The sequence below is a fragment of the Mycetocola reblochoni REB411 genome, from assembly GCF_900163835.1.
Classification (GTDB): Bacteria; Actinomycetota; Actinomycetes; order Actinomycetales; family Microbacteriaceae; genus Mycetocola_B; species Mycetocola_B reblochoni.
The window spans coordinates 112,161-223,250 of sequence record NZ_FUKR01000022.1; the positions used below are offsets into that span (position 1 = coordinate 112,161).

General features: G+C 71.4%; 109 protein-coding genes, 2 tRNA genes and 1 pseudogene (2 of these 112 running past the window's edge). 73 read left to right on the forward strand and 39 right to left on the reverse strand.

Annotated elements, in window-relative coordinates; genetic code table 11:
- From FM119_RS03770 to FM119_RS13825, 4 genes are all read left to right on the forward strand, one after another.
- Positions 1-273, forward strand: partial view of an ABC transporter permease gene (locus FM119_RS03770; protein ID WP_087136353.1) — the 3' portion only. Its footprint begins 663 nt before the window's first position; only the last 273 of its 936 coding nucleotides appear in the window; the start codon falls outside the window, past its left edge; the stop codon is at positions 271-273.
- Positions 270-1,253, forward strand: coding sequence for an ABC transporter permease (locus FM119_RS03775; RefSeq protein WP_087136354.1), 984 nt, complete (start codon positions 270-272; stop codon positions 1,251-1,253). Before FM119_RS03770 ends, FM119_RS03775 begins: the two co-directional genes overlap by 4 nt.
- A 51-nt stretch (positions 1,254-1,304) precedes the next feature.
- Positions 1,305-3,074, forward strand: coding sequence for an ABC transporter substrate-binding protein (locus tag FM119_RS03780; RefSeq protein WP_087136355.1), 1,770 nt, complete (start codon positions 1,305-1,307; stop codon positions 3,072-3,074).
- Between the two features lie 144 nt (positions 3,075-3,218).
- Positions 3,219-3,359 (forward strand): hypothetical protein, encoded by a 141-nt coding sequence (locus FM119_RS13825; protein ID WP_179205186.1) that lies wholly within the window; start codon positions 3,219-3,221, stop codon positions 3,357-3,359.
- A gap of 24 nt (positions 3,360-3,383) precedes the next feature.
- On the opposite strand, the pseudogene FM119_RS03785 reads toward FM119_RS13825, so the two are convergent.
- Positions 3,384-4,979, reverse strand: a pseudogene (locus tag FM119_RS03785) (glycoside hydrolase family 13 protein); the annotation flags it as partial.
- Between the two features lie 118 nt (positions 4,980-5,097).
- Between FM119_RS03785 and FM119_RS03790 the strand changes: the two are divergent.
- Positions 5,098-5,568: an SIP domain-containing protein gene (locus tag FM119_RS03790; protein WP_087136357.1), complete on the forward strand. Its 471-nt coding sequence runs from the start codon at positions 5,098-5,100 to the stop codon at positions 5,566-5,568.
- A 68-nt stretch (positions 5,569-5,636) separates the two neighbouring features.
- A complete protein-coding gene (locus tag FM119_RS03795; protein ID WP_087136473.1) occupies positions 5,637-7,370 on the forward strand; it encodes an L-aspartate oxidase in 1,734 nt (577 codons plus the stop codon).
- Between the two features lie 119 nt (positions 7,371-7,489).
- Here the strand turns inward: FM119_RS03795 and FM119_RS13490 are convergent, their stop codons facing one another.
- Both FM119_RS13490 and FM119_RS03815 read right to left on the reverse strand, forming a co-directional pair.
- Positions 7,490-9,634, reverse strand: coding sequence for a DUF7927 domain-containing protein (locus tag FM119_RS13490; protein WP_179205187.1), 2,145 nt, complete (start codon positions 9,632-9,634; stop codon positions 7,490-7,492).
- 321 nt (positions 9,635-9,955) lie between these two features.
- A complete protein-coding gene (locus FM119_RS03815; RefSeq protein WP_087136358.1) occupies positions 9,956-11,017 on the reverse strand; it encodes a 2,3-butanediol dehydrogenase in 1,062 nt (353 codons plus the stop codon).
- 254 nt (positions 11,018-11,271) lie between these two features.
- Between FM119_RS03815 and FM119_RS14005 the strand changes: the two genes are divergently transcribed.
- The 3 genes from FM119_RS14005 to FM119_RS03830 all read left to right on the forward strand — a co-directional run bounded on the left by FM119_RS14005 (position 11,272) and on the right by FM119_RS03830 (position 15,289).
- The gene (locus FM119_RS14005; RefSeq protein ID WP_087136359.1) at positions 11,272-13,491 is read left to right on the forward strand and encodes an ABC transporter substrate-binding protein/permease; all 2,220 of its coding nucleotides are present in this window, start codon (positions 11,272-11,274) and stop codon (positions 13,489-13,491) included.
- Positions 13,488-14,273, forward strand: coding sequence for an amino acid ABC transporter ATP-binding protein (locus tag FM119_RS03825; RefSeq protein ID WP_087136360.1), 786 nt, complete (start codon positions 13,488-13,490; stop codon positions 14,271-14,273). The genes FM119_RS14005 and FM119_RS03825 overlap by 4 nt, the downstream gene beginning before the upstream one ends.
- Positions 14,274-14,419: 146 nt before the next feature.
- Positions 14,420-15,289: an SDR family oxidoreductase gene (locus FM119_RS03830; protein WP_087136361.1), complete on the forward strand. Its 870-nt coding sequence runs from the start codon at positions 14,420-14,422 to the stop codon at positions 15,287-15,289.
- Positions 15,290-15,378: 89 nt separating this feature from the next.
- Here FM119_RS03830 and FM119_RS03835 read toward each other — a convergent pair whose 3' ends face one another.
- From FM119_RS03835 to FM119_RS03845, 3 genes are all read right to left on the reverse strand, one after another.
- Positions 15,379-16,176 (reverse strand): energy-coupling factor transporter transmembrane component T family protein, encoded by a 798-nt coding sequence (locus FM119_RS03835; protein WP_087136475.1) that lies wholly within the window; start codon positions 16,174-16,176, stop codon positions 15,379-15,381.
- On the reverse strand, positions 16,173-17,969 hold the full coding sequence (locus FM119_RS03840) for an ABC transporter ATP-binding protein (protein WP_338065656.1): 1,797 nt from the start codon (positions 17,967-17,969) through the stop codon (positions 16,173-16,175). The genes FM119_RS03835 and FM119_RS03840 overlap by 4 nt, the downstream gene beginning before the upstream one ends.
- 71 nt (positions 17,970-18,040) lie before the next feature.
- Positions 18,041-19,117, reverse strand: a complete 1,077-nt coding sequence (locus FM119_RS03845) for an NAD(P)H-binding protein (RefSeq protein ID WP_087136362.1) — start codon at positions 19,115-19,117, stop codon at positions 18,041-18,043.
- A gap of 20 nt (positions 19,118-19,137) precedes the next feature.
- On the opposite strand from FM119_RS03845, the gene FM119_RS03850 reads away from it, so the two are divergent.
- The 3 genes from FM119_RS03850 (at position 19,138) to FM119_RS03860 (ending at position 21,724) form a co-directional block, all read left to right on the forward strand.
- Positions 19,138-19,797, forward strand: a complete 660-nt coding sequence (locus FM119_RS03850) for a CPBP family intramembrane glutamic endopeptidase (RefSeq protein ID WP_087136363.1) — start codon at positions 19,138-19,140, stop codon at positions 19,795-19,797.
- 211 nt (positions 19,798-20,008) lie between these two features.
- Positions 20,009-20,100: transfer RNA gene (locus FM119_RS03855), tRNA-Ser, on the forward strand.
- 187 nt (positions 20,101-20,287) lie between these two features.
- Positions 20,288-21,724, forward strand: coding sequence for a sugar porter family MFS transporter (locus FM119_RS03860; RefSeq protein WP_179205196.1), 1,437 nt, complete (start codon positions 20,288-20,290; stop codon positions 21,722-21,724).
- 36 nt (positions 21,725-21,760) lie between these two features.
- Here FM119_RS03860 and FM119_RS03865 read toward each other — a convergent pair whose 3' ends face one another.
- On the reverse strand, positions 21,761-22,405 hold the full coding sequence (locus FM119_RS03865) for a GNAT family N-acetyltransferase (RefSeq protein ID WP_087136365.1): 645 nt from the start codon (positions 22,403-22,405) through the stop codon (positions 21,761-21,763).
- Positions 22,406-22,609: 204 nt separating this feature from the next.
- Here FM119_RS03865 and FM119_RS03870 point away from each other — a divergent pair, with 204 nt between their 5' ends.
- Positions 22,610-23,248: a TIGR00645 family protein gene (locus FM119_RS03870; protein ID WP_087136366.1), complete on the forward strand. Its 639-nt coding sequence runs from the start codon at positions 22,610-22,612 to the stop codon at positions 23,246-23,248.
- Here the strand turns inward: FM119_RS03870 and FM119_RS03875 are convergent.
- Complete coding sequence (locus FM119_RS03875) at positions 23,220-24,494, reverse strand: MFS transporter (protein ID WP_245827248.1); 1,275 nt, start codon at positions 24,492-24,494, stop codon at positions 23,220-23,222. The two genes, FM119_RS03870 and FM119_RS03875, sit on opposite strands and share 29 nt — an antisense overlap.
- Positions 24,495-24,564: 70 nt before the next feature.
- Here FM119_RS03875 and FM119_RS03880 point away from each other — a divergent pair, with 70 nt between their 5' ends.
- A complete protein-coding gene (locus FM119_RS03880) occupies positions 24,565-25,179 on the forward strand; it encodes a TetR/AcrR family transcriptional regulator (RefSeq protein ID WP_087136368.1) in 615 nt (204 codons plus the stop codon).
- A gap of 15 nt (positions 25,180-25,194) precedes the next feature.
- Here FM119_RS03880 and FM119_RS03885 read toward each other — a convergent pair whose 3' ends face one another.
- From FM119_RS03885 to FM119_RS03895, 3 genes are all read right to left on the reverse strand, one after another.
- On the reverse strand, positions 25,195-26,769 hold the full coding sequence (locus FM119_RS03885) for a deoxyguanosinetriphosphate triphosphohydrolase family protein (RefSeq protein WP_087136369.1): 1,575 nt from the start codon (positions 26,767-26,769) through the stop codon (positions 25,195-25,197).
- Positions 26,770-26,853: 84 nt separating this feature from the next.
- A complete protein-coding gene (locus FM119_RS03890) occupies positions 26,854-30,030 on the reverse strand; it encodes a prealbumin-like fold domain-containing protein (protein WP_143822615.1) in 3,177 nt (1,058 codons plus the stop codon).
- Between the two features lie 500 nt (positions 30,031-30,530).
- Positions 30,531-31,625 carry a VIT1/CCC1 transporter family protein gene (locus FM119_RS03895; protein WP_087136371.1) on the reverse strand — a complete coding sequence of 365 codons (1,095 nt, stop codon included), beginning with the start codon at positions 31,623-31,625 and terminating at the stop codon, positions 30,531-30,533.
- A 114-nt stretch (positions 31,626-31,739) separates the two neighbouring features.
- Here FM119_RS03895 and FM119_RS03900 point away from each other — a divergent pair, with 114 nt between their 5' ends.
- Positions 31,740-32,165 (forward strand): DUF5684 domain-containing protein, encoded by a 426-nt coding sequence (locus FM119_RS03900; protein ID WP_218778718.1) that lies wholly within the window; start codon positions 31,740-31,742, stop codon positions 32,163-32,165.
- Entirely contained in the window at positions 32,159-33,103 is a 945-nt protein-coding gene (locus FM119_RS03905; RefSeq protein WP_087136372.1) for an aldo/keto reductase, read from the forward strand. Before FM119_RS03900 ends, FM119_RS03905 begins: the two co-directional genes overlap by 7 nt.
- Here FM119_RS03905 and FM119_RS03910 read toward each other — a convergent pair.
- Positions 33,100-33,609: a MarR family winged helix-turn-helix transcriptional regulator gene (locus FM119_RS03910; protein ID WP_087136373.1), complete on the reverse strand. Its 510-nt coding sequence runs from the start codon at positions 33,607-33,609 to the stop codon at positions 33,100-33,102. The genes FM119_RS03905 and FM119_RS03910 overlap by 4 nt on opposite strands.
- A 37-nt stretch (positions 33,610-33,646) precedes the next feature.
- Between FM119_RS03910 and FM119_RS03915 the strand changes: the two genes are divergently transcribed.
- The 3 genes from FM119_RS03915 (at position 33,647) to FM119_RS03920 (ending at position 34,378) form a co-directional block, all read left to right on the forward strand.
- A complete protein-coding gene (locus FM119_RS03915; protein WP_087136374.1) occupies positions 33,647-33,937 on the forward strand; it encodes a hypothetical protein in 291 nt (96 codons plus the stop codon).
- Positions 33,938-34,009: 72 nt separating this feature from the next.
- Entirely contained in the window at positions 34,010-34,150 is a 141-nt protein-coding gene (locus tag FM119_RS13835; RefSeq protein ID WP_179205188.1) for a hypothetical protein, read from the forward strand.
- Positions 34,151-34,305: 155 nt separating this feature from the next.
- Positions 34,306-34,378 (forward strand) — tRNA-Arg (locus FM119_RS03920).
- On the opposite strand, the gene FM119_RS03925 is transcribed toward FM119_RS03920, so the two are convergent.
- Positions 34,344-34,649 carry a helix-turn-helix transcriptional regulator gene (locus FM119_RS03925; protein ID WP_087136477.1) on the reverse strand — a complete coding sequence of 102 codons (306 nt, stop codon included), beginning with the start codon at positions 34,647-34,649 and terminating at the stop codon, positions 34,344-34,346. The two genes, FM119_RS03920 and FM119_RS03925, sit on opposite strands and share 35 nt — an antisense overlap.
- A 619-nt stretch (positions 34,650-35,268) precedes the next feature.
- On the opposite strand from FM119_RS03925, the gene FM119_RS03930 reads away from it, so the two are divergent.
- The 17 genes from FM119_RS03930 (at position 35,269) to FM119_RS04015 (ending at position 48,688) form a co-directional block, all read left to right on the forward strand.
- Positions 35,269-35,457, forward strand: a complete 189-nt coding sequence (locus FM119_RS03930; protein WP_087136375.1) for a hypothetical protein — start codon at positions 35,269-35,271, stop codon at positions 35,455-35,457.
- A 196-nt stretch (positions 35,458-35,653) separates the two neighbouring features.
- Positions 35,654-35,863 (forward strand): HNH endonuclease, encoded by a 210-nt coding sequence (locus FM119_RS14370; protein ID WP_087136376.1) that lies wholly within the window; start codon positions 35,654-35,656, stop codon positions 35,861-35,863.
- The gene (locus FM119_RS13840) at positions 35,860-37,572 is read left to right on the forward strand and encodes a hypothetical protein (RefSeq protein WP_087136377.1); all 1,713 of its coding nucleotides are present in this window, start codon (positions 35,860-35,862) and stop codon (positions 37,570-37,572) included. The genes FM119_RS14370 and FM119_RS13840 overlap by 4 nt, the downstream gene beginning before the upstream one ends.
- Positions 37,573-37,803: 231 nt before the next feature.
- Entirely contained in the window at positions 37,804-38,841 is a 1,038-nt protein-coding gene (locus FM119_RS03950) for a hypothetical protein (RefSeq protein WP_143822616.1), read from the forward strand.
- The gene (locus tag FM119_RS03955) at positions 38,841-40,457 is read left to right on the forward strand and encodes a hypothetical protein (protein WP_087136380.1); all 1,617 of its coding nucleotides are present in this window, start codon (positions 38,841-38,843) and stop codon (positions 40,455-40,457) included. Before FM119_RS03950 ends, FM119_RS03955 begins: the two co-directional genes overlap by 1 nt.
- A gap of 2 nt (positions 40,458-40,459) precedes the next feature.
- On the forward strand, positions 40,460-40,765 hold the full coding sequence (locus tag FM119_RS03960; protein WP_087136381.1) for a hypothetical protein: 306 nt from the start codon (positions 40,460-40,462) through the stop codon (positions 40,763-40,765).
- A complete protein-coding gene (locus FM119_RS03965) occupies positions 40,762-41,130 on the forward strand; it encodes a hypothetical protein (RefSeq protein ID WP_087136382.1) in 369 nt (122 codons plus the stop codon). The genes FM119_RS03960 and FM119_RS03965 overlap by 4 nt, the downstream gene beginning before the upstream one ends.
- Positions 41,131-41,132: 2 nt before the next feature.
- A complete protein-coding gene (locus FM119_RS03970) occupies positions 41,133-41,582 on the forward strand; it encodes a hypothetical protein (protein ID WP_087136383.1) in 450 nt (149 codons plus the stop codon).
- Between the two features lie 2 nt (positions 41,583-41,584).
- Positions 41,585-42,097 carry a hypothetical protein gene (locus FM119_RS03975; protein WP_087136384.1) on the forward strand — a complete coding sequence of 171 codons (513 nt, stop codon included), beginning with the start codon at positions 41,585-41,587 and terminating at the stop codon, positions 42,095-42,097.
- Between the two features lie 4 nt (positions 42,098-42,101).
- On the forward strand, positions 42,102-43,976 hold the full coding sequence (locus FM119_RS03980; RefSeq protein WP_087136385.1) for a hypothetical protein: 1,875 nt from the start codon (positions 42,102-42,104) through the stop codon (positions 43,974-43,976).
- Positions 43,976-45,124, forward strand: a complete 1,149-nt coding sequence (locus FM119_RS03985) for a hypothetical protein (RefSeq protein ID WP_087136386.1) — start codon at positions 43,976-43,978, stop codon at positions 45,122-45,124. Before FM119_RS03980 ends, FM119_RS03985 begins: the two co-directional genes overlap by 1 nt.
- A complete protein-coding gene (locus tag FM119_RS03990) occupies positions 45,121-46,350 on the forward strand; it encodes a hypothetical protein (protein WP_087136387.1) in 1,230 nt (409 codons plus the stop codon). The genes FM119_RS03985 and FM119_RS03990 overlap by 4 nt, the downstream gene beginning before the upstream one ends.
- Positions 46,350-47,009 carry a tail fiber domain-containing protein gene (locus FM119_RS03995; RefSeq protein WP_087136388.1) on the forward strand — a complete coding sequence of 220 codons (660 nt, stop codon included), beginning with the start codon at positions 46,350-46,352 and terminating at the stop codon, positions 47,007-47,009. Before FM119_RS03990 ends, FM119_RS03995 begins: the two co-directional genes overlap by 1 nt.
- Positions 47,006-47,557: a hypothetical protein gene (locus tag FM119_RS04000; protein WP_087136389.1), complete on the forward strand. Its 552-nt coding sequence runs from the start codon at positions 47,006-47,008 to the stop codon at positions 47,555-47,557. The genes FM119_RS03995 and FM119_RS04000 overlap by 4 nt, the downstream gene beginning before the upstream one ends.
- Before the next feature lie 2 nt (positions 47,558-47,559).
- Entirely contained in the window at positions 47,560-48,246 is a 687-nt protein-coding gene (locus tag FM119_RS04005) for a M23 family metallopeptidase (RefSeq protein WP_087136390.1), read from the forward strand.
- Complete coding sequence (locus FM119_RS04010; protein WP_087136391.1) at positions 48,243-48,488, forward strand: DUF2746 domain-containing protein; 246 nt, start codon at positions 48,243-48,245, stop codon at positions 48,486-48,488. The genes FM119_RS04005 and FM119_RS04010 overlap by 4 nt, the downstream gene beginning before the upstream one ends.
- Positions 48,485-48,688, forward strand: coding sequence for a phage holin (locus tag FM119_RS04015; protein WP_087136392.1), 204 nt, complete (start codon positions 48,485-48,487; stop codon positions 48,686-48,688). Before FM119_RS04010 ends, FM119_RS04015 begins: the two co-directional genes overlap by 4 nt.
- A 60-nt stretch (positions 48,689-48,748) precedes the next feature.
- Here FM119_RS04015 and FM119_RS04020 read toward each other — a convergent pair whose 3' ends face one another.
- From FM119_RS04020 to FM119_RS13845, 3 genes are all read right to left on the reverse strand, one after another.
- Positions 48,749-49,078, reverse strand: coding sequence for a DUF732 domain-containing protein (locus FM119_RS04020; protein WP_087136393.1), 330 nt, complete (start codon positions 49,076-49,078; stop codon positions 48,749-48,751).
- 29 nt (positions 49,079-49,107) lie between these two features.
- Entirely contained in the window at positions 49,108-49,920 is an 813-nt protein-coding gene (locus FM119_RS04025) for a tyrosine-type recombinase/integrase (protein WP_179205189.1), read from the reverse strand.
- A 278-nt stretch (positions 49,921-50,198) separates the two neighbouring features.
- Positions 50,199-50,357 carry a hypothetical protein gene (locus FM119_RS13845; RefSeq protein WP_179205190.1) on the reverse strand — a complete coding sequence of 53 codons (159 nt, stop codon included), beginning with the start codon at positions 50,355-50,357 and terminating at the stop codon, positions 50,199-50,201.
- A gap of 148 nt (positions 50,358-50,505) precedes the next feature.
- On the opposite strand from FM119_RS13845, the gene FM119_RS04030 reads away from it, so the two are divergent.
- From FM119_RS04030 to FM119_RS04040, 3 genes are all read left to right on the forward strand, one after another.
- Positions 50,506-50,922: a Fur family transcriptional regulator gene (locus tag FM119_RS04030; RefSeq protein ID WP_245827250.1), complete on the forward strand. Its 417-nt coding sequence runs from the start codon at positions 50,506-50,508 to the stop codon at positions 50,920-50,922.
- Between the two features lie 35 nt (positions 50,923-50,957).
- Positions 50,958-52,406 carry a catalase gene (locus FM119_RS04035; RefSeq protein WP_087136396.1) on the forward strand — a complete coding sequence of 483 codons (1,449 nt, stop codon included), beginning with the start codon at positions 50,958-50,960 and terminating at the stop codon, positions 52,404-52,406.
- Between the two features lie 191 nt (positions 52,407-52,597).
- Complete coding sequence (locus FM119_RS04040) at positions 52,598-53,773, forward strand: glycerate kinase (protein WP_087136397.1); 1,176 nt, start codon at positions 52,598-52,600, stop codon at positions 53,771-53,773.
- 37 nt (positions 53,774-53,810) lie between these two features.
- On the opposite strand, the gene FM119_RS04045 is transcribed toward FM119_RS04040, so the two are convergent.
- Positions 53,811-54,785, reverse strand: a complete 975-nt coding sequence (locus FM119_RS04045) for a beta-ketoacyl-ACP synthase 3 (protein WP_087136398.1) — start codon at positions 54,783-54,785, stop codon at positions 53,811-53,813.
- A gap of 250 nt (positions 54,786-55,035) precedes the next feature.
- Between FM119_RS04045 and FM119_RS04050 the strand changes: the two genes are divergently transcribed.
- A complete protein-coding gene (locus tag FM119_RS04050) occupies positions 55,036-56,664 on the forward strand; it encodes an Ig-like domain-containing protein (protein ID WP_087136399.1) in 1,629 nt (542 codons plus the stop codon).
- Positions 56,665-56,878: 214 nt separating this feature from the next.
- On the opposite strand, the gene FM119_RS04055 is transcribed toward FM119_RS04050, so the two are convergent.
- The 8 genes from FM119_RS04055 to upp form a co-directional block, all read right to left on the reverse strand.
- Positions 56,879-57,952, reverse strand: a complete 1,074-nt coding sequence (locus FM119_RS04055) for a phosphomevalonate kinase (RefSeq protein WP_087136400.1) — start codon at positions 57,950-57,952, stop codon at positions 56,879-56,881.
- Positions 57,949-58,941 carry a diphosphomevalonate decarboxylase gene (gene mvaD, locus FM119_RS04060; protein WP_087136401.1) on the reverse strand — a complete coding sequence of 331 codons (993 nt, stop codon included), beginning with the start codon at positions 58,939-58,941 and terminating at the stop codon, positions 57,949-57,951. Before mvaD ends, FM119_RS04055 begins: the two co-directional genes overlap by 4 nt.
- Positions 58,938-59,996 carry a mevalonate kinase gene (mvk, locus tag FM119_RS04065; protein WP_087136402.1) on the reverse strand — a complete coding sequence of 353 codons (1,059 nt, stop codon included), beginning with the start codon at positions 59,994-59,996 and terminating at the stop codon, positions 58,938-58,940. The genes mvaD and mvk overlap by 4 nt, the downstream gene beginning before the upstream one ends.
- Positions 59,997-60,448: 452 nt before the next feature.
- Entirely contained in the window at positions 60,449-61,822 is a 1,374-nt protein-coding gene (locus FM119_RS04070; RefSeq protein ID WP_087136403.1) for a cryptochrome/photolyase family protein, read from the reverse strand.
- Positions 61,819-62,292 (reverse strand): MarR family winged helix-turn-helix transcriptional regulator, encoded by a 474-nt coding sequence (locus FM119_RS04075; protein ID WP_087136404.1) that lies wholly within the window; start codon positions 62,290-62,292, stop codon positions 61,819-61,821. Before FM119_RS04075 ends, FM119_RS04070 begins: the two co-directional genes overlap by 4 nt.
- Complete coding sequence (locus FM119_RS04080; protein ID WP_087136405.1) at positions 62,289-62,657, reverse strand: hypothetical protein; 369 nt, start codon at positions 62,655-62,657, stop codon at positions 62,289-62,291. The genes FM119_RS04075 and FM119_RS04080 overlap by 4 nt, the downstream gene beginning before the upstream one ends.
- A gap of 290 nt (positions 62,658-62,947) precedes the next feature.
- The gene (locus tag FM119_RS04085) at positions 62,948-63,667 is read right to left on the reverse strand and encodes a winged helix-turn-helix domain-containing protein (RefSeq protein ID WP_087136406.1); all 720 of its coding nucleotides are present in this window, start codon (positions 63,665-63,667) and stop codon (positions 62,948-62,950) included.
- A 383-nt stretch (positions 63,668-64,050) separates the two neighbouring features.
- Positions 64,051-64,683: a uracil phosphoribosyltransferase gene (upp, locus tag FM119_RS04090; protein WP_087136407.1), complete on the reverse strand. Its 633-nt coding sequence runs from the start codon at positions 64,681-64,683 to the stop codon at positions 64,051-64,053.
- Positions 64,684-64,715: 32 nt separating this feature from the next.
- Here upp and FM119_RS04095 point away from each other — a divergent pair, with 32 nt between their 5' ends.
- Both FM119_RS04095 and proC read left to right on the forward strand, forming a co-directional pair.
- Positions 64,716-65,207 carry a nucleoside deaminase gene (locus tag FM119_RS04095; RefSeq protein WP_245827252.1) on the forward strand — a complete coding sequence of 164 codons (492 nt, stop codon included), beginning with the start codon at positions 64,716-64,718 and terminating at the stop codon, positions 65,205-65,207.
- Between the two features lie 9 nt (positions 65,208-65,216).
- Positions 65,217-66,053 carry a pyrroline-5-carboxylate reductase gene (proC, locus tag FM119_RS04100; protein ID WP_087136408.1) on the forward strand — a complete coding sequence of 279 codons (837 nt, stop codon included), beginning with the start codon at positions 65,217-65,219 and terminating at the stop codon, positions 66,051-66,053.
- Between the two features lie 9 nt (positions 66,054-66,062).
- Here the strand turns inward: proC and FM119_RS04105 are convergent, their stop codons facing one another.
- Entirely contained in the window at positions 66,063-66,734 is a 672-nt protein-coding gene (locus tag FM119_RS04105; RefSeq protein ID WP_087136409.1) for a potassium channel family protein, read from the reverse strand.
- Positions 66,727-68,169: a TrkH family potassium uptake protein gene (locus FM119_RS04110; RefSeq protein WP_087136410.1), complete on the reverse strand. Its 1,443-nt coding sequence runs from the start codon at positions 68,167-68,169 to the stop codon at positions 66,727-66,729. Before FM119_RS04110 ends, FM119_RS04105 begins: the two co-directional genes overlap by 8 nt.
- Positions 68,170-68,245: 76 nt before the next feature.
- On the opposite strand from FM119_RS04110, the gene FM119_RS04115 reads away from it, so the two are divergent.
- The 4 genes from FM119_RS04115 (at position 68,246) to FM119_RS04130 (ending at position 69,690) form a co-directional block, all read left to right on the forward strand.
- Positions 68,246-68,671, forward strand: coding sequence for an ArsR/SmtB family transcription factor (locus FM119_RS04115; protein WP_087136411.1), 426 nt, complete (start codon positions 68,246-68,248; stop codon positions 68,669-68,671).
- Between the two features lie 166 nt (positions 68,672-68,837).
- Positions 68,838-69,035, forward strand: coding sequence for a helix-turn-helix domain-containing protein (locus tag FM119_RS04120; RefSeq protein ID WP_087136412.1), 198 nt, complete (start codon positions 68,838-68,840; stop codon positions 69,033-69,035).
- Positions 69,036-69,163: 128 nt separating this feature from the next.
- Positions 69,164-69,262: a 30S ribosomal protein bS22 gene (locus tag FM119_RS04125; RefSeq protein WP_003792170.1), complete on the forward strand. Its 99-nt coding sequence runs from the start codon at positions 69,164-69,166 to the stop codon at positions 69,260-69,262.
- A gap of 74 nt (positions 69,263-69,336) precedes the next feature.
- Positions 69,337-69,690 (forward strand): hypothetical protein, encoded by a 354-nt coding sequence (locus tag FM119_RS04130; RefSeq protein ID WP_087136413.1) that lies wholly within the window; start codon positions 69,337-69,339, stop codon positions 69,688-69,690.
- 54 nt (positions 69,691-69,744) lie between these two features.
- Here the strand turns inward: FM119_RS04130 and FM119_RS04135 are convergent, their stop codons facing one another.
- Positions 69,745-70,047: a helix-turn-helix domain-containing protein gene (locus FM119_RS04135; protein ID WP_087136414.1), complete on the reverse strand. Its 303-nt coding sequence runs from the start codon at positions 70,045-70,047 to the stop codon at positions 69,745-69,747.
- Between the two features lie 160 nt (positions 70,048-70,207).
- Between FM119_RS04135 and FM119_RS04140 the strand changes: the two genes are divergently transcribed.
- Together FM119_RS04140 and FM119_RS04145 are read left to right on the forward strand one after the other, a co-directional pair.
- Positions 70,208-70,465: a glutaredoxin family protein gene (locus FM119_RS04140; protein ID WP_087136415.1), complete on the forward strand. Its 258-nt coding sequence runs from the start codon at positions 70,208-70,210 to the stop codon at positions 70,463-70,465.
- Positions 70,462-70,767 carry a Dabb family protein gene (locus FM119_RS04145; protein WP_087136416.1) on the forward strand — a complete coding sequence of 102 codons (306 nt, stop codon included), beginning with the start codon at positions 70,462-70,464 and terminating at the stop codon, positions 70,765-70,767. The genes FM119_RS04140 and FM119_RS04145 overlap by 4 nt, the downstream gene beginning before the upstream one ends.
- 190 nt (positions 70,768-70,957) lie before the next feature.
- Here the strand turns inward: FM119_RS04145 and aspS are convergent, their stop codons facing one another.
- Positions 70,958-72,283, reverse strand: coding sequence for an aspartate--tRNA(Asn) ligase (gene aspS / locus FM119_RS04150; RefSeq protein ID WP_420845568.1), 1,326 nt, complete (start codon positions 72,281-72,283; stop codon positions 70,958-70,960).
- Between the two features lie 94 nt (positions 72,284-72,377).
- Between aspS and FM119_RS04155 the strand changes: the two genes are divergently transcribed.
- The 6 genes from FM119_RS04155 to FM119_RS04180 all read left to right on the forward strand — a co-directional run bounded on the left by FM119_RS04155 (position 72,378) and on the right by FM119_RS04180 (position 78,064).
- Positions 72,378-73,013 carry a histidine phosphatase family protein gene (locus FM119_RS04155; protein WP_087136418.1) on the forward strand — a complete coding sequence of 212 codons (636 nt, stop codon included), beginning with the start codon at positions 72,378-72,380 and terminating at the stop codon, positions 73,011-73,013.
- Positions 73,010-73,606, forward strand: a complete 597-nt coding sequence (locus FM119_RS04160; protein ID WP_087136419.1) for a TlpA family protein disulfide reductase — start codon at positions 73,010-73,012, stop codon at positions 73,604-73,606. Before FM119_RS04155 ends, FM119_RS04160 begins: the two co-directional genes overlap by 4 nt.
- Before the next feature lie 7 nt (positions 73,607-73,613).
- Positions 73,614-74,363 (forward strand): cytochrome c biogenesis CcdA family protein, encoded by a 750-nt coding sequence (locus FM119_RS04165; RefSeq protein WP_087136420.1) that lies wholly within the window; start codon positions 73,614-73,616, stop codon positions 74,361-74,363.
- A complete protein-coding gene (locus FM119_RS04170) occupies positions 74,347-76,257 on the forward strand; it encodes a cytochrome c biogenesis protein ResB (RefSeq protein ID WP_087136421.1) in 1,911 nt (636 codons plus the stop codon). The genes FM119_RS04165 and FM119_RS04170 overlap by 17 nt, the downstream gene beginning before the upstream one ends.
- Before the next feature lie 55 nt (positions 76,258-76,312).
- Positions 76,313-77,287 (forward strand): c-type cytochrome biogenesis protein CcsB, encoded by a 975-nt coding sequence (gene ccsB / locus FM119_RS04175; protein WP_087136479.1) that lies wholly within the window; start codon positions 76,313-76,315, stop codon positions 77,285-77,287.
- Between the two features lie 69 nt (positions 77,288-77,356).
- Positions 77,357-78,064, forward strand: a complete 708-nt coding sequence (locus FM119_RS04180) for an HNH endonuclease family protein (protein ID WP_087136422.1) — start codon at positions 77,357-77,359, stop codon at positions 78,062-78,064.
- A gap of 19 nt (positions 78,065-78,083) precedes the next feature.
- Here the strand turns inward: FM119_RS04180 and FM119_RS04185 are convergent, their stop codons facing one another.
- The gene (locus FM119_RS04185) at positions 78,084-79,079 is read right to left on the reverse strand and encodes an o-succinylbenzoate synthase (protein WP_087136423.1); all 996 of its coding nucleotides are present in this window, start codon (positions 79,077-79,079) and stop codon (positions 78,084-78,086) included.
- An 86-nt stretch (positions 79,080-79,165) separates the two neighbouring features.
- Here FM119_RS04185 and FM119_RS04190 point away from each other — a divergent pair, with 86 nt between their 5' ends.
- The 3 genes from FM119_RS04190 to FM119_RS04200 are packed head-to-tail and all read left to right on the forward strand — an operon-like array spanning position 79,166 to position 82,259.
- Positions 79,166-80,071 carry a 1,4-dihydroxy-2-naphthoyl-CoA synthase gene (locus FM119_RS04190; protein WP_087136424.1) on the forward strand — a complete coding sequence of 302 codons (906 nt, stop codon included), beginning with the start codon at positions 79,166-79,168 and terminating at the stop codon, positions 80,069-80,071.
- Complete coding sequence (locus tag FM119_RS04195; protein WP_245827253.1) at positions 80,059-81,237, forward strand: AMP-binding protein; 1,179 nt, start codon at positions 80,059-80,061, stop codon at positions 81,235-81,237. The genes FM119_RS04190 and FM119_RS04195 overlap by 13 nt, the downstream gene beginning before the upstream one ends.
- 35 nt (positions 81,238-81,272) lie before the next feature.
- Entirely contained in the window at positions 81,273-82,259 is a 987-nt protein-coding gene (locus FM119_RS04200; RefSeq protein WP_276327859.1) for a 1,4-dihydroxy-2-naphthoate polyprenyltransferase, read from the forward strand.
- A gap of 55 nt (positions 82,260-82,314) precedes the next feature.
- Here the strand turns inward: FM119_RS04200 and FM119_RS04205 are convergent, their stop codons facing one another.
- Positions 82,315-82,644, reverse strand: coding sequence for a DUF4229 domain-containing protein (locus tag FM119_RS04205; protein ID WP_245827254.1), 330 nt, complete (start codon positions 82,642-82,644; stop codon positions 82,315-82,317).
- 72 nt (positions 82,645-82,716) lie between these two features.
- On the opposite strand from FM119_RS04205, the gene FM119_RS04210 reads away from it, so the two are divergent.
- The 3 genes from FM119_RS04210 (at position 82,717) to FM119_RS04220 (ending at position 85,918) form a co-directional block, all read left to right on the forward strand.
- Positions 82,717-83,235, forward strand: a complete 519-nt coding sequence (locus FM119_RS04210) for a PLDc N-terminal domain-containing protein (protein WP_087136426.1) — start codon at positions 82,717-82,719, stop codon at positions 83,233-83,235.
- Positions 83,228-84,898, forward strand: coding sequence for a 2-succinyl-5-enolpyruvyl-6-hydroxy-3-cyclohexene-1-carboxylic-acid synthase (gene menD / locus FM119_RS04215; protein WP_087136427.1), 1,671 nt, complete (start codon positions 83,228-83,230; stop codon positions 84,896-84,898). Before FM119_RS04210 ends, menD begins: the two co-directional genes overlap by 8 nt.
- A 135-nt stretch (positions 84,899-85,033) precedes the next feature.
- The gene (locus FM119_RS04220) at positions 85,034-85,918 is read left to right on the forward strand and encodes a PPK2 family polyphosphate kinase (protein WP_087136428.1); all 885 of its coding nucleotides are present in this window, start codon (positions 85,034-85,036) and stop codon (positions 85,916-85,918) included.
- On the opposite strand, the gene FM119_RS04225 is transcribed toward FM119_RS04220, so the two are convergent.
- Positions 85,915-87,156, reverse strand: a complete 1,242-nt coding sequence (locus FM119_RS04225; RefSeq protein WP_245827256.1) for an isochorismate synthase — start codon at positions 87,154-87,156, stop codon at positions 85,915-85,917. The genes FM119_RS04220 and FM119_RS04225 overlap by 4 nt on opposite strands.
- Positions 87,157-87,270: 114 nt before the next feature.
- Here FM119_RS04225 and FM119_RS04230 point away from each other — a divergent pair, with 114 nt between their 5' ends.
- From FM119_RS04230 to FM119_RS04255, 6 genes are all read left to right on the forward strand, one after another.
- Positions 87,271-87,972 (forward strand): demethylmenaquinone methyltransferase, encoded by a 702-nt coding sequence (locus FM119_RS04230; RefSeq protein ID WP_087136429.1) that lies wholly within the window; start codon positions 87,271-87,273, stop codon positions 87,970-87,972.
- Positions 87,973-88,027: 55 nt separating this feature from the next.
- A complete protein-coding gene (locus FM119_RS04235) occupies positions 88,028-89,080 on the forward strand; it encodes a polyprenyl synthetase family protein (protein ID WP_087136430.1) in 1,053 nt (350 codons plus the stop codon).
- A 65-nt stretch (positions 89,081-89,145) separates the two neighbouring features.
- Positions 89,146-90,498 (forward strand): FAD-dependent oxidoreductase, encoded by a 1,353-nt coding sequence (locus tag FM119_RS04240; protein WP_087136431.1) that lies wholly within the window; start codon positions 89,146-89,148, stop codon positions 90,496-90,498.
- A 101-nt stretch (positions 90,499-90,599) separates the two neighbouring features.
- Positions 90,600-91,331, forward strand: coding sequence for a class I SAM-dependent methyltransferase (locus FM119_RS04245; protein ID WP_087136432.1), 732 nt, complete (start codon positions 90,600-90,602; stop codon positions 91,329-91,331).
- A gap of 63 nt (positions 91,332-91,394) precedes the next feature.
- Entirely contained in the window at positions 91,395-92,402 is a 1,008-nt protein-coding gene (locus FM119_RS04250; RefSeq protein WP_087136433.1) for an alpha/beta hydrolase, read from the forward strand.
- Positions 92,403-92,495: 93 nt separating this feature from the next.
- Entirely contained in the window at positions 92,496-93,854 is a 1,359-nt protein-coding gene (locus tag FM119_RS04255; RefSeq protein WP_087136434.1) for an O-acetylhomoserine aminocarboxypropyltransferase/cysteine synthase family protein, read from the forward strand.
- 121 nt (positions 93,855-93,975) lie between these two features.
- On the opposite strand, the gene FM119_RS04260 is transcribed toward FM119_RS04255, so the two are convergent.
- The gene (locus tag FM119_RS04260; RefSeq protein ID WP_087136435.1) at positions 93,976-94,506 is read right to left on the reverse strand and encodes an acyl-CoA dehydrogenase family protein; all 531 of its coding nucleotides are present in this window, start codon (positions 94,504-94,506) and stop codon (positions 93,976-93,978) included.
- Positions 94,507-94,603: 97 nt separating this feature from the next.
- Here FM119_RS04260 and FM119_RS04265 point away from each other — a divergent pair, with 97 nt between their 5' ends.
- On the forward strand, positions 94,604-96,637 hold the full coding sequence (locus tag FM119_RS04265) for a hypothetical protein (protein WP_087136436.1): 2,034 nt from the start codon (positions 94,604-94,606) through the stop codon (positions 96,635-96,637).
- The gene (locus FM119_RS04270) at positions 96,634-97,896 is read left to right on the forward strand and encodes an NtaA/DmoA family FMN-dependent monooxygenase (protein ID WP_087136437.1); all 1,263 of its coding nucleotides are present in this window, start codon (positions 96,634-96,636) and stop codon (positions 97,894-97,896) included. The genes FM119_RS04265 and FM119_RS04270 overlap by 4 nt, the downstream gene beginning before the upstream one ends.
- Before the next feature lie 81 nt (positions 97,897-97,977).
- Here the strand turns inward: FM119_RS04270 and FM119_RS04275 are convergent, their stop codons facing one another.
- Genes FM119_RS04275 through FM119_RS04295 form a run of 5 tightly spaced genes read right to left on the reverse strand, consistent with a single transcriptional unit; the run spans position 97,978 to position 102,599 of the window.
- The gene (locus FM119_RS04275; protein WP_087136438.1) at positions 97,978-98,721 is read right to left on the reverse strand and encodes an LLM class oxidoreductase; all 744 of its coding nucleotides are present in this window, start codon (positions 98,719-98,721) and stop codon (positions 97,978-97,980) included.
- On the reverse strand, positions 98,718-100,001 hold the full coding sequence (locus FM119_RS04280; protein ID WP_087136439.1) for an LLM class flavin-dependent oxidoreductase: 1,284 nt from the start codon (positions 99,999-100,001) through the stop codon (positions 98,718-98,720). The genes FM119_RS04275 and FM119_RS04280 overlap by 4 nt, the downstream gene beginning before the upstream one ends.
- A complete protein-coding gene (locus FM119_RS04285) occupies positions 100,001-101,248 on the reverse strand; it encodes an acyl-CoA dehydrogenase family protein (protein ID WP_087136440.1) in 1,248 nt (415 codons plus the stop codon). Before FM119_RS04285 ends, FM119_RS04280 begins: the two co-directional genes overlap by 1 nt.
- Positions 101,245-102,246, reverse strand: a complete 1,002-nt coding sequence (locus FM119_RS04290) for a nucleoside hydrolase (protein ID WP_179205192.1) — start codon at positions 102,244-102,246, stop codon at positions 101,245-101,247. Before FM119_RS04290 ends, FM119_RS04285 begins: the two co-directional genes overlap by 4 nt.
- An 11-nt stretch (positions 102,247-102,257) precedes the next feature.
- The gene (locus tag FM119_RS04295; RefSeq protein WP_087136442.1) at positions 102,258-102,599 is read right to left on the reverse strand and encodes a carboxymuconolactone decarboxylase family protein; all 342 of its coding nucleotides are present in this window, start codon (positions 102,597-102,599) and stop codon (positions 102,258-102,260) included.
- 291 nt (positions 102,600-102,890) lie between these two features.
- Between FM119_RS04295 and FM119_RS04300 the strand changes: the two genes are divergently transcribed.
- The 5 genes from FM119_RS04300 to FM119_RS04320 all read left to right on the forward strand — a co-directional run bounded on the left by FM119_RS04300 (position 102,891) and on the right by FM119_RS04320 (position 109,846).
- Positions 102,891-104,522, forward strand: a complete 1,632-nt coding sequence (locus FM119_RS04300) for an ABC transporter substrate-binding protein (RefSeq protein ID WP_179205193.1) — start codon at positions 102,891-102,893, stop codon at positions 104,520-104,522.
- A gap of 70 nt (positions 104,523-104,592) precedes the next feature.
- Positions 104,593-105,552, forward strand: coding sequence for an ABC transporter permease (locus FM119_RS04305; RefSeq protein ID WP_087136444.1), 960 nt, complete (start codon positions 104,593-104,595; stop codon positions 105,550-105,552).
- Positions 105,553-105,658: 106 nt separating this feature from the next.
- Positions 105,659-106,426, forward strand: coding sequence for an ABC transporter permease (locus FM119_RS04310; RefSeq protein ID WP_218778719.1), 768 nt, complete (start codon positions 105,659-105,661; stop codon positions 106,424-106,426).
- Entirely contained in the window at positions 106,423-108,171 is a 1,749-nt protein-coding gene (locus FM119_RS04315; RefSeq protein WP_087136446.1) for an ATP-binding cassette domain-containing protein, read from the forward strand. The genes FM119_RS04310 and FM119_RS04315 overlap by 4 nt, the downstream gene beginning before the upstream one ends.
- 190 nt (positions 108,172-108,361) lie before the next feature.
- Positions 108,362-109,846: an NAD-dependent succinate-semialdehyde dehydrogenase gene (locus FM119_RS04320; protein WP_087136447.1), complete on the forward strand. Its 1,485-nt coding sequence runs from the start codon at positions 108,362-108,364 to the stop codon at positions 109,844-109,846.
- Positions 109,847-110,260: 414 nt separating this feature from the next.
- Here the strand turns inward: FM119_RS04320 and FM119_RS04330 are convergent, their stop codons facing one another.
- Positions 110,261-111,090, reverse strand: partial view of a M23 family metallopeptidase gene (locus FM119_RS04330; RefSeq protein ID WP_087136449.1) — the 3' portion only. It continues 529 nt past the right edge of the window; only the last 830 of its 1,359 coding nucleotides appear in the window; its start codon lies beyond the right edge, outside the window; its stop codon occupies positions 110,261-110,263.

The window sequence follows — 111,090 nt, forward strand, 5'->3', positions numbered from 1 at the left end:
GCGCCGACGGTCGTCGTGCTCGCCGCCGTGCAGCTCCCGGTGAACATCGTCGCGGAGGCGACGCTCTCCTTCCTCGGCGTCGGCACACGCCCACCGACCGCGAGCTGGGGGAACATGATCGCCAACGCGCAGGAGACGGCCCTGTACCAGGTGCAGCCGTTCATGCTGCTCGCCCCGGCCGCCGCGCTCTTCGTCACCGTGTTCGGCTTCAACCTGCTGGCCACCCGGCTGAGGGAGCACCTGGACCCGCGCGTCAGGGGAGGACGGTCGTGACCCGCCTCGTCCTCGGCCGGCTGCTGCGGGTGGTCATCACCCTCACCGCCGTCGTGCTGATCACCTTCCTGCTCACGACGGTCGCCTACAACGACCCCGCGCGTCTCATCGCGCCGGACAACGCGACGGAAGAGACGCTCGCCTCGATCAGGGCCACCTTCGGCCTCGACCAGCCCTGGTGGGTGCAGCTGTGGCGCTACGCGGTCGTCGGCCCGCCGATCCAGGGGGTCGCGACCGGCCTGCTCAACGTACCGCCCAGCCTGGGCTACTCCTACGTCTCGCAGCGCCCCGTCACGGACCTCATCCTGGAGAAGCTCCCTGCCACGGCGTCTCTGGCCCTCGGCGCGTTCGTGCTGTGGATGCTCGTCGCAGTGGTGCTCGGCGTGCTCGCGGCACGCAGGCCCGGCGGCCCGCTGGACCGGATCACGTCCGTCATCGCCTACACGACGCTCTCGGTTCCCGTGTTCGTCGTGGCCGTCCTGCTGATCTTCGTGCTGTACTTCCAGCTCTCGCTCGCCGGCATCCACCTGTTCCCCAGCGGGGGGTACGTCCCGTTCTCCGAGTCGCCCGGCGAGTGGGCGCGGCACCTGATCCTGCCGTGGACCGCCCTCGTCCTCGTCCAGTTCGGGCCGTTCCAGCGGATCGTCCGCAGCTCGGTCCTCGAGGTGACGGGCAAGGACTACATCCGCACCGCGACGGCGAAGGGCCTCGGCCCCGGCCGGGTCTACTTCGACCACGCCCTGTCCGGCGCGGCCAACCCGATCCTCACGCTCGGCGGGATCGAGCTCGCCTCGCTCATGGGCGGTGCGATCGTGACCGAGCAGATCTTCGGCATCGACGGCATCGGCCGGCTCGCCGTCCGCGCGGCGAGCACAGGGGACGCGCCGGTGGTCATCGGCGTCACGCTCGTCGGCGCCGTGTTCTTCGTCCTGATCACGACGCTCGTCGACCTCGTCACTCACGCGAGGGGCGGCAGGTAGCCGCGCCTCGTCCCCACGCAGAGAAACCCCCACCACAGAGAAGAAGGAACCATGACCCATCGCAGAAGACTCGTCGCGGCGAGCTCCGTCACCCTGGCCGCCCTCCTCCTGGCCGGGTGCTCGGGGGGCGCCTCCGAGCAGGACGGTGCCGACGGTGACCCGTCCGGCGGCACCCTGCGCGTCGCCTCCGTCGGCGACGTCGACGCGCTCGACCCGCTCATCGCCTACTCGACGGAGGCGTGGCAGGTCATCCGCGCGACGACGCGGCAGCTCGTCACCTACGCCGGCAGCACCGAGGGGATCGGCGAGGACACCGAGATCGTCCCCGACCTGGCCGAGAGCTGGGACGTGTCCGACGACGGCCTGGACTACACCTTCCACCTACGCGAGGGCGTCCACTTCTCCGGCGCCACGGACCGCGAGATCGTCGCCGCCGACTTCGTCTACGCGATCAAGCGGTTCCCCGACCCGAACGCGAACGTCAGTGCGATCACCTACTACAACTCGCTGTTCGAGGGCTTCACCGACTACGCCGACCAGTTCGCCGAGGTCCCGATCGGCGACCTCGACGCGGTCGATGAGTTCATCGACACGCACGACATCAGCGGCGTGACCGCCGTCGACGACCACACCCTGCGGATCAGCCTCACCCGGCCCTCCGCCGAGCTCCTCGACGTGCTGACCCTGAACTTCGTGTCGCCGCTGCCGCAGGAGGTGGTCTCGAAGTACTTCGCCGACAGTCTCGAGTTCCGCCAGGACTACGCCTCGAGCGGGCCGTACTACATCGACAGCTACACACCCGACCAGAAGCTCGTGCTCACCCGCGTCGAGGGCTACGACACGGAGGCCGTCGGCGACCCGCGCGGAGCCCACGTCGACGCGATCGAGATCGACACCACCTCGGACTCGGCCGACGCGGTGGCGCAGAAGATCCAGACGGGCGAGGCGGACACGGGCCTCTACGTGCGCACCTACCCCGCGGCCGTGCTCCAGGACTTCGAGCGCACCAAGCCGGAGCAGCTGCACACCTCGGCGAGCGGGTCGGCGATCTTCCTCAGCTGGAACAACTCCGGGGAGGCGACGACGAGCGGCCAAGAGTTCCTCTCCTCGCTCGAGGGCAGGCAGGCGTTCAACTACACGCTCGACCGTGCCGGCCTCCAGCAGGGGATCGGCGGGGAGAAGGCTGCGATCGTCAGCACCGAGATCCTCACCTCGACGATCCTCGGGTACAACGGCGAGAACCCCTATCCGACCGACGGCGACGCCGGTGACGTGGCGCGGGCGACGGAGCTGCTCGACGCCAGCGGGGCGGAGGACGTCTCCCTCGCCCTGGCCTATCGCACGAACGCCGAGTACGAGAAGATCGCGACGGCGATCCAGGCCTCGGCGGCGGAGGCGGGCATCACCGTCTCGCTCGTTCCGGTCGAGGACAGTTTCGGCGCGATCAACGCATTCCTCTCCGACCCCGTCAAGGACGATCAGTGGGATCTCGCACTGACGACGTGGTCGCCCGACTGGCAGGGCAACAGCGCGTCGATGACCCTGGGGGGCTGGCTCGACTCCGACGTCGCGCCGGGAGGGACCTGGAACGGCGTCACCTACGACAACCCCGAGCTCAATGCGCTCGCGGCGGAGGCGCTCGCGGCCGAGGACCCGGCCGAGGCGTGGTCGGAGGCGAACAGGCTCGCATCCGAGGACCTGGCCTGGTTCCCCCTTCTGGAGCGGATCAAGAGCGTTCCCAGCTCCGACGCCGTGACGAACTGGGTGTGGACCTCGCTCGGGAACGGACCGGATCTGTCCAGCCTCGCCGTCAGGGGCTGACCCGCTGCCCGCACGGGGCGGGGGCGAGCGCCGGATGCGGTCGGGCGGCGTCAGGCGACGCGGACCGGCCGCCCGGGCGCGACGTGGGTTCCGCTCCTCTCCGAGCAGCCCTCGCCCGCGGCTTGCGGCGTATACCCTGGGGGCATGAAGGTTGAGGTCACCATCGCGCCGGTCGAGATCCGGGTGATCGAGGTCGAGGGCGCCGACTACGAGTCGGCGAAGGCCGCCGCGGAGGCGCAGATCCCCGAGGGCTGGCGGGTCCTGCAGTACCTCCCCGAGCGCTGAGCCCTCCGGTGCCCCTGGCCGCCGTCAGACACGGAGCCAGACGGTGCTGTCGCCCGGAAGCACGCCCGGCTCGACCGGTGCCGACGCGAGCAGCAGCTCGGCCCCGGCGAACGGCTCGGGCAGGGATACCGTCCCCTCGCCCGTGTTGGCGATGACCGTGACGTCGCCGTTCCGGAACGCGATGATGCCCTCCGCGCCGCCTTCCAGCCAGACCAGGTCGCCGGTGCCGAGCCGGTGGCCGGCACGGAGGCGGAGGGCGTGCTTGTACAGCTCGAGCGTCGACCCGTCGACGCCGTCCTGGCGGTCGCGGGCCAGCTCGGGCCAGTCCGCCGGCTGCGGCAGCCAGGACGCCCCGGTGTCGTTGAACCCCGCGGCGGGCGAGTCCGCCTCCCAGGGCAGGGGGACGCGGCAGCCGTCGCGCCCGTATCGCTCGCCTCCCGTGCGGAACCAGGTCGGGTCCTGGCGTGCGTCGTCGGGCAGCTCGATGACCTCGGGCAGTCCGAGCTCCTCACCCTGGTACAGGTAGGCGCCGCCGGGGAGGGCGAGCATCAGCGCGGTCGCCGCCCTGGCGCGACGCAGACCCAGCTCGCGGACGGGCTGCCCGGGGCTGAGCGGTCCGATGCCGTGGCCCTGCGGGTTCTCCGCCGTCAACGCCAGGCGTGACGCGTGACGAACGACGTCGTGGTTCGACAGCACCCAGGTGCTGGGCGCGCCGACCGCTCCGAACGCGGCGAGCGACTCGTCGACGACCCGGCGGAGCGCGGCGGCGTCCCACGGGGTCTCCAGGTACTCGAAGTTGAACGCCTGCTGCATCTCGTCGGGGCGGACCCAGCGGGCGAGCCTGGGCAGCGGGGTGACCCAGGCCTCGGCGCAGAGGACGCGGTCGCCGTCGTACTCGGTGAGGATGCCGTGCCAGTCCCGGTAGATCTCGTGCACGCCGTCCTGGGCCCAGAACGGTGCGGTGGCCTCGTCGCCGCCCATGCTCCCGCCGCCGGGGGCCGGGTGGTGGTCGGGCAGGCCCTCGGCCTTGACCATGCCGTGGGCCACGTCGACGCGGAAGCCGTCGACCCCGCGGTCGAGCCAGAACCGCAGGATTCCGCGGAACTGCTCGCGCACCCAGGGGTTTCGCCAGTCGAGGTCGGGCTGGCTGGAGTCGAACAGGTGCAGGTACCACTGGCCGGGCGCGCCGTCGGGGTCGGTGGTGCGGGTCCAGGCGGGGCCCCCGAAGACGGACTCCCAGTTGTTGGGCGCCTCGTCGCCGTTCGGGCCGCGGCCGTCGCGGAAGATGTAGCGCGCGCGCTCGGGCGAGCCCGCCCCCGCGGCCAGCGCCTCGCGGAACCAGCGGTGCCGGTCGGAGGTGTGGTTGGGGACGAGGTCGATGATGACGCGGATGTGGTGGCGGTGGGCCGAGGTGACGAGGTCGTCGAGGTCGTCGAGCGTGCCGAACAGCGGGTCGACGTCCGTGTAGTCGGCGACGTCGTAGCCGGCGTCCTTCTGCGGGGAGGGCATGAACGGCGACAGCCAGATCGCGTCGACGCCGAGGTCCGCGAGCGCGGGGATCCTCGCCGTCATGCCGGGGAGGTCGCCGATGCCGTCGCCGTTCGCGTCGTCGACGCCTCGTGAGCCTCGGTGGTCATGGCTCTCACTGTAGGTGATCGGTGCCGCCCCCGCGCGGTGCGGCCGGCATCGGGCGGGATCACCCCTCGACAGCATTGTTAGCCAAGCCTAAGCTAAATTCATGACCTCTTTCGTGTCTCGCGACCCGGCCAGAAGAGACCGCCGCGACGAGGGCGGTGTCGGGGGTGTTCCCGCCGTCGAGCGGCTCGGCATCGGGACCGGTGCGCCCGGGACCCACCGTGCGTCCCTGATCGTCGGCAGCTCGCACGACGTGCCCGCGATCGCGTCCGTGATCCGCGGCCTCCCCGACACCGCGCACGGCCGTGTGTTCGTCGAGGCCGTGAGCCCCGTCCAGATCAGAACGCTCCCGGCGCACCCCGGACTCACCGTCACCTGGCTGCTCCGCGGTGTCGACGGCGGACGGCCGGCACTGCGGAAGGGGCAGCGGCTGCTGTTCGCGATGAACGCGTGGCTCGCCGAGTGGCTGATCGAGGGGGAGCCAGCCCCGTTCGTCTGGGCGGGGGCCGGCGACTGCCCGCTCATCGACCCGTTCCTCGCCGAGCTGACCCGCCGCCTCGACCAGATGCGCTGACAAGGCCCCCTCGGGGCGGGCGGTCCGCCCCGATCATGCACGACAACGACACGACGAAGGAGTCATCCATGTCACACCCGGCAGAGCGCCGACTGTCCACCAGCGTCCTCATCATCGGCTCGGGGGGTTCGGGGCTGCGCGCCGCCATCGAGCTCGCCGACCGCGGGGTCGACGTCACCGTCCTGGGCAAGCGGCCGCGCGGCGATGCGCACACCTCGCTCGCGGCCGGGGGGATCAACGCCGCGCTCGGCACCATGGACCCCCAGGACAGCTGGCAGCAGCACGCCGCGGACACCCTCAGGGAGAGCTACCTGCTCGCCGACCCGCGGACGGTCGAGATCGTCACCAGGGGCGCGGCCCAGGGGATCGCCGACCTGGAGCAGCTGGGCATGCCCTTCGCGCGCGAGTCCGACGGCCGCATCAGCCAGCGCTTCTTCGGCGCCCACAGCTACCGCCGCACGGCGTTCAGCGGCGACTACACCGGCCTCAGCATCCAGCGCACGCTGGTCGACGCGGCGGAACAGCGGGGAGTGCGCATCCTCGACGACGTCTACGTGACCCGGCTGCTGACCTCCGACGGCGCGGTGTTCGGGGCCTACGGTTTCGTCCAGCAGGACGGCACCCGTGTCCTCATCCACGCCGACGCCGTCATCCTCGCCGCCGGCGGCCACAACCGCATCTGGCGGCGCACCTCGTCGAGGCGCAACGAGAACACCGGTGACGCGTTCCGGCTCGCCGTCCTCGCTGGCGGCCGGATCCGCGACGCCGAGCTGGTGCAGTTCCACCCCTCGGGAATCATCGAGCCGGAGACGGACGCCGGCACCCTCGTCTCCGAGGCCGCCAGAGGGGAGGGCGGCGTGCTGCGCAACGCCAGGGGCGAGCGGTTCATGGAGCGCTACGACCCCGTCCGTATGGAGCTCTCCACCCGCGACAGGGTCGCGCTCGCCGCCTACACCGAGATCGCGGAGGGCAGGGGGACCGAGCGCGGCGGGGTCTGGCTGGACGTGTCGCATCTGCCCCGCGAGGTCATCATGGAGCGCCTGCCGCGCGTGTACCAGACCCTGCTCGAGCTCCAGATGCGCGACATCACGCGCGAGCCGATCGAGATCGCCCCGACCGCGCACTACTCGATGGGCGGTGTGTGGGTCCGGCCGGAGGACCACGGCACGGGTGTCGACGGGCTCTATGCGATCGGTGAGGCCGCGTCGGGGCTGCATGGCGCGAACCGGCTCGGCGGCAACTCGCTCATCGAGCTGCTCGTGTACGGGCGGATCGTTGCCGCGAGCGCGGCGGAGTACTCGGCCGCGTTGACCGCGCAGCCCCGCTCGCGGGCGGCCGAGGACGAGGCGAGGGCCGAGGTCGACGGCCTGCTCGCGGCCGACGGGCCGGTGAACGTCCGGGTCCTGCAGCGTGCCCTGCGCGAGCTCATGACCAGGTACGCCGGCGTGGTCCGCAGTGAGGAGGGGCTGCTGGCCGGGCTGGCCGAGCTAGACCGCATCGAAGGGCAGCTCGACGACATCGGGGTCCACCCCGACATCGCCGCCTACCAGGACCTCGCTCACGCCTTCGACCTGCTGTCGTCGATCCTCGCGGCGAGGGCGACGCTGCAGTCGGCGCTGGAGCGTCGCGAGACCAGGGGCTGCCACAACCGCAGCGACTATCCGGAGCAGGACCCGGCGCTCCGGGTCAACCTGGTCTGGAGCGCCGACGGCGGTGTCGTGCGGGAGGAGATCCCCCCGATCCCCGAGGAGATCGCCGCGCTGATGTCCGAGGTGTCGGTCGACGGCAAGCTCGTGGAGTGAGGCGGCGTCCGCCCGCCCGGGCTCACCGATTCCCCGGACGCGGGCGGACGTGCGGACAGCGATGAGGGGCGCAGCCGACCGGCTGCGCCCCTCATCGTCCCGTGGCGTCGGGGCGCGAGTCAGGCCCGGCTGCGGCGGCGCCTGACGAGTCCGATGAGCACGGCCGCGGCGATGAGCAGTCCGCCGATGACACCCGCGGCGACAGGGGTCGCGCCCGTCGAGGCGAGCCCGTCGTGATCGTTCCCTCCGTGACCGGGCGCGGGGGTCGCGTCCGCTCCGCTATCGGAGAAGGCGCCGGGATCGCTGTCCGCGTTGGCGTTGGCGTTGGCGTTGCTGTCGCTGTTCGCGTTGCTGTCGCTGTCCGTACTCGAGCTCGCGTCGCTGTTGGCGTCGCTCTCGCTGCTGGCGTCGCTCTCGCTGCTGGTGTTGGCGTCGCTCTCGCTGCTGGTGTTGGCGTCGCTGTCGGCGCTGGTGTTGGCGTCGCTGTCGCTGCTGGTGTTGCTGTCGCTGCTCGCGTTGCTGTCGGCGCTGGTGTTGGCGTCGCTGTCGGCGCTGGCGCTCGCGTCGCTGTCGCTGCTGGTGTTGCTGTCGGCGCTGGCGTTGCTGTCGGCGCTGGTGTTGGCGTTGCTGTCGGCGCTGGTGTTGGCGTCGCTGTCGCTGTCGCTGTTCGCGTTGCTGTCGCTGTTCGCGTCGGCCGAGGGGTCCGGTGTCGGCCCGGGAGTGACCGTCGTGTCACAGCGGGCGTCCGGGTCGGCGGCCAGCTCGGCGGGAACACACACCGTGTTGTCGAGCGACGCGTCGCCCTGGCCGGTGTACCGCACGGTGTAGTTCACCGTGACACTGTCACCGGCTGCGAGCGCACCCGACCAGCTCAGCGTCGTGCCGTCCAGGACGGCGGGAGCGGTCTCGCCACCCGAGCCGAGCACGGTGCGGATGCTGCCGTCGACGATGCTGGCGTCGTCGAGGACGTCGGACAGATCGTCGCTCAGCCGTGCGGGCCGCTCCGCGGTGAAGTCGGTCTCACCGGTGTTGGTGGCGGTGACGGTGTACACGACCTCGTCGCCGATCGCGGAGACCTCTGCCGTGTCGACCTTCTTCTCCACCGTCAACGCCGGATCGCTCGGGATGCGTTCGTTCACGACGGTGCACGCGACGACGTCCTCGACGCCGACCGGCACGGTGAAGCCGAGTGCCCCGCTCGAGGTGATCGCGACGGCTGAGCCGTTCACCTCGCAGCGTGCGTTCTGGCCGTCCTGCGTCTGCAGTCGCCAGCCGTCCTGCTGCCGCTCGGTGAGGGTGACATCGCGCTGCCCGGCGACGAGGTCCGTCACGGGGACGTTCGCCGACCCCTGCGCCCCGGTGACGACGCTCGGGGTCGCCGACTCGCTTGTGTCGAACGTCCAGCCGGCGCCCGCCGTCGGTGCGCTGCCGTCGCGGTTGTCGAGCAGCTTCGTGACGGACACCGTGCCCTTGCAGTTCGCCGTCGCGAGCTCGCGGAGAGTCGAACCGAGGCCGGCGAAGTCGGTGCTGTAGTAGTCGGAGCCCGCGACGGGGCCGGACACCTGCGCGATGTTCTCCGTGTTGGACTCGCTCAGGTTGTCGGTGATGGATACGCCGATCACCCGCGTGCCCTGCGCCTTCACGGCGTTGGCCGAGCGGACCGCCGCGTCGATCGTGGCCTGGTCAGTGCTGTTGCCCCGGCCGTCCGGGCGGGTGCCGTAGAACGTCGGCGCGCCGTCGGTGAGGAGGAGCACGGCGTCGTAGCTCTCGCCCGACGTCGCGACGGTGGTGAACGCGCGGTCCCAGTTGGTGCCGCCGTCCCTGCCGGACGGCTTGCGGAATCCGGTGATCGCGTCGGTGAGCTGGCTCACGCCGGCGGGGGTGGACACCGCCGTGCTCGGCACCGTCGCGTTCGCCGCGACGTCCGCGCCGCCGACGCGAGCGGGGGAGAGGGAGGCGAAGGTGCTGAGCGCCACGGTCGACGGCGTGCCCGCGAGGGCGTTGACGACGTCGACGCCGGCGGCCTTCATCTGCTCGAACTGCGTGGCGGTCACCGAGTTGGACAGGTCGAAGCTGAGGGCGATGTTGAGCCCGCAGCTGTCCGACATGGCCGGGTTCGGCGTGACGGGGACGGTGGACGGCACGGCGAGCGCCGGGGCGGCGACCGCCCCTGTGGCGATGACGGCGAACGCGGCGCCGAGTGCGAGCGCCCGGCGAGCGCCGCGGGGGCGCCGGACGGTGCGGCGGTGTGCGGTGTGGGTCACGGGTGTTCCTTCGTGCGGGTGGTGGCCCCGCGCGAGGGCATGACAAAGACCGCGCTGGGCGCGGTTCGTGTGCGGGAGTCCGGTGCGGTGTCCGGACGGCGTCCGGGTGGTCCGGTCGCGGGCGCGGGGGCGATGCGAAGCGGCGCATCGGCGGTACATGAGACTTTATCATCAATGAGGATTCATCACGTCCCGCGGATGGTCCCCGTTCGGGGGACACGAGAGCCCCGCCCCCGGATCGGGGACGGGGCTCTCGTCAGGCTCCCGCTCGGCGGGTGCCGCGCCTCGCGCGTTCGCTCCGTGGCCCTGCCGGGCCGGGCGTCAGCGGGGCTCGACGACGATCTTCACCGCGGTCTCGTTGCGGTGGATGAGGGTGTCGAAGCCCTCGTCGATGAGGTGGTCGAGCGAGATGTGGCCGGTGATGAACGGCTCGAGGTTGATCTTGCCCTCCTCGACGAGCGCGATCGTGGCCTCGTGGTCGTTGACGTAGCCGATCGTGCCGCGCAGGTCGACCTCTTTCAGCACCAGCTTCTGCATGTCGATCTGGGCGGGCTTGCCCCAGATCGAGACGTTGACGATCACACCGGTCGGCTTGATCGCGTCGAAGAGGGTGTTGAGCACCGCGTTGACGCTGCTGCACTCGAACGCCACGTCAGCGCCGCGGCCGTCGGTGAGCTCGAGCACGCGGGCGGCGACGTCGACCTCGCTGGGGTCGAGCACGTGGTCGACGACCCCGGCGCTGGCGGCCTTGTCCTTGCGGGCGGCGCTCAGCTCGCTGATGATCACGGTCAGGCCGAAGGCCTTGAGGACGGCGGAGACGAGCAGCCCGATTGGACCGGCACCGCCGACGAGGGCGACCTGGCCCGCCTTGGCGTCACCGCGGATGACGGCGTGGTGGGCGACGGACAGCGGCTCGATGAGCGCCGCCTGGTCGAGGGGGATGTTGTCGGAGATCTTGTGCACCCAGCGCCGCTGGACGACGACCTTCTCCGACAGTCCGCCGCCCCGCCCGCCGAGGCCGATGAAGTTCATGTCCTTGGACAGGTGGTACGCCGGGTCGGTGGTGATGTCGATGTCGTCGCTGATGATGTACGGCTCGACGACGACGTGCTGGCCGACCTCGATGTCGTCGACGCCCTCACCGAGCGCGCTCACGACGCCGGAGAACTCGTGGCCCATCGTGATGGGGGCGGACTCGCCGGAGATGGGGTGCGGGTGCCCGGCCGGCGGAACGAAGATCGGTCCGTCCAGGTACTCGTGCAGGTCGCTGCCGCAGATGCCGCACCAGGCGACGTCGATCGCCACGGTGCCGGGCAGCAGCTCGGGCTCGGGGATGTCCTCGATGCGGATGTCGCCGCGGTCGTAGAAACGTGCTGCTTTCATGGGGTGCCTCCTCGTGGGGGTGTGTGCGACGAGGCGACGACCCCGTCAGTCCGAGCCTATTCCGCTCGGCCGAGGAGCACGACGGGTCGGGGAGCCCGGGTGAGTCTTCCCCCGCGGCGGAAGGAAACGGAAAGATGACGAATCCCGTCCGAGTATGACGTGAGGTTGCTGTACTCCTAGTCTTGACCCTCAGGGGGCCACCCCCGACGCGACCGCTCCACGGGGCGCGTACCGTACTCGAAGGAGAACCCCGCATGAACAACGGCACCACCCGCGCCAGACGCGGCCGCCGGCGCGGCCTCGCCGCTCTCGGATCGGCGATCGCCCTGGCCCTGCTCGGGGGCGGCGCCGCCGCCGTACCCGCCCTCGCCGCGGAGCCGGCATCCGACGTGGCGGGGCAGACCTTCGTCATCGGCACGGACACGACGTTCGCACCGTTCGAGATGACCGACACCTCCGGTGAGCTGGTCGGCATCGACATGGACCTCATCCGCGCGGTCGCCGACGATCAGGGCTTCACCGTCGACATCAAGCCGCAGGGCTTCGACGCCGCCGTCCAGGCGCTCCAGGTGGACCAGGTCGACGCGGTGATCGCGGGCATGTCGATCACCGACGAGCGCAAGAAGACCTTCGACTTCTCCTCCGCCTACTTCCAGTCCGGCGTGCAGATGGCCGTCTCCGAGGACAGCGACGTACAGAGCCTCGAGGACCTCCAGGGTCAGAAGGTCGCGGTGAAGACCGGGACCGAGGGGGCCAGCTACGCACAGAGCATCGCCAACGAGTACGGCTTCGAGCTGCTCACGCTGACCGAGACGACCGACACCTATGAGGCGGTCAAGTCCGGGCAGGCCGAGGCGCTCGTCGACGACTACCCCGTGCTCGGCTACTCGATCCAGCAGGGCAACGAGCTGCGCACGATCGGTGACCGCCAGGAGGGTGCGCCCTACGGGATCGCCGTCAACAAGGGCCAGAACGCCGAGCTGCTGTCGGCGATCAACACGGGGCTCGGCAACATCGCCGAGAACGGCACCTACGACGAGATCCTCGAGCGCTACCTGGGCGACAATGCGCCGAAGGCGAGCGACATCGTCGCACCGAGCACCTTCGCCACCGACGCGCCGCAGACGGGCGAGCACTTCGTCATCGGGACCGACTCCACGTACGCCCCGTTCGAGTTCACGGGCGAGGACGGCGAGGTCGTCGGCATCGACATGGACCTGCTGCGGGGCATCGCAGCCAACCAGGGCTTCACGGTCGAGATCAAGCGGCTCGGCTTCGACGCCGCGGTCCAGGCACTGCAGGCCGGGCAGGTCGACGCGGTGATCGCGGGCATGACCATCACCGACGAGCGCGAGAAGGTCTTCGACTTCACCGAGCCGTACTTCGACACCGGCGTGCAGCTGGGCGTGCTCGAGGACAGCGACATCGCCTCCTACGACGACCTCGAGGGGCAGACCGTCGCCGTCAAGACCGGGACCCAGGGCCAGACCTTCGCCGAGAGCGTCAAGGACGAGTACGGCTTCGACGTGCTGGTCTCGACGGACACCACCGACATGGTCGACGCCGTCAAGGCCGGCCAGGCGGTCGGCTACTTCGAGGACTACCCCGTGCTCGCCTACGGCATCGCACAGGGTTCCGGCTTCAAGCTCGTCGGCGACAAGGAGGTCGGCGGCCAGTACGGCGCCGCCGTCAACAAGGGCGAGAACGCCGAGTTCATCGAGCTGTTCAACGCGGGCCTGGCCAACGCGAAGGCCTCCGGGTTCTACGACGAGGTCGTGAACACCTACCTCGGCACCGGCGAGGACGAGGCGGCCGAGGCGTCGCCGAACATCTTCACGGTGATCAGCACGTACTGGCCGCAGCTGCTGGACGGTCTCAAGTGGACGGTGCTCGCCACGCTCGTCGCGGTGGTCGCGGCGTTCATCCTCGGCATCGCCTTCGGCTTCGCCCGGATCTCCCGCCTGGCTCCGCTGCGCTGGATCGCGACCGCGTACGTGTACGTGTTCCGCGGGACGCCGATCCTCATCCAGGCGTTCTTCATCTACTTCGCCCTCCCGGCGATGACCGGTATCAAGTTCGACAGCTTCACCGCCGGTGCGCTGACGCTGAGCCTCAACGCCGGCGCCTACATGACGGAGATCGTGCGAAGCGGTATCCAGGCCGTCGACCCGGGTCAGGCCGAGGCGTCCCGCTCGCTCGGCCTGGGCTACTGGACGACGATGCGCAAGGTCGTGCTGCCGCAGGCGTTCAAGATCATGATCCCGTCCTTCGTCAACCAGGGCATCATCACGCTGAAGGACACCTCGCTGCTCAGCGTGATCAGCCTGGCCGAGCTGACGTTCGTGTCGAAGCAGATCATCGCCTCGACGTACCTGTCGGCGCAGGTGCTCACGGTCGTCGCGATCATCTACTTCACCCTGATCACGCTGCTGACGCTGCTGGCCAACCGTCTTGAGAGGAAGTTCAACGCATGAGCGACACCACGAGCACCGGTCCCTGGACCGGACGCCTGAACACCCTGAACGGTCAGCCGAAGGTCCAGGTGTCCGAGCTGCACAAGTCGTTCGGCGACAACCACGTGCTGCGCGGCATCGACCTGACGATCAACGAGGGCGAGGTCGTCGCCGTGATCGGGCCGTCCGGCTCGGGGAAGTCGACGCTGCTGCGCTGCCTCAACAAGCTCGAGGAGGTCACGAGCGGCACGGTCAGCGTCGACGGCGAGGACCTGACCGACAAGAAGGTCGACCTGGACCGGGTCCGCCAGCGGATCGGAATGGTGTTCCAGCACTTCAACCTGTTCCCGCACATGACCGTGCTGGAGAACATCACGCTCGCCCCGATCCAGCTCGGCAAGCTCAAGCCGGCCGAGGCGAAGGCCCGCGCCATCGAGCTCCTCGAGCGGGTCGGGCTGGCGGAGAAGGCTGAGGCCAAGCCGGCGTCGCTGTCCGGCGGCCAGAAGCAGCGTGTGGCGATCGCCAGGGCGCTGGCGATGGACCCGGAGATCATGCTGTTCGACGAGGCGACCAGCGCGCTCGACCCGGAGATGGTCGGCGAGGTGCTGCAGGTGATCCGCGGCCTGGCCACCTCCGGCATGACCATGGTCCTGGTCACCCACGAGATGGGCTTCGCGCGTGAGGTCAGCGACCGGGTCGTGTTCATGGCCGACGGCGTCATCGTCGAGCAGGGCGCGCCGACCGAGCTCTTCGGCAACCCGACCCAGGAGAGGACGAGGGACTTCCTCTCCAAGGTCCTCTAGCGGGGTCGTCGACGGTGGGCGGGAGGCGCGGCAGGCGCGGCTCCCGCCCACCGCTGTTCGCTGAGCGCGGCATCGGCCCGTCGGTGTTGCCCTCGACCCCGCACGGGGTTTGACTGGGCGCACGCATGAGAGCAGGGGAGGAACGCATGACTGCACAGACCATCCTGATCACGGGGGCGGGGAGCGGCTTCGGCCGCGAGCTGGCACTCCAGCTGGCGGAGAGCGGCCGGCGGGTGATCGCCGGGGTCGAGATCGTCGCCCAGGTCGCCGAGCTGGAGGAACACGCCTCCCGCCGCGGAGTGCACCTGACGATCGAGAAGCTGGACGTCACGGACCCGGCCGACAGGGAGCGCGTCCGGGGCTGGGACATCGACGTCCTGGTGAACAACGCGGGGATCTCTGAGGGTGGCTCCGTGGCCGACATCCCCGAGGAGGCGCTGCGTCGGCAGTTCGAGGTGAACGTCATCGGGCCGGCGGCGCTCACGCGTGACGTTGCCAGGAGGATGGCGCGGCGCCGGTCGGGGTCGATCGTGTTCATGTCCTCGGTCGCCGGTCTCAGCACCGACCCGTTCGCGGGCGCGTACTCGGCCTCCAAGCACGCGGTCGAGGCGCTCGCCTCCGCGCTGAGGGCGGAGCTGGCCGAGTTCGGCGTCCGCGTCGCCACGGTCAACCCCGGCCCGTACCTGACGGGTTTCAACGACCGGATGTTCGAGAGCTGGCGGCGGTGGCGTGACGAGCCGTCCGATCGGCTCTTCGACTACGAGCGCATCGCGTTCCCGCACGCGCAGTACGACCCGGCGATCGCCGTGCGCGACGCCCTCCCCGTCATCACGGGCGAGTCGGCGGCGTACCGGACGGTGACACCGGCCGAGTTCGCCGCGGGTGTGAAGGAGCAGCAGGAGGGCGAGTGGGGGCGCCGCACCGACGGGCCCGCACAGCGTGACGAGCTGGTGCAGACGGCGTACAACATGGAGCCGGGCACGCCGGTCGCACCCGGAGGGGCCAACGCGGGCTGAGAGAGGCCGCCGGCCCCGCCGGTTTCTCTGGTCCGTCGGCCCCGTCGGCCCCGTCGGCCCCGCCGGCCCCGTGTGCCCGCCGCGCTGGCTCAGAACGGAATCGCGCCGCCGACGGCGAACAGGACGATCGTCGTCGCCAGCACGACGATGACGAACACGGTGTCGCGCCTCCGGTAGGGGACGATGGTGCGCTCGGTCCGGGTGTCCGACGCCCCGAAACCGCGGGAGTCCATGGCGAGCGCGACCCGTTCGGCGTGGCGGATCGCCCCCGCCAGCAGGGGGATGACGGCGCTGAGCCCGCGGCGAAGCCAGGCGATCGGGCCCCGGCCCTCCGCCATCCCCCTGACCCGGTGGGCGGAGCGGATCAGCTCCAGCTCCACGGCGAAGCGGGGGACGAAGCGGAACGCGGCGAGCGCGGTGTAGCCGACCCGGTAGGGCAGGCGGAGGTGCTGGATGGCCGCGTGCACGAGGGTCGCGGCGGTGGTGCTCGTCCCGAGGATGAGGGCAAGGGAGACCAGCGCCCCCACGCGCAGTCCCGTGGCCAGGCCGATGAGCGCGGCCGCCTGGGTGTAGCGCCAGTCGCCGATGTGCACGATGGCCGGACTGGCGGTCAGTGCTGCGGGATCAGCCCACAGCGAGAAGCTGAAGCCGAGGACGAGCACGGCGACGGGGATGCCGATGACGATCGCCGCGGCCACGCGCGGCGCGGGTCGGGCACCGATGAGGATGAGGGCGATCGCGGCGACCGCGACCAGCGCCGGTGTCGCCAGATCGCGGACGACGACCATGCCGACCATCGCCGGCAGGGGCGCGGCGAGGGTGACGAGGGGGTTGAGGCCGTGCAGGAAGCCCCTCGGCGCCTGCTCCCCACGGTCGGCGGCGCTCACGGCAGCTGGCCCAGCCGGCTGAGGCTGCGCCACTGCTCGTGGTGTCGCAGCGGGGAGAAGGCGCGCGCCAGCGGCGGGCGGCGCAGCCCTGCCTCGTCGAGCACGGTGCTGGCCAGGATCTCGTCGGTCCGTCCCTGGGCCACGACGCGACCCTCCTGGAGGACGGCGACGTGGCTGGCGTGGTCGGCGACGAGCTGCAGGTCGTGGCTGACGAGCACGATGGTGGTGCCCTCCGCGTTGAGCTCGTCGAGGATGGCCATGAGCTCCGCCGCTCGCGCCCTGTCCTGGCCGAAGCTCGGCTCGTCGAGGGCGAGGATCGGCGGAGAGCTGATGAGCGCCGTCCCGACCGAGAGCCGCCGCTTCTGGCCGCCGGAGAGCAGGAAGGGGTGGCGGTCCCTCAGCGCCGTCAGGTCGAATCGCTCGAGCATCGCGTCGACCCGGCGGGCGACCTCCTCCTCTGCGACGCCGCGGAGCAGCGGCCCGTGGGCGAGCTCGTCGGCGACGGTGGCCCGGATGAACTGGTGCTCGGGGTTCTGGAAGACGAAGCCGATGTCGCGGGCGAGGCGGCGCGGGTCCAGACGCGCGACGTCGTCGCCGCCGATCTGCACGGTGCCGGGGGGAGGCGGGGCCACCCCCGCCATGGCGCGGAGCAGGGTGCTCTTGCCCGCGCCGTTGGTGCCGACGATCGCGAGCACGTCACCGCGGTGAACGTCGAGGGAGACGTCGTGCAGCAGCGTCCGCTCCCGCCGGCGCACGCGCCGTCGGACGGTGAGCCCCGTCACACGCAGGAGCGGTCTGTCGTCCGGGCCCGGTCTGTCGTCCGGGCCCGGTCGGTCGGCGGCGCTCGGTGGTGTCGACGGGGGCGCGGGCCGGGGGAGCTCGGGCAGCTCGTCGAGGCGGTCCAGCGCGGCCGTCAGCTCGCCGACGGTGAGGGGGAGCGGGTCGATGGCGGCCCCCGCGGCGCGCAGCCGGAGCGCGGCGAGCGTGCTCACCGGCAGCCAGACGCCCTCGGTGAGCAGCTCCTCGGCGCGGCCGGCGAGGACGTCGCGGACCGGGCCGTCGTGCAGGACGCTGCCGTTCGTGCCAAGAACAATGACACGGGTGACGAGGTCGACGACCTCGTCCAGGTTGTGCTCGACCAGCACCACGGCGTGCCGGCCGTCGGCGACGACCTCGCGCAGTGCGCGGTACACCTCGGTGATGCCGACGGGGTCGAGGTTCGCGGTCGGCTCGTCGAGCACCATGAGCGGCGCGTCCAGCGCGAGCGCACAGGCGATGGCGAGGCGCTGCCGCCCGCCGCCGGACAGCCGGTCGGGGTTCTCCTCCCTGCGGTCCCAGAGCCCGACCGCCCGCAGCGCGGACTCGGCGCGGGAGAGCACCGTCTCGACGGGCAGGCCGAGGTTCTCGGGGCCGAAGCAGACCTCGTCCAGCACGGTGGCGGTGACGATCTGCGCGTCGGGGTCCTGGAACACCATGGACACGCTGCGGCTGAGCTGCGGGACGGAGCGGGTGGCGGTGTCGATGCCGGATACGAGCACGCGGCCGTCGAGGCGGGCGGGGAGCGCCTGCGGGATGAGCCCGTTCAGGGCGAGCGCGAGCGTCGACTTTCCCGAACCGGATGCACCGAGCAACAGGACGACCTCGCCGCGTCGCACCGTCGCCGACACGGACGAGGGGGTCGCCCGCGTCGCGCCGTCGTGCGTGATGCTGACCGCGTCGAGGTCGAGCAGCACGTCCGCGCGCGCGTGGTCTGCCGCCGTGGGCGGCGCGTGGTCGGGATGTGGGGGCTGCACCTGGTGGTTTCCGGCTGCGGGGATGGAGGGGAAGGCTCCCCTCACCTTAGGGCACCGCGGCGGGAGGCGGCTCAGCGGGCCGTGCCCCTCAGGCGGGCGAGCCAGCCGGTTCCCGTGCGGCGGGGACGCCCGCCCCTGACGACGACGTCGCCTCCCACCCACTCCGGGTCGGTCAGCCGTAGCGCGTAGTCGTCGTCCGGCACCGACTGGGGGCTCTCGCTGGCCAGGGACCGCCGGATCGCCTCCGCGACGGGAGTGCGGGGGACGGCCGACAGCGACGACAGCGTGCCCCAGGCCGAGTCGTCGGTGACGAGGTCCTCCGCCATGCTCGGCACGAGGGCCCTGACTGTCGGGCCCGGCATGCGCGAGACCCACGTCGCCGGGAGGCTGATGACCGGGAACGGGACCGAGGGCACCCGCGGCATCGCCCTGCGCAGCCCCATGACGTCGACGAAGCGCGCGACGAGCTCGGCGTAGCTGAGGGTGTCGGGACCGACGGCGTTCACGTGGCCGCTGCGGTCCGGCTCGTGGGCGGCCGCGACGAGCACGGCCAGGGCGTCGGCGATGGCGATCGGCTGCAGCCGCGCATCCATGAAGCGGGGGAGGGGGATGACGGGCAGCCCCTCCACCAGCCGCCGCACGAGCTCGAACGACGTCGAGCCCCCGCCGAGCAGGATCCCGGCACGCACCGCCACGACGACGGGGACCCCGCTGTCGCCGAGGGCACGCTCCACCGCCAGGCGTGAGCGCAGATGCGCGGACAGCGTCGGATCGGACTCGTCGGGCTCGCCGTCGTCGTCGGACACGCGTCCCGGCGCGATCCCGCCGAGGTACACGATGCGGCCGACCCCGGCGTCCGCGGCGGCACGGGCGAAGGACTCGGCCTGCTCGCGCTCGGCGTCGACGAAGCCGTCGCCGTCCATTGCGTGCAGCAGGTAGTAGGCGACGTCGACGTCGCGGAGCGCCGCGGCGAGCTGCTCGGGAACGCCGACGTCCATGCGGACGAGCTCGACGCGCTCGAGCCAGTGCGCCTCGGCGACCTTCGCGGGGGAGCGGACGGCGGCCCTGACCTCATAGTCTTGGCGGAGCAGGTGAGGGATCAGACGGGATCCGACGTAGCCGGACGCACCGGTGACGAGAATTCTCATGACACTCCGAGGGGGCAGGGATGACGCGACGGGCAGGGGAACCGGCGGCCGCGGGAGCCTCGAGGCACCTCGCCGCCGTCGCCCTCACGTTAGCGGGCACGGCTCTGCTGTGGCTGACCTTCGGCTCGACGCACAGCTCCGCGGTGTTCGTCGCGCTCGCCCTGGCACTGGCCGCGTTCTGGTTCCTCGCCTCGGCGTTCCTGACGCGCGGCAGACCGCCGGCCTCCCTGCACGGTTCCCGCCCCTCGGCGCCGGTCGCGTTCGGCCGGGCCGCGCTCGTCGCGGTCGGCACGGCCGGCCTGTTCGTCGTCGGGGTGCTCGTGCTCCTGCTGCTGCCCTGGACGGCCGAGGAGGTCGGCGAGGCCGTCGCGGCGGCGGAGAGCACGCCGCTCGTGGTCACGGTCGCCGTCGCGCTCGTGACGGGACTCGGTGAGGAGGCGTTCTTCCGCGGTGCGCTGCCGCGGCTCGGCACCTGGCCGCGGGCGGACCTCTGGGCCACGGTGGCGTACACGCTGAGCACCCTCGCGACCGGCAATCTGGCGCTCATCCTTGCGGCCCCCGTGCTCGGTGTCGCGTGCGTGCTCGCCCGCAGGGTCACCGGTCGGCTGTGGGCGGCGATGCTCGTGCACGCGGTGTGGAGCCTGGTCATGGTCGGCGGTGTCCCGCTGCTGCTGGTGTGAGCAGGCCGCGTCCGACCCGCCCTGTCGACGGCCGCGGACCGCGTCCGACCCGCCCTGCCGGCGGCCGTGCCCCCGTCGGGACCGCCGCTCCGGGCGGTCGCTCTGCGGTGGCCGACGGGCGAAACGCGCGGCCAGCGCGCAGTGCGAATCCGATTCGTGCCGACCACGCCCGTCCGTTATGCTGTGAGAGGTACGCCCGCGAGGGTGTCCGGGAGACGTCGCATAGTCAGGCCTAGTGCACCACCCTGCTAAGGTGGAGTCCCTTCACGGGGACCAGGGGTTCAAATCCCCTCGTCTCCGCCAGCACCACCCCTCGACCGTCGGCCCGACGTCGGGGGGTGTTCTGCATCCGGCGGCCCGCCGCCGGTGAACATCGAAGGGATCCCTCGTGACCGCACCAGCGGCGAAGAACTCCTCCCCCACGCCGGCGGGCGGCGGATCGTCCCGAGCGGACGGAGCGGCCCGAGCGGGCGGAGCGGCCGGGGGAGCCCTGCCCCCGCTGACGCCCGGTCCGTACCGGCGTCGGCTCGGCACGGTGGCCTTCGTCGCCACGCTCGGTGGACTGCTGTTCGGCTACGACACGGGCGTGATCAACGGCGCCCTCCGTCCGATGTCGGCGGAGCTCGGGCTCACGGCCGTCACCGAGGGCGTCGTCACCAGCTCCCTGCTGTTCGGGGCTGCGGTGGGCGCCGTGTTCTCTGGCCGGGTGTCGGACGCCGTCGGTCGGCGCACGACCATCATCGCGCTGTCGGTGCTGTTCTTCGTCGGGGCGCTCGTCTGCGTGCTCTCGCCGGGCTTCGCCGTCCTCGTTGTCGGCCGAGTGCTGCTCGGCCTCGCCGTCGGCGGTGCGTCGACCGTGGTGCCGGTGTTCCTCGCGGAGCTCGCCCCCTTCGAGATCCGCGGATCGCTCTCGGGCCGCAACGAGCTCATGGTCGTCATCGGCCAGCTCGCGGCCTTCACCGTCAACGCGGTCATCGCGGCGATCTGGGGCGAGCACGAGGGAGTGTGGCGGTACATGCTGGCGGTCGCCGCCCTCCCCGCGGCGGCGCTGTTCATCGGGATGATGAGGGTGCCCGAGTCGCCGCGCTGGCTGGTGGCGAAGGGCAGGGACGAGAGGGCTCTCGACGTGCTCGGCCGCATCCGGTCTCCGGAGCGGGCCAGGGCGGAGTTCGAGGAGATACGCCGGGCGGTGCACACCGAACACGCGCGCGTCCGCGGGGAGGCCCGCGGCGCGGGCGGGCTGGGCGCCGTGCTTCGGACCCGGTGGCTCGTGCGCATCGTGCTGGTCGGCATCGGCGTGGGCGTGTTCCAGCAGCTCACGGGGATCAACTCGATCATGTACTACGGCCAGGCCATCCTCATCGACTCCGGGTTCCAGGAGAACGCGGCCCTGATCGCGACGATCGCCCCCGGCGTCATCGGCGTGATCGGTGCCCTGGTCGCCCTGCGGATGATGGAGCGGGTCGACCGCCGCACGATGATGCTCATCGGCTACAGCCTCACCACGCTCTGCCACGTCCTCATCACCGCGACCTCGCTGCTCCTGCCCGAGGGGTCGCCCGCGCGGCCCGTCGTGATGCTCATCCTCATCGCCGCCTTCGTCGGCTCGATGCAGACCTTCCTCAACATCACCACCTGGGTCGTGCTGAGCGAGATCTTCCCCATGCGCTTCCGGGCGTTCGGCATGGGCATCGCCGTGTTCCTGCACTGGACGACGAACGCGCTGCTCGGGCTGACGTTCCCCAGCGTGCTCGAGGCCGTCGGCCTCACCGGCGCGTTCGGCGGCTTCGCCGTCGTCGGGGTGCTGGCCGTGCTGTTCATCCACCGTTTCCTGCCGGAGACGCGCGGGCGCAGCCTGGAGGATATCGAGGCGGTCGTGCGGAGCGGGCGGAGGACGTCTCAGTCCCCGGCGCGTGCCGGCGGCTGAGCCTCGGCTCCGTGTGCCGGCTGCCCGCAACAGGGCTCAGTCGGTGCGGGCGGTGGTCGAGCGTGCGGGGCGCCACATCGCGGCCGGCTCGGCGCCGTCGATCCCGACGATCGGTGCGAGCTCGACGAAGCCGTTCCTGCGGTAGAGCCGGCGATTGCGCGGGGTGGACGACTCGAGGTACGCGGCGGCGTCCTCCGCGTCCGCCCTGGCCAGCCCGTGCGCGAGGAGCGCCGTCCCGATGCCGCGACCACGACCGGCGGCGGCGACGCCGAGCTCACCGAGGTACCAGTGCGCGATTCCCGGCCGATGGCGCCCCATGACGCGCTCGTACCGGAGGGCCCTGGCGACGCCACGCGCTCCGAGCGCCCTGACCATCATCGACGTCGTCGTGAGCCCGAGCGACAGACCCGCGCCGCTGTGCTTCGGTCCTTCCCACACCGCGGCGCCGAGCACGGTGCCGTCGTCGTCGACGGCCAGGTCGAGGCGACCGCGCGCACCGGCCGAGCGGATCATCGCCAGGAACAGCAGCGCGATGCGATGCCTGCGGTCGCCGCGCTCGTCGATGAACGCCGCGAGCACGGGGTCGTCCTCGAACGCCTCCGCGAGCACAAGTGCGGCGGCGGCCTGCTGGTCGCGGCGGGCGGGGACGACCGAGGGGCGCGTTGGCTGCGGGGTGCTCATCCGGTGAGCGTAACCCCGGCCCGGTGTGCCGACAACCGGCCCGCCGGTAGCGGCCCGCCCGGTCGCGCGTGGATGCCCGGTGCAGGCTCCGGGTCCGTCGACCGCGTAAACTGGACGGCGGTACCGGGCCAGCGCCGCCCCGCCCGTCGCGGGGGCCCGGTGGATCGGGCTCTCCCGTCCCACCGATCGCAAAGGACACCTCCGATGAGCGCCGACAGCCCCGAACCCACCAGCCACGACGCCGCGACGGCCGAGTCGGGGCCGGTCGCCCCGACGGGCCGGAGGCGCTCCCGGCGCTCGCGTGTCATCGAGCACGGCCTCGAGTGGGTGCTGTTCGAGAGCAGGTGGCTGCTCGCGCCGCTGTACATCGGGCTCATCGCCGCCCTCGTCGTCATCCTCATCAAGTTCGCCGAGGAGCTCGTCCACCTGGTCACCCACATCTTCGAGGAGACGCCGGACGACGTGGTACTCGGGGTCCTCAGCCTGCTCGACCTGGCGCTGCTGTCGAACCTGGTGCTCATCGTCATCCTCGCCGGCTACGAGAACTTCGTCTCGAAGATCGCCGTCGCCCGTGACGCGGAGGACAGGCCCAACTGGATGGGCCACATCGACTTCTCCGGCCTGAAGATGAAGCTCATCGGCTCGATCGTGGCCATCTCGGCGATCGGGCTGCTCAAGGACTTCACCGACCTGGGCACGTCGGAGGCGCTGGACAACACCGCCCTCACCTGGCGGGTGGTGCTGCACGTGACCTTCCTCATCTCCGGAATCGCCTTCGCCTTCTCCGACTGGCTGGGCGAGAAGCGCCTCATGCTCAGTCAGCAGACGCACTCGAACGACTGAGCCGGGGCTCCGCGTCGCCGCGCCTCGCCGCGTCGGTGACGCGCGCCCTGCCCAGCACGAGGATGGCCAGGCCCATGATCGCGACGCCGAGAACGTAGGGCGCGGCGTGGCTGACCGTGGTGTACAGCGCCGCCGCGATGAGCGGGGCCGCGGCGCTCATCGCCGCGTTCAGTGACTGGGTCGCGCCGCCGAGCCAGCCCTGCTCGTCGTCGCCCACGGTGTTGGACATCGCTCCGTCCATCGCGGCCTGGGACGCACCCTGGCCTGCCGCCAGCAGGAGGGCGCCGACGACGAAGAGCCACGGCTGGCCGAGGACGCTCGCGACGGCCGCGAGCACGGCCAGGCCCAGCATCTGGGCCGCGATCCCGCTGACGATGACACCGCGCTCGCCGAGGCGGGGCAGGAGGACGCCGAGAAGAACCCCCTGCACCAGGATGTCGATGACGCCGATGCATGCCGTCAGGAGTCCGATCTGAGTGGGCCCCCACTGGACCGCGTCGAGGGCGAGGACGCCGAAGTTGTTGACGAAGAAGCCGAACGGCAGTGCGAGAAGGGCGAAGACGGTGAGGAGCGGGCGCAGCTCCGGCCGTCCGAACGCCTGGCGGAACACCGCGAACGGCTGGACCTCCCTTGCGGTGATCCGCGTGATGCGGTTCTCCGGGCGCAGGCTCTCCGGGAGCAGGAAGACGCTGAGGGTCGCGATGAGGAGCGAGACGCCCGCGGTGACGAACACGGGCAGCTGGACGCTGACGGCTGCGAGCAGTCCGCCGACTGCCGGGCCGAGCATCATGCCGATCCCGGACAGCGCGCCGAGCAGCCCGAAGCGCTGCGCCCGCTTCTCCGGAGGCGTGATGTCCGCGAGGTAGGCGAACAGCGCGGGCAGGTCGCCGGCGGTCAGTCCCTGGACGATGCGGGCGAGCAGGAGGACCCAGATGGACCCGCCGATCCCGAAGGCCGCCATCGATGCGGCCGCTCCGAAGGCGGAGACGATGATGACGGGGCGGCGGCCGAACCGGTCGGACAGGCGTCCGAGGAAGGGGGCGACGAGGAAGGCGCAGAACCCGTTGACGGCCTCGAGCACGCCGACCCAGACGGCGAGCTCGGATTCGTGGGGGACGTACTGCAGCACGATGAACGGCAGAACCGGGAGGACGACGGTCATCCCGATGACGGTGAGCATGGTCAGGGCGATGAGCATGGCCCAGGCACGCGTCGTGTCGCGTGCGGACGAGTCGAGTGAAGTCACTCCATAACTGTAGCGATACCACTTTTGTAGTCAAGCCACTTTTCTCTCCGTCGGCGGATAGACTCTCCGCATGAGCAGCGAGCAGCCGACCGGACGCCGAGAGCGCAAGAAGGCGGCGACCCGCAAGGCCATCTCCGACATCGCCACGACGATGTTCATCGAGAGGGGCTTCGACCGGGTCAGCATCAGGGAGATCGCCGACGCCGCGGACGTCTCGCCCACCACCGTGTTCGCCCACTTCCCCCAGAAGGAGGCGCTCGTGTTCGACGAGGACACCGAGCAGAGGGACCGACTGGTGGCCGCGGTCAGGGAGCGCGCCCCCGGCGTGGGGGTGAGCAGGGCGCTCCACGACTTCTACCGCGCCGAGATCGGACTCAACATCGACGAGCACGGCGAGGAGGCCGCTCGGGTGTTCCTGCGTTTCCTTGACGAGACGCCGGCGCTGCGGGAGTACGGTGCCCGGATGTGGCTCCGCCACGGGGACGCGCTCGCGGCGACTATCGCGGCCGAGTTCGGGCTCGATGCTCCGACCCCGGAGATCCGGGTGTACGCCCGCTTCGTGCTCCAGATGCAGACCCTCGTCACCGACAGCGAGGAGCAGCTCGCGACCCTCGAGGCAGGGTTCTCCGTGCTCGATCACGGCTGGGCCCCCGTCGAGGCGGCGCTCACCGCGGGCAAGCGGTGACGCGCGTGTTCGGCGCTAGAGCGCTCCCGTGGACCACAGCCGGTCGGAGCCGCCGCTGATCGTCGCCGCGATCGACAGCGCCTGCGAATCGCTCAGGGACGCCACGTAGTCGATGACGGCCCGTCCCCGTCCCCTGCGGATGATGCTCGCGTCGTCCGTCGGGCCGCTCAGCACGTTCGGGTGCTCGCGCCGGAGCAGCGCGTAGTCCTCGATCGCGACGTCCATCGACTCCAGGAGCCGGCGGGGCGCACGCGCCGCGTCGTCCGGGTCCTGCAGCCAGGCGGTGAAGCCCCGCACGAGGGTCTCGATCACAGTGCCCTGGCCGCGCTGCACCGTCGCCAGGTCGGGCCGGTCCAGAACGAACCGGGTGTGCACGAACTTCAGCACGTTGACGTCGTGCCAGGACTGCTGGGACAACCGGACGACGCCGCTGCGCACGTTCGGGCTCTCGTCGACGGTGATGCCGCGCTTGAAGCGGTCCAGCCACCGGGCCGTGAACGCGGTGATCGCCCGCTCCGCCTCCCCGCCGCCGTCGAAGGGGATGGCCAGGAGCGTGTCGCCGAGCTCGATCGACACCTGCTCGACGGCCAGGCGGAACGCCTCGGGGTCGGCGATCCACGGGTCCCTGCGCCGCATGCGGCGCCACAGCGTCTCCAGGCCGTGGCCCGGGGTGCGGGAGCGCTCGCGCAGCTCGGCGTCCGACCGCTCGGCGAGGGTGTCCTCGTCGCGCAGCCAGGCGCGCAGCTCGCCCGAGACGGCGGTCTGCTGCAGCACGCCCGCGCGGTAGAAGTCGTCGAGGTCGTGGATGGAGTAGGCGATGTCGTCGGCGACGTCCATGACCGAGCACTCGACGGTCTGCTGCCACGGGTCGAGACCGGGGTAGGCGGCGCGGACCCGCGCGACCTCGGCCGCGTGGAGCGAGTAGACGGAGAACTTGTGCGCTCCGGTGGCGCGGGCGTCGCCGACGCCGCGCGGGCGCTCGCCGTCGGGGAGCGGGGCGCGGTCGCGCCACTCCAGCCGCGTCCAGGGGTACTTGAGCACGGCCGCCCTGACCGCCGCCGTGAGGTTGAGGCCCGTCGGGGTGAGCCCGTTCGTGTCCAGGGCGGCGAGGATGCGGAAGGTCTGCGCGTTGCCCTCGAAGCCCTCGGGCAGGCCGAGCTCCTGCCGGGCCAGGCGATCGAGGACCTGCTCGCCCAGGTGGCCGAATGGCGGGTGCCCGAGGTCGTGCGCGCTCGCGGCGGCCTGCACGACGACGGGCTCGCAGCCGCCGAGCCGGAGGATCCGCCTGCCGTTCTCGCCCCGGTCGTTGGCGAGCGTGACGGCGATCTCCCTCGCGACAGCGGTGACCTTGATCGAGTGGGTTAGGCGGTTGTGGATGACCGGGCCGGCGCTGGTCTGCGGCACCACCTGGGTGACGGCGGAGAGCCGGGAGAAGTACGGGGAGAAGCGGATGCGTTCCAGGTCGGTGCGGAAGTCGAAGCTGGGGTAGGGCACTCCGCCCTCGGGGAGCGGCTCGGCGATCTCCCTCCTGTGCCTCGCCGGGACGGGGGAGGGCTCCGCGGGAGAGCCGGGGGTCGCGTCGCTGCTCATTCCGACATTCAAGCACGCAGACGGACGGGGGAGGTGGCGGTCGCCCGCTGCCTCCCCCGTCCGCGTGTCACGCCGGTGCGGTCATCAGCTCCTGCGGCGGGCGCGCAGGCCGAACAGGGCGGCTGCGGCGAGCAGGAGCGCTCCGGCGAGGGCGATGATGCCCGTGCCCGATGCGCCGGTGCGTGCGAGGTCGTCCGAACCGTCCGCGTCGGCGGAGGTGGACGGGGCCGGCTGATCGGGAACGGGTGCCGTCGAGGTCGTCGAGGCCGGTTCGGACGGCTCGCCGCTCGGACCCGCGGTCGGCTCGTCCGTGGCGGGAGTCGTCGGCTCGGGCGTGACGGGGGTGTCGGTCGGCGTCGGCTCAGGCGTGACCGGGGTCTCGGTCGGCGTCGGCTCGGGCGTGACGGGGGTCTCGGTCGGCGTCGGCTCATCCGAGCGGGTGTTGAGGAACGTCGCCACGTCCGAGCGTCCGTCCTCGCCGACCGTCACGCGAACCCGCTCGTCGGAGAGCGCATAGCCGGCGGGCGCGCGCTTCTCGACGACCTCGTAGCTGCCGGGCTCGGTCACGGTCACTCCGACGGGGGAGCCGTCGGGGCCGGTGACCCGGAGGAAACCGTCCTCCACGAACACGTCGTCGACGACGACGGTGCCGTCACCGCGCTGGATCTGGAACCGCGCTTCAGGGTCGGAGATGACCGTCTCCGTGTCGTCGGCGTCCACCTTGCGGATCGTCAGGGGGAAGTCGTTCGACGGCACGAGGGTCGCCTGCGAGTTCCCGAAGGTGTTCACGATCGGGGTGTCAGCCGTGTAGTCGACGATCCGCACCGCCACGTAGACGTGGACGGGGTCGGTCGTGTTCAGCAGTGTCCCCGGCCGGTTCTCGACCGTGACCGTGGTCGAGTCGGCGTCGTAGCTGGCCTGAAGGTTCCCGTCCAGCTTGACGGTGTCCGTCGTCGGACGCTCGGCGGTGTCGACGTCATCTGCGCCGACGAAGCCGAGGAACTCGACGCCCGCGGGCATCGTGTCCAGCGTCGGGATGATCCGCACATCCTTGTACTTGCCGTGCGGGATGAAGGCGAGGTCGTAGACGTAGACGTCCTGCACGAGCTCACCGCTCGCCGGGTCGAACTCGGCGCGCAGCGACTGCTTCCAGCTGTGGTCTCCGCTGTCCCTGATGGACTTGCGCGTCTCCGCCTCGTCACCGAAGGAGGTCGCGCTCGTGCTCGTCTCCGACCAGTACAGCGCCTTCTCATCGGAGCCGATCAGCGTGGCCGAGTTGCTGACGCTCAGCGTCTGCTTGCCGACGATCGGCTTCGTCGTCAGCGGGAGGGTGATCTGCAGGCGACCGGAGATCGCCGGGGCGATCGTCGCAACGCCCGCCTCGCTCAGCGCGACGGTGATCGCGCCGTCGTCGGTCAGCGCGACGTCGAGGTCCCCGGAGTCGAGCGGCTTCCACCAGGCGTAGAGGCCCGTGGCGCCCTTCGCCGCGGTCGCGATGGCCGCGTCGCTCAGGTCGAAGACCGCCGGGTCGACGTGGTCGACGATCGTGCTCGAGGTCAGGTCGACCTCGGAGGCGTCGATCGTGAAGGTGTAGGGGATGCTCAGGGCCTCCCCGGGGCTCGCGGTCAGGCCGGCGGGGGCCTTCTTGGAGAACTTGCTGTCGTCGTGCACGCCGTTGGAGAAGTCTCCGTCGACGAGGGTGGCGTCGGCGCTGCGGCGCTCGGGGTTCGCGTCGTCGTCGTAGCTGAAGGTGGCGCTGTTGGGCAGCACGTACCCGGTCGCGTCCGAGACGTTGGTCCAGCCGGTGGACAGGCCCGTGATGCTCGTGGCCTCGGCGTTGAGGGTGATGGACACGCTCGTCGCCGAGTCGGTGCCGAGGTTCGCCAGGAAGTGCGAGCCGACGATCGCGTAGTGGCCGACGAACTCGTCGGCCGCGAACTCATCCGCGGTGCCGTCGAACTCGACCGGGGTCAGTGCTCCGGCGGGACTCACCGTCACGCGCTCGCCGTCCGCCCAGCGCAGCTGGGGCACGAGCTCGTCGCTGATGACGACGTTGCGGTCGAGGGTGCGGTAGGCGTTCGAGCCGTCCCAGTCGGACAGCGTCGCGGTCAGGGTGTAGCTGATCGGCACCGCGGGGTCGAGCGTGCCGTCCTCCGCCGCGGTGACGGTGCGCTGGCCCCAGCTGGCGGACTTGCCGAAGGCGCCGCCGAGGTTCGGCTTGCTCGGACCCGCGACGTCGCCGCCGATCCAGACGGTCGCCGTCTTCGACTCTCCGCCGAAGTCGGCGGTGTTGACCAGGTCAAGCCCGAAGCGTCCGCCGTCCTCGCCGAGCGTGTCGTACTCGGCCTGCAGCCGGTCCTGGAGCGCCTGGCGTGCGGCCTCGTCGGCCACCGTGGCCGAGTAGCGCAGGACCAGGCGGGAGGGGCCGTCGACGTTCACGGTCGTGGCGAAGGACGAGCCGCTGAGGTCGGCGTCGACGTCGAACGGCTGAGTGGACTTGTTGAGCCCGTCGGCATCCCAGGTGGTGATCTCGGCCGACAGGGAGTCGGCGACGTAGCTCAGCCCCTCGGGGAGGGTGTCGCTGATCGGGTAGTCGCTGCGCGCATTCTTCGAGTCGAGGTGGAGCTCGTAGCCGATCGGCGAGCCGATGAGGGAGTCGGCGACGGTGACGACGCCGTCCGCGACGCTGACGAAATTGCCGAGCCAGCCGTTCCGCGTCTGCTTCCCTGAGCCGTCTGAGACGTTGGCGATCTCGTCGCCGTCGTTCTTGATGGTCACGTCGACCGAGGTCGTCTCACCGCCGACCGACCAGCTGATCGGCTCCTTGGAGCTCTTCTCGACCGTGTTGACCGTGTACCGCAGCTCGACGACGCCCTGGGTCGTGGTCGGCATCGGGTTGGCGAAGGTGACCCGCAGCGTGTTGCCGATCTGCTCGATCGAGGCGATGCCCTCGTTCGTCACCTCGAGGGTCGCCGGGTCGATCGACACGTTGTCGCTGAGGACGATGTCGACCGTCGAGCCGGGTTCGACCCTGTCGCTGCCGCTGTTGGAGTACTGCAGCTTGAGGGTCTGCGTCGAGCCCTCGTTGACGACGGCGTCGTCGACGAGGGATCCGGTGACGGTGACGCCGGGGGTCGCGGCGAGGGAGGGGGTGGCACCTGCGATGCCGATGACGACGAGGGCCAGGGCGAGGACGGACGCGAGCGCGCCGACCATCGTGCTCCTGGCGCTCGCGGGCACACTTCGGGTGTGTACGCGCACGGGGGAACGCCTTACTTTTCGGGGGTTTTGGGGGAACAAACCTCGATGCTACGCCCGGCTCGCATGCCGCCCTGACCATGCGTCGCGGAGTGCTCCCGGGGCCTCCGGCCCTCGTTCTGTGGTCTGACCAGGGTGATTCGGCGGGTGAGCCGGGGGGTGAGCGTTGGCGCGTCGCCCCCGAAGGGGGGTGATTCCGATTGCGGAACATGCCGGGGCGGGCGGGCCGTTGTGCTGCGCACCCGGTCCCGGCCCCGCGCGAGGCGACCCCGAGCCGGCTCAGGCCCCGAGCACGAGGCGACCCCGAGCCGGCTCAGGCCCCGAGCACGAGGCGACCCCGAGCCGGCTCAGGCCCCGAGCACGAGGCGACCCCGAGCCGGCTCAGGCCCCGAGCACGAGGCGACCCCGAGCCGGCTCAGGCCCCGAGCACGAGGCGACCCCGAGCCGGCTCAGGCCCCGAGCACGGACGCCGTGGGCGTGCCCGCGAGCCGTGCCGTGCTGCCTCAGCCGACGGAGGTGCCGAAGAGCAGGCCGAGCAGGTACGTGGCGGCGGCCGCGCCCCAGCCGATGCCGAGCTGGCGGAGCCCGCGGCGCAGCGGCGACGCCCCCGACAGCACGCCGACAGTCGCACCCGTCAGCAGCAGGGCGACGCCGACCAGGCCGGCCGAGGTCAGCACGGCGGCGATGCCCGTGATCCCGAGCAGGTAGGGGAGGACGGGGATGATCGCGCCGGAGGCGAAGAAGCAGAAGCTCGACAGTGCCGCACCCCACGCGGAGCCGATCTCCTCGTGGTCGTTCTCGTCCTCGGCGTTCGCGGGCCGGGCGTTGGCCAGCGCCGCCTCGTCGTGCACGCAGTCGCGCCCGTGCAGGACCTCGGCCGCGTGCGCCTCCGCGTCCTGGGGGCTCATGCCCCGCGCGCGGTACACGAGGGCGAGCTCGTTGGCGTTGACGTCGAGCGCGGGGAGTGCCGCGCGCGTGCTCGGGTCGGGACTGGACGCCGCGAGCAGCTCGCGCTGAGAGCGCACGGACACGAACTCGCCCGCGCCCATCGAGAGCGCGCCGGCCAGCAGCCCGGCGATCCCCGAGGCGAGGACGACGCTCGTGCTGACGCCGGTCGCCGCCATCCCGAGGACGAGCGCGAGGTTGGAGACGAGCCCGTCGTTGGCCCCGAACACGGCGGCGCGGAAGGTCCCCGCCATGCGGGCGCGTCCGCGTGCGGCGAGCCCCCTGATGACCTCCTCGTGGACCTTCTCGTCGGCGACCATCGTGTCGGTCGCGTCGTCGTCGGCGCCGTAGGGCGAGCGCGCCTCCGCCCGCTGGACGAGCGCGAGCACGAACACCGCGCCGAAGCTCCGGGCGAAGAAGCCGAGCACCCGCGTGCGCAGATCGGGCCGCGGCCGGGGCTCGGCCGCGGGCCCGAGCAGGTCGAGCCAGTGCTGCTCGTGACGCTTCTCCGCGTCCGCGAGGGCGAGCAGGATCGCCCGCTCCTCTCCGCTTCGTCTCGCCGCGAGGTCGCGGTAGGTGCTCGCCTCGGCGCGCTCGGCCGCGAGGTGACGACGCCAGCGCCGGATGTCGCTGCCGGAGGGGGTCGCGGTCACGGGTGCCTTCCCTGTTGCCGGCGGTCGCCGGGGTCGATGTGCGGAGCGTCGGCCGTGCGGGGTTCGCGCTGGCCTACGCTTGACCCAGGTTATCCGCGGTCGGAGGGGAATGTGATGGGTGTTGTGACGAGCGTGCTCGCGGCGGGCGACGTCGACTACCAGATGGAGACGACGATCGGCCTCGGCGCGGTCGCCGGCTACGTGATCGCGTCGGTCGTGGTCTACCTGCTCGCGGCGGTCGCCCTGTGGAAGGTCCTCGACAAGGCGGGCCAGCCCGGCTGGGTGGCCTTCATCCCGGTGGTCAGCTACCTCTTCGTCCTCCGCGCGGTGCAGCGTCCGTGGTGGTGGTTCCTGCTGATGATGATCCCGGTGGTCAACATCGTCCTCGCCATCATCGTCGCCGTCGATCTCGCGCGGGTGTTCGGCTTCGGCGCGGTCTTCGGCTTCTTCCTGCTGTTCTGGTTGCCGATCATCGGCTACCTCGTCATCGGTTTCGGCTCGGCCGCGTACCGCCCCTCCGAGCGTCCCGCGACGTGGTGAGCTCGCCGGAGGGCGTCGGGCGGATCGGCCTCGGCCTGGCCGCCGCGGGCAGGCCGGCGTACATCAACCTCGGGCACGACGTCGACCAGTCGCCCGGCCTCGGGGTCGAGCAGCTGAGGCGGCGCTGCCACGAGCTGCTCGACCGGGCCTGGGATCTCGGCGTGCGGACCGTCGACGCCGCGCGGTCCTACGGCCTTGCCGAGCGGTTCCTCGGCTCGTGGCTGGCCGCCCACGCCGGCAGGAGGGAACAGCTGCTCGTCTCCTCCAAGTGGGGGTACCGCTACGTCGGCGGGTGGCGGGTCGACGCCGAGGTTCACGAGCGCAAGGACCACGCCCTCGCGGCTTTCCGCGAGCAGTGGCCGATGACGGTCGCGGAGCTCGGCGGCGAGCCGGACCAGTACCTGGTCCACAGCGTGACGCCCGACAGCCCAGCGCTGGCCGACGCCGGCCTGCTGGCGGCGCTGCAGCGCCTGGCCGATGGCGGCGTGCGCGTCGGGTTGTCGACCTCGGGACCTCGGCAGGCCGAGGTCGTGCGCCGAGCGCTCGACCTGCCCTCCTCGCCGTTCCGCGTGGTCCAGTCGACGTGGAACGTGCTCGAGACCTCGGCGGGTCCCGCGCTGGCCGAGGCGTCCGACGCCGGGTGGCGGGTCATGGTGAAGGAGGCGCTCGCGAACGGGCGGCTGACCGACCGCGGAGACGCGACCGGCCTGCTCGACGCCGCGGCCGCCGCCGGTGTCACGCCGGACGCCCTCGCTCTGCGTGCGGTGCTCGAGCAGCCGTGGGCGACGATCGTGCTGAGCGGTGCGAGCACCCCGGCGCAGCTCGCGTCGAACCTCGGCGCCCTCGAGGTGGGGGCCGACGCGGTCGCGCGGCTCGACATCGTGGCCGAGTCTCCGGGGGAGTACTGGCGGCACCGCTCGACGCTCGCCTGGAACTAGCCCGTGCCGGTCGTCCCCGTCCCGTCTCGCGCCTGACCTGACTCCTCCGTTTGCCCCGTCGGAGCGGTCTCCTCCATCGCGGCGGCCGTCAGCGCATCGAAGGAGTCGCGGAGCTGGCCGATGCGGCCCTCGTCCATGCCGAGCCTCGCCATGATCGCGGCGGGGATCTCCGCCGCCGAGTCGCGCAGAGCCCGTCCGGCGCCGGTGAGCCGCACATCGAGGACGCGTTCGTCGTCGCTGTTGCGCCGTCGGGTGACGTAGCCGCTCGCCTCGAGCCGCTTCACCAGGGGTGACAGGGTCGCCTTGTCCAGGCGCAGCTCGCGGGCCAGCTCGGTGACGGTCCGTGGGTCCCGCTCCCAGAGGGCGAGGAGGACGAGGTACTGGGGGTGTGTCAGCCCGAGCGGGTCGAGCAGCGGCCGGTAGGCGGACACGATCGCCCTGGACGCGAGGACGGCCGAGAAGCAGAGCTGGTTCTCGAGCCGGAGGAGGTCGTCGCGTTGGGTCATGACGTCAGTCTAGACGCGTGTTGGTACGCTAATGGTTATGGCCCTAACTAATTCCGACGAGGACGATGCCGGCTCCCGCCCGCCCCGCCCCCGCATCGCAGAGATCGGCTTCGTCAACTGGCTGAACGTCACCCTGCGCCGCTACATCGGCCCGCCGCCCGTCGGCCCGTTCGACAAGCCGCTCGTCATCGACACGGCGGGCGCGATCTGCCCGATCTGTCGCGCGCCGATGGATGGGCACGAGATCGACCGCTCCGGCGCCCGGACCCGCCTGCACTGCCCGCCGGCGGCCGAGGGTGGGGAAGGGGAGCGGGGAGTCGAGGCCTGAGCGCGGGCATGTCCCCCGGAATGGGGACGCAGGGTCGGCGTCATATTTCGGCCGGAATGCGTTCTCTTAGGCATGAAGATCAACAACGACATCCCCAGCCCCCTCAACCGCGGCGTCGAACTGGACCGCCTGTGCCGCCGCTACGTCGCCGGCGAGCTCGGCAGCGACGAACTGCTGCGCTCGGTCCACGGCATCGCCAAGCGTGATCACTGAGCCCTCGGCCCGAGCGCCGCGGCCGCCGCATGTCGCGTTGGCAGGGTGCCCTGGCGTCTGGTCGGCCGCGCGGCGCGCCCGCCGGGGTGGATTGGCATCTCCCGCACCGCTCCTGTAATGTCATCTCTGGCCGCTGAAAAGCCGGTCCAGAAACTGCGCCCGTAGCTCAATGGATAGAGCATCTGACTACGGATCAGAAGGTTGGGGGTTCGAGTCCCTCCGGGCGCACAACACCTGAAGCCCCCCGCGAGAGCGGGGGGTTTTCGTTTGCCCTCACGCCGCTGGCGAGCCATTCAATCGTGACGCCGCAGGCATCAGCCCACCTGAGCGCATAGGTCAGCGTCGGCTCGGCCTTGCCGCGCTCCCACCCTGAGATCGTTCCGCGCGATACGCCGATAATCTCCGCCATTTGCGCCTGCTCCAGCCCGGCAGCTAGCCGGGCCTCTCGCAGTAGCACGCGCAGGCCGAGCGTGATCGTTCTTGGCTGTTCCATCGTCATGAAGCCAGATTAGGCGTCTGTGCAAGAAATTGCGACACGCCGCGTCCAATGCAAACTATCCACATCTGTGGATGGTGCTGTGGACTCATGCAAGAAATCCGCACACACGAAAGCATTGCGCGCCCACCACCACGGCTCCGCGCCTGACGAGGCGCGGGAACAACTGAACAGCCACAGGGCACACCACGGCCGGACACAACCGGAACCGAGACACGCGGGACGCTACCGCGAAACAAGATGTGGCCCCGCCGACGCGGGGGGAGCGGTAAAGGCATGTCCGGGCGCTCACCCCCACAGAGACACCCCCGCGCCGATATCCCGACCGTGACGGCCCCGCCGTGACATAGATCGACCGACGCCTGGCTCCGTGTACCGGAAACCGCGCTCGCGCTCTACGTCCCCTCCCGCTCTCCAACGAGCTAGGGGGGGACAAAACTCCCTCAACCACCACCATCCCCGGAGTTGATATGCCCGAGCACCCCGACTGCCAGACCCGCGGCCACCTGAGAGTGAACCGCCCGAACGGCCGCTACTGCCTCCGCTGCAACGCCCGCCTACTCAGCTACACCGAATGGCTCGCCAACCAGCCCCAGCCCCTCGACCTGAAAGAAGCCACCGCATGAACCAGCTCGACCGCCTCACCGGCCTCCCGCTGTTCAAGCCCTACGTTACCCGCCTCTACGACGGCGTGGAACGGCACTACGTCTGGGCCGCAGCGACCGCCGACCACATCAGCTACCACGAGACCTGGAGCCAAGCCCTGGACGAGCTGGTCGAGCGCACGAGCGTCGCGGAGGCCACAGCATGACCCCCGAGTGGTCGTGGCTGCTGGTCGGTGGCGTGGCCCTCACGATCTGGGCGTGCGTCCTCGACGCCCGCACCATCGGTCAGCGCATCCGCGATCGGCAGAACCGGCGGTGAGCCGACACCACCGGGCGCAGAAGTGGAGCACCCACAGCCCCCGCCACCGTGCCCGTATCGAGCCGCTGCTACCCCTGCCGTGTGTGAACTGTGGACAGCCCGTCTACCGCGAACAGCTCTGGGACGTGGGGCACATCATCGACGCCGAGCGCGGGGGCCGGCCGGTCGCGGGCAACGTCGGCCCCGCGCACCGTGGCTGCAACCGGCGAGCTGGTGGCAAGCGCGGCGGCACGATCCGCAGCCGTGCGCGTCGGGCAGCGGCGAACCGAGACCAGAACCTGCGCGATTGGTGACGAAGTTGACCGCGATTCAGCCGAACACGGCCCCGTTTTTTGAGAACAGCCCCGAACTCTCACGCGGTGGCAGCCCCGAATTCTCTCTCTACCTATGGAACAGAATTCGGGACCGTGGCGCGGAGCCGCGCCACCACTCCGGCTACGCCGACGACGACGCGCAGCGCCTGGAGTTCCTGGAGGGCGCACGCCTGTACGGGCTGGAGCTGGTGGACCTGGACGACCCTGCCGAGCTGGAGCGCCTACGCTCGATGCACCCGCCCCGGCACCCGCTCCAGCCGCAACAGCTCAAAATGGCGGACACGCTGAACCGGTCGTTCGACTCCTACGCCGTCGAGATTCCCCGCCGCGCGTCCAAGACCACCACGATTTTCTGCTGGCTGCTGGGCCGTCTGAAATGCCGCCCCGCGTATCAGGTCACGTTCAGCGCGCAGAACGGCGTGGCCGGGTCGCGTCGTCTGCGCGAGTGGGCGAACAAGCTCGACGCGATCACCCCGCCCGATGACGCGGACCTGCCGCCGTGGCTCCAGGGCAAGCCCCGCCGCTCGCGCGCAGCGGAACGCCACACAGCCCTGTTCGGCATCGACCCCGTGCAGGAACAGCACGCGACCGGTGGTCGAGGGTTCCGCATCATGCGCGGCGAGGTCGGCAAGGGTATCTACTTCGACAACGGGTCGCAGCTCCTCGTGCTCAAGCCCGACGCCGACGCCTACCGAGGCGAGGCCGCGGACGTGTCCTGGATCGATGAAGCACAGGAGATTGACCCCGACGAGGGGGCCGACCTCATGGCCGGTATCGTGCCGCTCCAGGACACCAAGCCCGGATCGGCAATCGTCATCAGCGGCACCGCGGGCGAGGAGCGCCGCGGGCCGTTCTGGGAGGAGCTGCACCGGCTCCGCGAGACCGACCCCGATGTCGGCGGCATCGACTACGCCGCCGACCCGCTCACGCCCTGGGATGACATCGAGGACGAGAACCGCGCTATGGCGATCCTGGCCGAGGTCCACCCCGGCGTCGGCACGCTGACGACCATCGACAAGATGCGGAAGAACTGGCGCAAGCTGCCCCGCCCGCAGTGGGCCAGGGAGTACCTGTCGCTCTGGCCCGAGGGCTACGGCCTGACCGCGATCCGCTCCGACCTCTGGGACGCCGCCCGCACCGAGACCAAGAAGCGCCGCCCGTCCCGAGTCGCGTTCGGCTGGGACACCCGCCCCGGTGGCAAGTCCTCCGCCGTGTGCGCCGCGTGGCGCGACAGTCGAGGCGTCGCGCACGTCGAGCTGGTCGCGCACCGGCTCGGCACATCGTGGCTGCCGAAGCTCGGCGCGGACCTCAGCGCGAACTACACCGGCTCCACGCTCGCGTACGACGACATCGCGGAGGGCAAGGCCACAGCGCTGGAGATGCAGCGGCTACGGCCACGTCCCCGCGTCCGCATCATCAGCTACCGCGACATGGCCTCCGGGTGCGTCCAGTTCATGCGTGACCTGGAAGCCGGGAACCTCCGCCACTACGACCAGCCCGGACTCGATGACGCCGCAGCGCACGCGACCAAGCGCGAGGTTCGCGGCGATCAGGGTGTCTGGCTGTGGTCGAGCGACGGCGCGGGCGACGTGTCGCCGCTGGTCGCAGCGACACGAGCACTCACCAACTGGGACAAGCACTACGCCCGCGCGAAAGCGGACGACTACGAAGGGCTGATTACAGCATGATCACGTTCGACCGCTCCGACCGCTACACCCTCATCGTGTGCGACCAGTGCCCGCACTGGCACGCATTCGCCTGGGACCGCGCCGCCGCCGAGCGCCGCGCCGCCGCGCACGAGGAGTCATGCCACCCCGGCGTCCGCGTGATCCGGTCCCGCTCCGCATCACGCGACACGACGCGCCGCGCCCGCGCTCAATCCGCGCAGTGTGACACAGGCGGGCGGTGAACTCACGGTCATGGGTATTCGTGATCTGTTCCGGCGCTCCAGCGCCGAGGTAGCCCCGAACCGCGGCGGCATGGTGTCGCCCTGGTCCGAGGGTGACGCGCTGTCGTCGTTCGTCTGGCAAGACGTGTTCGGCGGCGAGGATGCCCCCGTGTCACGCGGTATGGCAATGCGCCTGCCCGCGGTCGCCGCGCCCCGCGCCCGCATCCTGGAGACCCTCGCCGGTCGCCCCCTGGTCGCCTACGACACCACCGACCAGCCGCTCACCGAACAGGACGCCTGGCTGTCCAGCATCGACGCCCCGTGGCTGCCCGAGCCGATCAGCCCCTACGAGCGCATGGCCCGCACCCTGGACGACCTCATGTTCTACGGCTGGTCGCTCTGGGCCGTCGCCCGCGCAGGCGAGCGCATCACGACCGCGCTGCACGTCCCGTTCGAGCGGTGGCACACCTCACCCGACGACAGCACCATCTACGTGGACGACGAAGCCGCGAACCCGGCCGAGGTCATCCTGATCCCCGGCCCGTTCGCCGGACTGCTGGTCGACGCCGCCGACACCATCCGCGGCGGCCTGGACATCGAACGATCCTGGCGCGCGAAGGCACGTAACCCGATCCCGACCGCGATTTTCGAGGAGATCAGCGACGGTGCCGTGGACCCGAAGGTCGCGCGACAGTACGTCCAGGACTACGCCAAAGCCCGCCGCAATCCCGAGGGTGCGGTGACGTTCGTGCCCGCCGTCATGAAGCTCCGCTTCGAGGGCGAGGTAAACCCCGACCTCATGATGGCCGCGCGCAACAGCGTCCGCCTGGACATCGCCGCGTTCCTGAACGTCTCCGCCTCCGGCGTGGACGCCGCGACGAACCAGTCCACGCTCCGCTACGAGACCGACACGACCGTCACGCAACAGCTCACCGACCGCATGTCGTTCTGGACCGAACCCATCGAGGCGCGCCTGTCCCTGGACGACGTGACCCCGCCCGGAACCCGCATCCGCTTCGACTTCACCGACCGCAACACCGCCACCACTGGAACCCCTACGGAGGACTAATGACCGACCTGACCATCAAGGGCGGAACGCTCACCGCGTCCGCCGACGACCGAACAATCAGCGGCCTGCTGATCCCGTTCGGGGAGGAAGCCTCCTCGAACCTGGGAAAGTTCAAGGCCGACAGCGGATCGTTCACGCTGCCCTCCGATCCCTCGCAGGTCGGCATCAACGTCGAGCACGAGCGCGAGTCCGCGTTCGGTCACGCCGTCACCCTGGGCCGCAGCTCTAAGGGCGTCACCGCGACCTTCCGCGCCGCCGAGACCGAGGAGGGCGACACCGCCCTGGCCGACATCGCGGCCGGTCGCCGCCTCCACCTGTCGGCCGAGGTCAAGGGCGTGCAGATCGTGGACGGCCGCGCCGTCGCCGGTCGACTGTTCGCTGCCGCTCTGGTCGAGAAGCCCGCGTTTCCGTCCGCCACGCTCCTGGCCGCAGCGGTCGAGGACGACGAGGAGACCATCGTCACCGAGACCCCGGCCGACGCCGACGCCGAGGAGGACACCACCGAGGAGACGACGGTGAACGTCTACACCGACGAGGAGGGCATCGAGCACAAGGCCACCACGACCACCACCACGACCACGACCGACGACAAGACCACGATCACGGAGACGACCGTGATCGAGACACCCGAGCCTGAGACCCCGAAAGAGGAGAACACATTGACCGCACGACTGGCGCAGCCGCGCACCCCGAAGCCCAAGACCGCCGACGAGTCCCTGACCGCGTTCCTGTCCGCCGTCGCGGGCGCGCACAACACGCAGGACTCGACCCTGCTCGCCGCGTTCAAGAACGTCCCGCTGACCGGAGAAAAGGGACTGGCCCCCGTGACCAGCGTCCCCGAGTACCTGGGCGAGCTGTGGAAGGGCCGCAAGTTCGCCCGCCGCATCATCCCCCTGCTCTCCGGTAAGCCGCTGACCAGCATCACCGCGAAGGGCTGGCGCTTCACCGCCACCCCCGAGGTCACCGAGTACGACGGCAACAACGCCGCCGTGCCGTCGAACGAGGCGGGCGTCGAGGAGGTCACCTGGGACTTCCAGCGGTTCGCCGGAGGCTGGGGTCTGGACCGGGCCTACACCGACTTTGGAGAGGTCGCCGTGATTCAGGCGTTCCTCGCCGCCGCGACGGACTCCTACGCCCGCAACACGGACCACTGGGCGCTCGCCCGGCTGCTGGCGAAGGCCACCAGCGCTCCGGTCGGCACGCTGCCCACCGACGTCGCCCCGGCTGTCGGGATGCTCGTGCGCGGTGCGCTCCGCGTCATCGACGCCGACGCCTCGCCGTCCTACGCGATCCTCGCGCCGGACCTGTACGAGCAGCTCCTGTTCACCAAGAAGGACGACGTGCTGGCCTACCTGGAAATGTCCCTGGGCCTGGAGGAGGGTGCCGCCGCAGGGTTCACCATCACCAGCCACAAGAACGTCCCCGCCGGGCAGGCGCTCGTGGGCGCGAAGGAAGCCGCCGCGGTGGACGAGCTGGGCGGTTCCCCGATCCGCGTCAACGCGCAGGCAATCGCCAACGGCAAGGTTGACGAAGCGCTGTTCGGCTACGTCCGGTTCCGCGACGAGTACCCCTCCGGCGTGCAGCTCGTGACCGGCCCGGCCGCAGGCGGTCAGTAGTCATGAAGTGGTACACCCCCAGCACGATCAGCGACGACTGGGCCGACGCCCCGGCTAACGCTGATCTGCTGGGGCTGTACGTCGCCGCAGCGCGTGACCAGATCGAGCGATTCAGCGTCGAGCTGGACGACCCCGAGGACATCACGGCGTCGTACCGTCTCGCCCACCTGATCCAGACCCGCAACATCTGGAACGCCAACAACGGCACCGACACCAGCGGCTACGGCGACGGCGAGTTCGTGTTCCGCACGCCGCCGCTGGACTGGCAGGTCAAAGCGCTGGTCGTGCGTCGTCTGGAGGCGACGTGACCAGCGCCCGCCACCAGCTCGCCGCAGCGCTCACGCCGCTGCTCCCGCCCACATGGAGGATCGTCCCCTACGAACGATCCATCGACCGGCCGTCGTCGGTCGTGGTCATGCTCAAGCAGTCCACGATCACGCGGCACCCCTCAGCGCCGGACGGCGCGCACCTGGTCGAGTTCGTCGTCACCATCATCAGCCCGCACGAGGACAACGCCGCCGCGGAGGACCAACTGGACGACGGCGTGATCGAGCTGACGCACGCGCTCGATGACGCCGGACTCGGCTGGGACACCGCCACGAAGGTGTCATTCGCAGACCGGTTCATGGCGTACGACATCGCCGTGAACATCACCACCACGAAGGAGAACTAACCGTGTCACTCATCAACGTCAAGCCCCGCGTGTTCAAAAACTACCTGCTCCGGCTGGGCCTGGACGCGCAGTATCAGAAGGCCGTCAGCTCGGTCACCCTCACCCCGTCGGCGTCCACCGTGACGTTCAAGGGTGCCCACCCCGAGGCCATGTTCAGCGACGTGACCGCCGCGACGTGGACGTGCGAACTCGCGTTCGCGCAGGACTGGGAGACCGAGGACAGCCTGTCCCTGTTCCTGCTCAACCACGAGGGCGAGCACATCCCCGCGGAGTTCCAGCCCGAGGCAGGCGGCCCCGCGTTCGACGCGGTGCTGATCGTCACCCCCGGCGCGATCGGCGGAGCGATCGACGCCTACGGCACCGCGACGGTCACGCTCGGCGTCGTCGGCCGGCCGATCTACAAGGCCACCGGGGGCACCGTGCCCGCGACGACGCCGCCCGCGGGGGAGTAGCCGTGTCGGGTCTGCGCGTCAGCGTCTACGGCGTCAAGGAGCTACAGGCCGTCATCCTGGCGATGAAAGCCCTAGACCGTGACCTGAAAAAGACGTTGCGCGCGCAGACCCGGGAGGTCGTCGGCGCGATCTGGAAACAGTCCATCGCGGAGAACGTGCAGTCGCGCATGGAGTCCCGCGTCCTGGGCGACACCGCTCGAGTGAAGGTGTCGGATCAGAACGTCACCCTCACGTCCGCGAGCGTCGGCCGCAAGATGTCAGGCGGTGTCAAGCCGTCCGAGGTGTTCGCATCCGTCGAGTTCGGCAACTACCCCGAGCGCCGCCGCACCTACACCGCCCGCAGCAAGCGCGGCAACAGCTATGACGTGACCCGCCGCACCGCGGCGCAGTTCCGGCCGAAGAACCGTGAGGGCTACGTCGTCTGGCCCGCCGCAGCGGAGGCCGTGCCCCGCATCGCCGCGCTCTGGGTGCAGACCATCGCCCGCGGCATCCACGAAGCATTCGAGAAGAGATAGGACCATGGCAAAGGGCATCAACATCAGCGTGGCGTCCGACACGCGCGACTTCATCAAGGGCATCCGAAACGGCGTCATTGAGCCGCTGGACGATGCCTCCGACACCCTCCGCGACCTGGCCGACACGGGCGACGACGCGGGCCGCGACCTCTCGCAGGCGTGGGAGAAGTCCGGCGACAGCGCCGCGAGCATCGAGGCCAGCGCCCGCCGAGCCGGGCGCACGGTCGAGTCCAGCATGGACGACGCGGCCGACGCCGTGGACGACCTGGGCCGCGAGGGGGACCGCGCCGCCGACCGGCTGGAAGACGCCATGAAGGACGCGCAGGGCGACACCGACAAGCTCGACGCCGCCTATAAGGATCTCGGTGACACGATCCGCGCCACGTCCAAGAAAGCCGGGTCGGAGCTGGGCAGCGATGTCAAGCGCGGCACGACCGAGGGCAGCGAGGCGCTGGGCGAGTTCAAGGACGAATCGCGCTCCATCGCGCAGGAGACCGCTACATCGTTCGACGGCACGGCCGAGAGCATCACCGACGTGTTCCGCGACCTGGCCGCTACCGCGTTCGCAGGGTTCGGCCCGGCCGGTCTGGTCGCGGGTGTCGCCGTCGCGGCCGGGATCGGTCTCGGCGTCAAGGCCGGGGAAGACTTGGCCGAGCAGATCAACGAGGCGCGCGAGCGGGCGGGGGAGCTGGCGTCCGAGCTGCTGGACGTGGACGGTGACCTCTCGCAGATCGACTGGGCGTCGAGGATGCGCGACTGGGGGCTGGAGGTCAAGGACTCCCGCGAATGGTGGGAGCTGTGGCAGGACACCGCGATTACGAACCTCGACGCCGTGCGCGATGCCGCCCGCGACGCCGGGGTCGATTGGAAGGATGCGTTCACGTTCGCCTCCGGTGCCGGGTCTCCCGAGGACGCCGCCGCCATGGTGGACAAGCTCACCGAGTCAATCGAGGCCGAGACGGCCGCGCTTGAAGCCGCCGCCCCCGGCCGCGACGAGTACGGGCGTCTGAACGCCCAAGTGGCTATCGACACGGACGACTCGATCAACGCCAAGCAAGACCTGATCGACATGATCGAGAAGGAACACGACGTGACCGCGCAGGGCATCGAGGATGCCCGCGCGCTCCGTGAGGCCACGGAAGCGCAGAAGGCCGCGGACGAGGCCGCAGCGGCCAGCATCGAGGCACGCGCCGACGCGCTCGACGCGCTCCAGTCGCCCATCGATGACGCTATCGGCTCCTACGCCGAGTTCCAGGACGCCGAGTCCGGGGCGCTGGACCCCTCCGGCTACATCGAGAGCATCCGCAAGCGACGCGAGGCTACGTCCGGTTTCGCTGACAACGTGGCGTCCCTGGCGGAGGAGTTCGGCCTGTCCGTCGAGGAGCAACAGGCGATCCTCGATCAGGGGCTGGAGTTCGCCCCGATGCTCCAGAGCATCATCGATTCGGGCATGTCGGATGAGTTCGTGGGCGAGGTGCAGGCCGGACTCACGGGAGGCCAGGACGCCCTGGACAAGGCCGGACTGAATACCACCGTGGACGTGGACGCGAACACGAAGGACGCTGAATCCGGCATCTCCACGACGACCAAGAAGCCCCGCAACACCACGATCAAGACCAGCGCCGACGTGCTCGCCGCGTCCCGCAGCCTCTCGAACACGACGGGCAAGAAGCGAACAGCGACCATCGGGGCGCGGGCGTCCACGTCCAGCGCCGACCGCGACATCGACCGGGTGGCCGCAGCGCGGCGCACGGCGACCATCGACGTCCAGGCCGCAGTCAACAGCGCCACGACCGCCCTAAGCAACTTCATCAACCGGCCCCGAACAGCGGTCGTCACGGCCAGCGTCCGCGACCGTCAAGGAAGGTACCTCCCCTAATGCCCACGATCACAGCTCCCGGCTACCCCGTCGTCTCTGGCGCAGCCGTCACCCGCCGAAACCTCATCCATGACCCCTCCGGCCGGGGCACTGGCCCTGGCGGTGTGCCCGCCGCGTGGTTCCCCGAGGGAGACACCACCGTCGCCCCGGCGAGCGCCGCCGCCCTCATGGTCGTGGAAGGTCCGAACGGTGCGGCGGCTGTCACGGCCACGGTGGACCCGTGGTATCCGAGCGCCCGGTACGCGGGCCGGATGACGTTTGACTCGGCCTACGCTGGCGACCTCACGCTCCGGGCTGTCGCCAACGGCGGCGCGGTGAACCTCTCCGCGCCCGTGACGGTGCCTGTCGTCGCCGGGGTAAACGACATCGAGTTCAGGTTCACGACGGGCGACATCGACCCGATGCTGCTCGGCCAGAGCCGACTCCGTGTCGAGCTGGCCGGGGGATTCTGGGCGGTCCTGACGCTCACCGCCCCGGTCCTGCTGGAGTACCGCGGCGCGGTGCCCGACGATGACGCACCCGAGCCGGAACCCGCCCCGAACCCGGACGACGACCTGCCGAGCGACTTCGACGGCATCGACCCCGAGACCGCCCCGGACGACGACGACTGGACCCCGCCCGAGGACGAGGAGACCGAGCCGGAACCGGACTACGTGCCCCCCGCCACGGTCGGGAACGTGGACGACGCCCCGATCCTGTTTGCCTTCGACGGCGACACCACGGCCGAGGGGGTACGCACGTTCGGGTGGGAGTCCTACCCGTACTCCGGCCCGTCCATCGAGCGCACCACCACCTACGCCGGGATCGGGCAGAGCGCCCCGGACCTGGTCATGGGGCTGGAGTACACCCGCGAGACCCGCACCCTGGCACACACCCTGCTCGGCGACGTGCCGCCCGATGTCACGTTGCGCCGGACCGGCCCCCGTCAGGGCGTGCTCCAATTGTTCTATGCCACGGAGGCGGCAGCGCGCGCCGCCGAGGAGATGCACATTCAGCCGTCGCGGTTCGTGGTCGCGTACCCCGAGCGGCCCTCGCTCGACGGGCTGACCTACGTGCTCGCCCCTGACCAGCAACTCTCCGTTGCCCTCACAGACCCCGACAACGACCGGTGGACCCTCCAGGTGCCGTTTCACGAGGTGACACGGTGACTGTCTCCTCCATCGTCTACGCGGCCGCAGCGCGATTCCCGGATGGCGAGACCCTGCCGCTCCAGGTGATCGACGGCCGCGTGACCGTGGACGACTCGTGGGCACCTTACGTCCAGGCGGAGGTCGTCATCCCCCGCCCCGACCCGGCGACCTATGCCCGCCTGGACCCCGAGGACGCGCTGATCCGCGTCCACGTCCGCGCGGTGCAGAGCTACGGCGACCCGGTGCCGGTGTCGCTGCTGTCCTCGCTGTGGTCCGACGTTCGCCTCGCCGGTCTCACCGCCCGCTACGGCGACGACGTGACCGTGGCCGGTCTGACGGCCGAGGTAGCGCGACCGTACAACGACGAAGGTATCCGGCCCTCTGCCCGACAGTCGTTCATGCTCACCCTCCGCGCGCGGCACCTGTCGGCCGCGGAGGGCAAGGTCACGCTGACGCTCGCCGGTGACGAGGCGCGTGCCATGGACTACGGCCTCGTGGACAGTTCCCCCGAGATGACCGGCACCACGTCGGTTCGGGGCGCGGTGCGCCTCGTGCTGGAGCGGATCGGCGCGCCCCTGGCCCCGGGCACCGCTGACGCCGCTATCGAGGACATCGACGCCGCGACGTGGGAACCGGGCATGTCCGGCTGGGACTGGGTGTCTCCGCTGGTCGAGGCCGCGAACATGCGCCTGTGGGCGGACTTCCAGGGGCTGTGGCACCTGGACCCGCTGGACGACCTCTACCGGCCCGGTGCGAACCAGCTTGTCGAGTTCGTACAGGTCGAGGACGAGGTAGCCCGCGACGACGACTACTACGACGCCGTGGTCGTGGTCTACCGGTGGACGTCCGGAGACACCGACAAGGTGGCCTATGACACCGCCTCCAACGGCACCGGCACGAAGACACTCACCATCGAGCGCGACACCCCCTGGCCGGGGTCGGGTGCCGCCCGCGGCATCTTGGACCGGATGAAGGCGCAGCGGATCACCCTGGAGACCGTCGCCAACCTCGCGCAGCTCCCCCGAACAACGGTGCGAGTCCCCGCCCCGGACCTGCCTGAATACGTCGGCCACGTCCGCTCCGTCGCGTGGGAGTTCGGCACGGACCGATCCGTCATCACGACTCGCAACCTCACGAAGCTGCACTCGGCCGCGTGGCTGCTCGAACCGGCCGGGCAGCGCTGGAATGACCTACCGACCGGCAGCGCCTGGACTGCCGACTACAACCCTGGAGGGACCGAATAATGGCAACTGGAGACGACGCACGAAAGGCCGGTCTGCCGACGCTGACCGGCGCGGAGGACCGCCGCGACGGCTGGTCCGCGATCAACCGCGTCATGGACGCAATCGGCAAGCACATGCTGACCGGGACTCATAGCTGGTCGCGCATCACGAACAAGCCCGGATCGTTCAAGCCCGCCGCCCACCGGCACAAGGCATCCGACCTGCGCTGGGGGTATGCCCCCGAGAGCATCGGCACGAACCGCAACTTCCGCGCGAAGGACAACATCCAGGCGCAGAAGCTCCACCGGCACAGCATCGGCTCCAAGCGCCGCGCCGTGTACGTGGACCCGACCGACGGGTGGCTGGGCGTCGCTTCCTCCACCGAGCGCCGCAAGAAGGACATCACACCCGCCGACCTCACCCTGGCGAGCGCCCTCGCCGTCCAGGTCGTGAGCTACCGATTCAAGGGCGACGACGAGACGGTGCCGACCGAGTACGGAGTCATCGCTGAACAGCTCCAGGACGCGGGCCTGGACGACTTTGTGATCTACGACAACGACGGCCTGCCCGACGGCGTGCACTACGAGCGCCTCGCGCTGCTGGCACTGTCGGCCCTGCCCGAGCTGCTGCACCGCATCGAGACCTTAGAAGCCCACCACACGAACGGAGACCAGTCGTGATCATCGACGGAAACGGCGTCCTCCTCTACGAGGAGACCGACCGCGAAGCCACGTTCAGCGACCTGCTGAACGTCGGCCAGGAACAGACCTCCGCCACTATCGGCGCGATCCTCGCCCGCCTGTCTGCGCTGGAGACGCGCAACTGGGCGAACTACACCCCGGCCCTGACCAGCTCGGCCGGCAGCACGAACCCGAACGTCGGCGCGGGCGCGGTGCGCTCGGGCCGGTTCAAGCGCGACGGGAACGTGGTCTACGGCTACGCCCGCGTGACGCTCGGATCGTCGGGTGTGAACGCGGGCACCGGCTCCTACTTCATCTCCCTCCCGGTCGCGCCGCGCGCGTTCACCGGCATGGAGCAGGTGATCGGCGGGGCGTATTTCTGGGACGGTTCGGCCTCGCGCCGCTACACCGGCATCTCCCGTCTCAGCTCCGGCGACGGCGCACGAGCACGCATCATCTCCGCGGACGGAGCCATGGTCGGCGCGACAGCGCCGTTCGTCCCCGCCACGGGCGATGCGTTCTCCATCAACTTCATGTACGAGGTGTGACGATGCCGACCGCGAAACTCTGGCTGACCCGTCAGCCCCTCACCTCCCCCTACGGCCCCCGACCGCTCACACCCGGCGTCGCGCACAAGGGTGCCGATTTCGCGTTCGGTCTCGGCACACCGGTCACCGTGTGCGGCCCCGGTCGCGTGGTCGAGTCCGGCTATCACTACGAGTACGGCAACTACGTCCGGGTGCTGCACGACGGCCGGACCTGGGACACCGGGATCGGCACGTCCTACCACTCACTCCAAGCCCGCCGCGTCCGCGTCGGTGCCCGCGTGACGGCCGGCCAGACCATCGGCACGGCCGGACAGAGCGCACTCGGCGCGACCGGACCGCATCTCCACCTGGGCCTCTGGCTCGGTGGACACCACGTAGACCCGCTCCGGCACCTGAGGCAAGGCCGCGAGCGCACCGTCCGATACGGCGCGTCCGCGCCGGTCCTCACCCAGATAGGAGACACAGCAATGCGCGCATTCATCCAGGTCAAGGGAAAGCCGCCCGTGTACGCGGTCGGCCCCGGCACGATCCGGCATATCAAGGCCAAGCGCACCCTGACCGGCACCCGTGCCCTGTTCGGCAAGGTTCACCAGCTCGATCAGGCGTCGTTCGATGACACCCTGACGCTGCTCGGTATCCCGCTGAACAAGGTGCCCAAGCCCAACGGGTCGCACTGGTCCGCGACGTGAGCGAGAACGTCATCGTTGCGCTGATCGCGGCCGTCCAGGCGATCATGCTGGCGATGCTCGGCCGAGCTGCAACGCAACAGCGCCGCACCCGCGAGGCGATCACCAACAGCCACAGCACACATATCCGCGACGACCTCGACGAACTCGCCGCACAGGTCCGAGACCAGGGCAAGGACATCGGCGGTATCCGCTCCGATATCCGCACGCTAAACCGCCACCTACTCAGCAAGGGGAAATCATGAGAGAACTGTTCGCCCACCTGACCGCCGAGGCCACCCGAGCGTGGCTCTACCGCATCCTCGCCGCCGTCGGCGTGCTGCTGGTCGGCTACGGCATCATCACGACGGAACAGGCCGGACTCTGGGCCGGACTCGCGCTGGCCGCGTTCGGTCTCCCGGCCGCGAACACGCCGACCAAGCAAGGGCGCCACGCCACCGAATGAACGTGAGACGGCGGCGGGCCTGACATTACTTGTCAGGCTCGCCGCCGTCTGTGTGTCGAGCTACTCGGACAGCTTGTCTAGCTGCTTCGGGCAATAGGTTTGGATGCCCGCGGCGGCAACCTGTGAAAGCGTCTCCGCCGTATCGCTCCAGCCGTCGCCCCCGGTCACGAGTTCATACAGGCCCTCGCCGGTCCCGCCGCCCTCCAAGTAGCCGCAGGTGTGTTGCGCGTACTCGAAGAGTTCTTCGTTGGACATGCTCAACTCGCCCTCCATTGTCAACGAAACAAGCTCGGCGAATTCGTCCGCGTTCAAGTCGGCTGGTTCGTCCGCGGCGGCGCATCCAGCGAGTGCCAGCACGCCAACGCAGAGCAAGGGGAGTGTGCGTCTCATCGTATTCCGTTCATTCGGGGGTAGTTCATTTATACGGCGGTGAGGCGGTCGACTGTGGATCGTAAGCGCGACCGGTCCGTCTGGACGTAGCGCCGCGTGGTCGCCGGGGACGAGTGGCCGAGCAAGTCCTGGACGGTGAACACGTCGCTATCGAGCCGGTAGGCGCGCGTGGCGAAGGCGTGGCGCAGTGTGTGCAGCGTCCATGGTTCGGGCAGCACGGCGGCGGCCAGCTCGCCAACACGCCGCGGGGATAGGTGCCCGTCGATAGCTCCGGGGAACACGTAGCCGTGGCCGTGCGAGCGTAGCTCGAGCGCGAGCCGCCGTGTCAGCGGCACGAGGCGTTGTTTCCGGCCCTTGCCATGCACGAGGAGCGACCAGCCGTCCAAGTCCTCGATGATGTCGTCGGAGTGGATCACGGCTATCTCGGCGCGCCGTAGCCCGGCCTCGTACGCGAGCCGCAGAATGAGGCGTGTTCGTTCGTCGGCCTTCGTCATGGCGTCCTCGTACGCAGTCGGCCCGATGGGGCGCGCCGGGGGAGTGGTCACCCGCACGCGGGGGAGCGCGACGGCGGGGTTCGTGTCCGTGAGGCCGAGGGCGATCCCCCATCGGTAGAACGACAGGAGGGTGTTGCGACGGCCGCGCCTGGTCTCCGGTGCCCACTCCTGCGCGGCCGCGTACTCGATCAGCTCGCCGGGTGTGATGTCCCATGGCCCCGACCTCACCCGCCGCGCTAGGTGCTCCAGGTGCTGACGGCGAGCGTAGACGGTGGTTCGGGGGTATGCGGCGGCGGTCTGCGCGTCGAGGTAGTCGGCTACAGCTCCCGCCCATTCGGGGGTAATCACTCCCTTAGGAGTAGCACCGCGCGCGCGATGCTTAGGCATATGTGCCTTGTGCGGCATCTGCCGCCGCCCATATCACCTGGCAGTCGGCCACGGTCCGCACTACAGAACAGAAGGTTGGGGGTTCGAGTCCCTCCGGGCGCACGGTTCCGATCCGACGAGGATCATCGCAGGCCCCGCGTGAGAACGCGGGGCCTGTTTTTATGTCGATGTCCGTGCGCGCTGTGCGCTGTAGCGTCGCTCAGTCGCTCAGTCGCTCAGTCGCTCAGTCGCTCAGTCGCTCAGTCGCTCGTGTGGGAAGTCGTCGCCGTCTCGGCGGCGTGGCGTCGCAAAGCGGACAGCACCGCTGCCCTGACGATCACGAAGAGGAGAGCGCCGAGCACAGCGATCATCACGAGCCAGACGAGGGCGGACAGCAGATAGCCGGTGGTTGCGATCATGCCCCCGAGGTTAGTGGGGTACCGGGCTTGAGGTGATCTCATCAGGGTCCGCTCGCGCCGATAAGGCAAGGCGCGCCTCAGAAACCCGCCCTCCCGACACGCGCGATCTACTTTTGAATGACTAAAAACAAGACGTATCGTTGGCGACGTGACGGACGGATACGAGCAGCTCATACGGGGCGCGGGCCTTCGTGTGACCGCGGGCCGCGTCGCGGTCCTGCGGACGCTCGACACGCGCCCGCACTCCGACGCCGACGCGATCCATCGCATCGTCGCCGGAGAGCTGGAGAACACCTCTATCCAGTCCGTCCACAACATCCTCGGTGACCTCGCGGGGACCGGATTGATCCGCAGGATCGTCCCCGCAGGGTCATCGGCGCGGTACGAGAGGCGCGTCGACGACAATCACCATCACCTGGTCTGCACCGAGTGCGGAGCGGTCAGTGATGTGGACTGCGTCGTCGGCGCCGCCCCCTGCCTGACCCCCGCGGACACCGGCGGCTTCGCCGTCGCCACCGCGGAGGTCACGTTCTGGGGTCTCTGCCCCCGCTGTCAGGCCGCGTGACCATCCGCCCAACGTCCACACCCGGAGGAGAACCCATGTCAGAAAACAGGACGACCAGCCTGACCGGAGCGCCCGTACCCAGTGACGAGCACTCGCTCACCGCGGGCGCCGACGGCGTCACCGCGCTGCACGATCGGTACCTCGTCGAGAAGCTCGCCCAGTTCAACCGCGAGCGCATCCCCGAGCGCATCGTGCACGCCAAGGGAGGCGGGGCCTTCGGCGAGTTCGTCGTCACCGGCGACGTGTCCGCCTACACCACCGCCGCGCTGTTCCAGCCGGGGTCGACCGTCGAGACGCTGCAGCGCTTCTCCTCGGTCGCCGGCGAGCAGGGCTCGCCCGACACCTGGCGCGACGTCCGCGGCTTCTCCGTGAAGTTCTACACGCCCGAGGGCAACTACGACATCGTCGGCAACAACACCCCGGTGTTCTTCATCCGCGACGGCATCAAGTTCCCCGACTTCATTCACTCGCAGAAGCGGCTTCCCGGTTCCGGTCTGCGCGACGCCGACATGCAGTGGGACTTCTGGACCCTGTCGCCGGAGTCCGCCCACCAGGTCACCTACCTGATGGGTGACCGCGGCCTCCCGCGCAGCTGGCGCGAGATGCCCGGCTTCGGGTCCCACACCTACCAGTGGATCAACGCCGAGGGCGATCGCTTCTGGGTGAAGTACCACTTCGTCTCGCTGCAGGGCAACCACGAGATCGGCAACGACAGCGCCGAGGTCATCGCCGGTGCGGACGCGGACCACTACCGCCGTGACCTGTACGAGGCGATCGAGCGCGGCGAGTTCCCCGCGTGGGAGCTCAAGGTGCAGATCATGCCCTACGAGGACGCCAAGACCTACCGCTTCAACCCCTTCGACCTGACCAAGGTCTGGCCGCATGCGGACTACCCGCTCATCTCGGTCGGCGTGCACACGCTCAACCGCAACCCGGAGAACTTCTTCGCCGAGATCGAGCAGGCGGCGTTCTCGCCGGCGAACACGGTCCCCGGCATCGACATCAGTCCGGACAAGATGCTCATGGCGCGCGTGTTCTCCTACCCCGACGCGCAGCGCTACCGTGTCGGCACGAACTACCAGGAGCTGCCGGTCAACGCGCCGCACGCGGCCGAGGTCAACACCTACAGCCGCGACGGCCAGCTCCGCCACACCTTCCCCGCGGCCGGTGCGCCGAACTACGCACCCAACTCGCTGGGCGGGCCGACCGCCGATGCGGCGGCGGCCGGTGTCGGCAGCTGGGAGTCCGACGGTGCTCTGGTGCGCGCGGCGGCGACGCTGCACGCCGAGGATGACGACTTCGGCCAGGCCGGGACGCTGTACCGCGACGTGTTCGACAACGAGGCGAAGGCCCGTTTCCTGGACACCATCACCGGTGCGGTGTCGGGCGTCACCCGCGAGGAGGTCCGTGAGCGGGCCATCTGGTACTGGACCCAGGTCGACGCGGAGCTCGGCGCCGCGCTGAGGGCTCGTCTGGAGGCGTGACCCCGGGGGTGTGAACCCGCATGATCGGAGTGGCCGTCGGTGCGTGAGCGCCGGCGGCCGCTCCGTTTCCCCGGCCGGTCGCCTGTCTCCGCTGCACGCCAGCCGGACCCGCGCGCGGCGGCCGGTTCGGCACGGTTCCTCTCCGCGGCCCGGCGGTCCCCGAACGGTCGTGCCCCGCTAGGCTCGACGACGTGAGCACCCCCGAATCCCGCACTGCAGCCGGACCGCGCATCCTCCTCGCCCCCGACAAGTTCAAGGGCTCCGCCACCGCAGAGCAGGTCGCACAGTCGATCGCTGCCGGCATCCGCCGGGTCCGCCCCGACGCGCGGATCACCATCCTGCCCATCGCCGACGGCGGCGAGGGCACGATCGACGCCGTCGTTCTCGCCGGCGCTGACCGCAGGGTGGCGCGGGTGCGCGATCCGCTCGGACGGTCGACGGAGGCTGGCTGGGCCGTGATCGACGCGGGCGGCCGCCGATCCGCGGTCGTCGAGTCAGCCGCGGCGAGTGGACTGGCGTTCGTCGCCCCTGACGTGGACAGCGCCCTCCGCTCGTCGAGCGCCGGGACGGGGCAGCTGATCGCCGCCGCCCTCGACGAGGGGGTGGACGAGGTCGTCGTCACGCTGGGCGGGTCCGCGATGACCGACGGTGGCGCCGGCGCCCTGGCGGCTCTCGGTGCACGCCTCCGTGACGATCGCGGCGCGGTCCTCGATGACGAGGGCGCGCTGACTATCGAGCGGGTGGCGGAGCTGGACCTCTCCGGGCTCGACCCCCGGCTGGCCTCGCTCGACCTCCGTCTCGCCGTTGACGTCGACAACCCGTTGACGGGGGAGCGTGGCGCGGCCGCCGTGTTCTCGCCGCAGAAGGGGGCCGACGCCGCGACCGTGGCGCGTTTGGACCGGGCGCTGAGGCGATGGGCTCGGGTGCTGTTCGCCGCAACGGGGGTGGACCCGGACCGTGCCGGGTGCGGTGCGGCCGGTGGTTTCCCCTCCGCCTTCGTCGCGGCGGCCGGTGCAGAGCTCGTCGCGGGGAGCGAGCTGGTCGCGCAGCTCATCGACCTGGAGGCTGCGATCGTCGACGCGGACCTCGTCGTCGTCGGGGAGGGGTCGCTGGACGAGCAGTCGCTCGGTGGCAAGGCCCCCATCGCGGCTGCGCGGATGGCGGCTGCGGCCGGCGTCCCCGTCGCTGCGGTCGCCGGGGTGTGCTCGGTGTCGGAGGAGGCGCTCCGCGCGGAGGGCGTGCTCTGGTCGGTCGCACTCGTCGACCTCGCTCCGAGCGTTGCCGCGGCCAGGGCCGAGGCGCCGCGCTGGCTGGAGATCGCGGGGGAGCGAATCGCTGCCGAGCTTCGCGGCTCCGCGCCCGAATAGAGCGCCCGCCCGCGCGGCGAGGTCCGGCTCGGCGCGGTCAGGGGGCGAGGACCACCTGGCCGGCGTAGGCGAACCCGCCGCCGAAGCCGAAAAGCAGGATCGGCGCACCGCTCGGGACGTCGTGCGTCGCCAGCAGCTTCGACAGGGCGAGCGGGATGCTCGCGCCCGAGGTGTTCCCCGACTCGACGACGTCCGTCGCGACGATCGCGTTGACGACCCCGAGCTGCTGTGCGAGCGGCTCGACGATCCGCAGGTTCGCCTGGTGGGGGACGAAGACGGCGATGTCCTCCGGTGAGAGGCCGGCGCGCTCGATCGCCCGCCTGGCGTGACCCGCGGCCTCGGTGATGGCCCAGCGGAACACGGCCCTGCCGTTCTGCCTGAAGGTCCGCTCGGGTCGCTCAACCCGGACGCTGTCGGCGAGTCCCGGCACGGAGCCCCAGACGACGGGGCTCATCTCCGACTGTTCGGCGGCCCCGAGCACGACGGCGCCGGCGCCGTCACCGACGAGGATGCAGGTGGAGCGGTCGGTCCAGTCGGTGATGTCGGACATGAGCTCCGCGCCCACCACGACCGCCGTTCGCGCCGTCCCCGCGGCGATCGCCTGCTGCGCGATGGCGAGGGACTGCACGAACCCGGAGCAGGCGGAGTTGACGTCGAACGCCGCCGCGGTGGATGAGCCGATCCCCTCGGCGACGCGGCCGGCGGTGCTCGGCGAACGGTCGATGTTGGAGAACGTCGCGACGACGACCAGGTCGATGTCCTCCGGTGCGACGCCGGCGTCGTCGAGGGCGCGTGCGGCGGCGAGGGTGGCGATGGAGGCCACGGTGTCGTCCGGGCCGGCGAGGCGGCGTGTACGGATGCCCACCCTCTGGGTGATCCACTCGTCGGTGGTGTCGACCAGTCGCGCGATCTCGGCGTTGTCGACCACGCGTTCGGGCTGGTGGTGACCGGTCCCCAGGAGTCGGGCGCCGGGTCCCCAGGCGCGTGCGGGGCTCGAGTTCGCGGTGACCATTCCTTCAGCGTATGGGATCGCGGCTGCGGTTCCGCCTGTGGCTGCGGACGACGTGGGGCACGGCGCGCTGGGGGACGTCGACAAAGATGGGGAGCGCTCCCCAGGCAAACGTGAATATTCATCAGCTTAGGTGAGTATAGTGGTGCCCGACTGACATCCCGCGCCCCCCGTCGACCGGTCCCTTCCGGTGATGCCTGCGGGGCGGTGCCGCTCCGCGCGCCGCGACGGATGATGAAAGGGATCACTCGAGATGATCAACCATGCGCGGCGGCCTGCCGCAGCCCTCACGGCCCTGGCGCTCGGGATCGGCGGCCTTCTGGCCGTCGGTGCCGCGAGCCCGGCGGTTGCCGCGGAGGTGAGCGTGATCGACCCTGGCTCGATCACGCTGACGACCGCGAGCGGCACCGACGAGAACCTCAATCGCTACGACTCGGCCCGCCTGCAGATGACCTGGTCGGACCAGGGGCGGCCGCTGGCCGAGGGGGACACCTTCTCGATCGAGCTGCCGCCGGAGCTCGCGGCGGCAGCGGGCGATTTCACGATCACGGCCGACGAGGGCGATACGCCCGTGCCTGCGGGGCGCTGCGAGGTCACCCCCGCGAGCGGGTCGACCGCGGCGCGGGTGCTGTGCACTTTCACCGATTACGTCACCGGCAAGCAGGACGTCTCCGGATCGCTCTGGCTCCAGGTCGACGCCGCGCGGCAGACCACGGCCGAGGACGTCGTGATCACCGTCGACGGTGACCCGGTCGTCGTCGACCTGCCGGGCACGGGGGGCATCGCGCCGCAGGACAACGGGCGCCTCCCCGTCACGCCGGCCAAGCACGGCTGGTGGACATCGGCGGACCGCGACACCATCCAGTGGGTCGTCGACGTCCCGGGATCGCAGGTGGACCCCGACGGCGGGATCACGCTGAGCGACACCCTCGGTGGCGGGCAGCGGCTCGTCGAGAGTGGTACGGGTGCGCCCGTCGTCCGCACGATCGAGGCGAGCCAGCAGGCGTGGGACGCCCAGGACTGGACGCCGTTGGCCGGCGACCGCTGGCGCGTGACGGAGTCGGGCAGCACGACGCTCACGATGACGGTCGACGGGCCGATCGACCCGTCGACCGTCTACCGCTTCGCCTACCAATCGCGGCTCACGGACGCGGCGGGCACCACGGTCGGCGACATCTTCGACAACACCGCGGACGCCGCCGGAACGACCGTCACCTCGCGCGTCGTGTACCGTTCGAGCGGCGGTGGCGATGCCGCCGGGACGGGCACGGGTGGTTTCAGCGTCGCGAAGCTCCCGATCGACGGCGACGGTGCCGCGTCGGTCCCCGCCGACACCCGCTTCACCGTCCGCGCGGACTACGTCGACGCGGGCGGGACGGCCGAGGGCGAGACGCTCGAGCTCACCGCGGGCGGCGAGCCGGCCGGGATTCAGGGTTTGCCTGCTGGGACCGTCGTCTCCCTGTCCGAGATCGACATCCCCGCGCTCGACGGTGTGACGTGGGCCGATCCGGAGTTCACCTCGACCCCGAACGAGTACATCGACATCGCCGACGACGGACGCTCGGTCGAGCTCACCGTCACGGATGGGGCCACACTCGCTGTCGCACTGCGCAACGTCGCGACGGCGGTCCCGCCGACGCCGACGCCGACGCCGACGCCGACTCCCACACCGACATCGCCGGTTGAGCCGACGCCGACGCCGACCGTGCCGGTCCACCCCGCTCCGAGCGCGACGCCGACGGCCACGCCGCCGTCAGGTGGAGACCTCGCTTCGACGGGCGCGAGCGTTTCCCCCGTCATCGGTTTCATCGGCGGGGCAGTGCTTCTGGCCGGAGCCGCGCTCCTCGTGCTGCGCCGAATCGGTAGGCGTTCGGACGGCTAGCGCCTCGACGTGATGAGCGGACCCCGCGAGCGCTCAGCTCGCGGGGTCCGCTCGTGTCGGGGGAAGCCGGCGCCCGGTCAGGACGACACCGTTGCCCGTTGCCCGTTGCCCGTTGCCCGTTGCTCGTTCGCCGGCTCCGGGGCTCGGCGAACGGCGCTTGGCGCTCAGGGCAGCGGGCCTCGACCCCGGTCGGCATCGGCCTGCGTGGTGGCGCTCAGCGCTCGGCGGGGTGAACGCCGATCGCGAGGTGCCGGATATCGTTGAGCTCCCACTCCCGCAGCATCGGACGCACGTCGATTCCCGTGTCGATGAGCACGATGCCGCAGTCCCCTCCGCCAGCTCCGGAGGACTTCGCCGCTCCGCCCGCCCGCCCGGCGGAGTCGCAGAGCAGACGCAGAGCCGGCGTCTCGATGACGAGCTCCGACTCGGCGGACAGTCGTTGCAGCAGGCGCCGAGCCTGGCGGATCTGACGCTGTGCCACGACGGCATCGTCCGCCTCGAACGCCGCGACGAGCTCCTCGACGCAGGCCCGACTCTGGGAGAGGAACTCGCCGTAGTGACTGTTCGTCGTCGACTTGCGGTCCTGGACGCTGCTCACGAGGCTCATCGTCGACGCGGGAACACCGGTCCATCCGACGATCAGCTGAAGCGCCGACGGAGGCGTGATGGCACGGACGGAGAGCCCCGGCCACTCGCTGCGCACCATCTCGACCGTCGACATCCGCTCGCGGTTGTCCGCCACCCAGGCGCGGTCGAACGCGGTGTACGCGATCCAGCCGCCAAACATGCTCGCGGCGAGGTCACCTCCGGAGCCGTTCGCGTTGACACGCATCGTCGCCAGATACGCGAGCTTCAGCAGCTCCAGCCGGGACAGCCCCAGATCGTAGAAGCGGTCGAGGGCCTGGACCGTCGCGGCGGTGACGGCCGCGCTCGAGCCGAGCCCGAACTTGCGGCCGGACATGTCGTCCAGTTCGCTGGAGATCGTCAGATCGTAGTAGCCCAGCGGATGCCCGGACTCCGTCGCATACGACTCGACCGCGCTGATCGCCTCGAGGACGTAGTCGAAGGGGCGCTGGTCCGTGTCGAGGACGAGCCGGCTGCCCGCACGCCTCCACAACACGGGGAGCCGGCCGTACTGGTCGCTGATCAGCCTGCCCTCGCCGGTGGCGGGCTGGAGCTCAACCGTCAGGTAGCGGTCGACGGCGACGAGCACGGCGGGCTGGCCTGTCTCGACGACGGCGTACTCGCCGGCGATGAACAGCTTGCCCGGCGCACTGACGCGGATCACGACGCGTCCTCCCGGATGAGGAGCCCGGGCCCGGGACCGGCGACGATGCGCTCGGCGCCAGGGACCGCGTCGTCGAGCGCCGCCGTCACGGTGGCGACGTCGGAGGGAGAGCAGATGATCTTGACGTTCGGCCCCGCGTCCATGGTGAAGCCGCAGACGACGCCCCTGTCCCTCAGCGCGCGCACGACGCCCATGACCGCGAGCGACGCCGGCTCCCAGTAACTGAACGGCGGACGGGCCCCCAGCATCGTCCCGTGCATGCCCATCGCGTTGGACTCGGCGATCTCGCACACGGAGGCGAGGTCGGCGTCCGCGATCGCGCGTCGCATCTGTGCCAGATCGTCGGCGGAGCGTGACACCCACGGCTCGTAGAAGGGGGATGTCTCGACGGTGCGCCGCATGCCGTCACGGCTGGAGACGGCCTTCTCCGCGGCGTTCACGACGACGACGATCATCGCGAGGCTCAGATCACCCGACGGGACCGGCTCCGCGTAGGAGTCGGCGTCGCCGGTGCCGGCGTTCCACTGGACGAGACCGCCGAACACCGAGCGCGAAGCCGAGCCGGACCCCCGGCGTGCGAGCCGCGACAGCTCCCTCGTGTCCAGGTCGAGTCCCGCGGCCGTGCTGGCGGCGCCGGCCAGGGCCGCGAAGCCGGACGCCGATGAGGCCAGCCCCGCGCCGGTCGGGACGGCGTTCTCGGTGACGACCCGTGCCGCCGTGGTGATGCCGGCGCGCTCCCTGACCAGGTCGAGGAAGTCGGACACCCGCGCCGCGGCGCGCGGCGGCATCGGCGCACCGTCGAGCTGGACGGTGTCCGTCTCGAGCGCGTCGTCGAACGCCACCCGGGTCGTCGTCGGGAAGACGTCCAGTGTGAGCGAGAGGCTCGACGTCGACGGGATCGCGAGGCGTGCGTCGCGCTTGCCCCAGTACTTGATCAGCGCGATGTTGCTGTGCGCGGTCGCGACGGCCCCCCTGCCGGTACGGCTCATGCGGCGGGTCCGCCGGTCGCGTACAACCAGGTCCTCGCGGCTCCCGCGTCCCCGAGTGCTCGTGCGACGCGGAGCGCCTGCTGGGTTGATTCGGCCACGGCGACCATGCAACCACCCCGGCCCCCACCGGTCAATTTGGCGCCGAGCGCCCCGGCGTCCTCCGCAGCGGAGACGAGCGACTCCAGCTCTGGGCTGCTGACCTCCAGGTCGCGGAGGATGCCGTGCGCCTCGGACATGTGGCCTCCGAGCGCCGCGACGTCGTCGAGCTCGACGGCGGAGGCGCTCGCCGAGGTGAGCTCGGTGATGCGGGCGAACCGCTCCTCGACCCAGTCGGGACGTCGTTCGCGGAGCCGCGCCAGGTCGGTGATCGCCGCTCGGGTCTGTCCCCTCACTCCCGTGTCCGCGAGGATGAAGGTCGCGCGGAGCCCGAAGCGCAGGGGGGTGGCGACGCCCCGCTCGAAGCGGAGGGGGCCCGCAGCGGTCACCGTGTGCGCGTCGAGTCCGCTCGGCGAGCCGTGCGCGACCCTCTCCGACACCTGGATGAGCTCGAACAGCTCATCCTGCTCGGGAGTGAGACCGGCGAGGTCGAACAGGGACCGGATCACCGCGGCGGACACGGCGGCGCTCGATCCGAGGCCGCGCTCGATGGGGATGGCCGACTCGGTTCTGACGACGAGGCCGCGGTCGGGCAGGCCGAGGTGGGAGAGTGTGGCGATGAGGGCTGCGCGGATCGGGGCGAGGCGTTCCGGGGCCTGGCTCAGCGGGCCGCGGTAGTGCTCGGAGTCCAGCCACAGCTCGCCCGAGCTGGGCACGGCGGCGGCGCGCATCGCGAGGGCCGGCATGGGGAGCGCGATCGCCGGACGTCCGTAGACGACCGCGTGCTCGCCGATGAGGATGAACTTCGCCGTCGCCCTGCCGTTGCCGAGACGTGCTCCGGCGATCGGCGCGGGCATGCTGATCAGCCCTGAGCGGCGGTCGCCTGCGTCGGGGGACGGGGTGCGACGTCCGGGGATGATCCCGTGGGCGCCCGTCCGCGTGCTCTCGTCCGTATCCACTCCTGTCGCCTGGCCAACCCGTCAATCATGCCGCGTCCGCCCTGAGAATGCACTGGTGCGGCCGGGGCGGCGGGGGGTTCTGCAGCGATTTCGGGCGGGCGGCGGTGGTCGTTCGGTGGCGAAACCGGCGATCCATGCGCGTGCATGCGGGTATTCACAAGCGGGCTGAATGGGCCTGAATCGCTATGTTACTTTTTAGCAACGACGACGGCGGGGGACGATGAGCCGTCGTCGTAACGTGTCGGGGGTGCTCCTCCGACCACGATGGCCCCCGCGGGATTCTTCCCGCGGGCGAGGCGCGCAGGAGGAACGCAACCGCACGGGGGTTCGGTTGCGGGACGAGCGTGCGCCGGGGCCCGGACGGCGCTCGATCCCGCGCCGTCCGGGCCCATCTCTCGTCGCCGTCCGGCTGCCCCGGTCTCCGGTTGCCCCGGTCTCCGGCTGCCCCGGGCTCAGTCGGTGCGCTCGTCCCGTGTGCGGCGCATCTGCTCGTAGGCCTCGAGGGCGTTGCGCCGTTGCGCGCGGAGCATATCCGCGTCGACCGCGCTCAACTCGTCCGCCCTGTCGCCCAGCCAGCGGTGCAGGTAACGTCGCGACGGGTCGAAGCGCTCCTGCTGGCGCATCGGGTTGAGCACGCGGAAGTACGGTGCCGCATCGGGCCCCGAACCGGCAACCCACTGCCAGCTCACCGCATTGACGGCGGCGTCCGCGTCGACGAGCGTGTCCCAGAACCACTCCTCGCCCCTGCGCCAGTGCACGAGCAGGTTCTTCGTGAGGTAGGACGCGGTGACCATCCTCGCCCTGTTGTGCATGAACCCCGACGTCCAGAGCTCGGTCATGGCCGCGTCGACCAGGTCGACGCCGGTCTCGCCGCTCTGCCAGGCCTCGACCGCCTCGTCCGACTCCCAGTCCCAGGGGAATCCGGCGTACTCGGCGCGCCACGGCGCGGTCGGCATCTGCGGGAATGCCTCAACGAGGTGGTAGCTGAACTCGCGCCAGCCGAGCTGCCGGAGGAACGCGGAGGACGGTGCCGAGGAAGCACGGGCCGCGTGCCAGACCTGGGCGGGGCTCAGCTCGCCCCAGCGCAGACGCGGTGACAGCTCCGAGCCGCCGACGGGCAGCTCGTCCCTGTCCTGCTCGTACGACTCGAGCCCCTCCGCGACGAAGGCCTCGAGCGTCTCGTGGGCCGCGCGCTCCCCCGGGGTCCATCGTTCGGCCAGGCCGGTCGACCAGTCCGGGCGGCTCGGTCGCCAGCCCCAGGTCTCCCTGTCGTCGCCGTCCGGCTGCCCGGAGGGAGCGACGATCCGCGCCGGACGGGGGAGAGGGGAGCGCGGCGGCGCGACCTCCAGCTGCGCCGACAGCCGACGCCAGTACGGCGTGAACACCGAGTACGGTTCGCCGGCCCCCGTGCGGATCTCGCCGAGCGGTTCGATCAGCGAGCCCTCGTGCTCGACGAACCCGACGCCGGCCCCTGCGAGCGCTGAACGGACGGGGACGTCGATGTCCCTGCGCGGCGCACCGGTGCGCCGGGACACGTGGACCTCGACCGCGCCGAGCTCGGCGGCGAGCGGTGGCAGCAGCTCCCTCGGGTCCCCGCGGCGGTACAGCACACGCACACCGTGCTCGCTGAGCGAGGCGTCCAGTGCGTCGAGGCTGTTCGCCGCCCACCAGCGTGCCGCGCCACCGAGGGGACGGATGGAGGGGCCCTCCTCGTTGACATAGAGAACAACGACGGGCCCCGCAGCGGCTGCGGCGCTCAGGGCCGGATGGTCGGCGAGGCGGAGGTCGTCTCTCAGCCAGACGATTCGGACGGCCTCATCCGTCATGCTGTCGGCTCGCCGGGGCCGTTGCGGTGCAGTTTCGCGGTGATCCGTGCGAGCTCGGACATGTCGTCCGGGGTGAGCGCTGCGGTCATGATCTCGCTGATCGTGCGCGAGTGCTTCACGGCCGCGGCCCTGAACTCGTGCACTCCCTGCTCGGTCATGGTAACGATCGCACTCCTGCCGTCGTGCGGGTCCTGTCCCTTGCTCACGAGGCCCCGGCCCACCAGTCGGTCGACCATTCGGCTGACGCTGGGCTGGCTGAGGAACACCTGGCCGGTGATGTCGCGCAACCGTGCCGTCCGGCCCGGGTACCGCGACAGCGTGAACAGCACGTCGTACTCCGACAGCGTGACCGATCCGATCGGGAAGTCCTGGGCGAGCTCACGCATGACGTGCACCTGGGCGCGGAACAGACTCTCCCACGCGTCGACGGGGCCCGAACCGCGGGCGGCTGAGGGGGGCGGAGTGGTCATCGGTCCTCCCGGTCGGAGATGTGGGGGCCGGCGGTCGCGGCGGGGTCGGTGTGCGGAGCTGCCACGCCGGTACGGGCGGCGTCCGCGGTGGCCGACGGCGCCGGTCGGGGCCGCAGGCTCCGGTACATGAGGTATCCGCCGGCCGCCATCAGCCCCGCACCCGGCAGCAGCGCGATCGCTCCGACGATCAGGAGCAGCGTCCCCGATCCCGCCGCCCAAAGCACCAGCCCGACGGGCAGCACCGCCATGGTGGCGAGCCCGATACCGAACACGACCGCGCCCCCGAGTCCCCTCGGGGTGATGATCGCCGAGCTGAAGACGCCGCCGGGATCCGCGGCGGTCTGATCGGGGGCGTCGTGTGGCATGGAACAAGAGTACGGCTCGCGCGGCGTCGTCGAGATCAGTGCGCGTCAGGTGAGCGGGACCGCCGATGCGCCAACCGGCCGGGAGACAGACTGAGGGCCGGACATCCAGTGGATGTCCGGCCCTCCCCTTGCACCAAGAGTGTCCTGCAATCACATTCCGCATCAGCTGCCACAGCAAACAACTGATGCTCTATGAATATATAACGAGCCGATAACGGGCGCTACGCGCTAGCCCTCATTGTGGGGGCGTTCCCAGTCGATCGATAAGCTCCGGCCAGGAACGACGCGGCTCAGAACAGGTCGGGGCTCGGCGTCGAGGCGTAACGGATCGTCACATCCGCGTGGCGGTCGAACCGGTAGCCGACGCCGCGGACGGTGCGAACGATCTCGTCGTAGCCCCCGAGCTTGGAGCGAAGGCGACGAACGTGGACGTCGATGGTGCGCTCGTTGGGGACCTCGTCCGCCGTGTCCGCGCTCCACAGTGCCTGGATGATCTCCTGGCGGTCGACCGTCTTGCCCTCGCGCAGAACGAGGTACTGCAGCAGCTCGAACTCCTTGAAGGTGAGGGCGGCCGGGTGGTTGTCGAGCACGACACGCTTGCGAGAGATGTCGATCACGACGCCGGAGGCGGCGCGGTCGAGCTCCTCGTCGGCGTGGGCGTTGCGGTGCTTCGCGAGGGCGGCGGGCTCCTGAAGCGCAAGCCGGACGACGTCAATGGCCCGACCGCCGGCACCCTCGGGCGCCAGGGCGACGGCTGCATAGCTCTCCGCCTCGGGGACGAGCTGCGTGGTGAGGGTCTTCAGTGCCTGGACGAGCGCGCCGAGGCTGGTCCCCGCCGCGGCCGCGTCGGCCTCGTCGACGCCGACGTAGAGGACGAAGCCCCGCGCCTCTGTGCCGTTCGGAACGGCGCGGACGGCCGCGCGGACGGCGGGCGCCGTCGCGGGTGCCGCATCGGGGACGGCGCTGAGCGGAGTGCGGGTGGAGTGGCTGGAGATGGAGGCGAGAGACATGAGAGAGATCCTTGCGGTGATGATGATGTGCGCAACGACCGGTCGCTGAGACCGGGTGCGGAGATGCCGGTGACGAGGTGTCGGAGGACCGGCGGTGAGAGCCGACGAAGCGGCTGTGCTGGATCCGGCCCTGCTCCGAAGGAGGGGTGGTGGGTCAGAATCCGGCTGGCTGGTGTTGGAGGCCTAGCGGCACATTCGACAACACATGACCTCGCGACCGGGCATCATCATCCCGGTTGTCTCCTGAGCCTCGAAGGCGATCAGGTGAGCGGCGAATTCAGTCATGGACTTATTAGAACCGAGCATGACAATTCGTGTCAAGCAGAAAGAGGAAAAGGGGTGCACCGTCGTCGACGGAGCACCCCTGAGGTGGCGGGACCGGATTACACGGTGCCGTAGAGGCGGTCGCCCGCGTCGCCGAGCCCGGGGACGATGTAGCCGTTCTCGTCGAGCCGCTCGTCGAGTGCGCCGAGCACGAGGTTCACGTCCCTGCCCTGCGTGGACTTCTCGAGCGCGGCCACGCCCTCGGGGGCGCCGAGCAGGCAGATCGCGGTGACGTCGACGGCGCCACGGTCGAACAGGAAGTGCACGGCGGCGCTGAGAGAGCCGCCCGTGGCAAGCATCGGATCGATGACGAAGCACTGCCGGTCGCTGAGGTCGTCGGGGAGGCGCTCCGCATAGGTCGTCGGCTCCAGCGTCTCCTCGTTCCGCGCCATTCCGAGGAAGCCCACCTCGGCGGTCGGGAGCATGGTGGTCATGCCCTCCAGCATCCCCAGGCCCGCGCGCAGGATCGGCACGACGAGCGGACGCGGCTGGGAGATCGTCACTCCGGTCGTCGTCGTCACGGGGGTCTCGATCGTGACGGGGTCCACCCGCACGTTCCGCGTGGCCTCGTAAGCCAGGAGGGTGACGAGCTCCTCGGTGAGGGAGCGGAAGACCGGGGAGGTGGTCGTCCGATCCCGCAGCACGGTGAGCTTGTGGGTGATCAGGGGGTGGTCGGCAACGTGCACTCGCATAGGCTTAAACCTAATCGTTTTCCAGAGGGGACATGGCCGTGGACCTGCCGCACCGCGTCGAGCACGAGCAGTGGATGCGCGTGGCGCTCGCCGAGGCCGCCGCGGCCGCGGAGCGGGGCGAGGTCCCGGTCGGCGCGGTGGTCGTCGGCGCCGACGGCGAGGAGCTCGCGCGGGCGGGCAACGAGCGTGAGGCGAGCGGGGACCCGACGGCGCACGCCGAGGTGCTGGCCATCCGCCGCGCCGCGGCCCGGACCGGCGACAGGCACCTCATCGGGTGCACCCTGGTCGTCACGCTCGAGCCCTGCGTCATGTGCGCGGGCGCGATCCTCGCGGCGCACGTCCCGACGGTCGTCTTCGGGGGCTGGGACGAGAAGGCCGGTGCGGGCGGGTCACGACACGACCTCCTCAGGGACCGCACGCTGCCGCAACGCTGCGAGGTCGTCGCCGGGGTGCTGCCGGAGGCCTCCGCCGAGTTGCTGCGCGAGTTCTTCCTGCTCAGGCGACGGCCGCGGCGATCCGAATAGGCTGGGTCCATGACGGTCACTCTCCCCTCCATCGCAATCCTCGGCGCCGGTTCGATGGGCGGCGCGATCCTGTCGGGTCTTCGCTCACCCGGCGTCTCGGTCGACGGCCCCATCGTCGTCACCAACCGGAGCAGGGCGAAGGCGGAGGCGATCGGAGCCGACGACCGGGTGACGAGCATCGCCCTCGAGGACGACCCCGACGGCAACCGCCGTGCCGCCGCGCAGGCCGACATTGTGCTCGTCGGGGTGAAGCCGGCGATGGTGCCGGAACTGCTCGAGCACATCGCCGGGGCGCTCCGTCCGGGGACCGTGGTGGTGAGCCTCGCCGCCGGGGTCACCTGTGCGCGCTTCGAGGCGATCCTCCCGGAGAGTGTCGCCGTGGTGCGGTCGATGCCGAACACGCCATCGACGGTGGGGCTCGGCGTGACCGGTCTGAGTGCGGGGAGCAGGGCGACCCCCGCGCAGCTCGCGGTGGTCGAGGAGCTGTTCGGCACCGTCGGCGAGGTGATCGTCGTGCCCGAGGCGAAGATCGACGCGCTGAGCACGTTCTCCGGGTCCGGGCCCGCCTACGTCTTCTACCTCATCGAGCAGTTCGTCTCCGCCGCGCAGCAGCAGGGGTTCACCCGCGAGCAGGCGGAGACCATGATCCAGGGGACATTCCGGGGTGCCACCGCTCTCCTCGCCTCGTCCGGGCTCGAGCCGGAGGAACTCCGCCGGCGCGTCACCAGCCCGAAGGGCACCACCGAGCGGGCGGTCGCTGTTCTGGAGCAGGCGGGGCTCGACGCGCTGTTCGTCAGGGCGAGCGACGCCGCGCTCGCGCGGGCGAGGGAGATGGCCGCGGAGTAGCCGCGGCGCTCAGCCCTCGAGAGCGGCGAACCGCTCGATGTCGCTCGAGGTGCCCGACACGATGATGAGGTCGTGGTTGGAGACCACCGTGTCCGCCGTCGCGTAGGTGAACGGCTTGCCCGGGGACTTCACGCCGACCACGGTGACGCGGTACTTGGTGCGCACGCCCGACTCGGTAAGGTTGATCCCCCTGATCGGCTTGGGCGGGTACATCTTGACCAGGACGAAGTCGTCGTCGAACTGGATGAAGTCGAGCATGCGGCCCGAGACGAGGTGGGCCACCCGCTCGCCGGCCTCGGCCTCGGGGTAGATGACGTGGTTGGCGCCGACCCGGGTGAGGATCTTCCCGTGGGACTGCGAGACCGCCTTCGCCCAGATCTGCGGGATCTTCAGGTCGACCAGGTTCGCGGTGATGAGAACGCTGGACTCGATGGAGGAGCCGACCGCCACGACCGCGATCGAGAACTCCTGGGCCCCGATCTGCTTGAGCGCCTCGATGTTCCTCGCGTCGGCCTGGACGGTGTGCGTGATCCGGTCGGACCACTTCTGCACCAGCTCCGCGCTCCCGTCGATGGCCAGGACCTCGCGGTCGAGCCGGTCGAGCTCTCCGGCGCAGGCCGCGCCGAACCGGCCCAGCCCGATGATGAGGACGGGGGCGTCGTGCTTGAAACGTTCAACCAACGAGGGGCCTTTCTTCGGGGCGGCGGAACAGCTGCGAGTTCTGGGTCGCCGCGACCGCGGTGGCGAGAGTCACTGTACCAACGCGACCGAGGAACATCGTCGCCGCGATGACGTACTTGCCCTCGTCCGGCAGCGTCTCGGTCAGCCCTGTCGAGAGGCCGACCGTCCCGAACGCGGAGATGACGTCGAAGAGGACGTGGTCGAGGGGGGCCTTCGTGATGTGCAGCAGGATGACGCTCGCGGCGGCGACGATCGAGGCGGCCCAGAAGACGACGCTCAGGGCGACCCGGACGACCTCCCCGGGGATGCGCCGCCCGAACGCCTCCAGGTCGCGTCGCCCCTTCGCCTCCGCGAAGGCGGCGAGGAACAGCACGGCGAGCGTGGTCACCTTGATTCCGCCCGCCGTCGAGGCCGAGCCGCCTCCGATGAACATCAACATGTCCATGATCAGCAGGCTCGAGTTGTTGAGGTCGGAGATCGGCACCGTCGTGAATCCGCCCGAGCGGGTCATCATCGACAGGAACACCGACTGGAAGGCGGTGTCGGCCGCGTTCATGCTGCCGAAGGTGAGCGGGTTGAGATACTCCAGGCTCACCAGCACGATCGCGCCGAGCACCAGGAGCACGAGCGTGGTGATGACGGTGAGCTTGGTGTGCAGCGGCCAGCTGCGGAAACGCAGCCCCCGCTTGCGCAGGGCGAAGATGACCGGAAACCCGAGGGACCCGAAGAACACGGCGACCATGAGGATCCCGAGGAACCAGTAGTCCGTCGCGAAGGTGCCGAGACCGTCCGCGTTCGGGGTGAAACCCGTGTTGGTGAACGCCATCGCCGCGTAGTAGATGCTGTTCCAGATGGCGTCCCAGAGCGGGATGCCGTCCATGAGCATTCGCGGGAAGAGCAGCACGGCGACGACGGCCTCGATGACGACGAGGCTGACGGCGACCGTGGCCAGCAGGGAGCCGATCTCCCCGAGCCTGATGGCCTGCCCCTCGGCGACGGGTCCGTGGTGCGCGCGCATCGAGTTCGTGTCGCTCGCTGCGAGAAGCCGTGCCCTGAGCCCGAGCTTGCGCGAGACGAGCATGCCGAGGATCGAGGCCACGGTGAGCACTCCGACCGCCCCGATCTGCACGCCGAGGAAGATGACGGTGTGCCCGGCGGGGGACCAGTGCGTGGCCATGTCGACCGTGCTCAGCCCGGTCACGCAAATCACCGACACGGCGGTGAACAGCGCGTCGACGAAACGCGTGGTCACACCGTCGGCGGCGGCGAACGGCAGCGAGAGCAGCACCGTGAAGATGGTGATGAGGCCGACGAAGACGCCGATCGCGAAGCGCGACGGCGAGTGGCTGGTGACCCGGGCGAACGCGTCCCTGGCGTCCGCGAGTGTCTCGCGGATCCCGTGGCGCTGAGCGGGGATTCGGGTTCGGCGGGACATCGTCCTCTTATCGGCTGCGGTACGGCGTGGGGCGGATCACATGGTACTCCGCTGTCCGACTGGCTAGCCTGTTCCCATGGCCGACATTTTTGACGTGATCGCTGACGGTACTCGGCGCGAGATCCTGCACGTCCTGCGTGAGCGTCACCCGGACGAGCCCGGCGCGGTCGACGAGGGGACGAGCGTGTCGGAGATCGTCGCGGAGCTGCAGCTCAGCCAGCCGACCGTGTCCAAGCACCTGAAGGTGCTGAGGGAGGCGGAGCTCGTCACGGTCAGGGAGGACGGGCAGCACCGTTTCTACAGTCTGAAGCCCGAGCCGCTCGAGGCCGTCGAGGACTGGCTGATCCCCTTCCTCAGCGTCGATTTCAGCGACGAGATCCAGAACTCTGTCCTCACGGATCAGGCGCGTCAGGTCGCGGGGACCGTCGGGAAGGTCGTCGCCGACACGACCTACGCCGTGTCGAACGCGGTGCAGGCGGTCACGAAGAAGCTGCGCTCGTAGCCGTAGCCGTAGCCGTAGCCGTAGCCGTAGCCGTGGCACGCTCCGACGGCGGGGCCGTCTCGACGCAGCGGCGTGCCCGCAACCCCCTTTGCAGGGATATGGACACGCGTCACACGCGTCACTACAGTTGCCTCTGTTCACAGCAGGCGCATACCAGGGAGCAAGCATGGCCAACGGCGTTGACGACGTGCGGTTCCTCACCGTCGCCGAGGTGGCCGCGGTCATGCGGGTGTCGAAGATGACCGTGTACCGCATGGTCCATTCGGGGGAGCTGCCGGCGATCCGTTTCGGCAAGTCCTACCGGGTGCCGGAGTCCGCTGTCGAGTCGATCCTGCAGCTCCCCGGCGAGGGCGCCGCGTCCTGACGGACGTCCGCTCGACGGCGTCCGCTCGGGTTCGGCTACGCGAAAGCCGGATTTTCCGTTAGACTGTGCGAAGGCATTTTTCGTCGATCGCGGCCACGCGATCACACCCCAACATCTGTGAGGTATCAGTGGGTTCGGTTATCAAGAAGCGCCGCAAGCGTATGGCGAAGAAGAAGCACCGCAAGCTGCTTCGCAAGACTCGTCACCAGCGTCGCAACAAGAAGTAGTCGCACGCGACCTGAAGCGCCGGATCATCGATCCGGCGCTTTTCGCTGTCGGTGGTGGGTCGTACGGTGCGCGCATGAGTCGAATCGATGGCGCGCCGAGTGCACGACCGAGACCGAGCCTGATCCCGGGCTCGAGCTCGGGCCGGAGTCCGGACCAGCGCGCGCTGGCCTACCCGCTGCCGCTCGTCCTCGACCGGTCGCGCGCCCCGCGTTACCGCCTCGTCAACGTCGGCGATGAGGAGCTGGGCTGGGTCCGGCTCCGGGTCGACGGGCCCGGGGTGATGCCGCTCAGCCCGCCGCTGCGCCTGGATCCGGGGCGGTCCCGCGAGGTCGTCGTGCACTCGGCCGATCCGGAGCGGAACGTCCGTCTGCAGGTGTCCTGGCGCAGGCCGAACGGCCAGAGCTACCTGTGGTCGTTCGTGCTGTGAGCGCGCGGCCCTGTTCGGTGGGTGGACAGGTGGCCGGCGGGGCGGTTGAGCAGGTCAGTGTGCGCGCCGCTGCCGTTCGGCGATGAAGTCGGCCGCGGTGAGGCCGTGACTCTTGCGCGGATACATCGCGGCGGTGAAGCCTCTCAGCAGCTCCCCCGGATCGATGTCGAGCGCCGTGGCGATCCGGACGAGCGTCTCGACGCTGGGGTGCACCTGACCGCGCTCGATCTTGCCGATGTTCGTCCAGTGCATATCGGCAAGGGCTCCGACGTCCTCAAGGGTCAGCTCGCGGTCGACGCGTGCGGCGCGGAGTCGCCGACCGAGCTCGATCGCAGCATCCGAATGCGTGCTGGGCATGGGTACATGGCTACCGGGGTGGGGGAAATGAGGCCAGAGAGAACAAGCCCTGTGATCATCATGCTAATGCTTTTGCGCCCTGCGGGCGCGCGACCCGCTCGTCGGCGGACGCCGCCTGAGCCCGCAGTGGTCGATGCGGGCATCCGCCTAGAATCGAGGTATGTCCACCAGCGTGACTCTCATCGGCAAGCCCGGCTGCCATCTGTGCGACGACGCACGTGACGTCATCGACGGCGTGGTCGCGGCGCGGCCCGACCTCGATGTCACGGTCGCGGAGCGCAGCATCCTCGACGACCCGGCACTGCACGAGCGGTACTGGGAGGAGATCCCCGTCGTCCTCATCGACGGCGAGGTCCACAACTACTGGCGGATCGACCCCGACCGTCTGGAACGAGCACTCACGGAGGCCGCCTCATGACCATTCGCCACGTCGTCAGCTGGACGCTCAGCGCCGAGGACACCGAGACGAAGCGCGAGCACGCGGCGGGCATCGCCAGCCGGCTCACCGCATTCGCGAACGCGCACCCGGACATGGTGCAGAACCTGCAGGTGGGCACCAACATCGCCTACCCGGAGAAGAACGCCGACCTTGTCCTCATCGCCGACTTCGCCGACCTCGCGGCCCTCGACGCCTACCAGGTCCACCCCGAGCACCAGGCCATCGTCGAGTACGTCGTGCCGCGGGTGGCCGGGCGTTCGAGCGTCGACTTCGAGCTCTGACAGCGGGAGGCGAGCTGGCGCAGCGGCCGGCGGACCGTCGGTAGCGAGCCACGGTAGCGGCCCGGCGGACCGTCGGTAGCGAGCCCCGGCAGCGGGCCGGCGGCAGGGAACGACGACGGGGCCCGACATCCGGATGGATGTCGGGCCCCGTTCGGACGGAGGCGGATTCCGCCCCCGGCGTCGCGATCGGCTACGGGGCCAGTCGCGTCGGCCCGCGGAACAGGTACGTGACCTCGCGGATCGACGTCTCGTGCAGCATGAGCATGAGGACGCGCGCCAGCCCCATGCCGAAGCCACCGTGGCTGGGGACGCCGTAGCGGAAGAAGTCGAGGTAGAAGCCGAGCTCCTCCGGGTCGATGCCCTTCTCCTTCGCCTGCTCGACGAGAACATCGATCCGGTGCTCGCGCTGGGCGCCGGTCGAGATCTCGACGCCGTTGTAGATCAGGTCGTAGCTGTTGGTCAGCGTGGCGTCGCCGTCGTGACGGCGGTGGTAGAACGGCCGGATCGACGAGGCGTAGTCGGTGATGAACACGAAGTCGTGACCGAGGGTCTCCTTGACGTGCGCGGCGATCTGCCGCTCGCCCTCGGGGTCCATGTCCTCGTCGGCGCGAGGAATCTCGTAGCCGCGCGCCGCCACGATCTGCTTGGCCTCCGCGAGCGGAATGCGCGGGAACGGCGTCGTCGGGACCTCGAGCTCGATGCCGAACAGCTCGGCGATGGCCTCGCCGTGCTTGGCCTTGACGGCGCTGATGCCCGCGACCATGAGCTCCTCGTGCAGCCTCATGACGTCCTCGTGGCTGTCGATCCAGCTGATCTCGGCGTCGACGCTGGTGAACTCGGTCGCGTGACGCGACGTGAACGAGGGGTCGGCGCGGAACGCCGGGCCGATCTCGAAGACCTTGCCGAAGCCGGCCGGCTGTGCCATCTGCTTGAAGAACTGCGGGCTCTGCGCGAGGTAGGCGGTGGTGTCGAAGTACTCGACCTCGAACAGCTCGGCCCGCGACTCGCTCGCCGAGGCCATCAGCTTGGGTGTGTGGATCTCGATGAAGTCGTTGTCGATCCAGTACTCGCGCAGGGCGTGCTCGAAGGTGGTCTGGATGCGGAAGATGAGGTTCTGCTTCGGCGTGCGCAGGTCGAGGAAGCGCCAGTCCATGCGCTTGTCCAGGCTCGAGTCCGCCGCGATGGGGGTCTCGGGCAGCGCCTCGCCGACCACCTCGAGCGAGCCGATCTTGACCTCGATGCCGCCGAGCTTCACCCGCTCGTCGTGCTTGAGCTCGCCGGTGACGGTGACGAAGCTGCCGTGGGCGAGGCCAGAGATCGTCTCGGTCAGCGCCAGACGCTCCTGGCCGGCGGCGTCGCCGTCCTCCGCCTCGCGGGTGGCCGGGTTCACCAGCTGCACGGCCCCGCTCTCGTCGCGGAGCACGACGAACTGGACCTTCTTCTGATCGCGGACGGTGTCGACCCATCCGGAGACCGTCACGGTCCCGTCGGGGAGCGGGGCAAGATTCTTGATCACGACGCGTGCATTCACGAGTGCAACTGTACCCGCGCGCGAGGCCCGGGTCGCCCCGCGGTAACTTCCCAGCCCGGCGAAACGTACACTGGAGAGCGTGCCAGCCCATCGCATCCATCTCGTGCGCCATGGCGAGGTCCACAACCCCGAGCGGGTCCTGTACGGGCGACTCGAGGGGTTCCACCTCTCGCCGCGTGGACGCCTCATGACCCGTGCCGCCGCCGACGAGCTCGTCGCCGCGGGGGACCCCGTGCGCTCCCTCGTGGTGTCACCCCTCCTGCGCACGCGGGAGTCGGCCGAGCCGATCGCCGAGGCGTTCCGCCTCGACCCCGTGGTCGACGAGCGGGTGATCGAGCCGAGCAACTTCTTCGAGGGGACGACGATCCGTCGTGCCCTGCGCAACCCCATCAACTGGCTGGTCCTGCGCCGGCCGGGCGTCCCCAGCTGGGGCGAGCCGTACACGCGCATCGTCGAGCGGATGATGGCCGCCGTCGAGGACGCCTGGGCGTCGGCGGACGGCGGCGACGTCGTCATCGTCAGCCACCAGCTGCCGATCTGGATGGTGCACCGGCACGTCAGCGGGCTGCCGCTCAAGCACGACCCGAGGGAGCGCCGCTGCGGGCTGTCGAGCATCACGACGCTAGAGCGCTCCGGCGACCGCTTCGTCGAGGTCGGCTACCGCGACCCCGCGGTCGAGATCGCCGCCGACGGCGTCGACGTGGGTGCCGTATGAACCGCAGGACGAGGGTCGGCGCGGCGGTCGCCGTCGCGGCCGTGCTGGCGTTGAGCGGCTGCTCGGGGGCGAACGACGGACTCGCCTCGCAGTACGAGGCCGCCGACGACAAGGGCTACATCGCCGGCGACGGCAGCGTCACCGAGGTCGCCGAGGCGGACAGGGGCGACGCCATCGTGTTCGCGGGGACCGGCGAGCGCGGCGAAGCCATCGACTCGGCGGACTACGCCGGCGACGTCGTCGTCGTCAACTTCTGGTACGCCGGGTGCGCCCCCTGCCGGGCCGAGGCCCCGCAGCTGAAGTCGCTGAGCGAGAAGTACCTCGACGCGGGCGCCCGCTTCGTCGGGGTCAACGTCTACGACCAGCCGGACACCGCGCTGGCCTTCAGCGAGGACTACGGGATCGAGTACCCCTCGGTCATCGACGTCAACGACGGCGCCGCCCGCCTCGCGTTCACGGGGACGGTGCCGCCGAAGGCCGTGCCGACGACCATCGTCCTCGACAAGGAGGGCAGGGTCGCCGCCCGCATCCTCGGTCAGTTGAAGGACGAGTCGATCCTGGACACCCTGATCCGCGACACCATCGACGAGTGAGCCGCCGATGAGCCCCGGGGAGATCGTCATGAACGGTCAGCTGGCCGCCGCGCTGCCGCTGGCCGTGCTGGCGGGGCTGCTGTCGTTCGCCTCGCCGTGCGTCCTGCCGCTCGTCCCCGGCTACCTGGCCTACATCGGCGGGGCCGCGGGCGCCACCGGCGCGGAGGGCGGGCGCTCGTCCCGGCGCCGTCTGCTCATCGGCGTCGCCGGCTTCGTGCTCGGCTTCAGCCTCGTCTTCGTCCTCACCGGGGCGTTCCTCGGCACCATCGGGGTGTTCCTGACCCAGTGGCAGGGCGTGCTGACCCGGGTGTTCGGGGTGCTGATCCTCGTCCTCGGTTTCGTCTTCATCGGCCAGATCGGACCGCTGCAGCGCACGGTCAAGCCGACGCTGCGACCGGTCACCGGCTACCTCGGCGCGCCGCTGCTCGGCATCGTCTTCGCCATCGGCTGGACCCCGTGCATCGGGCCGGTCATGGTGGCCATCCAGGCCATGAGCGTCGGCGCGGGCTCGCCCGCGCGCGGTGCGCTCCTGGCGTTCGTGTACTGCCTCGGGCTCGGCATCCCCTTCGTGCTGCTGGCCCTCGGCTTCGGCTGGGCGACCGACTCGGTCGCCTTCCTCAAGCGGCACATCAGGGTGATCAACATCGTCGGCGGCGTGCTGCTGATGCTGATCGGCCTGCTCATGGTGTCGGGAGTGTGGGAGATCCTCATGTCACGACTCGGGGCGGTGATCGGGAGCTTTGAGCCGGCCCTCTGATTACGTCGACGCATCGACGCCGAACGGCAGCGGTCGGGAGCCGGTGTCGCAGCCCGTCCTCGGCCCGGTCGGGTGGATCCGCTGGGCGTGGCGTCAGCTGACCAGCATGCGCACGGCGCTGCTGCTCCTGCTGCTGCTGGCGATCGTGGCGATCCCCGGATCGCTGTTCCCCCAGCGCTCCAGCGATCCGAACGGCGTGACGCAGTACTTCAGGGACAACCCCGACACGGCGCCGTTCCTCGACAATCTGCAGCTGTTCGACGTCTACTCGTCCGCCTGGTTCTCCAGCATCTACATCCTGCTGTTCGTGTCCCTGATCGGCTGCATCATCCCGCGCACGCGCCACCACTGGCAGGCGCTGCGGCAGCGTCCGCCGCGGACCCCCGTCCGGTTGGAGCGGCTGGCCGACTTCCGCGAGCGAACCGGCGTGGCCGTCGACGCCGGCGAGGCGGTGCAGTCCGCCCGGAAGCTGCTCACGACGTCCGGCTATCGGACGGAGATCTACACGCAGACGGCGCGCGGCGGACAGGAGAGCGTGTCCGTCTCGGCGGAGCGCGGCTATCTGCGCGAGACCGGCAACCTCGTGTTCCACTCGGCGATGGTCGGGGTCCTGCTCGCCGTCGGCGTGGGCGGCGGGCTCGGCTACAACGGGCAGAAGGTCGTCGTCGAGGGGCAGACGCTGGTCAACACGCTGCTCGACTTCAACTCCTTCAACCCCGGCCGCTTCTTCAACACCGACACCCTCGCGCCGTACGCGGTCAGCCTGGACAGCTTCGAGGCGGTCTACGAGACGAACAACCTCGACGCCTACGGTCAGCCGATCGACTACACGGCGAATGTGACCACGACCCTGCCCGACGGCGAGAGCGCCGAGCGCACGGTCAAGGTCAACGAGCCGCTCGACATCGCCGGCACCAACATCTACCTGCTGGGGAATGGCTACGCGCCGACGATCACGGTCAGGGACGCCGACGACAGGGTCGTGTTCACCGACTCCGTGCCCTTCCTGCCCCAGGACACCAACCTGACCTCGCTCGGGGTCATCAAGGTCCCGGACGGGCTGGACACGCAGCTGGGGATGACCGGCTTCTTCTACCCGACCGCGATGCGCCTGGAGTCGGGCGCCTACGCCTCGAGCTACCCTGACCTGGTCTACCCGGTGCTGACGCTCAACGTCTTCCAGGGCGACCTCGGCATCAACGAGGGGGCGCCGAAGTCGGTGTACACGCTCGACGCCGACGGCATGGAGCAGATCGCGGGCGGTGACAGCGACACCGCGGCCATCGAGCTCATGCCGGGCCAGCGCAGCGAGCTGCCGAACGGTCTCGGGTCGATCACCTTCGAGAATGCGGCCGAGCCCGACGCCGAGGTGGTCGACGTGACGGGCGACTCTGCCCAGCCGGAGACCGGCGACGATGCCGCGGAGGACGCGGGCGCGGACACGAGCGGTGCCCCTGCGACCGAGGCCCCCGCGACCGACGCCCCTGCGACCGGCACGCCCGCACCCGGCGAGGACGCGACCGCGGACGCGACGCAGGCCCCGGCCAACCCGCACGGGGGCGATGGCACGGCGGCCTCGGGGGCGAGCAGCACGGCCGAGGGATACTCCGGCGCCGTCAAGCGCTTCGCCTCCTTCGACGTGCACCACGACCCCGGTCAGCTGTGGGTGTTGGTGTTCGCGGTCCTGGTGGTCGCCGGGCTGATCACCTCGCTGCTGGTTCCCCGGCGTCGGGTCTGGGTGAAGGTCTCCTCCGACGGGGAGGGGACGGTGCGCATCCAGTACGCCGGGCTCGCCAGGGGCGAGGATCCCGCGCTCGGCGCCGCGGTCGCCGAACTGGACCGGAAGCATGCCCGCGAGCTGGGACTGCCGTCCGACGACGGAGCGGTAGGCTGAGCGGGTGCAAGAGTCCGATCTGAGCTTCTTCTCCGTCGTGCTGCTGTGGTCGGCCATGGCGGTGTACGCGCTGGCCTTCATCGCCTTCGCGATGGACCTCGCCCGGCGCAGCGCCGACGCGGGCCGGGTGCGGGCGGGCGAGCCCGAGCTCGTCACCGCGTCCGCGGCCGGAACCGCCTCCGCGGCCGGAACCGCCTCCGCGGTCGGCGGCGTCGCACGCCCGCCGCGCGCCGCCCGACGGGGGAACACCGGCCCCGAGGTGACCGCGAGCCTCTCGCCGAGCCTGCGGGTCGGCGTGGTGCTCACCGTCCTCGGCTTCCTGCTGCACCTCGGCGCGACCGTGCTGCGCGGCGTCGACGCCGAACGCGTCCCGTGGGCGAACATGTACGAGTTCGCGATGACGGGCACCCTGATGATCGTCCTCGTGTTCCTCGTCGTCCTCACCCGCAGCGATCTGCGCTTCCTCGGCACCTTCGTGATCGGTCTGGTCCTCGTGCTGCTCGGCGCGAGCGCGGTCAACTTCTACGTCGAGGTCGTGCCGCTGCCCCCGGCGCTGCAGTCGGCGTGGCTCATCATCCACGTGTTCGTGGCGACGCTCGGCACCGCGTTCTTCGCGCTCGGCTTCGCCTTGAGCGCCCTGCAGCTCGTCCAGGACCGCAGGGAACGCTCGGACAAGCCCGTCGGTGAGCAGTGGCTGAAGTTCCTCGCCACCCTGCCGGGGTCCGAGCGGCTCGAGAACCTGGCCTACCGGGTGAACATCATCGGCTTCATCCTCTGGACCTTCACGCTCATCGCCGGCGCGATCTGGGCGGAGAAGGCCTGGGGCCGGTACTGGGGCTGGGACACCAAAGAGGTCTGGACCTTCATCATCTGGGTGCTGTACGCGGGGTACATCCACGCCCGCGCCACCAAGGGCTGGCGGGGGACCCGATCCGCGTGGCTGGCGATCGTCGGCTTCATCGCGGTGATCTTCAACTTCACGATCGTGAACATGTTCTTCGACGGTCTGCACTCCTACTCCGGCCTCTGACCCGTGGCGGCACGGGGCGCCTCGCGGCGGCGGACGTCGCGCCGCGGCGGCGTGACCGCAGGGTCGGCGATGGCGGCTCTCGTCGTCGCCGTGCTCCTGGCGGTGCTCGGGCCGCAGCTGGCGTCGGACGGCGACGGCACGACGGGCACGGGCGCGCCGGAGGTCACCCGCGTCACCGGTGAGGCCGCCGAGGTTCTGGAGACGATCCCCGTGAAGGGGCGAGCCCCGACGACCGGCTACGACCGGGTCGCCCGCTTCGGCGAGGCGTGGACGGACGTGGACGCCAACGGCTGCGACACCAGGAACGACATCCTGCTCCGCGACCTCGACGAGGTGCGCGTCGACGACCGCTGCCGCGTGCTCAGCGGGGTGCTGCACAGCCCCTACAGCGGCAAGGACGTGGCGTTCCGGCGTGGTGTCGACACCTCGGCCGAGGTGCAGATCGACCACGTCGTCGCCCTGCAGAACGCCTGGGTGACGGGGGCGCAGCAGCTCGACGACGACACCCGCACCCTGCTGGCCAACGACCCGCTCAACCTCATCGCCGCGGACGGCGCGTCGAACCAGCAGAAGTCGGCGTCCGACGCCGCCAGCTGGCTGCCGGCCGACCGCGGGTTCCGCTGTGCCTACGTGGCCAGGCAGATTGGCGTCAAGGCCGCACACGGTCTGTGGGTGACCCCGGCCGAGGGCGAGGCCATGAGGAGGGTGCTCTCCGCGTGCCCGGGACAGACGATCCCCGACGCCGAGGTGGCCGCCCGGCTGACGGCTGCGGGCTGACCGCGCCCGGCGCCGATCCTCACCCCACGTCCGTGCGCGCGGCGAGCAGCCCGGCACAGCGGCGCAGTCGCTCACGCCACCAGCGGGTGCGCTCCGGCGCGGCGGCGTGCCGGGCGAGCAGTTCCGCGTCGGGGACGACCCTCCGCACGGCGACGGCTCCGCCCCTGGCACGCAGCGGGTCGGCGGTCACGTCCGCCGCGAGCAGGGACGCCGTGCCGAGCCCGCACGCGAGCTGCTGGCCGGGCAGCGCGGCGGCCAGCCGCGCTCCGAGCGACAGTCCGACGCTCGTGTCGATCGCACTGGAGACCACGGCGGGCAGACCGAGTCGCTCGACGAGCGCGATCGCCCTCCGGGCGCCGCCGAGCGGCTGCGCCTTGATGACGATGACGTCCGCGGCGCCGGCCGCCACGACGCGCTCGGGGTCGGCGGCCCTGCGGATGCTCTCGTCGGCGGCGACGGCGACCCGGCCGTCCAGGCGTACCCGTAGCGCGGCCAGCTCATCGACGCCGGCGCAGGGCTGCTCGGCGTACTGGAGGCCGAACGGCTCCAGGGCGCGCAGCGCCGCGACCGCCTCGTCCACCGCCCAGCCGCCGTTCGCGTCGACGCGGATCATGCCCCCGTCGCCGAGGGCGGCACGCACGGCTGCAACGCGTGCGACGTCGTCGGACAGCGACTGACCCCGCTCGGCGACCTTCACCTTGACGGTCGTCGTCCCGTCGTAGCGCGCCAGCACGGCGGGGACCTCGTCGGCGTGCACCGCCGGAACCGTGGCGTTGACGGGGACGAAGTCCCTGAGCGGCTCCGGGCCGCGGGACCAGCCGTCCTCGACCGCGGCGGCCAGCCAGCTCGACGCCTCCGGGTCGGCGTACTCGACGAAGGGCGAGAACTCGCTCCATCCCTCCGGCCCCTCCAGCAGCACGGCCTCGCGCACCGTGATGCCCCTGAACCGGGTCACCAGGGGGAGGGCGACGACATGGCTGCGCTCGACGAGCTCGTCGGCGGACGGCAGCGGCACGGGGGAGTCAGGGGTCGGCACCCCTCCATTGTCGCGCCGCCAGGACGGGAGCACGAGCCGGACCGGACGGCTCGTAGACTTGGGCCATGAGCGTCTCCGAGATCTTCGACCCCGAGCAGTGGACGACGGCGGAGGGGGCCGGACCCCTGGAGGACATCACCTACCACCACGATCGAAGCGGACGCATCGCCCGGATCGCCTTCGACCGCCCCGAGGTGCGCAACGCCTTCCGCCCGCGCACGGTGGACGAGCTGTACCGCGCCCTGGAGGACGCCAGGGTCAACCCGCGCATCGGCGTCGTGCTGCTCACCGGCAACGGTCCGAGTCCGAAGGACGGCGGCTGGGCGTTCTGCTCCGGCGGCGACCAGCGCATCCGCGGCAGGGACGGCTACCAGTACTCGGACACCGACACCGCCGAGGGCGTCGACCGGGCGCGCTCGGGTCGGCTGCACATCCTCGAGGTGCAGCGGCTGATCCGTTTCATGCCGAAGGTCGTCATCGCCGTCGTGCCGGGCTGGGCGGCGGGGGGAGGGCACTCGCTCCACGTCGTCTGCGATCTCACCATCGCCAGCGAGGAGCACGGCAGGTTCAAGCAGACCGACGCCGACGTCGGCTCCTTCGACGGCGGCTACGGCAGCGCCTACTTCGCCCGGCAGGTCGGGCAGAAGGTGGGCAGGGAGGTGTTCTTCCTCGCCAGGGAGTACTCGGCCAGGCGGGCGTACGAGATGGGGGCGGTCAACGCGGTCGTCCCGCACGCCGAGCTGGAGGAGACCGCGCTGGACTGGGCGCGCACGATCCTCACCAAGTCGCCGACGGCGATCCGCATGCTCAAGTTCGCCTTCAACGCGGTCGACGACGGGATGGTCGGCCAGCAGGTCTTCGCCGGTGAGGCCACGCGGCTCGCCTACGGCACCGACGAGGCCGTGGAGGGGCGCGACTCGTTCCTGCAGAAGCGCGAGCCCGACTGGGCGCCGTACCCGTGGCAGTTCTAGACCCGCTCGGCGGCTCGCGACCGCTGGCCGAGGTCGCCGTCGGAGCGGACGACCACGCCCGGGTCTCGCGGCTGCTGGCGGTGGCGCTTGAGGGCACCGGTCCCGCGCTGCTTCCCCGAGCCGGAGAGGAGCAGGCGATGCCCGTCGCGGGTGCCCCCGTCGCGGGCGGCGTCGCCGATCGGATCGCGCTGGTCGTCGAGACCTCCGGCTCGACCGGGTACCCCAAGCGGGTCGCTCTCAGCGCCGGGGCGTTGCGAGCCTCGCACGCGGCGAGCGGGCGCGCGCTGGGAGGGCCGGGCCAGTGGCTGCTCGCTCTGCCTCCGCACTACATCGCCGGCGTCCAGGTGCTGATCCGCTCGCTCCTGGACGGCACCGAGGCGGTCGCGGCGCCGCAGGGCCCCTTCCGTCCCGACGGCTTCGTCGCGGCGGCCGCCCTGCTCGACCCCGGCGTCAGGCACTACACCTCGCTCGTTCCCGTCCAGCTCAGCCGTCTGCTCGACGACGAGGAGGGGGTCGCGGCTCTCACCCGCTTCGACGGCGTCGTCGTCGGGGGCCAGCGTCTGCCGCTGCCGCTCGCCGAGCGTGCGGCCGCTGTGGGCGTGCGGCTGCACCGCAGCTACGGCTCGAGCGAGACGGCGGGCGGCTGCGTGTACGACGGCGTCCCCTTCGACGGTGTCGAGCTCTCCGTGGCCGACGGCGAGGTCGCGGTCGGCGGCGCCGTGCTCGCCGAGGGATACCTCGGGGATCCCCGGCTCACGGCGGAGCGCTTCCGCGGCGAGGGCGCGCGGCGGCGATACCTGACCGGGGACACCGGATCGATCGAGGGCGGCGTGCTCGGCGTCTCCGGGCGCCGCGACCGCGTCCTCGTCTCCGGCGGGACGAACGTCTCGCTCGACCGGCTCGAGGCGGTCCTCCGCGACCGGCCCGGCTGGGACGGCGTCGTCGTGCTCGCCCGCGACGACGAGCAGTGGGGGCAGGTCCCCGTCGTCGTCGCTGCGGTCGACGTCGACCTCGCCGAGGCGCGGGCGATCGCTGCCCAGGCGATCGGCGTCGCGGCGCAGCCGGCCGCCGTCCGCCGTCTCGACACCGTGCCGATGACCGCGTCGGGCAAGCCCGACCGGGTCGCGATCGCGCGCCTGCTCGCCCCGGCCGGGCCCCGGCACTGACGGTAGGATCGGGCCTGAGAGCGGAAGGACGCCAGGTGGCCCCCAGACAACAACGACTCGACCCGGCGACGACGATCGCGGCGAACCGCCAACGGCGTGGACGCAGCGGGAACCCCGCGTACAGGGACACCCCGCCTCCGCGCACCGCGGGCTGGCGCGACTGGGTGGAGGGCGCGCGCATCCGCACCCTGCCGATGGCGCTCGCGCCCGTGCTCATCGGAACGGCCGCGGCGGTGCGCGCTGGGGACCCGGGGGAGTTCCACTGGGTGAGGGCACTGCTGTGCCTGGTCATCGCGGTGGCGCTGCAGATCGGCGTCAACTACGCCAACGACTACAGCGACGGCGTGCGCGGGACCGACGACGCCAGGGTCGGCCCCGGCCGTCTCGTCGGAGGCGGACTGGCCCCGGCGTCGGCGGTGCTGCGGGTGGCACTGGGCTTCTTCGGGCTCGCGGCTATCGCGGGCGTCGTCCTCACCGTCGTGACGGGGATCTGGTGGCTGCCGCTCGTCGGCGTGCTCGCGATCGTGGCCGCGTGGTTCTACACGGGCGGACGGCGTCCCTACGGCTACCTCGGCTTCGGCGAGGTCTTCGTCTTCCTGTTCTTCGGGCTCGTCGCCACGCTCGGCACGATGTACGCCCAGGTGGGGCTGCTCAGCCAGGAGGCCTGGATCGGCGCGATCGGCGGCGGGCTCATCGCCTGCGCCGCCCTCGAGATCAACAACATCCGCGACATCGAGCAGGACAGGGCGGCGGGCAAGCGCACGCTGAGCGTTCGCATCGGCCGGACGGCCAGCCTCGTGCTGTTCTGCCTGCAGCTGCTCGTTCCGTTCGCGCTCGCCGCGCTCCTGGCGATCTTCTATCCGCTCGCCTGGGGGGCGCTGTTCGGGCTGCTCATCGCCATCCCCGCCTGCCTCATCGCGGTCACGGCGACGACGCCGAAGGAGCTGATCCTCGTCCTCAAGCTGGTCGGCTTCGTGCAGATCGTGTTCAGCGTGCTGCTGTCGGCGGCGCTCGTGCTCTGAGCCGTCGGCGGCGCGGGGAGGTCGGTGCGCATCGACGCGCCCGTCTCGCGCGGGATCAGGAGCCGGACGCGGGCCCGCCCGCGGTTCCGTCGCCGCGACGCTCGGCGGCGGTGTCCGTCGCCGCCTCGTCGACGGCGGCGTCCTCCGCGTCCTCGTCCAGGTGGGGGCCCTCGTCGTCGACGCCGCGGCGCCTGCGGTCGATGGCGATCGCCACGCGGTCCCGGGAGCCGCGCAGGAACAGCAGCGACAGCACGAGCCCGATGATGGCCGCGTACAGGGCGGCGTACGGCCCCAGCACGCCGATGGCGAGGAAGATGACGAAGGGCACCACGAACACGGCGAGGCGCAGCGCGGTGTACAGGAGGACGGAACGCGTGGATGTCACGCCCGCCAGTCTACGGCCGCCGGCTGGGCGCCCGGCCCGGGTGCCGCCAGGGCGGCCGACTACCATGGAGGCATGCTTCGACTCCTCCTGATCGCGATCCCGATCCTGGTCGTCGTGACGATCTACGCCGTCGTCGACTGCGCGATGATCGCCAAGGGCCGGATCAGGGGCCTGTCGCGACCGGCATGGATCGTCCTGATCCTCATCCTGCCCCTCATCGGTCTCGTGCTGTGGTTCGTGATCGGTCGCGGCCCGGCCGGCCCGGTGGTGCGCCCGGCCTCGCCCGACGACGACCCGCTCTTCCTCAGCGACCTGGACAGGGCCGATCAGGACGAGCGCATCCGTGAGCTGGAGGAGCAGCTCCTCGCCATCGACGAGGAGGAGCGTCGCGACGCGACACGACGGCAGGACCCCTCCGGCGGTCCGGACGCCGCCGGGCGCGCGCCATCCAGTGACGGCGCGGCGGACGCCGCTGACGCGACGCCGGGCGAGGGCGTGCCGGAGCCGAACGACGACGTCGAGGACCCGTCGGCGGACCGCCGCAGCGGGCCCGAGCGCGACGACGACGGCACGGGCTCGGCGCGTGGCTGAGGCGGCGGGCTCGACAGCCCGCGCCGTCGCCCTGCTCGACGCCGTCGCCGCCGTCGGCGTCAGGCACGTGGTTTTGGCCCCCGGGTCGCGCTCGCAGGCGCTCGCCTTCGCCGCCGCGGCGGCCGAGCGGTCGGGGACGCTCCGTCTGCACGTCAGGCTCGACGAGCGCGGGGCGGGCTTCTTCGCCCTGGGGATCGGACGTGAGACCGGGGTCCCCGCCCTCGTCGTCGTCACCAGCGGCACGGCGGTGGCCAACCTGCATCCCGCGGTCCTCGAGGCCCACCACGCCAGGGTGCCGCTTCTGCTCGCCACCGCCGACCGGCCGGAGGAACTGCACGGTGTGCGCGCCAACCAGACGACGCGACAGGACGGCGTGTTCGGCGCGGTGCTCAGGGACAGCGTCGACCTCGGCGCGGATACCGCCGTCGACGCGGACCGGATCGCCGCGGCCGTCGCCGCGAGCAGGGGCGGCGCCGGCGGGGGCAGCGGCCCGGTGCAGCTCAACGTCGCCTTCAGGGATCCGCTGTCGTCGGCCCTGCCCGAGCCGTTCGCCCTCGCCGCCGGTCCTGCGCCGGAGCTGCGGGCACCGTCCTCGCGCCCGCGGCTGGACCTGGTGCAGGGGCCGCGCACCGTCGTCGTCGCCGGAGCGGACGCCGGACCCCTGGCGGAGGAGATCGCCCACCTCGGCGGCTGGCCGCTGCTGGCGGAGGTCAGCTCGGGCGCGAGGTTCGGCCGGAACGTCGTCGTCAACTACCGTGAGCTGCTCGCGGACCCCCGGCTCGGCGGACGCGTCGAACGCGTCGTCGTCCTCGGCCACCCGACGCTCAGCAGGGAGGTGCCCGCGCTGCTCGGCAGGGCAGGCGTCGAGGTGATCGTCGTCGATCCGGACGGGCACGAGACCGTGGCAGGACGCACCGGTTCCGCGACGGTCGTCGCGGGTGTCGACGTCGTCGGGGGGCAGGCCGACAGAGAGTGGTTGGGCGGCTGGCTGCGGGCGTCCCGTGCCTGGCTCGACGCGCACGACACCTCGGTCGCGCCCGACCCCGAGGCGGCGAACTCGCACGACCCCGCGGTCAGGCTCGCCCACGTCAAGCGTGAGTTCGCCCAGGTCAGGGCCGCGGTCGACAGGGAGATGCTCGTCGAGTCGGTCTGGCGGGTCAGCTGGCCGCACGACCGGATCCTGTTCGGGGCGTCGCGGCTCATCCGCGTCGCCGACGCGACCCTGCCGGGCAAGCGTATCCCCGTCCACGCCAACAGGGGGCTGGCGGGCATCGACGGCACCGTCGCGACGGGTCTCGGCATCGCGGCGGCCGTCGCGGCCGCGCAGGGGCACGGGATGACGCGGGTGGTGCTCGGCGACCTCGCGCTGCTGCACGACGCGGGCTCGCTGCTCCGGGTCGACGTGGAGGACCCCGCGCGCATCCAGGTCATCGTCGGCGACGACGGCGGCGGCACGATCTTCGACGGCCTCGAGGCCGCGTCGGTGGGGACGCGCGCGGACAGGGATCGCGTGCTGTTCACGCCGCAGTCCGTGGACATGGAGGCACTCGCGCGCGCCTACGGCTGGGAGTTCCGCACCGCGGCGACCCGTGGCTCCCTGGAGCAGGCTCTCACGCAGGCGGCTGAGCGGCCTGTCCTCATCCGCGTTCCGCTCGAGCGCTGAGCGCTGGACCTTGAGCGCTGGACCTTGAGCGCTGAACGCTGAGCGACCCCGGCCGCCCCGTGGACTCCGCCCGTCCCGGTCGGCGCGCCGAGCCGAGGGATCGACACCCGATCCCGGCGGCAGCACAATGACGGGATGAGCGAAAAGACCGACCCCGCCGCCGCCATCGCCTCCGCCGTGACGGTGGGCGCGGACGCGCGACTGCCACTCATCGACCCCCGGTCCACTCCCGGCTTCGACGGCGGAAAGGCCGAGGGCGAGGAGCTCCTCGCCCGTGACGCCGCCCGGCTCGACGGGCTGCAGGAACGCCTGTTCGCCTCGGGCTTCGCCGGGACGACGGACGCGGCGGTGCTTCTGGTGATCCAGGGGATGGACACAGCGGGCAAGGGCGGCATCGTCCGCCACGTCGTCGGGGCCGTCGACCCGCAGGGCGTGCGGATCCGCGCCTTCAAGGCGCCCACGCCCGAGGAGGCCGCCCACGACTTCCTCTGGCGCATCGAACGCGAACTGCCGGAGCCGGGGATGATCGGGGTCTTCGACCGTTCCCACTACGAGGACGTGCTCGCCGCTCGGGTGCGCGGCCTGGCCGCGCCGGACGAGATCGAGCGGCGCTACGACGCGATCGTCGAGGCGGAGCGGGCCTGGGCGGAGCGGGGCATCCGCATCGTCAAGGTCATGCTGCACATCTCGCCGGAGGAGCAGCACGCCCGGCTCTCCTCACGCCTGGACCGACCGGACAAGCGGTGGAAGTTCAGCCCGGCCGACATTGACGACCGGCTGCTGTGGCCGTCGTACCAGGACGCCTACCAGCGGGTGCTCGCGCGGACCGCGGCCGAGCCGTGGGCGGTCGTCCCCGCGGACCGCAAGTGGTACGCGCGGCTGGCCGTTCAGAGTCTGCTGCTGCGCGCACTGGAGGGGATCGCGCCGGTCTGGCCGCTCCCTGCCTACGACGTCGACGAGCAGCGCCACCGCCTCGCGGGTGCCGTCGAGGTGGGAACGGCCGAGGGGGAGCGCGCCTAGCCGAAGGCCTCGATGATGGGCCTGAGCTTCATCCGGGTCTCGGCGAGCTCCGCGTCCGGGTCGGACGCCGCGACGATCCCCGCACCGGCCGAGGCGGTGATGGCGCCGTCGGCACCGAGCTGCGCGCAGCGGAGGGCGATCGCCCACTCGCCCTCGCCCCCGGCGCCGACCCAGCCGACCGGTCCGGCGAAGCGGCCCCTGTCGAAGCCCTCCAGCTCGTGGATGGTCGCGAGCGCGTCGGCCCGGGGGGTGCCGGCGACCGCGGCGGTGGGGTGCAGCGCGCCGAGCAGGTCGAGGCTTCCGGAGCCGTCACCGATCCGGCCGGTGATGTCGGTCGCCAGATGCCAGAGGTTGGGCAGCTTGAGCGCGAAGACGCCCTCGCCCGTGGTCAGCTCCTCGCCGTGCGGAGCCAGCGCCGCGAGGGCGCTGCGGACGGCGAAGTCGTGCTCGCTGGTGTTCTTCGGGCTCGTGCGGAGCCCGTCGGCCGCGGCCCTGTCCGCGTCCGCGTCGGCGCCCCTGGCCGCGCTTCCGGCGAGGACGCGGGTGCTGACCCGCCCGTCGACGACGCGGACGAGGGTCTCCGGGCTGGCGCCGAGCATGCCGTCGACGGCGAAGGTCCAGCACTCGGGGTAGCTGAGGGCCAGGTCGCCGAGCGCGCGACGCAGGTCCGCGCCGGCGGGCAGCCTGCCGTGCACCTGGCGGGCGAGGACGACCTTGTCGAGTCCACCCTCGGCGATGCGCCTGACGCCCTCGGCGACGGCGGCGCGGTAGCCGTCGGGTCCCGGGGTGCCGGGGAGGAAGCCGATGCGGTACTCGGGGCCGATCGCGCGGGGCTGCAGCTCGGGGGAGCCGTCGGCCGCGTCCCCGAGCCGGATGCGGGTGACCCACGTCCGGCCCTCCGCCGTCCCGACGATCAGGCGGGGGACGATGAGGACGCTGCGCTCGGCCGAGGAGTCGTCGAAGGCGAAGGTGCCGAAGGCGACAAGTCCCGTGCCCGGCAGCCCGACCTCGTCGGTGACGTCGGCCGCCGCGGTGATCGCGGCCCAGTCCCTCGCGGCGTCGGCGAAGCGGGTCGGGCCGGAGTACTCCAGGCGGAGGACCTCGCCGACGCCGGCGAGGCCGCGGTCGCGCCGCTGCCAGAGCAGGGGGCGGCGGGCATCGAGGAGGGGGATGAGTCGGCGGGTGCCGTCGTGCTCGAGGGTCTCGACGGTCAGCGTCGCCGGGGCGGAGGTTGACACCAGGACAGCCTACGCCCGCCGCGGCTGCGTCCGGCCCGCGAGCCCGCCGAGCGTCCCCGGTGATTCGCGCTCCGCGGGGCCTGCGATGCCGGTCCCCGCGCCTAGACTGAGGGAATGAGCAAAGCGGATCTCTCCAAGAAGCCGGCCCAGGTCGCCGAGATGTTCGACCAGGTCGCACCCCGGTACGACAGGACGAACACGGTGATGAGCCTGGGAAACGATCTGCTCTGGCGTGTGGCGACGACCCGCGCCGTCGACCCGAAGCCGGGCGACAGGGTGCTCGACCTCGCGGCGGGGACGGGCGTGTCCAGCGCGGCCCTGGCCCGCTCGGGTGCCGAGGTCGTCGCCGCGGACTTCTCTCCCGGCATGCTCGCCGTGGCCCGCTCGCGCTTCGGCACGGTGCGCAACATGAGCTTCGCGGAGGCCGACGCCACCGCGCTCCCGTTCGCCGACGACGAGTTCGACGCGGTCACGATCTCGTTCGGGCTGCGCAACGTCGTCGACCCGAAGAAGGCGCTGCGGGAGCTGCTGCGGGTGACCAGGCCGGGCGGGCGGATCGTGATCTGCGAGTTCTCGACGCCGCCGAACCGGCTCTGGCGGGCCGTCTACAACCTCTACCTGCGCCGGGTGTCGCCCCTGCTGGTGCGGCTGTCCAGCTCGAACCCCGACGCCTACGACTACCTCAACGACTCGATCAGCGCCTGGCCCAACCAGGCGCACCTGGCCGGGTGGCTGCGCGAGGCGGGCTGGCACGACGTCGAGCACCGCAACCTGACCGGGGGGATCGTCGCACTTCACCGCGGCGTCGCGCCGTGAGCGGCCCGTCCCGACGGGGGCTGATCGGCCGCGCGCGGCAGGCTAGGCTGGTCGGGTGAACTCGAGCGTACGTCGACACGGGACGTCCCTGTCCCGGCAGCTGGGCCTGACGGAGCGCCTGCTGGCGTCCCCCGCGACCAAACGGCTGATCGCGGCGGTCGACGACGGCCTCGACCGGCTCGAGGCCGAACTGGTCACCTCCCTCCGCTCGACCGACGCCCTCGTCGACTCGACGAGCCGCTACCTGCTTGAGGCGGGCGGCAAACGCGTCCGCCCGATGCTGCTCTTCCTGACCGCCCAGCTCGGCGACGGCACCACGACCGAGGTGATCGATGCCGCGCAGGGTATCGAGATCACCCACCTCGGATCGCTGTATCACGACGACGTCATGGACGAGTCGGACCGCCGCCGCGGTGTGCCGAGCGCACACAGGGTGTGGGGCAACTCGGTCGCGATCCTCGCCGGCGACCTCCTCTTCTCCAAGGCGAGCCAGCTCATGTCCGCTCTGGGCGACAGGGCGAGCGCCCTCCAGTCGGAGACCTTCGAGCGGCTCGTGCTCGGACAGCTCCACGAGACGGTCGGCCCCGCCGAGGGCGAGGACCGTGAGCAGCACTACATCCAGGTCCTCGCCGACAAGACCGGCTCCCTCATCGCCGCCGCGGCCCGTGCGGGCGTGATCTTCTCGAACGCGCCGCGCGAGTTCGAGACCCCCGTGCTCGAGTACGGCGAGCGGATCGGCATCGCGTTCCAGCTCGCCGACGACGTGCTCGACCTCTCCGCCGACCCCGCGGTGACGGGGAAGGTCCCGGGAACGGATCTGCGTGCGGGGGTGGACACGCTGCCGACGATCAGGCTCAGGCGCCTGGCCGACGCGGGCGACGCCGACGCGGCGGCGCTCGTGGCACGGATCGACGACGCCGACGCGGACGACGCGGCCTTCGCCGACACGGTCGCGGTCCTGCGCGACCACGAGGTCACCCGCTCGGCGCTCGCCGACGCGCGGCGCTGGTCGGACGAGGCCGTCCGCGCGCTCGACCCGCTGCCGGCGGGGGCCGTCAAGGACGCCCTGGTCCGCTTCGCCGGGACCATCGTTGACCGCTCCAGCTGAGCGGACCCCTGCGGCCCCGGCCGCGTCACGAGCATGAGGCGGGCGCGCCCCGCGGAGGAGGACGAATGTCACAGCTGAGGATCGCCATCGTCGGGGCCGGACCCGCGGGGATCTACGCCGCCGATCTGCTGCTCAAGGCCGAGCGCGACGTCGACGTATCCATCGACCTGTTCGAGCGCCTTCCCGCGCCCTACGGGCTCGTGCGCTACGGGGTCGCCCCCGACCACCCCCGCATCAAGGGCATCATCACGGCGCTCAGGGACGTACTCGACCGGGGCGACGTGCGCATCTTCGGGAACGTGAACATCGGCACCGACATCACCGTCGAGGAGCTGCGGGACTACTACCACGCGGTGATCTTCGCCACGGGGGCCGTGAGGGACGCCGCGCTTCCGGTCCCGGGGCTGGAGCTCGAGGGGTCGTACGGTGCGGCCGACTTCGTCAGCTGGTTCGACGGGCACCCCGACGTGCCGCGCGACTGGCCGCTGGAGGCGGAGCAGATCGCCGTCATCGGCAACGGCAATGTCGCGCTCGACGTCGCGCGCATCCTCGTCAAGCACCCCGAGGACCTGGCGAGCACGGAGATCCCCGCCAACGTGGCGGAGGGGCTGGCGTCGTCCCCGGTGACGGACGTGCACGTGTTCGGGCGTCGCGGCCCGCACCAGGTCAAGTTCACGCCGCTGGAGCTGCGCGAGCTCGGCGAGCTGCGCGACGTCGACATGATCCTCGACGAGGCCGACTTCCCCGACGCGGAGACGACGGCCGCGCTGGTCGCGGGTAACAAGCAGATCATGGTCATCGACCGGGTGCTGCGCTCCTGGCGGGAGCGCGAGACCGGGCAGGCGTCGCGGCGGCTGCACCTGCACTTCTGGGCGAAGCCCCTGGAGTTCGTCGGTGACGAGGCCGGTCGTGTCCGCGCCCTGCGCTACGAGCGCACCGCCCCGCTGCCGGACGGTACGGTCGTCGGAACCGGCGAGGTCAGGGAGCTCCCCGTCCAGGCGGCATACCGCGCCGTCGGCTACTACGGCTCGCCCATCGACGGCGTGCCCTTCGACGAGGCGCGCGGCGTCATCCCGAACGAGGGCGGACGGGTCTCGGTCGACGGCGTGCAGATCCCTGGCGTCTACGCGACCGGCTGGATCAAGCGCGGACCGGTCGGCCTGATCGGCCACACCAAGTCGGACGCGATGGAGACCGTGTCCAACCTCCTCGCCGACGGCGAGCTGTGGTGGACGCCGGAGCACCCGGAGGAGTCGGCGATCACCGCCCTCCTCGACGAGCGGGCGGTCGCGTACACCGACCTCGACGGGTGGCACCGGCTGGACGAGCACGAGATCGGCCTCGGGGCGGGGGAGCGCGCGAGGGTCAAGGTCGTTCCCCGCGACGAGATGATCCGCATCTCGCGCGGCGAGGGCTAGGCGGCGAGCAACAGGTCCTGGCCCCGTTCCCGCCGGTTGCGGTCCTGCGCACCCGCGGGGCGAAGCCGGGGGCGCCGCCTCCACCGGCGTAGCGTGGGGGAATGACTGACGACTCGCGGAGCAGACGGGCGGCGTCCTTCGGCTCCGCCGCCGAGGCCTACGAGCGCGGACGACCCGGCTACCCCGAGCGGGTCGTCGACTGGCTCGTCCCCGACGGCGCCCGCTGCGTCGTCGACATCGGGGCAGGGACGGGAAAGCTCACCCGCCAGCTCCTCGGCAGGGCGGAGCGCGTGATCGCCGTCGAGCCGTCGACCGGAATGCTCGACGTCCTCCGTGCACGGGTTCCCGGAGCGGCCGCGGTCGAGGGCTCGGCCGAGGCCGTCCCCCTCGGCGAGGGCAACGCCGACGCAGTCCTCTTCGCCCAGTCGTGGCACTGGGCCGACCCCGTGGCGGCGTCGAGCGAGGCGGCACGGCTGCTCCGGCGCGGCGGCACCCTGGGACTCGTGTGGAACTTCCGCGATGCGCGCGTGCCCTGGGTGGCGGCGCTCGACGCGATCCTCGAGGAGGGCAGCACGGAGGCAACCGTCGGACGGCCCCGACCCGGCGGCCGCTTCGGCCGCGTCGAACGACTCGAGCACGAGTGGACCGACGTGCTCCCGCGAGACGCCGTGGTCGACATGGTGCTCTCTCGAAGCTTCATGATCACGGCGGACGAGGGCAGACGTCGGCGCGTGCTCGCCGAGCTCGACACGCTGCTCGACGGACACGGCGACACGGTCCTGGTGCCGTACACGACCGTCGCCTACCGGGCGCGGCGGACGGACCGGCCCTAACCGCGGGGACACACCGAAGCGGAGACGCCCCGACCGGCCGGCGGCCGCGGCTAGGCTGATCGCATGACCACAGCGGACTGGCGCCCCGACATCCTCGGGGCCCCGTTCGAGCAGCGCGAGCTGCCGCTCGGCACCGACGCGGAGGGGCCGGTCGGAGCCACCCTCGTCCGGATCGCGCCGTCCTTCGCCAGGGGCGTCCGACGCGCCCTGACCGCCTCGGAGCTCGCCGACGTCGACGTCCTCTACCTGCACGGCTGGTCCGACTACTTCTTCCAGCGGGAGCTGGCGATGTGGTGGGAGGCCCGCGGCGCGCGGTTCTTCGCCCTGGACCTGCGCAAGTACGGTCGCAGCCTGCGGCCGGGGCAGTCGCCCGGCTTCGTCGACGACCTGCACGTCTACGACGAGGACATCGAGGCGGCGCTCCGGGTCATCGACGAGAGCACACGGCGGCCGAGGCGCCTCGTCGTCTTCGGCCACTCCACCGGTGGCCTCACCGCGAGCCTGTGGGCCTCGCGCAACCAGGACCGCGTCGCCGCGCTCGTGCTCAACTCGCCCTGGCTCGAACTGCAGACCGGGGGGACGGGCAGGGAGGCGCTCGCGCCGCTCATCGCCGTCGGTGCGAAGATCGCCCCGGCGAGCGTCATGCCGAACATCGACTTCGGCTACTACTCCCGGGCCGTCAGCCGCAGCGGAGGCGGCGAGTGGGACGTGAACCCCGAGTGGCGCCCCGCGCGGGGGTTCCCCGTGCGTCCGGCCTGGCTGCAGGCGGTCATCAGCGCCCACGAGCTCGTCGCCTCGGGACTGGGGCTGCGGATGCCGGTGCTCACGCTGCTGTCGGCCCGGTCGACGATCGCGATCAACTGGTCGGAGGAGATGCGCCGAAGCGACAGCGTCCTCGTCGTCGAGAACATCGCCGCACGCGCGGTCAAGCTCGGCTCCTCCGTCACGGTCGAGCGCATCGAGGGGGCGCTGCACGACGTCATGCTGTCAGCGCCGGACGCCCGCGCCCTCGCGTGCTCGCGGATCGCCCGCTGGTCGCGCGGCGCGCTCGCCGCCGCGCCCGAGGCGTGAGGCCGGTCCTCCCCATCCGACCGGCGCGCCTTCGTGACCCCGCGTGACGGACGGGGCTGCGCACGGCCGTTCGCAGCCCCTAGTGTCGTGCCCGTGACTGATGGCCCGCACCCTCCCCGCCCGACCCACGAGGTCGTCCCGCCCGAGTACGACTGGGACGGCTACGGCTTCGACACCAGGCAGGTGCACGCGGGCGAGGTCGAGGACCCCGCCTACGGCGCGCGCACCGCCCCTGTCTACCTCAGCGCCGCGTTCCGCTTCGACTCCTTCGAGGAGAGCACACGCCGCTTCGGCGGACAGGACCAGGGGCAGATCTACTCACGTAACCTCAACCCGACCAACGGCGTCGCCGAGCGCCGGGTCGCCTCGCTCGAGAACGGGGCGGGAGCGATCGCCGTGGCCTCGGGTCAGGCGGCGATCAGCGCCGCGCTCCTGGCGATCGTCGGGCACGGCGAGCGGTTCGTCTCGACGGCGAGCATCTACAGCGGCACGCGGATCCTGTTCGAGCGCTCCTTCGGCCGTTTCGGCGTCGGCGTCGACTACGTGTGGGACCCCGACGACGAGGGCGAGTGGGAGCGGGCGATCGGCCCGGACACGAAGGCCATCTTCACCGAGACGATCCCCAACCCCAAGAACGACGTCGTCGACATCCCCGCCGTTGCGAGGATCGCCGCGCGTCACGGGATCCCCCTCATCGTCGACAACACGATCGGCACGCCCGCGCTCATCCGCCCGCTCGACCACGGCGCCCACGTCGTCGTCCACTCGGGGACGAAGTTCCTCACCGGGCACGGGGCGGCGATCTCCGGTGTCATCGTCGACGGGGGGACCTTCGACTGGGCGTCGGCTGGCCGTCGCTACCCCGGCATCACGGAGAGGCCGGCGCCGGGGACGCCGTCCGTGCTGGAGCTCTCCGGCCGCCACGCCTACGAGGCGTTCGTCCGCGCGGGAATCGTCAACGACCTGGGCCCCGCGCTCTCGCCCGTGCACGCGTTCCTCCTCCAGCAGGGCGTCGAGACGCTGTCGCTGCGTGTGGAGAGGCACGTCGACAACTCGCTCGCGATCGCCCGGTGGCTGGCGGAGCACCCGCTCATCGAGAGCGTCGACTACGCGGGGCTTCCCGGGCACCCGCAGCACGCCGTCGCCGAACGGCTGCTCGGCGGCCGCTCCGGCTCCGTGTTCGCCGCGACGGTGACCGGAGGAGCCGAGGCCGCCGCGGTCCTTATCGACAGCCTCCGGGTGTTCAGCCGGATGACCAACATCGGCGACGTCAGGTCGATGGTGCTGCACCCGGCGACCACGACGCACCTGTCGTTCGCCCCGGAGCTGAGGGAGCGGCTCGGCATCACGGACGGACTGGTCCGGCTGTCCGTCGGGATCGAGACCGTCGACGACCTCATCGCCGACCTGGACGCGGGGCTCGCCGCCGTCGGACGCCACCTCGGCCGCTGACCCGGCCCACCGGCGCCGGTCGATGACGCCAGCGTCGCGCTGGCGCTGGCATGGGCACTGGCACCGGTCGACGACACTGATCGACAACGCCCGGCGTCTCCGCCGGGCGGGGCGGATCCGCTCAGACCCCCGGCGCGACCCGGAGCGTCAGGGCGGCGATGCCGCCGGCCGCCTCCGCGGCGTGCTGGCGGCGCCAGAGGCCGTCCAGCCCCTGCCCGGCGAGGGTGGCCGAGGCGCCGACCGTGTCGAACACGCTCCTGATGCTCAGCCGTGACAGCTCCGCGAGGCCGACGACGGCAGCCGCCGCCGACTCCTCGTCCAGCTCGCCGCGCTCCGCCCGGAGGCGCAGCGCCTCCGCGGTGGCCGAGGACACGGTCGCCCGTCCCCTGGCGGCGCCGAGGACGCGCCGGAACTGCTCGTCGTCGATCGCGAGCGGCGCGTTGCCGTGCCACTGCCGCCTGCTCCGCGCGGCGGTGATCCGCTCGCCGAGCTCGGCCGTCTCCTCCGCGAGCGCGGCGAAGCCGAGCGCAGCGGCCAGGAGGGCGTCGACACCGGCCGTGTTCCCCACTGAGCGGGAGTCCGACGACGGGGCGGTCGGTGCCGTGCCGGTCGGAGCCGAGGGGGCTGACGTGCGGGCGGCCTCGGTCGGCATGGGCTCTCCTCATCGGGTGGACGGCGGCCGCTCCGGCCGACGTCACTCAGCTTAATCTGGCGGCACCGGCGGGATCCCCGTCGTTACGCTGAACGACATGACCTCCCCTGAACGCGGACGTCTCGCCTGGGCCGAGACCGCGCCGGGCGTTCCCGAGCTCCTTGCGGCGATCCGCCGGGCGAGCGTCGAGGACGCCCCCGCCGTGCCCGCGAGATTCATCGACGGACTCCGCTCGAGCGGCTTCGGCCGACTGCGGCTGCCGGTCGAGGACGGTGGTCTTGGCGGCGACGTCGTCGACCTCGTCGACGCGATCGTCGCGGTCGCCTCCGCCGACCCCAGCCTCGCGCAGAGCTGGCGCACCCACGTCCTGGCGACCGAGCGGCACGTCAGCTCGCCGCAGGGGGAGCGCCGCGAGCGCTGGCTCGGCAGGATCGCCGGGGGAGCGATGCTCGGCGGCGGCTGGACGGAGGCCGACGGCTCGGGGACGAGCGTGTTCACCACGCGACTGCGCAGCGACGAGTCCGGTCTCACCCTCAGCGGACGCAAGTTCTACTCGACGGGCAGCCGGTACGCCGACTGGCTGGAATACAGCGCCGTCGACGAGGCGGGGGAGCTGGTCATCGCCGCGATCCGGGCCGACAACCCCGGGCTGACGCTTCTCGACGACTGGACGGGTTTCGGCCAGCGCGCCACGGCGAGCGGGACGACGATCCTCGACGGTGCGGTCGTCGACCCGGGCGACGTGGCCCCCTTCGACAGCCAGCACCTCGGCATCGCCGGCTGGCAGCAGCTCATCCTGCTCGCCGTGCTCGCCGGCATCGCCGAGGGCGCCCGGATCGCCGCGGCCGAGCTGGTGTCGCTCGTGGACAGGGCGCACGGCTCGTCGCCGGTGGCGGTGCTGGAGGGCTACGCACGGATCAGCTCCGCCGCTGCCGCCAGCCGTGAGCTGCTTCGCGCTGTCGCGCGTCGTGCCGACGACGCGCACCGAGCCATCGTCGACGGCGACGGCTCCGCCGCCGAGCTCGCCGACGCGGCCGAGGCGGCTGCCTTCCGCGCGCAGGCGGTCATCGTGGACCAGGTCGTCGACGCCGCCGACCTGCTCATGCGCCTACCGGCCGAGCTCGCCGATCCGGCCGAGGGCGAGCGGCTGCGGCGCGTGCTGGCGCTCGACCGCTTCTGGCGCAACGCCAGGACCGTGGGAACGCACAACCCCGTGCTGCACCGGCTGAGGGGCGTCGCCGAGCGCGAGCTCTACGGCCTGCCGCGCATCGGCGACCCCGAGCAGCGGCTGCAGGCCCAGCGCGACGCGATCGCGGCGCGGGCCGAGGCGGAGGAGCTCACGGTCGTGCGCATCCCCGCGCCTCTCAGCGCCGCGCTCGCCGCCGACCGCGACGCCCTGCGCCGTGTGGCGACGGCGTTCGCCGACCGCAGGGGCGCGCTGTTCCAGTTCGACGAGGCCGAGGACGGTCACTTCGACGCCGGTGTCGCCATCGCCGGCTGGCTGCACCTGTTCCCCCGCAGCTGGTTCGCGGTCGGAGTGGCGGAACCGGAGGCCGCAGGCCATCCGTACAACGTGGCCAGGCGCATCGCCAGCCTCGAACGGCTCTCCGGCGGGCGCCTCGCCTGGGTGTGGCAGCGGCCCGCCACCGGCGAGCGCGACGCCGACCGGCAGCGCGTCGTCCAGCAGCTGCTGCGCAGCTGGCCCGAGGAGACGATCGCCGCTGACAGGGGCGCCCCCGCCTTCGCCGAGACCGAGCCGATCCGGAGGATCGGCGCCGACGGCGTCCACCGGGTGGCTGGCCCGCTCAACGTCCCGAGCAGTCCGCAGCACCTGCCCGTCATCGTCGGGCACGACGGGGACGCCGCCGACCCGCAGCGGCACGTGGACCTGGTCGTCGACGGCGAGCGGTGGCTGCTCCCCGGCTCCGACGAGCACGCCCTGGCACTGGCCAGGACGGTCCGTGCGACCACGGTCGGGGAGCTCGTCGCCGCGGCCGAGCGGCTGCCCCGCGAGGACGCCCCGGACGCGGGAACTCTCCGGGCGCGGCTGCGACTGCCCTTCCCCACCATCGCGGAGCTGCCCGGTGCCTCGGCGCGGTTCCCCTCAGGCAGCGAGACGGAGAGCTCATGACCCCGACGACCCCTGCGGGGCGGCTGATGACGGTCAACGTCAACGTCCTCGGCGTCGGCCAGCGGCCGGCGGCCTGGCGCTCGCCCGACATCGCGCCGGACGCCATCGTCGACCGCGCCCACTGGGAGGAGGTCGCCCGAATCGCCGAGCGGGGTCTCATCGACGCGCTCTTCCTCGCCGACCGGCCCGCGATCACCGATCCGCGCAGCCGACCGGTGCAGTACCTCGACCCGACCGTTCTGGTGCCGGCGATGGCCGCCGTCACCGACGGCCTCGGCTTCGTCGCGACGTCGTCGACGACGCTCAACGACCCCGTGGAGCTGGCCAGGCGGCTGTGGGCGCTGCACACGGCGACCTCGGGGCGCTTCGCCTGGAACGCCGTGACCACCTGGGACGTCGAGGCGGTGCGCAATTTCGGTGTCGAGGAGCTGCCGGAGCGTTCCGTCCGCTACGCCAGGGCCGAGGAGTTCGTCACCGTCGTCCGCTCGCTCTGGGACACGGCGGGCACGGACGCGGTCGTCGACCACGAGGGCTCGATCAGCGTGCATGCCGGGCTCGGAATGGACAGGCTCGTCGACGGCAGGCCGGCGATCGTCCAGGCGGGCGGCTCGGAGCCGGGCTGGCGCCTGGCCGGGCTCGTCGCCGACGGCGTCTACTCGGTCGACCAGGACCCGGTCGCCGCGGCGGCGCACCGTGACACCATCAGGGGCTACGCCGTCGAGGCGGGTCGCCCCGCCGACGCGGTGCGGGTGTTCCCCGGCCTCGCCATCGTCATCGGGAGCACCGAGCGCGAGGCGTGGGAGCGCTTCGACCACTGGGAGCATCTGGCCCCGGCCCGCTACAGCCTCAACGCGCTGGCCAATGCGCTCGGCACCGACCTCGTCGACGTGGACCTGGACGCGCCGGTGCCCGAGAGCGTGCTGCGCGACGCGGAGCGGCGCGACGCCGGCTGGTCGGCGGCGTACCGCCGGGTGCTCATCGAGCGGATCCGCACGGAGCAGCCCAGCGTGCGCCGCCTGCTCCGCGACTTCGGCGGCTACGGCCAGCGTTTCCTCGCCGGGACGCCGGAGCAGATCGCCGACTCCATGGAGTCCTGGTTCCGGTCAGGGGCGGCCGACGGCTTCAACATCATGCTCGACCTGTTCCCCTCCGGCCTCAGCGACTTCGTCGACCACGTCGTCCCCGAGCTGCAGCGCAGGGGTCTGTTCCGCAGGGAGTATGGCGCTCGCTCGGTGCTGGAGCGTTTCGCGGGGGAGTGAGCGCGGTCGGCGGGACACGAACGGCCCCGCCGGCCGCTAGCCGCCAACCGCCGGCGAGTGACCGCCGACCGCTGAGCGCGCTCAGACCTGCTCGGCCGACCCCGCCCCGTCGAAGGCGGGCACGCCCTCGGCGACGGGCACGGAGGCGCCCAGCCCGAGCACGCGCCGCGCCGACCGTGCGGGACCGGAGCCGTCGCGCGCCGGGCGGCCGCGCCGCCAGAGCGGGATCGAGCCCAGATCGAGGACCAGCTCGACCCCGTCGCCCGCGTCCGCGGCGGTGGGCTCGGCAGCGGCGGGCCCACCACCGGCACCGCGGCCGGGGGAGACGAGCAGCGTCGGTGGGGTGTCGTCGGCGGCGACGGGGACGGTCAGCGGGCCCCCGATCGGTGAGGAGGGGTGGACGATGCGCCGGATCCGGGAGGCGTCGACGTAGACGCCCGCCTCCACATCGGCGACCACGCTGTCGAGCGGCCAGCTCTCCCAGAGCCGCGCCAGCACGCCGAGCAGCGCCGGGTCTTGCGCCGCGACGCCGATCCGGCGGTCGTGCAGCAGGGCGAGCGTCGCCACCGCCCTGGCGACGTTGATCGGGTGCTGCTGCCCTCCCACGACGGGGACGACCACCACCCGGCGCGTCAGGGCGAGCAGGAACCCCGCCGCCGCGGTCCGGTCGGGGCCCGTGCCCCCGTCGGCGGCGCCGAGCACGAGCACATCGGCGGCGGCGTCCAGCTCGGCGCCGAGGGCCCTCCGCGCGGACACCGGACCGGAGGCATCGACGGCGAGGGAGGCGAGCTCCCCGTCGTCGATGCGCAGGATCGTGGTCGTCATCGTCTGGCCTCCCTCATCCGCCGGGCGAAGGGGGCACCCGGTGCGTCCGCGAGCAGTCCCCTGGCGCGCAGCACGGGCGTGACGTGGTCGGCGAACTCCCTGAGCCCCCAGGGGTTGGTGTCGAAGAGCAGGTTGAAGCCGTCGGCGGCGCCGCTGTCCAGCCACTCGGTCATGATGTCGGCCAGGCGCTCCGGCGTCCCGACGAAGAGCTGGTGTCCGAACCCGGCGAAGTACCGCAGAAGCTGGCGCACGCTCAGCCCGCCCGCGGCCCCGTAGGCGGCGATCGCCGTGCGGAACCCGACCGGTGTCGCCTCCGGATCGGTCGCCAGGCGCGCCAGCTCCTCCTCGGCCGGGGCGTCCAGGTCGAGCCGGGAGCCGTCGATGCCGAACATCGCGGAGAACCGCCGCAGCAGGTTGCCCTCGGGCCCGCGCTCGTGGATGAGGGTGAACCGTTCCTCCGCCTCCGCCTCCGTCGAGCCGACGACGAGGTGGATGCCCGGCAGGATGAGCGGGGCGGGGCGACCGAGCGCGGCCGCGCGGCGGCGCAGGTCCTCCGCGTTGGCGAGGGCGCCGGCGTGCACCGTCTCGGCCGCGAACACCGCCTCCGCGCTCCGGGCGGCGAGCGCACGGCCGCGCGGGGAGCCCCCCGCCTGGACGACGAGTGGGGCCGCGTCCGGGAGCAGCGCGCGAACGGCCGGGTCGACGCCGAGCCGGTCGCGGGGGATCCGTGCGGCGAAGAGCGGGCCGTCGTGGCGGTAGTCGGTGTCGTCGCGGACGGCGGCGAGGAACGCGGCGACGGCGTCGACGAACTCCTCCGCCCGGGCGTAGCGGTCGTCGCGCCCCGGAGGGGCGGTGAAGCCGAAGTCGGCGACGGCGGGGCCGGTGACGCCCGTGACGACGTTCCAGCCGAAACGCCCTCCGCTGAACGCGCCGAAGGACAGCAGCCGCCGGCTCAGCTCCACCGGGTCGGTCGTGCTCGTCGAGACCGTGGCGATCGCGCCGAGGTGCTCCGTCTCGGCCGCCACGACCGCGAGCGCGGCGAGCGGTTCGAGCTGGCGCATCGGCCGGATCGCGGGGTTCGAGGACAGGCCGGGGGTGTCGGCGAGGAACACGGCATCGAGCCCCGCGCGCTCAGCCGTCCGTGCGGTGTCCCGCCAGAACTCGGCGCGGAACGGGCGGAGCGGGTCCTCGCCGGGTGCGCGCCACGCCCCCGCGTCGGTGCCGTAGTCGTAGACGTTCGCACCGAGGACGAGCGTCCGGCGGTCGGTGGGGCGTCCCATCAGGCGCCGTCCTTCCTCGTTCCCACGTACCAGATCTCCGGCAGCGTGCCGCCGCGCAGCGCACGGTCGCCCAGCGCCCTCGCCTTGAGATGGACGGGGTTGTGATTGCTCAGGGTCCTGGCGTTGCGCCAGTGCCGGTCGAGGCCGAGCCGTGCGTCGACGAGCGAGCCGCCGCCGATCTCGAAGACCGACTGCGCCGCCTGCAGGGTGAGCGCGGGAACGAGCAGCTGTGCGCGAGTGACCGCGAGGTGGCCGTCGAGGGTCTGCTCCGCGGCGGGGCGGTCGAGGTCGGCGGCGAGCAGGCGCGCGGCCTCCCGCACGGACACGACGGCGGCCTGGGCGAGCCCCTCGAGCGTGCCGACGCGCTCCTGGATCTGGGGGTCGTCGGCGGGGACGGCCGTCGAGGCGTGGCTGAAGCCCCGGCGGCGTCCGTTCAGCCAGCCGACCGCGTCGTCCCTCACCCGCAGCGCGATCCCCGCGAGCGTGGCCAGGTGGGTGAGCTGCAGGACGGCGTCGTGGTTGCCGAGCCGGTCGCTCGCCGAGCCCTCGCCGAGGTCGACGGCGTCCTCCGCGACGGCGACGTCGGTGAACCGTGCCGTCCCCGAGGTCGTCAGCCGCTGGCCGACGCCGTCCCAGTCGTCCGCGAGCTCGACGCCGGGCGAATCCACCCTGACGGTCGCGACCCGGTGTCGGCCGTCCTCGTCCGAGGCGAGGACCCTCACCCAGTCGGCGAAGCCGGTCCCCGTCGCGTAACCTTTGACCCCGGTCAGCCGCCAGCCGCCGGAGGCGTCGCGCACGAGGCTGGTGCCCACGCTCCCCGACGCGCCGTCGCCGGTCTCCGTCGTCGCGCCGGCGACGAGCTCGCCCGCGGCGATCCGCTCCGCCCACGGGGTGTCTTCCCCGCGGGCCAGGGCCCGTGCGGTGCGGTCGCTCAGCGTCAGGTGGGTGCGCAGCGCCTGGGTCGCGTTCGAGTCGGCCCGTGCGAGCAGGATCTGCAGCTCGACCAGGCCGGGGTAGTCCAGTCCCGCACCGCCGGCGGAGCGGGGCAGCCGCGCCGCGGTGACGCCGAGCAGCGCCAGCTCCCTCACGTCAGCGCGCAGGCCGTGCTCGGGGTCGCCGTCGTGGTCGCGTGCGGGGGCGTTCCGCGCGATCCGCGCGACGACCTCGTCCGCCAGCCGCGCCGTGTCCTCGTCGAGCCCGAGCGCGGCGAGGCCGAGGGGCGCGATCGGGTCGCCGTCGCGGCTCACCCGCGCGCCCCCTCACGGCCGAAGGCCAGCGCATGCACGAAGCGCCGGCGGAACGCCGGCAGGTCCACGGCGGTGACGGCGCGGACGCTCGGCCCCTCCGGCGTGCCGAAGACGAGGGGGAGGCCGGCGCTGGTCAGGGCGACGCGCGTCGCAAGCGAGCCGGCGGCAGGGGTGAAGTCAACGGGGCCCTCCACCCAGCCGGTGACGATCTCCGGCCGGTGCAGGATCACCGAGGCGAGCCCGTCGTGCGCGGCCGAGATCCGCCTGCCCCACTTGTACTGGTAGAAGTCGTTGTAGGCGTCGAGGATCGTCCCGGCGAACACCGCCTCCGGTCGGTCCGAGCCCAGCAGGAGCGCGGTGACGTCCTCCTCGAGCAGCGCCGTCGAGGTCACGTTGACCCCGACCATGACGACGTTGCCCGCGTTCGGTGCGCGGAACACCCGTTCGGCGGCGGCCCGGTCGTTGTGCGTGTTCGCGTCGGTGACCGTCGCCTCGCCCGGCGCCGGGTAGGGCCCCGCACCGCCCATGATGACCACGGACCGGAACTTGAGGAACAGCTCGGGGTCCTTCTCCAGTGCGAGCGCGATGTTCGTCAGCGGCCCGAGCGGGTGCAGGTCGATGCGGCCGGGGTGCTCGTTGGCGATGCGGACGAGGTAGTCGGCCGCATCCTCATCGGCGAGCCTGGCCTCGGCACGGTCGAGGCCGCGGTCGCCGAGGCCGTCGTGCCCGTGCACGAACCAGGCGATCGAGGGCTCTCCTTCGAGCGGGGCGGCTGCCCCGCCGTGGACGGGGATGTCCTCCCGTCCCGTCAGCCGGAGCACCGTCTGGACGTTGCGCGCCGAGTCCTCGACGCTGCAGTTGCCGTAGACGGTCGTGATGCCGAGGATCTGCACGTCCGGCTGGGCGAGCAGATACAGCAGCGAGTGCGCGTCGTCGATGCCGGTGTCGGTGTCGACGACGACCCACTGCGCGTCGGGGTCGAGCGGGGGAGTGGTCACCGGGGCGCCGCTCAGTGCTCGTGCGTCTGGCCGAGCTTGAACGCCAGGCGCCCGTGGGCGAAGCCCCCTCCGGCCTTGATCGCGGTGGCCACCCAGGCGGCCTCGGCGACCTCCGCCTCGCTTGCGCCCGCGGCGACGGCCTTCTGGGTGTGCGCCTCGATGCAGTACACGCACTGGGTGCTCACGCCGACGGCCAGGGCGATGAGCTCGCGGTACTTGAGCGGGATCTCCCTGCCCTCCTCGGCGAAGACCGTGTTGTTGAACGCGCTGAACGCCCCGAGGATGTCGGGCGTGTGCTCCTTGTAGACCCGGGTGTAGCCGCCGTCGGTCTCGCGGTCGAAGTAGTCGCTCATGGGTGTCCTCCTGTGGGGTTGGTCTCGGGTCGGGGACGGGGTGCGGCGCGCTCGCGCGGGCACACCCGTACACGGCGACGATATTCAGCACGCGCCCCCGCCGCATCCCGCGATGACACACGGGGTCATCCGGCTGGCGCTGCGCGTGGATCCGCGCCACTCGGATGACCGTTCATGACGCTGCATGACGCCCGATGACGGACGGTGTCGTCGTGCGACACGGCCCCTCCCGAGCGCCCCGCAGCACTGGATAGCCTGACCGAGTCTTCGCCCCCGACCGAGAGGAAGATCGTGACATCAGTGCAGTTCGTCAGACGTCTCAGCGCCGCCGTCGCCGCGGTGCTGGCCGGAACGCTCGTGCTCACCGCCTGCTCGGGCGGGGCCGCGCCCGACGCGGAGTCCGGCGGCGAGCCGGTCAGCGGGGGCGAGCTCACCGTCGCGGTGCGGTCGGAGCCGCCGCAGCTCAACCCGCTCGTGGACCAGACCGGTGGCGCGCACGTGCTCTCGCCGGTCGTCGACTCCCTCGTCTGGGACAACGGCGACGGCACATACGCGCCGTGGCTGGCCACCGAGTGGGAGGTCTCGGACGACGCGACCGAGTACACCTTCACGCTGCGCGAGGACGTCACCTTCCACGACGGCACGCCCTTCGACGCGGAGGCGGTGAAGACGAACATCGACTACGTCGCCGACCCGGCCAACAAGTCGACCGGCTCGGTCGCCAAACTCGGCCCGAGCGCGGAGGTCGTCGACGACTACACCGTCACAATCACCCTGGACAGCCCGGAGTCGACCTTTCTCACGCTCATCGCGGCGCCCTACTTCGGCATCGTCTCGCCCGTGCAGCTCACCGAGGACCCCGACTCGCTCGCCTCGAGCGTCATCGGGACGGGTCCGTTCGTGTTCGACTCGTGGGTCAAGGGCCAGAGCCTGACGTACACCCGCAACGACGACTACAACTGGGGCCCCGAGGGCACCCACGCCGGCGCCGCCTACCTGGACAGCATGAAGTACCTGTTCCTCCCCGAGGACCAGACCAGGTACAACGCCCTCGTCACCGGCGAGGCCGACGTGGTCGACTACATCGCGCCCGAGTACGCCGAGCAGGTGGCGGCCGACCAGGATCACGACTCGGAGGAGTTCCTGCTCCCCGGCGTCGGCTACACCCTCTACCTCAACACCAGGCAGGCGCCGTTCGACGACGTCACCGTGCGCCAGGCGCTGCTGCACGGGCTCGACCGTGAGGGCATCGTCGAGGCGGCCACCTTCGGCGCGTACCCCGTCCAGGAGTACCTGGCCACGACCACGCCCGACTACAAGGAGGACCTGGAGAACACGATCACCTTCGACGTGGACGAGGCGGGCAGGCTGCTCGACGAGGCGGGCTGGACCGAGACCGACGCCGAGGGCTTCCGCGTCAAGGACGGCGAGCGGCTCGCCACCACCATCCCCTACGCCGACGACGACCAGCTCGCCCAGCGCACGCTCGAGCAGGTCCAGATCGACGCCAAGGCGCTCGGCTTCGACGTGGAGCTGCAGCCGGTCCCCGCGTCCGACTTCTCGCAGCGGCTGTACAACGGCGACTACGGGATCATGGCCTCGTTCCAGTCGGAGGCGACGGGGATGCAGCTGTGGCGGCTGTACGGAGGCGACAACGTCTCCGACGGCTCGAGCATCGGCTCGAACGCGTCGTTCCTCGCCGACCCCGAGCTGGACGGCATCCTGGCGAAGGCCAGGTCGAGCGCTGACCCGACGCAGCGCGCCGAGTACTACGGCCAGGCGCAGGAGCTCCTGCCGGAGCTGGCCCCCTCGGTTCCGCTGTTCTCGCGGGCCCGCCTCGTGTCGTGGCAGTCGAACGTCAACGGGCTGAGCTGGGACAACGCCTGGCCGCAGCCGTACCTGTTCGACGTCTGGAAGTCCTGACCCCAGGCGCGGGGACCGGCTCGGCTGATGCCGTCCGGTCCCCGCGCCGCGTCCCCCGGAGAGGAGCCGCATGAGCGCCGCCGTCTGGAGAGTGCTCCGCCGTCTCGGCGTGAGCCTGGTGACCCTGCTCGGGGCGGTGACGCTCACCTTCTTCGCGCTGAGGCTGGTGCCGGGCGACCCGGCGTTCGCGATCCTCGGCGCGGGCAGGCAGCAGGTCGACATCAGCCCGGAGGTGCTCGCCGTCGTGCGCGAGCAGTACCACCTCGACGATCCGCTGATCGTGCAGTTCGTGCTCTACCTCGGGCGCCTGCTCAGCGGCGACCTCGGCACCTCCTACGTGCAGGAGCAGCCGGTGTCGGCGCTGCTCGTCGCCCAGGCGGGTCCGACGCTGGCCCTCGCCCTGCTCGCGACGGTGCTCGCCGTCGTCCTCTCGCTCGTCGGCGCCGTGCTCACGGCCGGCCGCCGCCTGCCCAGCTGGATCTCGTCCGCGCTGGAGCTCGTCCTCGCCTCGACGCCGGTGTTCTGGCTCGGCTTCGTCCTCATGCTCGTGTTCTCCGTCTGGCTGCGGGCGCTGCCCATCATCGACGGCGGCGACCTGCGCTCGCTCGTGTTCCCCGCGGTCACGCTCGCCCTGCCGACGGCCGCGCTGCTGCTCCAGGTGCTCCGGCAGTCGCTCGACGACGCGCTCGAACAGCCCTTCGTCCTCACGGCCAGGTCCCGCGGGCTCGGCGGCCTCTCGGTCACCGTGCGCCACGCGCTCCGGCACGCCGCCATCCCGTACCTGACCATGCTCGGCTTCTCCTTCGGCGCCCTGCTCGGCGGGGCGGCGATCACCGAGACCCTGTTCAGCCGGCCGGGGCTCGGCCGGCTGCTGGTCGAGTCGGTCGCGTCGCAGGACATCCCCGTCGTCATCGCCGTCGTCCTGGTGAGCACCGCGGTGTTCATCCTCGTCAACACGGTCGTCGACCTGCTGTACCCGCTCATCGACCCGCGCATGCGCGAGCGGGCCGCCACGGGGGCGCGGCGGTGAGCGCCGGGTCGTCGCGGAGGCCGTCGCCTCCCCGTCCCGGTCGCGTCTGCGCTGGGCCGGCTGGACACGCCTGCTCGCCGACGCGGGCACCGCACTCTGCGCGCTCGTGCTCCTGCTCTTCGTGGTCTCGGCGCTCTGGCCCGAGCTTCTCGCGCCCGGCGACCCTCTCGCCGCCGACAGGGGACTGGTGCTCGCGCCGCCGAGCCCCGAGCACCCCTTCGGCACGGACGAGATCGGCAGGGACGTCTACACCCGGGTCGTGCACGGGGCGCGCAGCTCCCTCGCGCTCGGCTTCGGGGCGGTCCTCATCGCCGTCACGGTCGGCACCGTCTTCGGGCTCGTCGCCGGGCTCTCGCGCCGGGTGGTCTCGACCGTGACGCTGCGGATCGCGGACATCGGCGCGGCGTTCCCCGAGCTGATCCTGGCGATCTTCATCCTCGCGCTGTTCGGCGGCGGACTCGGCACCGCCACCCTGGCGATCGGCATCGCCGGGATCCCGAGCTACGTGCGCGTCGTCCGTGCCGAGGCCGTCAAGGTGAAGGCCTCGGCCTACATCGAGGCGTCCTACGGCCTGGGACTGGCACCGCGCGCGGTGCTGCTCAGGCACATCCTGCCCAACGCCGTGCGGCCGGTCCTCATCATCGCCACGATCGGCCTCGGCGGGGCGACGCTCGCGGGCGCGGCGCTGTCGTTCCTCGGCCTCGGCAGCCCGCCGCCGACCTCGGAGTGGGGCGCGATGCTGTCCAACGCCCGCAACTTCCTCACCCTCGGGTGGTGGGCCGCGGTGTTCCCCGGGCTGGCGATCACCGTCTTCGTCATCAGCTCCACGGTCATCGGCCGTTGGATCAACGCCTCGAGGGAGGGACGCGCATGACAGCCACCCCGGACGCCCCGCTGATCCGGGTCGAGGGACTGCGGGTCGAGTTCGGCAGGGGGGCCGCCGCGACGACGGCGATCGCCGGACTCGACCTGTCCCTCGGCAGGGGCGAGTGCGTGGCGCTGGTCGGCGAGTCCGGCTCGGGCAAGTCGGTGAGCGCGCGCAGCCTCATCGGCCTCGCCGGACGGGACGCACACGTCACGGCGACGACGCTGGAGATCGACGGGCGCGACGCCCGGGGCTTCGGCGAGCGGCAGTGGCGTCGGATCCGCGGGAGCAGGATCGGCTTCGTGCTGCAGGACGCGCTGTCCTCGCTCGATCCCCTGCGCACGGTGGGGGCCGAGATCGGCGAGGCCGTCAGGGCGACGGGGGGCCCGCGCGGCCGGGCGGGGCGTGTGCGTGCGCTCGAGCTGCTGCGGCGCGCGCACGTCCCCCAGCCGGAGCGCCGCATCGACGAGCGCCCGTCTCAGCTGTCCGGCGGGCAGCGCCAGCGCGCGCTCATCGCCTCCGCCCTCGCGGGCGAGCCGGCCGTGCTCATCGCCGACGAGCCGACGACGGCCCTCGACGTGTCGGTTCAGAAGCAGATCCTCGCGCTGTTCGCCGAGCTGAAGGCCCAGGGCCACGCGATCCTGCTCATCAGCCACGATCTGGCGGTGGTGTCCGAGCTCGCCGACCGGATCCACGTGCTGCGCAGGGGGGCGGTCGTGGAGTCGGGGCGGGCCGACGCGGTCCTCTCGGCGCCGGAGCACCCCTACACGCGCTCCCTCATCGACGCGATCCCCCGCTTCGACGCCACCGCGCCACGTCACACGGCCTCGGTCGCGGTCGCGGTCGAGCCGCCCGCCGCACTCGCCGCGGACCCCTCCGCCGCCGCACTCGCCGCGGACCCCTCCGCCGCCGCACTCGCCGCGTATCCGTCCGCCGCCGCGTCCACCCCCGCTTCGTCCGCGACAGTCGCGCCTTCCCCTCCGCCCGCGACGGGCGGGACCCCGCTCGTCGTGGAGGACGTCAGCAAGCGATTCCGCCTGCGCGACGATTCGGAGCGCACGGCGCTCGAGTCGGTCTCGCTCCGGCTCACGCCGGGACGAAGCCTCGGCGTCGTCGGGGAGTCCGGCTCGGGCAAGACCACCCTCGCCCGCGTCATCGCCGGCTTCGAGCAGCCCGACTCCGGTCGTGTGAGCGGTCTCGGCGACGACCCCCGCGACGTGCAGTTCGTCTACCAGGACCCCGGCGCCTCCTTCGACCCGCGCTGGGACGTCGGCCGTCTGCTCGGCGAGGCGATCGAGCTCCGGCACGGCCGGCTGGCTGCGGGGGAGAGGAGACGCCGCTCGATCGAGTGGCTGCACCGGGTCGGACTGTCCGAGGAGCACCTCGGCCGCCGCCCGAGCGCGCTGTCCGGTGGCCAGCGTCAGCGGGTCGGGATCGCCAGGGCGCTCGCCGTCGTGCCGCGCTACGTGATCCTCGACGAGCCGGTGTCGGCGCTCGATGTGGCCGTGCAGAGCCAGATCCTCGATCTCATCGCCGATCTCCAGGAGGAGACCGGGGTCGGCTACCTGTTCATCTCGCACGACCTGGGCGTGGTGCAGCGGGTCTGTGACACGCTGCTCGTGCTCCGGCACGGGGTGGTGAGGGAGACGGGGCCGACCGATCGCGTACTCGCTGCACCGGCAGACGACTACACACGCGAGCTGATCGACGCCGTCCCCGTCATGCCGGGCGGTGCGGCTCCGCCGGTCCGCTGACCGGGCGGGGCGTCGGGCGCCGTGCCGAGCGGCTCGCGCCCGGCGCGGAGCGTATCGTGGCCGTCGAGCGAGTGCGCCCGACGGGGTGACGTCCGGGGGCTCGGCGGCGAGCCGGGCGGACCGGGTTCCGCCCGGGACCGGGGCGCTCGGCGGCACCGAGCCGCCCGCCACGACGACGTCTGGAGAACCCATGACCGACACCGGAACCGACACGGCCGAGACCCTGCTCGCGCGCACCCCCACGGATCTGTACATCGACGGCCGCTGGCGGGCGTCCGCCTCCGGCGCCCGCTTCGACGTGGTGAACCCCGCCGACGGTGAGGTCATCGCGCGCGTCGCCGATGCCGTCCCCGCCGACGGCGCTGCGGCCCTGGACGCGGCGGTCGCGGCGGCGGCCGGCTGGGCGGCGACCGCCCCGCGCGACCGCGCGGAGATCCTCAGGCGAGCCTTCGAGCTGGTGCGGGAGCGGGAGGAGGAGCTGGCACTGCTCATGACGCTGGAGATGGGGAAGCCGCTCGCCGAGGCCCGCGGGGAGGTCGGCTACGGCGGGGAGTTCCTGCGCTGGTTCAGCGAGGAGGCGGTCCGCATCGGTGGACGCTACGGTGCCACCCCCGAGGGCACGGGGACGATGGTCGTGTCGCAGCATCCGGTCGGACCGTGCTACCTGATCACGCCGTGGAACTTCCCGCTCGCGATGGCCACGCGCAAGGTCGCACCGGCGCTCGCCGCGGGCAACACGGTCGTCATCAAGCCAGCCGCGCTGACGCCGCTGACGACGCTCGCCCTCGCGCGGATCCTCGCCGAGGCGGGACTCCCTGCCGGGGTGCTCAACGTGGTCACGACGACCGACACCGCAGCGGTGTCCGACCCGCTCATCGCCGACCCGCGGTTGCGCAAGCTCAGCTTCACCGGTTCGACGCCGGTGGGGCGCACGCTCCTGGCCCAGGCGGCGGGAACGGTGCTGCGCACCTCGATGGAGCTCGGTGGCAACGCGCCGTTCCTCGTCTTCGCCGACGCCGACCTCGACGCGGCGGTGGAGGGGGCGCTCCAGGCGAAGTTCCGCAACATCGGTCAGGCCTGCACCGCCGCCAACCGCTTCCTCGTCCACGAGGACGTCGCGGACGAGTTCGCGCGGCGCGTCACCGAACGCGTGCGGGGCTTGCCGCTCGGCGACGGCAGGAAGGACGGGACCGTCATCGGGCCGCTCATCGACCATCGTGCCGTCGAGAAGGCCTCCGCTCTTGTCGCCGATGCCGTCGAGCGCGGCGCCAGCCTGCTGACGGGCGGATCGGTCGTCCCGGGGCCCGGTAGCTTCTTCGAGGCCACCGTGCTCGACCACGTCCGGCCGGGCAGCCGTGTCCTCCGCGAGGAGATCTTCGGGCCGGTCCTCGCCATCGCGCGGTTCGGCGACGAGGACGAGGCGGTGCGACTGGCGAACGACACCGAGTACGGGCTCGCGGCGTACGCCTTCACCCGTGATCTCGCGCGCGGGCACCGGCTGATCGAGCGGCTCGAGTCGGGGATGCTCGGGCTCAACGCGGGCGTCATCTCGAACGCCGCGGCCCCCTTCGGCGGGGTGAAGCAGTCCGGGCTCGGCAGGGAGGGGAGCAGGGAGGGCATCCAGGAGTACCTGACGACGAAGTATTCCTTCATCCCGGCCGCGTCGGGCTCCTGAGCTGTCCGTCCGCGGCACGCCTCCGGTTTTCGGAGCGGACGCATGTGCCCGGCTCAGCTGGCGCATAGCCCGCGCTCGCAGACTCACGTCAGACGAAAGGGGTCGCACGATGTCACTGCTGATCATGACGGGCTGGTCCACCGCCGCGGTCGTCGCGCTCTGCGTGAGCGCGGTCGTCGGCGCGGGTGCGGTGCTGTCCGTGGTGCTGGCGACGCGGGGGTCCGCTGACAGGACCCGACCGCGTGGTGCGCCCCGGTCCGGCCGAGCGGGTGTCTCGCGGGCGGTGGCGGCGACGGGTGATTCCGCGTCCGCGGCTACCGTCCCCGACGGGGACCACCGGTCCGCGATCGTGGCGTCGGCACCGCCCGCAGTTCGCCGGCGCTCAGCGGCGGCCGGGGAACGGAGCGGCGGCGATCAGTAGACGCGGACGCCGACGGAGGCGAGGAACTTCGCCGGGTCGGTCTCGACGCCGTTGACGTCGATCTTCAGGTCGAGGTGGCAGCCGGTGGCCACGCCCGTCCGACCCACGGTTCCGATGTACTGACCGGCGGAGACCTTCTGTCCCACGCTGACGCCGAAGCTCTGCATGTGGCCGTAGATGGAGGTCACGTTCCCGTGGCTGATGACGACGCGGTTGCCGAAGCCTCCGGCGTTGTACACGTTGGTGACGGTTCCGGAGCCGATGGCCTTGAGCGCCGTGCCGCAGCTGTCACCGAAGTCGATGCCAGCGTGCCATCCGGCGACCGAGCATCCGGTGCCGCCGCAGAGCTGATCGCGGGGGCCGTAAGGCGAGGTGATCGGTCCGGGGGCGGGCCGGTACCAGCCCTGAGGCGAGGGGGTCCAGTAGGTTCCGGACGCGCCGCTGCTGCTGCCGCCGCCCGACGACGATCCGCCGCCGGAGGAGGACCCACCGGAGCTGCCCGAGGAACCACCCGACGAGGAGCCGCCGGCTGCGGCTGCTGCGGCCGCCGCGGCCGCCTGCTGCTTGCGGAGGCGCTCGGCCTCCTCCTTGGCCTTGCGCTCGGCCTCTGCCTTGCGGAACGCGACGCCCGCGGCGTAGTCCTTCTCGACCGAGGCGGTCGTTCCCTTGAGCGTGGCCAGCTGCTTGGTCAGCCGCTCCTCGTTGTCCTCCTGCTCGCTGACCGCGGCCTGCGCTGCCTCGGCTGCGGCCTGGGCCTGGGCCATCGCGGTCTCCGCCTCGGCGCGGGCCTTCTCGAGTTCCTCGGCCACGACGTCGGCCTGGG

What these genes read in the sequence shown, in the direction of transcription:
- FM119_RS04305 (WP_087136444.1), top strand. Translation starts at nt 104,593, where the DNA reads ATGAGCGCCGCCGTCTGGAGAGTGCTCCGCCGTCTCGGCGTGAGCCTG.
- FM119_RS04230 (WP_087136429.1), top strand. Translation starts at nt 87,271, where the DNA reads ATGAGCAAAGCGGATCTCTCCAAGAAGCCGGCCCAGGTCGCCGAGATG.
- FM119_RS03980 (WP_087136385.1), top strand. Translation starts at nt 42,102, where the DNA reads ATGGCAAAGGGCATCAACATCAGCGTGGCGTCCGACACGCGCGACTTC.
- FM119_RS04070 (WP_087136403.1), bottom strand. Translation starts at nt 61,822, where the DNA reads ATGACGGATGAGGCCGTCCGAATCGTCTGGCTGAGAGACGACCTCCGC.
- FM119_RS04135 (WP_087136414.1), bottom strand. Translation starts at nt 70,047, where the DNA reads ATGCCCAGCACGCATTCGGATGCTGCGATCGAGCTCGGTCGGCGACTC.
- FM119_RS04320 (WP_087136447.1), top strand. Translation starts at nt 108,362, where the DNA reads ATGACCGACACCGGAACCGACACGGCCGAGACCCTGCTCGCGCGCACC.
- FM119_RS04180 (WP_087136422.1), top strand. Translation starts at nt 77,357, where the DNA reads ATGGCGGCTCTCGTCGTCGCCGTGCTCCTGGCGGTGCTCGGGCCGCAG.
- FM119_RS04245 (WP_087136432.1), top strand. Translation starts at nt 90,600, where the DNA reads ATGACTGACGACTCGCGGAGCAGACGGGCGGCGTCCTTCGGCTCCGCC.
- FM119_RS03850 (WP_087136363.1), top strand. Translation starts at nt 19,138, where the DNA reads ATGACGCGACGGGCAGGGGAACCGGCGGCCGCGGGAGCCTCGAGGCAC.
- FM119_RS03815 (WP_087136358.1), bottom strand. Translation starts at nt 11,017, where the DNA reads ATGAAAGCAGCACGTTTCTACGACCGCGGCGACATCCGCATCGAGGAC.
- FM119_RS03925 (WP_087136477.1), bottom strand. Translation starts at nt 34,649, where the DNA reads ATGACGATGGAACAGCCAAGAACGATCACGCTCGGCCTGCGCGTGCTA.
- FM119_RS04020 (WP_087136393.1), bottom strand. Translation starts at nt 49,078, where the DNA reads ATGAGACGCACACTCCCCTTGCTCTGCGTTGGCGTGCTGGCACTCGCT.
- FM119_RS14005 (WP_087136359.1), top strand. Translation starts at nt 11,272, where the DNA reads ATGAACAACGGCACCACCCGCGCCAGACGCGGCCGCCGGCGCGGCCTC.
- FM119_RS04075 (WP_087136404.1), bottom strand. Translation starts at nt 62,292, where the DNA reads ATGACCACTCCGCCCCCCTCAGCCGCCCGCGGTTCGGGCCCCGTCGAC.
- FM119_RS03825 (WP_087136360.1), top strand. Translation starts at nt 13,488, where the DNA reads ATGAGCGACACCACGAGCACCGGTCCCTGGACCGGACGCCTGAACACC.
- FM119_RS04190 (WP_087136424.1), top strand. Translation starts at nt 79,166, where the DNA reads ATGAGCGTCTCCGAGATCTTCGACCCCGAGCAGTGGACGACGGCGGAG.
- FM119_RS03930 (WP_087136375.1), top strand. Translation starts at nt 35,269, where the DNA reads ATGAACCAGCTCGACCGCCTCACCGGCCTCCCGCTGTTCAAGCCCTAC.
- FM119_RS13825 (WP_179205186.1), top strand. Translation starts at nt 3,219, where the DNA reads ATGAAGGTTGAGGTCACCATCGCGCCGGTCGAGATCCGGGTGATCGAG.
- FM119_RS04250 (WP_087136433.1), top strand. Translation starts at nt 91,395, where the DNA reads ATGACCACAGCGGACTGGCGCCCCGACATCCTCGGGGCCCCGTTCGAG.
- FM119_RS04165 (WP_087136420.1), top strand. Translation starts at nt 73,614, where the DNA reads ATGAGCCCCGGGGAGATCGTCATGAACGGTCAGCTGGCCGCCGCGCTG.
- FM119_RS03830 (WP_087136361.1), top strand. Translation starts at nt 14,420, where the DNA reads ATGACTGCACAGACCATCCTGATCACGGGGGCGGGGAGCGGCTTCGGC.
- FM119_RS04240 (WP_087136431.1), top strand. Translation starts at nt 89,146, where the DNA reads ATGTCACAGCTGAGGATCGCCATCGTCGGGGCCGGACCCGCGGGGATC.
- FM119_RS04270 (WP_087136437.1), top strand. Translation starts at nt 96,634, where the DNA reads ATGACCCCGACGACCCCTGCGGGGCGGCTGATGACGGTCAACGTCAAC.
- FM119_RS04110 (WP_087136410.1), bottom strand. Translation starts at nt 68,169, where the DNA reads ATGTCCCGCCGAACCCGAATCCCCGCTCAGCGCCACGGGATCCGCGAG.
- FM119_RS03955 (WP_087136380.1), top strand. Translation starts at nt 38,841, where the DNA reads ATGACCGACCTGACCATCAAGGGCGGAACGCTCACCGCGTCCGCCGAC.
- FM119_RS03960 (WP_087136381.1), top strand. Translation starts at nt 40,460, where the DNA reads ATGAAGTGGTACACCCCCAGCACGATCAGCGACGACTGGGCCGACGCC.
- FM119_RS03790 (WP_087136357.1), top strand. Translation starts at nt 5,098, where the DNA reads ATGACCTCTTTCGTGTCTCGCGACCCGGCCAGAAGAGACCGCCGCGAC.
- FM119_RS04315 (WP_087136446.1), top strand. Translation starts at nt 106,423, where the DNA reads ATGACAGCCACCCCGGACGCCCCGCTGATCCGGGTCGAGGGACTGCGG.
- FM119_RS04260 (WP_087136435.1), bottom strand. Translation starts at nt 94,506, where the DNA reads ATGCCGACCGAGGCCGCCCGCACGTCAGCCCCCTCGGCTCCGACCGGC.
- FM119_RS04115 (WP_087136411.1), top strand. Translation starts at nt 68,246, where the DNA reads ATGGCCGACATTTTTGACGTGATCGCTGACGGTACTCGGCGCGAGATC.
- FM119_RS04035 (WP_087136396.1), top strand. Translation starts at nt 50,958, where the DNA reads ATGTCAGAAAACAGGACGACCAGCCTGACCGGAGCGCCCGTACCCAGT.
- upp (WP_087136407.1), bottom strand. Translation starts at nt 64,683, where the DNA reads ATGCGAGTGCACGTTGCCGACCACCCCCTGATCACCCACAAGCTCACC.
- FM119_RS04085 (WP_087136406.1), bottom strand. Translation starts at nt 63,667, where the DNA reads ATGTCTCTCGCCTCCATCTCCAGCCACTCCACCCGCACTCCGCTCAGC.
- FM119_RS04005 (WP_087136390.1), top strand. Translation starts at nt 47,560, where the DNA reads ATGCCGACCGCGAAACTCTGGCTGACCCGTCAGCCCCTCACCTCCCCC.
- FM119_RS03885 (WP_087136369.1), bottom strand. Translation starts at nt 26,769, where the DNA reads ATGAGCAGCGACGCGACCCCCGGCTCTCCCGCGGAGCCCTCCCCCGTC.
- FM119_RS03845 (WP_087136362.1), bottom strand. Translation starts at nt 19,117, where the DNA reads ATGAGAATTCTCGTCACCGGTGCGTCCGGCTACGTCGGATCCCGTCTG.
- FM119_RS04145 (WP_087136416.1), top strand. Translation starts at nt 70,462, where the DNA reads ATGACCATTCGCCACGTCGTCAGCTGGACGCTCAGCGCCGAGGACACC.
- FM119_RS04050 (WP_087136399.1), top strand. Translation starts at nt 55,036, where the DNA reads ATGATCAACCATGCGCGGCGGCCTGCCGCAGCCCTCACGGCCCTGGCG.
- FM119_RS03900 (WP_218778718.1), top strand. Translation starts at nt 31,740, where the DNA reads ATGGGTGTTGTGACGAGCGTGCTCGCGGCGGGCGACGTCGACTACCAG.
- FM119_RS03910 (WP_087136373.1), bottom strand. Translation starts at nt 33,609, where the DNA reads ATGACCCAACGCGACGACCTCCTCCGGCTCGAGAACCAGCTCTGCTTC.
- FM119_RS04295 (WP_087136442.1), bottom strand. Translation starts at nt 102,599, where the DNA reads ATGAGCGACTACTTCGACCGCGAGACCGACGGCGGCTACACCCGGGTC.
- FM119_RS03995 (WP_087136388.1), top strand. Translation starts at nt 46,350, where the DNA reads ATGGCAACTGGAGACGACGCACGAAAGGCCGGTCTGCCGACGCTGACC.
- FM119_RS04265 (WP_087136436.1), top strand. Translation starts at nt 94,604, where the DNA reads ATGACCTCCCCTGAACGCGGACGTCTCGCCTGGGCCGAGACCGCGCCG.
- FM119_RS04130 (WP_087136413.1), top strand. Translation starts at nt 69,337, where the DNA reads ATGAGTCGAATCGATGGCGCGCCGAGTGCACGACCGAGACCGAGCCTG.
- FM119_RS04280 (WP_087136439.1), bottom strand. Translation starts at nt 100,001, where the DNA reads ATGGGACGCCCCACCGACCGCCGGACGCTCGTCCTCGGTGCGAACGTC.
- FM119_RS04275 (WP_087136438.1), bottom strand. Translation starts at nt 98,721, where the DNA reads ATGACGACCACGATCCTGCGCATCGACGACGGGGAGCTCGCCTCCCTC.
- proC (WP_087136408.1), top strand. Translation starts at nt 65,217, where the DNA reads ATGACGGTCACTCTCCCCTCCATCGCAATCCTCGGCGCCGGTTCGATG.
- FM119_RS04080 (WP_087136405.1), bottom strand. Translation starts at nt 62,657, where the DNA reads ATGCCACACGACGCCCCCGATCAGACCGCCGCGGATCCCGGCGGCGTC.
- FM119_RS03985 (WP_087136386.1), top strand. Translation starts at nt 43,976, where the DNA reads ATGCCCACGATCACAGCTCCCGGCTACCCCGTCGTCTCTGGCGCAGCC.
- mvaD (WP_087136401.1), bottom strand. Translation starts at nt 58,941, where the DNA reads ATGAGCCGTACCGGCAGGGGGGCCGTCGCGACCGCGCACAGCAACATC.
- FM119_RS04015 (WP_087136392.1), top strand. Translation starts at nt 48,485, where the DNA reads ATGAGAGAACTGTTCGCCCACCTGACCGCCGAGGCCACCCGAGCGTGG.
- FM119_RS13835 (WP_179205188.1), top strand. Translation starts at nt 34,010, where the DNA reads ATGAAGATCAACAACGACATCCCCAGCCCCCTCAACCGCGGCGTCGAA.
- FM119_RS03780 (WP_087136355.1), top strand. Translation starts at nt 1,305, where the DNA reads ATGACCCATCGCAGAAGACTCGTCGCGGCGAGCTCCGTCACCCTGGCC.
- FM119_RS03880 (WP_087136368.1), top strand. Translation starts at nt 24,565, where the DNA reads ATGAGCAGCGAGCAGCCGACCGGACGCCGAGAGCGCAAGAAGGCGGCG.
- ccsB (WP_087136479.1), top strand. Translation starts at nt 76,313, where the DNA reads ATGGCGGTGTACGCGCTGGCCTTCATCGCCTTCGCGATGGACCTCGCC.
- FM119_RS04045 (WP_087136398.1), bottom strand. Translation starts at nt 54,785, where the DNA reads ATGGTCACCGCGAACTCGAGCCCCGCACGCGCCTGGGGACCCGGCGCC.
- FM119_RS03865 (WP_087136365.1), bottom strand. Translation starts at nt 22,405, where the DNA reads ATGAGCACCCCGCAGCCAACGCGCCCCTCGGTCGTCCCCGCCCGCCGC.
- FM119_RS04160 (WP_087136419.1), top strand. Translation starts at nt 73,010, where the DNA reads ATGAACCGCAGGACGAGGGTCGGCGCGGCGGTCGCCGTCGCGGCCGTG.
- FM119_RS03950 (WP_143822616.1), top strand. Translation starts at nt 37,804, where the DNA reads ATGGGTATTCGTGATCTGTTCCGGCGCTCCAGCGCCGAGGTAGCCCCG.
- FM119_RS04120 (WP_087136412.1), top strand. Translation starts at nt 68,838, where the DNA reads ATGGCCAACGGCGTTGACGACGTGCGGTTCCTCACCGTCGCCGAGGTG.
- FM119_RS03870 (WP_087136366.1), top strand. Translation starts at nt 22,610, where the DNA reads ATGAGCGCCGACAGCCCCGAACCCACCAGCCACGACGCCGCGACGGCC.
- FM119_RS13845 (WP_179205190.1), bottom strand. Translation starts at nt 50,357, where the DNA reads ATGATCGCAACCACCGGCTATCTGCTGTCCGCCCTCGTCTGGCTCGTG.
- FM119_RS04140 (WP_087136415.1), top strand. Translation starts at nt 70,208, where the DNA reads ATGTCCACCAGCGTGACTCTCATCGGCAAGCCCGGCTGCCATCTGTGC.
- FM119_RS04095 (WP_245827252.1), top strand. Translation starts at nt 64,716, where the DNA reads ATGGCCGTGGACCTGCCGCACCGCGTCGAGCACGAGCAGTGGATGCGC.
- FM119_RS03915 (WP_087136374.1), top strand. Translation starts at nt 33,647, where the DNA reads ATGGCCCTAACTAATTCCGACGAGGACGATGCCGGCTCCCGCCCGCCC.
- FM119_RS03795 (WP_087136473.1), top strand. Translation starts at nt 5,637, where the DNA reads ATGTCACACCCGGCAGAGCGCCGACTGTCCACCAGCGTCCTCATCATC.
- FM119_RS04220 (WP_087136428.1), top strand. Translation starts at nt 85,034, where the DNA reads ATGAGCGAAAAGACCGACCCCGCCGCCGCCATCGCCTCCGCCGTGACG.
- FM119_RS04210 (WP_087136426.1), top strand. Translation starts at nt 82,717, where the DNA reads ATGCTTCGACTCCTCCTGATCGCGATCCCGATCCTGGTCGTCGTGACG.